Origin of the sequence: Kitasatospora brasiliensis, assembly GCF_032654805.1 — a bacterium.
Taxonomy (GTDB): domain Bacteria; phylum Actinomycetota; class Actinomycetes; order Streptomycetales; family Streptomycetaceae; genus Kitasatospora; species Kitasatospora brasiliensis.
Genome location: NZ_JAUOOW010000004.1, coordinates 228,390 through 339,793, shown reverse-complemented (window position 1 = coordinate 339,793; position 111,404 = coordinate 228,390). Strand labels below are relative to the sequence as shown.

The window sequence follows — 111,404 nt, the reverse complement described above, 5'->3', positions numbered from 1 at the left end:
GGGCCGGCCAGCAGGCCGGTGGTGCCCATGGCGGCGACCAGGGAGAGCGCGTCGGGTCCCTGCCGGGCGGCCGCGACGTAGACGCACGGGGTCACCGCCGCGACGCCGAGGCCGACGCAGGCGAAGCCGAGCAGGGTCGGGACGACGCCGCCGACCGCGAGGGCGAGGGCGAGCCCGAGGCCGGCCAGCAGGCTGCCGGTGCGCACGATCCGGCCGTCGCCGAAGCGGGTGCGCCAGCCGTCCGCGAAGATCCGGGCGCAGACCATCATCACCGACACCACGGCGATGCCCATCGGGGCGAGCCCGGCGCCGGCGTGCGCGTAGTCCTTGAGGTAGAGCGCCGACCAGTCGTTCATGGCGCCCTCGGTGACGGTGCCGAAGACCATCGCCAGGCCCATCCAGAGGGTCACGGCGGACGGCAGCACGAAGCCCCGGCGCCGCTTCTTCTCCTCCGGTTCGGCCGCGGCTTCGGCCGGGCCGTCCGCCAGCAGTCCCGGCCGGGCGGCCACCACCAGCACCGCGAGCAGGGCCGCGGCCAGGCCGAAGTGCACCGCCAGGGTGCCGGTGGCGGAGGTGACGCCCGAGGCCAGCAGGGCGGCGAGCAGCGAGCCGGCGCTGAAGGTGGCGTGCAGCCTGGACATCGTGGTCCGCTCGTAGCGGGCCTCCAGCGCCGCGCCCTGGGCGTTCATCGCGACGTTCAGGCAGCCGACCGCGGCGCCGTCGAGGAACAGCACCAGCAGTGTCACCGGGTAGTTCGGCACCACCGACAGGGCGAGCAGGACCCCGCCGAGCACCAGCGCGGACAGTACCGAGAGCAGGCGGGAGCCGAGCCGCCGCATCAGCACCGTGACCAGGGGGAAGGACACCGCCGCGCCGATTCCGCAGGTCATCAGCAGCAGGCCGATCTGGGCCTCGCCCAGGTCGAGCCGCGCCTTGAGGGCGGGCACCCGGGAGACCCAGGTCGCGTACTGGAATCCGAGGACGAGGAACAGTGCGCCGATGGCCACTTGGGACCGGCGGAAGTCGTCGCGAACGGGGGACATCGGTATCAGCCCACTTCGGCTCTGGGGTGCGGCCCGGGGAGCGGGCCGGTGGAGTGCGGCAGCGGCCGGACCGGGGCGGGTTCCAGCGGCATCGCCATGTAGACCGCCCGGGTGCCGTAGCTCTCGGGCAGGTCGATCTCGGGCCGGGCGCGGTAGCCCAGCGGGGTCCACAGCACGTGCGAACCGCGGACGGCGACCAGCGAGGCGGTCCGGTAGCCGCCCGCCCGGGCGGTGTGCTCCAGGTGCCGCAGCATCCGCTGGGACAGGCCCCGGCCGCGCAGTTCCTCGGCGATCACCAGGTCGTGGGCGTGCATGTTGGTCGAGTGCACGCCCCCGTCCTCGCTGCGGCTGAGGTCCGGGCAGCGGAACAGCGGGTACGGCAGGGCGAGCAGGTAGCCGCCGAGGCCGCCCGCGTGCTCCAGCACGAAGCAGGTGTCCGGCGAGGCGCGGTGCCGGGAGCGCAGCGCCTCCCGCCCCTCGGACAGGCCGCTGGCGGCGTAGGCGCGCTCCTCCAGCGCGACCACGCCGTCCCAGTCCTCCTCCCGGAGCAGCCGGATGCGGTACTCGCTCATGCGTGTCCTTCCTCGGGGCGTCCGCCGACGCAGGTGTACGGCAGTGGCGCGAAGCCGTTGAAGCCCTGGGTGGCGTAGGCGGTGGCGTAGGCGCCGCAGGAGTGGATCCAGACCGGGTCGCCGGAGGCGATCGCGTGCGGGACGCGGACCAGGCCGTCCTCCCGGGCGTACGCGTCGTCGCTGTCGCAGGTCGGGCCGGCCACCACGGCGTTGACGAACTGCCCGCCGGGGTGGGTCGGGAACTCCAGCCGGTACTGCAACTGGTCCATCTCGTACAGGCCGTTGAACTTGCCGCAGCTCAGGTAGAGCCAGTTCTCCCGGGTGCCGTCGAGGCGGCCGCGGGAGGTGAGCCGGGCGACGTGGGCGCGGATCGCGCCGTGGTCGGCGACCAGGTGGCGCCCGGGTTCCAGCAGGAACTCCAGCGGCCCCGCGTTGACGGCGCGCAGCCGCTCCATGCCCTCGCGGATCACCGTGAACATCTTGTCCAGCGGCGGGTCCAGCGGCCGCCCGTACCGGTCCAGGACGCCGAGGGCGGGCAGTCCGCCGCCGAGGTTGATCCGGGTCGGGGTGATGCCGCGCCAGTTGAGCGCCTCCAGCACGGCGGACAGCGACTCCACCGCGCCGTGCCAGGCCTCGGCGGTCATCTGCTGGGAACCGACGTGCACCGACAGGCCGGACGGGACGAGCCCGGCGGTGCGGGCTTCCCCGAGCACCCGCAGCGCGTCTTCGGGCGAGCAGCCGAACTTGTGGCCCAGGCCCCACAGCGCGCCCTCGCCGGTGGTCTCGATCCGGCAGAACACCCGCGCCCCCGGGGCGTGTCGGGCGATCGCGGCGACGTCCTCCAGGCTGTCGGTGGCGAAGTCCCGTACGCCCAGCCGGTGGGCCTCGGCGATGTTGGAGTCGGACTTGATGGTGTTGCCGTAGTGGATCAGCCCGGGGTCGACGCCGGTGCGCAGCGCCTGGGCGATCTCCTGCGGGCTGGCCGCGTCGAAGCCGGAGCCGAGGGCGGCGAGGTGGCCGAGCACCTCGTCCACCGGGCAGGCCTTCATCGCGAACCGCACGGCCACGCCCGGAAGTTCGGCGCACAGGGCGGCGTACTGTCGGCCGATGCCGTCCAGGTCGTAGATGATCCGGTCGTCGGTGGCGGCGGCGAGCGCGGCGCGCAGGGAGGTGCGGTCGGGCGCGCCGGAGCGCGGAGCCTCGCTCCGCGGCGGCGCGTCGGTGTGGACCGCGGAGACGGCCGGGATGCGGTGGGTGGTGCGTACGGCCCGGCCGGTGGCCCGGGTCACGGTGGTACTGGTCTGGCGTATCACGTTGGTCTTCCCGTCCGACTAGCGCGGCAGCCGGTCGGCGGGGGTGGCCTTGCTCGCCCGCACCAGCGGGCCCCACGCGTCGATCAGCACTGCGAAGTCCTCGATGTCCGCCTGCGCCTCGTCGAGCAGGCGCGCCCGCAGGGGCGCCAGGTGGTCGGCGAATTCGGCGTACTTGCCGCCGAGCCGCCGGTAGCAGCGGTCGAGTTCGGCGAGCCTGCGATGGTTCTCCGCGCGGTCCGTCGCGGCGCTGCGACGGGCGGAGTCGGCGATCGCCCCGGGGCGGACGTGGTGCTGCTCGTCCAACAGGGCGCCGCCGGCGGCCTCCATCTCGGCGTACACCGGGTAGAGGTAGAGCATGGAGAGCAGGAACTTGGCGTAGCGCAGCTGGTAGGCGGTGAAGCCGGGGCCGGTACGCCGTTCCGGGGTGTGGTAGTTGACGATGTGGCGGTTGTGGGTGACACCGGGCAGGGTCGCGTCCCGCACCAGGTGGTGCAGGAAGTAGTCGCTGCCGATGGTGTCGGTGGCGGGCGGCAGCGGCACCCGCTCGTACACCTCGCGGTCGAGGCCGATGTTGCACATGTCGATGTGCCAGATGTCGGGCAGGTCGAGCACGGCGCGGTCGGTGGTGAACGGCTCGCTGCCGCCGCCGGTGAAGGACTCGGCGACGAGTTCGCGCTTGTCCTCCTCGCTCGCGCCGGTGGGTGCCCAGAGCGCTACCACCTCGTGGTAGACCTCGGGGTCGATCTCGCGGATCTCGCCGACGTCGACGGAGAGTTCGCCGACGAAGGAGGCTCCGACGAGGGCGACGGGCTTGTCCGCGTGGACCGGGTCGAGGCGGTTCTCGGTGACGGCGGCGGCCGCGTCGGCGGCCTTCAGCCCGAGCGTGGCCAGCTCGTGCTCGATCGGGAACACCGGTTCGCCGTCGAGCAGTTGGTAGCTGCTGTCGGAGTCGCGGCGGTGCACCGAGTCGCAGTCGAGCGCGGCGGCCAGCAGGAACGCCCGGTTGGTGCAGGCGCCGTAGGAGACGGCGCCCGGCAGCATGAGGTCCAGCAGCCGATCCGGGTCGGCCGCGCCGGAGCGCTCGATCGCCTCGCGCAGGAAGGCCCGCTGGGCGTCCTCGTCCAGGTGGTGGACGACCACGCCTTCGACGGCCGGCAGGGCGGCGAGCGCCTCGGCGTGCCGGGCGCGGGTCGTGCGGTCGGCGGAGTCCAGGACCAGCAGGTGCACCCGGACGCCGAACCGCCGTACGGCGTAGGCGGCTTCGGCGCCGATCGCGGTGATGGTGTCCGCGCACTCGCGGTTGGTGGGCAGGGTCAGGCAGACGGCGCGCATTCCCGCTCCCCCGTGACGTCCCGCCGGTCAGGGTGCTCCTCGAACGGCTTGCCGCTCCAGGACCGCAGGCCGAGCAGCTTCTCCCCCAGCTCGGTGAGTTCAGCGGTCGGGTAGCGCAGCGCCTCGGGCCGGTCGGCGTCGCCGACCAGGGTGCGGTTCCAGTCCGGGGTGGCGAGGGTGCGCCAGGACTCCACCCGGGAGCGGCGCAGCTTCTCGGACTCCTCCAGCGCGGGCATCATCGACAGGTACTGCACCGCGCGCACGCCGTTCTCGGAGGTGTTGCGCGCCACGCCGTGGGCCAGCAGGCCGTTCCAGATCAGCAGGTCGCCGGCCTTCAGCTCGGGCCGCACGACGGGGTACTCGTCGCGGTCGATGTCCGGGCGGATCGGGTCGCGGTCGGCCGGCTGGGCGGCCTGCCAGGTGTTGAAGCGGCGGAACAGCTCCGGGTCGCACTGGAAGCCGCCGTGGTCGGGGGCGGTGTCGTTGAGCGCGATGATGCCCTGGACGCGCTGCGGCAGCATCCCCTGGGTGGTGTCGACGTCCCAGTGCAGCTCGATGTCGAAGCCGCGGTCGGTGGGCTCGATCAGCGCGCGGTCGCGGTTGCGGACGTTCGGCGGGTTGAGGTTGAGCCGGTCGAGGGTGACCCAGAGCTCCTCGCAGTCCCACACGTCCACGAAGGCGTCGTAGACGCGCTGCGACTGGCGGCTGTCCCAGAGGAGTTGGTGGTGGTAGGCCTCGACGAAGCCGTAGACGTGCAGGTGCTGGTCGAGTTCGTCGCGGTACTCGCGCTCCTGGTACCAGTCCTCGGGGCGGTCCGGCGACAGGCCCTGGAACTCCCAGGCGAAGTCGAGCAGTCGGCGCGCGGCCTCGGCCGGGACGGCCTGCTTGACCACGACGTAGCCGTAGGTCTGCCAGAACGCGTAGTCCTCCTCGGAGAGCACGCGCAGCGGGTGGTTCTTGCGGATCTCGCGCAGCGCGGTCCGGGCGAGGTAGCTCTCGGTGTCGGCGCTAAAGTAGGGGCGTTGCGACGCGGCCCGGTACAGGTATTCCCCGGCGGGTTCGTCGGGGTGTTCGGCAGGGCTCGGCATGGGCGGTCACTCCATGGTTCGTAGTCGATGCGGTGCTTCCTCGCACGCTCGTGCGGGCACGGCGGGTCGACGGCCGGTCAGCGGCCGTGACAGGGATTCGAGCGCGGACCGGAGGGCCTGTCCGCATACGCTCGTTCTCGCTCCGGCCCGCACGCACGGAGCAGCGCACGTCAGCGGGCCAACTCGCCCGCTCGGCAAGGCCGCTCACCCCGCATCAGTCTTTGCCGAACCGCGCTCCCCATACGTTGGACTAGACCAACTAATGGTGTCAACCCTTTCCCGGGGGTTACCGATTGGGAAATTGCGCAGCTCACGGGCGCTTATCGAGGGTTTGCTTTATGTTCCGGAGACTGACATAAGCGCGGGTATGTTTCGGTAATTGACATAATCCCGGAAACGGTGAACCCGTCGTCGCGGGCCGAGCGTTGGGTCCGGGCCGTCAGCCCCGGGTCCGCCGCCGGTCCTGGGCCCGGACCGCCAGTCCCGGGCCCGGACCATCGGTCCCGGATCCGCCGTCAGTCCTGGATCCGCCGCCAGGGCCGCTCGGCCTCCAGCGCGAAGGCCAGCTCCAGCAGCAGCCGCTCCTGCCCGTACGCGGCCGACAGGTGCACTCCGACCGGCAGGCCGTCTGGCGCCGAGCCCGCCGGCAGCGCGATGCCCGGGCCGCCGGTCACGTTGTTGACCGGGGTGAAGGCGACGTAGCGGGTCAGCCGGTCCATCAGCTCGTCGAAGTCCACGTTCGGACTCAGGTGGCCGATCGGCGGGGCGGTGTGGGCGAGCACCGGGGAGAGGATCACGTCGTGGCCGCGGAAGATCCGCGCGTACACGCCCTCGGCCCGGCGCAGCCGCCGCAGCACGGCCGGGGTCCGCGCGAACTCGGACCGGAACCGGCGGCGCAGCCCGGTGGTCAGGCCGTCCAGCCTCCCGGCCCGGAAGCTCGGGTCCAGCATCAGCCGGCCGGTGGCGGCGATGATCCAGGCGATGTACCCCCAGTAGGCGAGGAAGTCGCGGGAGAACTCCTCGCCGAAGGGCAGCACGGTGGGCTCGACCAGGTGGCCCATCGCCTCCAGCCGGGCGGCGGTCTCCTCGACCACCCGCCGGGTCGGCTCGTCGGTCCTGGCGGTCGGCGAGTCCAGCACCAGGCCGATCCGCAGCCGGCGCTCGCCCGGCCCCTCGACCAGGCCGAGCGGCGGCAGCCCGGGGTTGCCGTGGTGCCGCTCGGCGGCGGCGAAGAAGGCGGCGGTGTCGCGCACCGAGCGGGTCAGCACGCCGTCGGTGACCAGGTCGATCGGCAGTTTGCCGCCCTGGGCGTTGACCACCAGCCGGCCCCGGGTGGGCTTGAGCCCGACCAGGCCGCAGCAGGCCGCGGGGATGCGGATCGAGCCGCCGCCGTCGTTGGCGTGCGCGATCGGCACCACCCCGGAGGCCACCAGGGCCGCCGCGCCGCCCGAGGAGGCGCCGGCCGAGTGCGAGGGCTTCCACGGGTTGCGCACCGGCTGGGCGGTGGCGAACTCGGTGGAGGCGTTGAGGCCGAACTCGGGCAGCCTGGTCTTGCCGAGCACCGCCAGGCCGGTGGCGAGGAACTGGTCGGCGAAGGGCGCGTTGCGGCGGGCCGGACGGGCGCGGTACGACTCGCTGCCCATCGCGGTCGGCAGGCCGCGCAGGTCCACGTTGTCCTTGAGGTAGCTCGGCACGCCCCACAGTGGACCGCCGATGCCCTCCCGGCTGATCTGCGGCTTGTCGTACGAAGCATGGGCGACGGGCCGCAGCGTGCCGTCCACCCGCGCGGCCCGCTCGACGGCCGCGGCGACCAGCTCCCGGGGGTTGACCTCGCCGGACCGGACGAGCGCGGCCAGCGCCACCGCGTCGTGGGCGCCCAGGGCGTCGTCGGAGAACGCGTGGACCCGCTCGTCGTTCATCCGAACTCCCCACTCCCTGCCGGGCGTTCCGCCGCCCGGCGATCAAACCGGCCGGGTCGGTCCTGCCCGGTTCTACTGACGGGTAATCTCGCGCATCCTCGCACGCGGAGCCGACTCGGCGGTACCCATCGGTCCCAGAACCGATCTGATGGTCATCACAACGGCGAGGGCGCACAGCCGCTCCTCCCGCGCCCCCGCCTTCACACCGTCCGCCGGTCCGTGATCGTTTCGCCGCACGCCGCCGGGAAAGATCACGTCTCGTTCGGGAGGACCGCCCCGGTCCTCCCACCCGAACCAAGGTGACGCCCGTGCCCGCCCCCTTCTTCCCGACCACCAGGTTCACCGCCGCCACCGCCCCCGGCGCCCTCCCACTGCTCGGCCACGCCGCCGCGCTCCTGCGCCGCCCGCACGCCTTCGTCGCCGGCCTGCCCGCCCACGGCGACCTCGTCCGACTGCGGCTCGGCCCGCTGCGCGCGTACGTGGTCTGCCACCCCGAACTGGTCCGCCGGATGCTCACCGAGGACCGCGTCTTCGACAAGGGCGGTCCCCTGGTCGACAAGGCCCGCGAGGTCTTCGGCAACGGCCTCGCCACCTGCCCGGCCGCCGCCCACCGCCGCCGGCGCCGGATGCTGCAACCCGCCTTCCACCGCGACCGGCTGCCCGGCTACGCCGCGCTGATGACCGAGGAGATCGCCGCCGCCACCGCTTCCTGGCGCGACGGCGACGTGATCGACGTCCCCGCCGCGATGTACCGGCTGACCACCGCCGTCACCGCCCGCTGTCTGTTCGCCGCGCACGAACGGGCCGGCTCGCTGCCGGTGCACGAGAGCATGGACGTCGTCACCCGGGGCGTCGCCCGGCGGGTGCTGCTGCCGCCCGGCGCCGACCGCCTGCCCACCCCCGGCAACCGCCGCTTCCGGCGCGCCCAGCGGTGCCTGCGGGAGATCACCCGGCGGCTGATCGCCGACTACCGCGCCACCGGCACCGACCACCGGGACCTGCTCTCCACCCTGCTCGCCGCCCGGGACGAGGACGGGCGGAGCCTGTCCGACGCCGAGGTCCACGAGCAGGTGGTCACCTTCCTGCTGGCCGGGATGGAGACCACCGCGGCCACCCTCTCCTGGGCCTGGACCCTGCTCGCCGCCAACCCGGCCGTCCGCGCGCGGCTGCACACCGAACTGGACACCGTCCTGGACGGCCGCCCGGCCCGCCACGAGGACCTGCCCGCGCTGCCGCTGACGGCCAGGATCGTGAGCGAGACCCTGCGGCTCTACCCGCCGCCGTGGATCCTCAGCCGCACCGCCACCGCCGACACCGAACTCGGCGGCCACCGCGTCCCGGCGGGCACCACCCTGCTGTACAGCCCGTACCTGCTGCACCGCCGGGCCGACCTGTTCCCCCGCCCCCACCGCTTCGACCCCGACCGCTGGCTCACCGCCGCCCGGCCCGCCCCCGGCGTCTACACGCCGTTCGGCCTCGGCGCCCGCCGCTGCATCGGCGACGCCTTCGGCACCACCGAGGCCGTCCTGGCCCTCGCCACCATCGCCGCCCGCTGGACCGTCGCCCCCACCCCCGGCCGGGCCGTCCGCCCCACCCGCAGCTCCTCCCTGGCGCCCCGGCCGTTCACCGCGACGCTGACCCACCGGGTCCGCTGACCGGGTACCAACCGGGCTTCGGTACTGTCCCCCGCGTGGCCGGCCGTACGGGCGCCGGCCGGACCACGCCCTTCGACCGGGACGCCACCAGACCATGAACGCTCGAACCCCCTCGGGGCTCCTGACCGGGGCGCTGCGCGCCGTCCGGACCTATCCCCGCCGTTCGCCGCTGACCTTCGGCTACGTCGTCCTGCTCCTGATCGGGCACGTCTGGGTCGAGAACCTGCTCACCGCCGACCGGGCGGACGCCTTCCGCGACCAGATCAGCACCAATCTCGACAACCTGCACGACCACCCGGTCACCGCCCTGTTCGGCAGCGCGCTGCTCTTCGACGGCACCCTCACCGAGATCCTCACCACCGGCTTCGGCGGCACCCTGATCACCCTGGGCCTCGGTGTCTGCTGCTGCCTCGCCTGGACGGAACGCCGCTTCGGCAGCCGGCGCGCCGCCGCCGTCTTCCTCGGCGGGCACGTCCTCGCCACCCTGCTCACCGCCCTGGTGATCCTGCTCGCCCTGCGGCACGGCTGGTACCCGCAGAGCGTGCGCCAGGCCTCGGACTACGGCATCAGCTACGGCGCCCAGAGCGTCCTCGCCCTGGCCACCCTCGCCCTGCCCCGCTGGGCCCGGCTGCCCTGGGCCGCCTTCGTCGTCGGCTGGCCGCTCTCCGGCGGCGGCGAATGGCCCGGCCCGCTCCCGGACTTCACCACCGTCGGCCACCTGCTCGCCGCCGCCCTCGGCTTCGCCCTGGCCGCCGCCGTGGCCGTCACCCTCGCGCGCCGCCGACGGGCCGAGCGGCAGGCCGAGAGCCCGCGGGCTCAGGGCCGCTCAGGGCCCGTCAGCGGGGCGGGCGGCGGTCGGCCGCGAGGACGGTGAGCAGCCGCTCGATCTCCGCCAGGCGGCGCCGCAGGTCCTCGATGTCGCCGCGGGAGGCGTTCTGCTCCTCCGCCTTGAGCTCGACCAGCAGCTGCCCGTCCGGCTCCAGCTCGGCCCGGGACACCTCGCCGAGGTCGTCGCCGCTCTGGAGCCGGATGGCGTGCTCCAGCTCGGACGGACGCATCGCCAGGTCGCGCAGCGCGCCGGGCACCAGCGCGCCGTCCTTCACCACCGTGGTGGCGGTGCCCTCCAGGAGGCCGGCGGCCCTCGGGTCGCGGGCGAGCCAGCGGGTGATCCCGGAGTTCACCGCGACCAGGGTGACCGCCCCGATCGCGCCGCCCAGCAGGCTGTTGTCGTTGCCGATGACGGCGTTCTGCACCACGTTGGAGAGCAGGAAGATGACCACCATGTCGAAGGTGTTCAGCCCGGCCAGCCCGCGCTTCCCGGCGAGCCGGAACAGCACCAGGATCAGGACGTAGACGGCGACCGTACGGAGGATCTTCTCCACGATCGGAATCTGCACGGCCATCAGGTCATGCCACACTGCCCCGCTCCTCCCACGCCGAATGCGCCGAATGCGCTGAATGCCTCGAATACGTCGAATGCAAGGAACGGGGCAGACGCTACGCCACGGTCACCGCTTCGGCCTACCGCGCCGGGCCGCCGGCTTCGGCTTCTGCCCGCCGGCCTTCGCGCCCCCGCTCCGCGCTCCCCCGGCCTTCGCGCCCTTCACGCCGCCGGCCTTCTGCCCGCCCGGCTTCTGCTGCTGCGGCTTGCGCGGCCCGGCCGCCGCCTTCTTCTTCGGCTGCTCCTCGGGCGCCGCCTGCCCGGCCCCACGCCCGCGCGAGCTGTTGACGGTGCGGCCCCGGACGATCCCGATGAACTCCTCCACCAGGTCCGTGGTCCGCTCCTGCACCCAGGCCAGCGCCACCTGGGACTGCGGCGCCTCCGTCACCGGCCGGTAGGTGAGGTCCCGGCGGTGGTGCAGCCGGGCCAGCGACTGCGGCACCAGGAGCACGCCGACGTTCGCCGCGACCAGCTCGATCGCGTCCGCCGTGGTGTCCGGGCGGGCGATCGCGGGGCGCCCGGGCAGGGTGTCGGCGGTGAAGCCGAGGGTGTCGTCGAGCGGGTGGAAGACCACCTCCTCGGCGAGGTCGGCCGGCGAGACCTCCTCGGCGGCGGCCAGCCAGTGGTCCTTGGGGAAGACCACGACGGTCGTCTCGGTGTAGAGCGGGATCGCGCTCAGCACGTCCTTGTCGACCGGCAGCCGCACCAGCCCGGCGTCCGCGCCGCCCTCGCGCAGGGTGCGCTCGCCGTCGCCGACCGGGACCGCGAGGAGGTCCAGCGGGACGTCCGGGAGCCGATCGCTCCAGACCCGGACCCATTTGCCGGGGGTCACGCCCGGGACGTACGCGAGCCGGAAGGACGGGTTCACCTGCATGTCTGTCACAGGGCAAGGCTACCGACCGTGACCGGAAGCGCCCGCCCACTCCCTTACCCTTGTCACCATGACATCGCTCAAGCAGAAGACCAGCCAGACCATGAAGCCGGCCACGGCGGCCAAGAAGCTGGGGATCTACCTCGCCGCGGCGCCGACCGACTTCCAGGAGGGCGTGGTCTCCCGCGAGGAGCTCAACGCGCTTCAGGCCGAGGCGCCGCAGTGGCTCCAGGACCTGCGCAAGAACGGCCCGCACCCGCGGCCGGTGGTCGCCGCCAAGCTCGGCATCTCGATCTCCGGTCTGGCCCGCGGCGGGGTGACCGAGGCGCTCACCACCGAGCAGATCGAGGCCGTCAAGGCCGAGAACCCGCTCTGGCTCCAGCACGAGCGCGCCAACCAGGTGGACGTGCGCAAGGAGACCCTCCGGATCAAGGAGAAGCAGGAGAAGGAGGCCGCTGCCAAGGCCGCCCAGGAGGCGAAGGCCGCCCAGGCCCGCTGACCTTCCGGTGGGAGGGAGGTCCGCCTCCCTCCCACCATCGCGTATTGACCGGGCCACCGGTCGCTCCGAATAATCGGCGGGATCGGGCACGGCCGCACGCCGGGCCCCGGTTACCGCATCGGGGGGAGCGACCAGTGACCGAGCAGCCGCAGCGTGCCGAAGGCGCGGAGCCCGCGGAGCACACCGAACTCGCGGAACTCGCGGAGGAGTTCTTCGCCGCCGAGAACGCCGCCAACCCGTTCGACGCGACCCTCGGCGGAGTCGAGGGCTACGCCCACCTGGTTCCCGACCCGTCCCGCGCCGCCGCCGACCGCCACCTCGCGCAGCTGCGGGGCTTCGCCGCCCGGCTGGCCGCGATCCCCTCGGAGACGCTGGCCGGTGAGGAGCGGATCACCCACCGGGTGCTCGCCCGGCTGATCGACAACCGCATCGGCCGGCTCACCCACGGGCTGGCCGATTTCAGCGTCTCGGCGACCATCACCGCTCCGCAGAACGAGGCGTTCACCACGCTCGGCATGACCTCGATCGACCAGGAGGGCGCCGACGCCTACCTGGAGCGGCTGGCCGCCCTGCCCGGCTACTTCGACGCCACCCTGCTCCGCCTCCTGGACACGGCCGCCGAGGGCCGCCACCCGCTGCGCAGCGGGGTCGACGCCGCCGTCGCCCAGCTGGACGTCCTGCTGGCCACCGACCCGGCCGAGGACACGCTGCTGCGGCCGCTGGCCGACCGCCCGGAGTTCGAACGCGCCCGGGCGATCGTGCGCGACGCCGTCCGCCCGGCGGTGGCCCGCTTCCGGGCCGGGCTGGCCCAGCGGCTGGCGCCGGGCGCCCGGCCGGACGACAAGCCCGGCGTCTGCCACGTGCCCGACGGCGCCGAGGGCTACGCGGACGCGCTCGCCCGCTTCACCCGGCCCGGCCTCACCCCCCGGGAGGTGCACCGGATCGGCCTGGAGGCCCTCGCGGCGCTGCGCGAGGAGTTCGCCGAGCTGGGCGGCAAGGTGCTGGGCATCACCGACCCGGCGGCCGTCCTGACCGCGCTGCGCGAGGACCGTTCGCTGCGCTTCACCAGCGCGGCCGAGATCGTCGCCCTGGTGGACGGAGCGATGGAGCGGGCCCGCCGCGCCGCCCCGGACTGGTTCCGCCCGTACCCGATCGCCGACTGCGTGACCAGGGAGATCGACCCGATCGAGGCGCGGACCGCGTCGCTGGCCTACTACCAGCCGCCGGGCCCGGGCGGGCTGCCCGGCACCCACTGGATCAACACGCTGCGCCCGGAGACCCGGTTCAGCTACGAGTACGAGGCGATCGCCTTCCATGAGAGCGTGCCCGGCCACCACCTCCAGATCGCCGTCGCCCAGACCCTCCACGACCTGCCGCGGTTCCGGCGCAACCCGAGCGGCCAGCTGACCGCCCACGTCGAGGGCTGGGGCCTGTACACCGAGCGGCTCGCGGACGAGATGGGGCTGTACGGCTCGGAGCTGTCCCGGTTCGGCATGCTCTCGATGGACGCGCTGCGCGCCGTCCGGCTGGTGGTGGACACCGGGATGCACCACTACGGCTGGTCCCGGCAGCGGGCGATGGCCTACATGCGGGCCAACACCGCCACCCCCGAGGCCAACATCCGCAACGAGATCGACCGTTACATCGCCTGGCCGGGCCAGGCCACCGCCTATCTGGTCGGCCGCCGGGAGATCGTGCGGCACCGTGAGCGGGCCCGGGCGGCGCTCGGCGCCCGGTTCGACGTCCGGGAGTTCCACCACCAGGTGATCGGGCACGGCAGCCTGCCGCTGGAAGTGCTGGACGACCTGATGACGGACTGGATCGCGGAGCAGCGGTAGACCGCAGGCCCTCCGGGCTGCTCTTCCCCGCCGTTGCGGAAACGGTTCCGCGCGCCCGGTCAAGGCTTCCCGCGCCCGGACATGCCCTCACCCCCGCGGCCCCGTCCACACGGTAGTGTCCGCTGGCGCGGCCCCGGCACCCCCGGCGGCCGCCGCTCACGCACACCCCGATGGAGGAAACCGTGCCGGCTCCCGCCCGCAGCGCCCTGGCCATAGCCGCGGCCGTCCTGCTCGCCGCCGCAGCCGCAGGCTGCTCGTCCGGCGGCGGCCACGCCGCCAAGGGGGCCGGGCACAGCTCCGCCCCGGCCGCCGCGGGCGACGCCGCCGCCCCGCCCGCCGCGATCGTCACCGGCCCCGGCCCGAAGAGCAGTTACGACGTGCAGCCGCAGCCCGCGCCGGGCAGCTGCCACTACCGCTACACCGCCGACAAGCAGCCGCTGCCCGACCCGAACTGCACCCCGGGCGCGATCAGCCCGGCGGTCAACCAGGACAACCTCAAGGACACCATCTGCAAGCCGGGCGGCTACACCTCGACGATCCGGCCCCCGGTGAACATCACCGGCAAGGAGAAGACCGAGAACGCCAAGTCCTACGGCTACACCGGCCCGATGGGCGACGCCGAGTACGACCACCTGATCAGCCTCCAGCTCGGCGGCGACCCCAACGACCCGCGCAACCTGTGGGTCCAGCCGCCGTCCCCCGGCCACGTCCCGGGCAAGGGGCCGAACAACCCCAAGGACTCGGTGGAGACCCACCTGCACACCGCCATCTGCAAGGGCCAGGTCACCCTCGCCGCCGCCCAGCAGGCGATCGCCACCGACTGGACGACCGCCGAGGCCAAGCTCGCCATCCGCCAGGGCGCCGCCCCGACCACCGAGGCCGACGCCGACGGGGACTGACGCCCACGCCTCGGTTCACCGCCCCTACGCCACAAGGCCGTTGAGCCCGTTCCCCGGTACCGTAGCCACCCACATCGGCGAACGGCTCGGGGGAACGGACGCAATGACCGAATCGGACATCAAGGGCCTGGGCAGAGAGACGACGGATCTGACGGTCGGGGCGGTGTCCGCCGTGCTGACGGCGGTGATCGACGGCTTCCTGCTGTCCCGGATCTGGCGGTGGGCCGGGCAGCAGACCTCCCACGAACACCACGCCGCGGTGGTGCAGACGACGTGGCTCGTCGGCGCCGTCGCGTTCACGATGCTGCTCGGCGCCGCCGTCGCGGGCAGCCGGTCGACGCCCCAACGCCGCTGGCGCTACGCGATGTTCAGCCCGATACTCTGCCAACTACTGCTCGTCGTGGGCCTGATCGTCTACCTGATGGTCAACCCGCCGCGTTTCTCCATCCCTTGGTAGGCCCTTGGCAGACCGCCGCCGGTTTCCGACCGCCCGCACCGCTTCGCTTCCGAACGGCTTCCCGGTACGGTGGCCGGGCAGGTGTGCGAACGACATCGGGGGAACGGGCGCGGTGGCGGAGTCGGGTGGCAAGGGTCCGGGCAGGGAGTCCGCCGACCTGAAGAGAGGCACGCTGTTCGCCGCACTGACGGCCGCGATCGACTGCTTCCTGCTCTACCGGATCTGGGCGACGGTCGGGGACCGTCCGACCATCGAGTACGACTGGGCGATGCGGCAGAGCTGGGGGCTCCTCGCCGGCGTCGCGGTCGCCGCCCTGATCGGCGCGGCGTCGGCCGGCTCCGGCTCGACCCCGCACCGCCGCTGGCGCCGCGCGATGCTCGGCTCGCTCCTCGGCCATCTGCTGCTGGCGGCGTTCCTGCTCTTCGCGCTCGTGATGGTCCTGACCGGCCACGCCGGCGGCATCGACACCTGACCGGCCCCACCGGCCCGTCCACGCCGGCCGCCGGCCGCCGGCGGGCCAGGTCCAGCATTCGGGCGTCCGCAGCACGCGCCCGCCGAAGCCGGGCAGCGCGACGTGCAGCGGCCGGTCCAGCGCTCCGGGATCGCCGCCAGGCCGCCGACCCCAGACACGGCCAGACCGCGCCGTTGGCCTCGGTTGCGCGCTCCGGGTGCCAGTCGGGGGCGTACCGCTCCCGGTGCTCGGCGTCGACGTGGGCCAGGACGGCGGGGGCGTCCGGGAAGCGGGCGGAGAGAGCGCGCCGACCGGGCCGGACGCCTAGGGAGCACCGAGGGCATCCCCCACGGCGGCTCCGGGGACGGCGCCGGCGGCGCGCTCGTCCCGGCCGGTCATGCCACCGGCGGGGTGACCGGCAGGTGGCGCTTGTGCTCGGTGCGGCGGTAGTGGCCGAGGACGGTGCGGAAGACGTCCTCGCTGACCGGCCGCTCCTCCAGGAAGTCGTCCAGCTCGTCGTAGCTGACGCCGAGGGCGTCCTCGTCGGGGCGGCCGGGGTCGAGGTCCTCCAGGTCGGCGGTCGGGACCTTCTTGACCAGCTCGGCCGGCGCGCCCAGCGCCTCGGCGATCGCCCGCACCTGGCGCTTGGTCAGGCCGGACAGCGGCATCACGTCGGCCGCGCCGTCGCCGAACTTGGTGAAGAAGCCGACGGCGGCCTCGGCCGCGTGGTCGGTGCCGACGACCAGCCCGCCCTTGGCGCCCGCCGCCGCGTACTGCACCACCATCCGCTGGCGGGCCTTGACGTTGCCGCCGACGAAGTCCTCCTGGCCGTGGTCGCGGTAGGTCAGGCCGGCGGCCTTCAAGGCGGCGATCGCGCCGTCGGTGGCGGGCTTGATGTCGACGGTCAGCAGCTCGTCGGCGCGGATGAAGCCGAGCGCGAGCTGGGCGTCCGCCTCGTCGGCCTGGACGCCGTACGGCAGCCGCATCGCGGTGAAGGTCACCTGGTGCCCCTCGGCCCGCAGCCGCTCGACGGCGAGCTGGCACAGCCGCCCGGCGGTGGTGGAGTCGACGCCGCCGCTGATGCCCAGCACCAGGCTGCGCGCGCCGGTGGCCCGTACCCGCTCGGCCAGGAACTCCACCCGGCGCTCGGCCTCCTTCGCGGGGTCCGGCACGGGCGCCACTCCGAGGGCACGGGCGATCTCCCGCTGGACGTCGGCAGGCAGGGGCTCGGTCATTCCGACTCCTCGGGACGGTGAACACGCGACGGTCACGAGGATACGACTCCCGCCGATGCGGCCGTCACGGGTGGTGGTCCTCCCCCGGTGCCACCGGCCCGTCCGGCCCGTCCGGCTCATTCGGCTTGTGCAGCGAGACCGGCCGCTCCGGCCCCGGGTGCGCCAGGATGTCGAGCACCACCGCGCCGTCCACGGTCTCCTGGGCGACCAGCAGCGCCGCCAGCCCGTCCAGGTGGTGCCGGTGCTCGGTCAGCAGGTCGACGGCCCGCCGTTCGGCCCGGCGCAGCAGCCGGGCCACCGCCTCGTCCACGGCGCGCTGGGTCTGCTCGGAGTACGGGCGGCGCAGCAGGTCCTCGGGGCTGTCGCCGAGGTAGTGCGGGGTGCCGCTGGAGTACCCGACCGGGCCCAGTTCCGGGGAGAGGCCGAACTCGCGGACCATCCGGGTGGCGATCGAGGTGGCGTTGGCGAGGTCGTTGGCGGCGCCCGTGGAGCCCTGGCCGAAGACCACCAGCTCGGCCGCCCGGCCGCCGAGCTGGACGGTGAGCAGGTCGGTCAGGTAGCCCTCGGTGTACAGGCGCCGTTCGGCCTCGGGCAGCTGCTCGGTGGCGCCGAGGGCGACGCCGGCCGGGAGGATGGTCACCTTGGCGACCGGGTCGGCGTGCTCGCACAGCGCGGCCACCAGGGCGTGTCCGGACTCGTGCACGGCGACGGACTGCCGTTCCTCGGGCAGCAGCGCGTTGGAGGACTCCCGGCGGCCGAGCAGCACCCGGTCGCGGGCGGCGTCGAGGTCGGCGGCGGTGAGGGTGGCCCGCTCGGCGCGGACGGCGTTGATGGCGGCCTCGTTGACCAGGTTGGCGAGGTCGGCGCCGGAGAAGCCGGGGGTGCCGCGGGCGAGCCGCCCGAGGTCGACGTCCGGGCCGAGGGTCTTGCCCCGGGCGTGCACGGCCAGGATGGCGGCCCGCTCGGCCTGGTTGGGCAGCGGGACGGTGACCTGCCGGTCGAAGCGGCCGGGGCGCAGCAGGGCCGGGTCGAGGGCGTCGGGCCGGTTGGTGGCGGCGATGACGACGATGCCGGTGCTCTGGTCGAAGCCGTCCATCTCGGCGAGCAGCTGGTTGAGGGTCTGCTCGCGCTCGTCGTTGCCGCCGAGCCGGGTGCCGCCGGCCCGGCGGCCGCCGACGGCGTCGATCTCGTCGATGAAGATGATCGACGGCGCGCGTTTGCGGGCGTCCTCGAACAGGTCGCGGACCCGGGAGGCGCCGACGCCGACGAACATCTCCACGAAGCCGGAACCGGTCACCGAGAGGAAGGGCACCGAGGCCTCCCCGGCCACCGCTCGGGCGAGCAGGGTCTTGCCGGTGCCGGGCGGCCCGACCATGATCACCCCGCGGGGCCCCTTGGCCCCGGCGGCGGCGTACCGCTCCGGGCTACGCAGGAAGTCGACCACCTCGCTGACCTCCTGTTTCACCCCCTCGTACCCGGCCACGTCGGCGAAGCCGGTGGCCGGCCGCTCGGCCTCGATGATCTTGGCGCGGGACCGTCCGATGGCGCTCAGGCCGCCGCCCAGCGACCGGGCCGCGATCCGGCCGGACCAGAGGAAGAGCCCGCCGAAGACCAGCAGCGGCAGGAACACCAGCAGGGTGGACCAGATCGAGCTGCCGCCGCTGGTCCGGCTGCCCGTGACGGTCACGTGGTGGTCGGTGAGCGCGGTGCTGAGCCGGGAGGTGTCCAGGGCGGTGGGGATCTGGCTGGTGAAGTGGGTGCCGTCCTTGAGGGTGCCGCTCACCCCGCCGGTGTCGCTGACGTCCACGGTCTGCACCTGGCCGGCGTCGACCCGGCCCAGGAAGTCGGTGTAGCCGTAGCGGGTGCCGGGGGTTCCCTTGTTGGAGAAGAGCACCAGGAGGAGCAGGGTGACCAGCACGGCGACGGGCAGCAGCCAGCGGCGCCAGGAGGGCGGCGGGGGCTTGGCCGGGCCGCCGGGCGGCCGTTGCCCGGGGCCTTGGCCGGGGCCGGGGTTCTGTCGCGGGCTCTGGCCCCATCCGGGGCCGGGGCCCGGTCCGGAGCCCGGCGGGGTCGCGGGGTGACGGGCAGCGCGCAATCGGATTCGTACGATCATCCACGCTCACCGCCTTCCGGGAGGCCGAGCAGCCTCCGCCCCTCCATGGTCGGACGCTCCGAGCCCGGATGGGAGGCCGAGCGGGGCAGTTCCGGGCCAACCGGGGCAAAACGGTCCCACGAGGCTGGGTCGTCCGGATCGACCCGTCGGGCACCGACACCGGGAACATCGTCGACAAGGCCGCCGAGCAGGCGGAGCCCGGCGCCCCGACCGTGACCGTGATCGGCCACCCCCGGTCGGGCAGGATCAAGATCAAGCAGCGGCGCCGGGGCTGAGGGGCCGGGCGTCAGGAGAAGTCGAGGTCGCCCGTCCTGGTCCGCTTGAGCTCGAAGAACTTCGGGTAGCCGGCCAGCAGCCGGACGCCGTCGAAGACCCGTACGGCGTCCTCCCCGCGCGGGATCGCGGTCAGCACCGGGCCGAAGAAGGCGACGCCGTCCACGTGGATGGTCGGCGTGCCGACCTCCTCGCCGACCGGGTCCATGCCCTCGTGGTGGCTCTTGCGCAGCGCCTCGTCGTACGCGGTGTCGTTCGCCGCCTCGGCCAGTTCCTGCGGCAGGCCGGCCGCCGCCAGCGCCTCCCGGACGAGGGCGTCGTCGACGGCCCGGTCCTGGTCGTGCAGCCGGGTGCCGAGTTCGGTGTAGAGCGCGCGCAGCACCTGCGGGCCGTGCTTCTCGGCGGCGGCGACGCAGACCCGGACGGGGCCCCAGCCGGTGTCCATCAGTCGCTGGTAGCGCTCGGGCAGGTCGGTGCGGCCCTCGTTGAGTACGGACAGGCTCATCACCCGGAAGGTGAGGTCGAGGTCGCGCTGCCGCTCGACCTCCAGGATCCACCGGGAGGTGATCCAGGCGAACGGGCAGATCGGGTCGAAGTAGAAGTCGACCTTCGTGGTCTCGTGGTCAGTCGTGCGGTTCGTCACACGGGAGAGGCTAGTGGCCGAGTGGCCCACTCTCCAGGGCCAATCGGCGGCTGCCCGGGTGGGCCACTTCACGCCGTCCGGCCGCTCAGCCGCAGGTCGTCCCGTCCGCCGGCACCGTGCCGTCCAGCAGGTAGGCGTCCACGGTCTGCCGCAGGCAGGGGTTGCCGGTGTTGTAGCCGCCGTGGCCCTCGCCCCGCAAGGTGACGGTGATGCCGACGCCCGCGCCGAGTTGCTGCGCCATGGTGTGGGCGCCCTCCAGCGGGGTGGCCGGGTCGCCGGTGGTGCCGACCACCAGGATCGGGGCGGCACCGGGCGCGGCGACCTCCGGGTGGGCGGTCTTGCCGGGGACGGGCCAGCCGGTGCAGCCGGTCAGGCCCCAGGCGGTGTAGGAGCCGAACACCGGGGAGACGGCGCGGAACTGCGGCAGCTGCTGTTCCACGTCCTGGTCGGAGTAGCGCTGGCGGGCGTCCACGCAGTTGATCGCCCGGTTCGCGGCGTTCAGGTTGGTGTAGTGCCCCTGGGCGTCGCGCCCGTTCAGCGCGTCGGCGAGTTCGAGCAGCGTGTCGCCGGCCCCCTGTTCCATCGCCTCGGTGAGTCCGGCGGCCAGCGCGGGCCAGGTCTCCTGGCTGTACAGGGCGGCCGCGATGCCGGTGACCGCGAGGTTCTCGGTGAGCTGCCGCCCCCGGCGGGTGGGCAGCGGCGACTGCGCCAGCCGCTGCACCAGCGCGGCGACCTTGGCGGTGCCCTCGTCGCCGCCCGCGCCGGTCGGACAGGCGGCCCCGGCCTGGGCGGCGCAGGCCTTCATGAAGTCGCCGAGGGCGAGTTGGAAGCCCTGGGCCTGGCCGAGCGCGGCCTGCTGCGGGTCCTTGGTCGGGTCGACCACCGAGTCCAGCACCATCCGGCCGACCTGCTGCGGGAACAGGTGCGCGTAGACGCCGCCGAGCTGGGTGCCGTAGCTGATGCCGAAGTAGGAGAGCTCCCGGTCGCCCAGCACCTGCCGCATCAGGTCCATGTCCCGTGCGGCGCTCTCGGTGTCCACGTACGGCAGCACAGTGCCCGAGTTGTGCTCGCAGGCGGTGACGAAGCGGGCGTTGCTGTCGTCCAGGGCCTTCACGGCGTCGGGGGTGTCGGGGGTGCCGTCGGCGGCGGTGGCGGCGTCCATCGCCTGGTCGTCCAGGCACTTCACCCCGGCGCTGGCGCCGACCCCGCGGGGATCGAAACTCACCAGGTCGTAGCGGGAGTTGAGGTTGGCGTAGGTCGGGGCGAGGGCGGGCAGGGTGGCCACGCCGGAGGCGCCGGGGCCGCCGAAGTTGAACAGCAGTGAGCCGATCCGGTGCTGCTCGTCCGTGGCCCGGCTGCGGATCAGGGCGAGGCCGATGGTCGGGCCGTGCGGTTTGCCGTGGTCCAGCGGGGCTTTGAGGGTGGCGCACTGCCAGTCGGCGGCGGGCGCGGTGCCGTTGCCCTGGGCGCTGGTGGGGGCGGCGCAGGCGTGCCAGTCCAGTTGCTGGGCGCCCAGGCCGGTGGCGGCCCCGGAGTCGGCGGCCGGGGTGGTCGGCGCGGCCTCGGCGGCGGAGGAGCCGCCGTTCCGGCAGGCGGTGGCGGTGGCGAGCAGGAGGACGGTCAGGCCGAACGCTCCGGCGCCGCGGACGACGGTGTGCATCGGGTGGGTCCACCTCTCGGGTCGGCCGGGCGGGGCGGGTACCGCAGACCCTAGGCGCCGGGGCCGGCCGATGCCCTGCCGAGGCCTCCGGACGGGGGCGTGCGGCGGACCGGCTGCCACCGGCCGACCGGGTGAAGGCCGCCGTCCCCTCATCCACCCGGCTCAGCGCAGCGCCATACCCGGGGTGCCCCGCACCGCGTACGCCGGCAGGCGCAGCCCGCCGAGGGCGGCCCGGGGCAGGCTCAGGCCGAAGCGCCGTTCGACGGCGCCGAGGGTACGGCGGCCGACCGCCACGGCGGCCTCCCGCGCCGGCCCGCAGGAGGTCACGCCGTCGGCCTCCAGGACCTTGGCGGCGACCAGGTCCGGCACCAGCAGATCCGGCTCCTGACCCCAGCGCCAGCGCTCCTCGCCGAGGCCGAAACCGCACAGCACCGCCCCGTCCCGGGCATAGTCCAGCAGGGCCGGCCGCTGCCGCGGCATCGAGCGGAAATGGACCACCTCGACGCCGTCGCGCGCTATCTCGGTGAGCAGTTCGCCGCCGGTGGAGTCGCCGTACTCGATCGCGAACGACCAGCCGGCGCAGGTGCCGACCCTGATCACGCCGTCGCCGTCGTCGCTGGGGCGGTAGACCTCGATGTCCAGACCGCGGATCTCGGTGTCGCTGATCGGCTCGGTCGCGGTGGCCGGGTCGGCGCCCATCCGGCGGGCGAGTTCCTCGGGCGTGATGCCCCGGGCGAAGAGTACCCCGCCGACCTCACCGTCCGTATCGGGGAGGCCCGTTGACGGCCGGCCGGCTCCTGGCCCGCCGATCTCCGCGAGCCACTGGATGCCGTCGCCGTCCCGCCCCGCCGCCTCGCGCGTGCCCTCGGTCATGCCGCCCTCCCCTCGCGGCCGGACCTGTGGTGACCGGGCTCGCCGGTGGGCACCCTAACCGACCCGGCCGACAGTCGGAGGCCGGTCGCCGGATCAGTGCCGGAACCGGCCGCACCCGGGCCGGATGGGAACCGCTTCGGAGCCGAACTCGCCCGGACCCCAGCAGCGTTCGGTCGGCCACCGGCACCGATCGGCTCACGGCCTCGGCCGGCCCACCAGGTCGAACAGCAGCTTGGCGGCCACCGTCGCCCCGTCGGTGCGGATGCCGCCGGCCACCGCCGCCGCCCGCACCCCGGTCTCGGGGTCCAGGGCCGTGGCGAGCGCGGCGGAGAGCGAGTCGACGGTCGGCGTGCGCTCCAGGTGGGCCGCGCCGATGCCCAACTCGGCCACCCGGCCCGCCCAGTACGGCTGGTCGGCGATCCGGGGGACGACCACCTGGGGTACGCCCGCCACGGCGGCGGTCGTCGTGGTGCCGGCGCCGCCGTGGTGGACGACGGCCGCCACCCGGCGGAACAGTGCCTGCTGGTTCACCTCGCCGACGACGTGGCAGTCCGCACCGTCGTCGATCGGAGCGAGCCCGGCCCAGCCGCGGGCGAGCAGGACGCGGCGGCCCTGCGCGCGGCCCGCTTCCACGGCCACCCGGGCGATGCCCTCGGGGGCGTACGCGGCCATGCTGCCGAAGCCGACGTACACGGGTGGTTCACCGGCGTCCAGGAACGCCTCCAGGTCGGCCGGGAGGGGGCGGTCGTCGGGCAGGATCCACGCGCCGGTCGGCAGCACGTCGAGTTCCGTCATGCCCTCCGACGGGCACAGCGCCGGGTCCGCGGCCAGCCACGGCCGGTCGGTGAAGACGTGGTCCCGGACGTTCTCCACCGGCGGCAGGCCGATCGCCGACCGGTGGCTGTTGAGCGCCTCCCCGTACAGGGCGTTCACCCGCTGGGCGTCCTGCTCCCACAGCTTCCGGTAGTCCGTCTCATCCTCCGGGGAGGGCGTCCCCGGCCGCCGGCCGGGCCGGAAGTGGCGCGAGGGCAGTCCGAAGATGTGGAAGCAGGCCAACACGTACGGGAGGCCGAGCTTCTCCGCGACATCCCGCGCCCCGGCAGGCATCAGGCCGGTCGCCAGCACCACGTCACAGCCCTCGGCCGCCTCGGTGAGCGTCTCGAACCGGGCGGCGACCAACTCGCGGGCCAGCCGGAACGCGTCCTCCGCCGTCGGCGGCTTGGGCCCGGAGACCACCGAGCGCACCGACGGGCCGAGCGGCACCAACGGCACCCCGACCCGTGCCAGCAGCGCCGCGAACTCCTCGTCCGGCGGCGCGCATACCCGCACCTCGGCACCCAGCCCCCGCAGCGCCGCCGCCAGCCCAGCCAGCGGTTCGACATCCCCGCGCGATCCCCACGTCGTCATCAACACGCGCATTTCACGACTCCCGTTTCCGCAGGTCATGGCCTTACGGCCGTGATTCTGCGGCACCACGGGGGCCTTGCCGCAAGCCCCGGGGCACGCTATACCTTGAAAAGGGCAAGGGGATTCACTCTCCTTGCCTTTTCCGTTGGCCGCCCCGTCCCAACCGCTCCCCCGAACCGGCCGCCGCGGCCGCCGTCCGGCTCCGGACGCGGCCGGCGCGGCCAGCCCGAACGCGGGTGCCACGTCCACATGGGCCCGCACCGCGCGGGTGCCGCGCGTCACGGCGTGGCTCAGCAGCCGGTGGGCCCGCTCGGCGACCGGGGTCCGCTGGTGCCGGTGGAGGTCGACGTCGCCCTGGACGTACTCGGGCAGCGAGCCGGCCGGGCGGCGGCTGTACCAGGGCTCGCCCCAGGCGGTCTTGTCGGGGTGGATGTGGGCGTCCACCAGGGTGGGCAGCGCGATCCGGCCGCCGCCCTCGACCACCTCCGGCACCGCCCCCTCGGGCACCCGCTCCGCCAGCAGGCCGTCCACGGCGACCAGGTCCACGGCCCGATCGGCACCGAACGGGCGCACGTCACGGAAGAGGGTGACGGACGGTGTGGCCATGGGCTGCTCGCTCTCGCTCTGGATCCCGGGGTGATCCCCGTCCGCGGACCGGATGTGCCCGACAGGCAAATCGTCCTACCTTTCGATCACCAGTTTGTTTATCATCTCCGGGTCCCCGTCCCCTGCCCGGAGTCGCTCATACATGTCCACGCCCCCGCCCGCCGCCACGCCCAGACCGCACCCGCTGCACGCCCTGCGGGCCACAGTCTTCGCCATCGGCGCCCTGCTCCTTCTGGTAGGCGTGGGCGTACTGCTCGACCAACCGCTGCTGATCCCGCCGCTCGCCGCCAGCGCCGCGCTGGTGCACGGCGCACCCGGGCTGCCGATCTCGCAGCCGCGCAACCTGATCGCCGGACACCTGATGTCGGCCCTGATCGGCTACGCCACCCTGGCCGTCATCGGCAGCAGCACCTGGGGCGCGGCCGTCGCCGCCGGGCTCTCACTGGGCGCCATGATGCTCACCCACCTCCCCCACTCCCCTGCCGCGGCCACCGCGGTGATCGTGGTCCTCCAGGCGCCGCACCCGGTGCCCTTCCTCCCGCTGCTCGTGCTGGCCACCGGCCTGCTGGTCATGATCGGCCTGCTGCCCGGCCGGATAGGCGGACACCCGGTCCGCTACCCGGTGTCCTGGTAGGCCGGTCACGCCCTGACGACCGGCGCTCTCCACTCTCCCGCCGATCGCCGACGGCCGGGTCATCCGATCGGATGACCCGGCCGTCGTCCGTTCCGCCGGAGTGACCCGGGCGTACGGGGGGGCTCAGTGCTCGGAGCCGGACCGGTCCCCTTGCTCGGCCAGCGACTTGATGCCTTCGAGAGTCGCCGCCATGCCGGTGCGCAGCTCGTTCAGCCGGAAGTCGACGATCTTCTCCTCCAGCTCCGGCTCGGCATCGATGAACAGGCTGGGGCCGCTGCGTCCCGGGCCGATCGCCACGGACTGGCGCAGCCGGGTGCCGCCGCCCTCGGGGAGCAGCTCGAAGCGCCACCGGGCCAGCGCGCCCGCGAGGTCGGACACCGGCTCGCCGTAGCGGCCGTCCGCGTCCATCACGCCCCAGGCGAAGGCGCGGGGGCCGGCCGGGTCGGCGCTCCCGGCCGGCTCAGCGCTCTCGGTCGGCTCGGTGGGCTCGGTCAGCTCGGTGATCTCGCAGACCGTCCGCCAGTCGGGCATGTTCTCGCGGCGGTTGTGCCCCTCGAAACGGGCGCCCACCGCGGGGCCACGCGCGCCGTCCAGCCAGGCGACGCGGTGGAGTTCCGGGCTGAGCCGGGCGGGCAGGCCGATGTCCGTCACCAGCTCCCACACCCGCTCCATGGGCGCCGCGACGAACACCTCGCACCGCGCCCCCGGACCGTCGGCGTACCGCATGCCCGTTCCCCTTCCGTCGCACGTCACAGCTCTTCGCATCGATGCGGGTCGACACCCGCCCGCACCCCGCTCCAGCGTCCGGAACGCCGCGAAGGTTGCGGGCGGGTTGCCGCCCTGGGCCCGGAATCGATGATCGATCCCTCACAACACCCAAGTCAATCCGCCGATTTGCTGGGAAATCTCCAAGCAAAACCTTGGGTCTCCGCTACCGTGGGTCTCCGTGACCATCGACGATCTCCGCGTCTTCGCCGCGGTCTGCCGGGCCGGCTCGCTCAGCGCCGTCGCCCGCGACCTGAACTGCACCCAGTCCGCGGTCAGTCAGCACGTGAAGCGGCTCGAACGGGAGGTCGGGCTCGCCCTGATCGAGCGGCATCCGCGCGGGGTCGTGCCCACCAAGGCGGGGAACCTGCTGCGCACGGCGGTCGCGGCCGGCCTCGGCAGCATCGACCACGCGCTGCACCGGATCACCGAACTCTCCCGCGGCGAGGGCGGATCCGTACGGATCACCACCGGCGCCACCAGCATCCGGCACTTCATGTCCGCGGCCGTGGTGGACTTCCGGCGCCGCTTCCCGCTGGTCAGCCTGGAGTTCCAGACCGAGGTCTCCAGCCGCAGCTGCCTGGAGTCGCTCAACGCCGGCCGGGTCGACCTCGCCTGGATCACCCTCGGCGTCCCGGCCCGGGGCATCGACCAGCGGCCGGTGGTGGACCTGCCCTGGGTACTCGCGGTGGCGGCGGGCGACCCGCTCGCGGGCCGCACCCGGATCGAGCCCGCCGACCTCCAGCAGGCCCGGCTGATCGGGCTGCCGCAGAACTCCGTCTCCCGCTCCCAACTCGAAGCCTGGCTGGGGAAGTCGGGCATCCGGCCGGTCTTCGACACCGGCGTCGCGGACTGGGACACCGCGATCCTGCTCGCCGAACTCGGCCTCGGCCACGCCGTCGTCCCGGCCCTGCCGCAGTGGCGCGGCCCCGGCCACCCCGGCCTGCGGCTGCTCCCACTGCCCGACCTGCCCGCCCTCACCGCGGGCTGGGCCGTCCGGGACTGGGAGAACCTCTGCCCGCTCTCCCGCGCCTTCGCCGACACCGTCGCCGCCCACTGCGGCCGCGACACGCCACCGGCGGCCTGACCCCGATCCGTCCGCCCCCCCCCCGTTGCCCCGGCCCTCACCGGCCGTGGAACGCGTGGCTGTGCCCGATCTCTGCCGGCGCAGCACCGCCTCCCGAGTCTCGCTCAACTCCGCGGCAGCGCGGGTCGTTCCGGACGCACACAGCCATCCGTCGAACGGGCCATGACGACCACGCTCTCCCGCTCCCACCCCGCCGCCTGGCGGCGGGCGAAGGCGGCACGGAAGGCGGTCACCCCCGCGAGCAGATCGGACACCCCGCCATGATCACTCCCCCGGCCGCCCCGGGCAATGCCATGTCCCGTGCCGCCTCAGGAGGATGGGCGGTCGGACGAGCGCTCCAGGAAGCGCCGGATCCCGTCCCGGACACCCTCGGTCGGCACGGTCGCCGCGAAGGCCGCCGCCTCCACCGCGAGCCCCTCGTCGATCGGCAGGTTGATGCCCCGGGTCACCGCCCGCAGGCAGGCGGCCACGGCGCTCGGCGCGTGCCGGATGATCCGTTCGGCCAAGTCCCGCGCGGCGTCCAGGAGTTCACCGGCCGGAACCACGGAGTTGACCAGGCCGATCTCGGCGGCGCGGGCGGCCGGGATCGGGTCACCGGTGAGGATCATCTCCAGGCCGCGCTTGCGGCCGACATGGCGCGGCAGCCGCTGCGAGCCGCCGAAGGGCGGCGGGAAGCCGAGCGAGATCTCCGGCTTGGCGAAGCGCGCGTGCTCGGCCGCGACGGCCAGCGGGGCGGCCTCGGTGATCTCGCAACCACCGCCGTACGCAAGGCCGTTGACGGACACGATGACCGGCTTGGGGAACTCCTCGATCCGCCGGGTGAGGGTGTGCCCGCGCCGGACGAACTCGCGCAGCGCCCGCTCCGGCCCGCCCGCGATGCTGGCCGCGAGGGAGGGGATGTCGGCGCCCGCGCTGAACGCCCGCTCGCCTGCCCCGGTGAGGATCACGGCGCGGACGGTGTCGTCGGCGTCGATCCGGTCGAATTCGGCGAGCAGCGCGTCGATCGTCGGATGGTCGAGGGCGTTGAGCTTCTTCTCCCGGTCGATGGTGAGGGTGACGACGTGCTGGTCCCGCTCGCTGCGGATGGTCATGGGCGTGTGCTCCGTTCCTGGCCTCGCTGCCGGACGTCACGAGGCTAGGAACAGCCGCCCAGGACAATCCAGTTATTGTCCTGGATACACTCCGGAGCACGCCCGTGCGCCCGGGTGCGCGCCACCACCCCAGGAACGGCAGGTGACCCCGTGCGACCGCCCTCCTACAAGGCCATCGTCGACGAGTACGCGACCGCGATCCGCTCCGGCGCCCTCCCGGCCGGCACCCGGCTGCCGACCCATCGCACCCTCGCCCGGGAACGGCGGATCGCCCTCGCCACCGCGACCCGGGTCTACGCCGAACTGGCCGCCGCCGGACTGGTGGTGGGCGAGCAGGGCCGCGGCACCTTCGTCCGGCTGCGGGCCGGCTACGACGGCATCGAGCCCTCCCGCGCGCTTCCGGTGCCCCGGGTGGCCGACCTCTCCTTCAACCAGCCCCTCTCCCCCGGGCAGGACGGCCGGCTGCGGCAGGCCCTGCGCGCGCTCGCCTCCTCCGGCGACGCCGAGGCCCTGCTGCGCCAGCACCCGCCGGGCGGCCACCGGCACGACCGGGCCGCGGTCGCCACCCACCTGCTGGACCGCGGCATCGACACCGCACCCGAGAACGTCCTGCTGACCAGCGGGGCGCAGCAGGCCCTGGACTGCGTCCTGCGCGCGCTGACCCGCCCCGGGGACGTCCTCGCCGCGGACGCGCTCGGCTACCCGGACATCAAACTGCTCGCCGCCGCCCACGGGCTGGACCTGGCGCCCGTCCCGGTCGCCGCCGCCGGCCCGGACCTCGACGCGCTCGACCGGCTCTGCCGAAGCCGTCCGGTCCGGGCGGTGTACACCCAACCGACCGTCCACAACCCGCTCGGCTGGGTGCTCGACCGGGCGCGGCGCCGGCGCCTCGTCGACCTCGCGGCCCGGCACGGCTTCACCCTGATCGAGGACGGCACCTATGCCTTCCTGGAGGCCGCACCGCCCCCACCGCTGCACGCGCTGGCCCCGGAGCGCACCTGCTACGTGGCCGGCCTCTCCAAGAGCGTGGCCCCGGGCCTGCGGTTCGGCTTCGCCGTCCTGCCCGACCGCCTGCTCCGCGCCGCCACCACCGGCCTGCGCACCGCCGCGTGGGGCGCCCCGGGCCTGATCACCGCCCTCGCCACCGGCTGGCTCACCGACGGCACGGTCGCCCGCCTGGAACGGGAACGCCGCACGGACGCGGCCGCCCGCCAGTCCATCGCCCGCACCGCCCTCGCCGGCCTGACCACCACCGCCCACCCCACCTCGTACATCGTCTGGCTCACCCTCGAACCCCACCAACGCCCCGACCACGCGGCCGCCGCCCTGGCCGCCGAGGGCATCCTGATCTCCACCGCCGACGCCTTCGCCACCACCCCCCACCACCCCAACGCCCTCCGCCTCGCCCTCGCCACGCCCCCACTCCCCGCCCTCCCCGCCACCCTCACCCGCCTCCGCACCGCCCTCGAAGCCATCGCCCCCTGACCACCTCCGGCCAGGGCTGCCCCGGAAGTCGGCCCCGCCGACTTCTCACGCATCACCAGCACCAGCACCAGCCCGGCCAGGGCGGCCGCGTCAAAAGTCGGCCCGGCCGACTTCCCGCTCCTCCCCCGCCGCGCGGGCGAAGCGGGTGCTCCACTCCATGAGGAGTGCCCGCAGGGCGGGCGGGGCGAGGACCTGGAACTCGGCGCCGAGGGAGCCGAGGGCCATGGCGGGCCAATCGAGGGAGTCGGCGGTCATCCGGAGGCGGCAGCGGTGCTCGGTCACGGGCTCCACGTCGCCCCAGCGGCCGACGCGGGCCCGGACGTGGTCGGCTGGGGCCTCCACCAGGGCCTCCACCGCGTGGGGACGGGGCATGCCCTTGAGGCCCGCACGGACGAACTCCGCCGCGTCGGGGGCCGGGAGGCTGCGCGGGGCGAAGCGGGTGCCGCTGCCGACGGGTGCGGTGAGGCGGTCGAGGCGGAAGCTGCGCCAGTCGGCCCGGCCGAGGTCGTACGCGACCAGGTACCAGCGGCGGTCCAGGCAGACCAGCCGGTGCGGTTCGACGTGCCGTTCCGTGCCGCTCCCGTCGGCGGCGGTGTACGAGAACCGCACCCGTTCGCCGTCCCGGCAGGCGAGCGCCACCACCGTCAAGGCGTCCGGGTCGACACCCCCGCCCGTCGGCGTGCCCCAGTCCACCGGGACGGTCATCGCGCGCAGCGCCTCCACCCGGCGGCGCAGCCGGGCCGGCATCACCTGGACCACCTTGGCCAGCACCCGCACCGAGGCCTCGGCGACCCCTTCCACCGGGCTTTCGGCCGCCGCTTGCAGGCCCACCGTGAGGGCCACCGCCTCCTCGTCGTCGATCACCAGCGGCGGCAGCGCCGCGCCCGCCGCCAGCTGGTAGCCGCCGTCGACGCCGCGCTGCGCTTCGACGGGGTAGCCGAGTTCGCGCAGCCGGTCGATGTCGCGGCGCAGGGTGCGCACGGAGACGCCGAGCCGGTCGGCCAGTTCGTCGCCGGGCCAGTACCGGTGGGTCTGGAGCAGGGAGAGCAGTCGCAGCGTTCGGGTGCTGGTGTTGGCCATGCGTCGATTCTCCCCGGGATTCAGGACAGGAAGTGGCCGCAATGCTGCGTAGCGTTGTTCTTGTCCGAAGGAGCGGGAACCGAACGAAGGGCCGCAGCCATGACCAGCGCGACCGTCACCACCAGCACCACCCCCGCCGGGCTCACCGGCGAGCGCGCCGACCTCCTGGCCGCCCTGGAGAAGCAGCGGCACTTCCTGCGCTTCACCGCCCGCGGCCTCACCGACGCGCAGGCCGGTCTGCGGACCTGCGCGAGCGAACTGTGCGTGGGCGGCCTGATCAAGCACGTGACCAGCGTCGAGCGGCTCTGGGCGGAGTTCCTCGTGCGGGGCGCGTCCGCGATGCCCGACTTCACCCGCTGGACGGAGGAGGACTTCGCCCGCCGCGCCGAGGAGTTCCGGATGCTGCCCGGGGAGACGCTGGCCGGCGTCCTCGCCGCGTACGCCGAGGTGACCCGGCGCACCGACGAGCTGGTGGCCGCGATCCCCGACCTGGACGTCACCCAGCTGCTGCCGAAGGCCCCCTGGTCCGATCCGGAGGCCACGTGGTCGGCCCGCCAGGTGCTGCTGCACATCATCAGCGAGACCGCCCAGCACGCGGGCCACGCCGACATCGTCCGCGAGTGCCTGGACGGCGCGAAGAGCATGGGCTGAGCCGGACGGGCCCCGGGGTCCCTTCGGCCGGCACCGACGGGACCCCGAGGCGACCGCGCGACCGGCCGAGCGTCAGGCCCGGCCCACGAAGGTGAACCCGGCGTCGTCCACCGCACCGCGCACCGCCTCCTCGTCCAGCGGCTGTGCCGAGGCCACGGTGACCCGGCCGCTCGGCGCGTCCGCGCTGACGTCGGTGACGCCGGGCAGGGCGGCGAGCCCGGCGCTGACCGTCCGCTCGCAGTGACCGCAGCTCATGCCGGCGACGGTGAAGGCGGTGGTGAAGGCGGCGGTGAATCCGGCGGAAGTGGACATGGCGGTGCCTCCGATGGCGTTGCGGGTGGGTGCGAAAAGGGTTCGACCCGCACCACCCCACCCGAATCCGGCGCCGGGCCCCAGGGACACGCCGCGCGGGTGACACCATCGAGCGGTTCCGGGAACCGGCCGGGCCACCCGTCCGACAGGAGCCGCGCCGTGACGTCGGACACGCCCTGAACCGGCGCCCCGCCCCGACGCGTCCCTCCGGGTAGAACCCTTCGCCCGACCTGGAGCCCTTCCGCCATGCCCCACCCCCTGGAACCCCACGCGCACCCGGCCCCGACCGGAGCCGGCCGTTGAGGGCACTCGCGCGGCTGCGCCGCCGGAAGCCCCTGCTGGGCGCGCTCGCCGTCGCGCTGGTCGCCGCCCTGACCGCCGGGCTGCTCTGGTGGCAGCCGTGGAGCGACCAGAGCGACCGGCTGGCGTTCACCACCGCGTCCGGCGGCTCCGCCCGCTTCGGCACCGGTGAGCACCTGTACCGCTACAAGGTGCGGGTGGAGAACGGCATCGCGGAGAGCCCGGAGCGGTTCGCCGCCGAGGTGGACGCGATCCTCGGCGACGTCCGGCACGGCTGGGCCGCCGACGGCACGGTCTCGTTCCAGCGGATGGCCGCCGACCCGGTGGACTTCACCGTCTACCTGGCCACCCCGAAGTCCACCGACCGGATCTGCGGCCAGTACGGGCTGGACACCGGCGGCCGGGTGAACTGCGGCGTCACCCACCAGGTGGTCATCAACCTCACGCGCTGGACCGAGCTGTCCGAGTTCTACCTGGGCCGGCCCGAGCTGTACCACGCGCTGGCCGTCAACCACGAGGTCGGCCACATCCTCGGCAACGGCCACGTCGACTGCCCGGGCCCGGGCGCCCCGGCGCCGGTCATGATGCAGCAGATCAAGGGGCTGCACGGCTGCGTCCCCAACGGCCACCCGTACTCGGACGCCGGCACCCTGCTCACCGGCCCGCCCGTCCAGGCCCCCACCAGCGCCCCGTAGCCGATCTCCGCGCCGCGAGGCCCCCCGCCTGTCGGAGCACCCACCCGAAACACGGATAATCCTGGTCGGACCGGACGCAGCCGCACCGCGCGCCCGGTCATGGTCGTGTCCGCAGTCGGTGCCGGTGGAGGAAGAGCGTTGAACGGTGTGACCGGCGGGGAGATCCTGGACTGGCCGGTGCTGCTGGAGGCCGCCGAGGCGGCCGCCCGGGCGACCGCGGGCCGGGGTCGGGTCGCCGACTACATCCCGGCCCTCGCCACCGCCGACCCGGAGGCCTTCGGCATGGCCGTCGCCACCGTGGACGGGGAGCTGTACGGCGTCGGGGACTGGGAGCAGCCGTTCTCCGTCCAGAGCGTCTCGAAGCTGTTCTCGCTCGCCCTCGCGGTGGCCTACGGCGGCGACGCGCTCTGGCAGGGCGTGGGCCGCGAGCCGTCCGGCAACCCGTTCAACTCCCTGGTGCAGCTGGAGACCGAGCACGGCATCCCGCGCAACCCGTTCATCAACGCGGGCGCCCTGGTGGTCACCGACCGCCTCCACACCATGACCGGCGACGCCTCCGGCGCGGTACGGGAGTTCCTGCGCCGCGAGTCCGGCAACCCGACCCTCGACACCGACCGGGTGGTCGCCTCCTCCGAGGCCGAACACGGCCACCGCAACGCCGCGTTGGCCCACTTCATCGCGAGCCACGGCAACCTGGAGAACCCGGTCGAGACCGTCCTGGAGCACTACTACGCGCACTGCGCCATCGCCACCAGCTGCCGTGACCTGGTGCTGGCCGGCTCCTTCCTCGCCCGCTACGGCGTGCGGGCCGACGGCACCCGGCTGATGTCCCGCAGCGAGGCCAAGCGGATCAACGCCGTCCTGCTCACCTGCGGCACCTACGACGCCGCCGGCGAGTTCGCCTTCCGGGTCGGCCTGCCCGGCAAGAGCGGCGTCGGCGGCGGCATCCTCGCGATACTCCCCGGCCGCGCGGCCGTCTGCGCCTGGGGCCCGCGCCTGGACCAGGCCGGCAACTCCGTCGCCGCCGTCGCCGCCCTGGACACCCTGACCACGCTCTCCGGCTGTTCCGTCTTCTGACCGACTCGCAGCGGGCCGACCAGGTTGCCCGCCAGGCGACTTGGCCTTCACAGCGGCGTGAACCACGAGGATCCGGGCCACGCGGCGCCGATCGAACGGCTCCGACGAGCCCGAGCCCAAGGGGCCGTCCAGCCGGAACCGGGCCCCGGCCGTCCGCACAGCGACCGGGACCCGGTGGTTCCAGCGGTGACGGCTACTCCACCGTCACGCTCTTCGCCAGGTTGCGCGGCTTGTCCACGTCCCGTCCGAGGGCGACGGCGGCGTGGTAGGCCAGCAGCTGGAGCGGGATGTTGAGCAGCAGCGGGTCCAGCTCCGGCTCGCTCTTCGGCACCAGGATGAAGTGGTCCGCGAGCTTCTCCTCCGGTCGGCGGTGGCCGACCGCGATGACCCGCCCCGAGCGGGCCTTGATCTCGCCCAGCGTGGTCAGGTTCTTGTCCAGCAGCTCGTCGTCCGGAACCAGTGCCAGGGTGGGCAGTTCGGGGCTGATCAGCGCCAGCGGGCCGTGCTTGAGCTCGCTCGCCGGGTAGGCCTCGGCGTGCACGTAGGAGATCTCCTTGAGCTTCTGCGCGCCTTCGCGGGCCACCGGGAATCCGCGCACCCGGCCGATGAACATCATGCCGGCCGACTCGGCGTACTCGGCGGCGAGTTCGGCGATCGACTCGCTCTGCTCCAGCACCTCGCGGATCTGGTCCGGCAGCGCCTGGAGCGCCGAGACGATCCGGCGCCCGTCGGCGGGCGACAGGTCGTGGATGCGCCCGAAGTGCAGGGCGAGCAGCGCGAAGGCGACCACGGTGGAGGTGAACGCCTTGGTGGAGGCGACCGAGACCTCGGGACCGGCGTGCAGATAGATGCCGCCGTCGCACTCCCGGGCGATCGCGCTGCCCACGGTGTTGACGACGCCGAGCACCCGGCCGCCCTTGCGCTTGATCTCCTGGACGGCGGCCAGCGTGTCGTAGGTCTCGCCGGACTGGCTGACCGCGACGTACAGGGTGTCCGCCTCGATCACCGGGTTGCGGTAGCGGAACTCCGAGGCCGGCTCGCTGTGCGCGGGGATCCGGGCCAGCTCCTCGATCAGCTGCGCGCCCATCTCGCCCGCGTAGTAGGCCGATCCGCAGCCGAGGATCTTCACCCGGCGGATCTCGCGCAGCTCCCGGGCGTCCAGGTTGAGGCCGCCCAGGTGCGCGGTGGCGAAGCGCTCGTCGAGCCGGCCGCTCAGCGTGCGCTCGACCGAGCCGGGCTGCTCGTGGATCTCCTTGAGCAGGAAGTGCTCGTAGCCGCCGGTGTCGTAGGAGTCGACCTCCCAGTCCACGGTGGACGGCTGGCGGTGGGTGGTGCGGGCGTCCTCGGTGAAGGTGCGGAAGCCGTCGGCCCGGACGGTGGCCAGCTCGCCGTCCTCCAGGTGGACGACCTGGCGGGTGTAGCGGACCAGCGCGGAGACGTCCGAGGCGGCGAACATCTCCTTCTCGCCGATGCCCAGCACGATCGGGCTGCCGTTGCGGGCGACCACGATCCGGTCCGGCTGCTCGGCGTCGAGCACCGCGATGCCGTAGGTGCCGACCACCCGGCCGAGCGCGGCGCGCACCGCGTCCTCCAGCTCGACGCCCTCGGCGACGTGCGCGGCGATCAGGTGGGCGAGGACCTCGGTGTCGGTCTCGGAGCGGAACACGGCGCCGTCGGCGGTGAGCTTGGCGCGCAGCTCGTCGGCGTTCTCGATGATGCCGTTGTGGACGACGGCGATCCGCTCGGCGTTGTCCAGGTGCGGGTGCGCGTTGGCGTCGCTGGGCACGCCGTGGGTGGCCCAGCGGGTGTGGCCGATGCCGGTGGTGCCCTTGAACCGGGCCGGCACGGCGGCGGCCAGGTCGGCGACCCGGCCCTTCACCTTGCGGAGCTTGATGCCGCCGCTGCGTCCGGTGACGGCGACGCCGGCCGAGTCGTAGCCGCGGTACTCCAGCCGCGCCAACCCCTCCAGCAGGAAGGGGGTCGCGTCCTTGGGGCCGATGTAGGCCACGATTCCGCACATGCGTGGACTCCTCTGTCGAACGTTGACGAACATGGACGACCGTTTCCGAACACTGCCGAGCAGGGCCGGGCACCATCGGACGGCGCCGAGCGACACCAAGCGGTGTCGATTGGCACCAGAAGCGGTCGGAATCGATCGAGGGCGGTCGAGATCCGCCGAAGGCCGGGGATCGGCGCTCAGCCGTAGACCATCCGCCGCAACTGGCGGGCCGAGAGCTCCGGCGCCGCGACCCGGCGCTGCGGCAGCTCCTCGGCCAGCCGGGCGAAGATCCGCTCGTTGGTCAGACCGCGCGCCTGGAGCTCGGTGTGGCGACGGCGCACGTACTCCTCGGTGCTCTCGGAGAAGTACGCCAGCACCTCGGCCACGACCCGCGCCGCCTCCCGGGGCCCGAGCGGGCTGGTCCGGGTGAGGTGGGCGAGGAGGTCTTCGTGGGGATGGGATGAGCTCGGCACGAACCAGGAGCCTAGGTCGGGCCGCCCGCCGAAGCCAAAGTTTCTGCCCGAAATCGGGCAGACATTACGACTATCAGTCTAGATTCACCCCGCCTTCACATTCGACCGCCGATCACCCACCCGTTCACCCTCGTTCTCGAAAGCCCCTTGAAGCGGCGCCAACTCCGCACGTAGCGTGACCTCCTGAACACGAAGCGGAAGACCGGAGGCTTGCGGATGTGCGGGATCACCGGATGGGTCGCGTTCGAGCGCGACCTCACCGCCGAACGGACCGTCCTGGAGGCGATGACGGCCACCCAGGTCCGCCGCGGCCCGGACGCCGGCGGCGTGCACCTGGAGCCGCACGCCGCGCTCGGCCACCGCCGGCTCGCGGTGATCGACATCGCCGGCGGCACCCAGCCGATGACGGTCGAGCACGACGGCCGGACCTTGGCCGTGCTCACCTACAGCGGCGAGGTCTACAACCACCGCGAGCTGCGCGCGGAACTGGAGGCGGCCGGGCACCGCTTCCGCACCCGCAGCGACACCGAGGTGGTGCTGCACGCCTACCTGGAGTGGGGCGAGCACCTGGCCGAGCGGCTCAACGGCATGTTCGCCTTCGCGATCTGGGACACCCGGCGCGAGGAGCTGCTGCTGATCCGCGACCGGATGGGCGTCAAACCGCTGTACTACCACCGCACCCCGGACGGCGTGGTCTTCGGCTCCGAGGTCAAGGCCCTGCTCGCCCACCCCGCCGTGCGCCCGGTGGTGGACCTGGACGGGCTGCGCGAACTGCTCGGCTACACCCGCACCCCCGGCCTCACGCCCTACCGGGACATCCACGAGGTCCGGCCCGGGCACGTCGTGCGGGTCCGCCGCGAAGGCCTGACGCAGCGCCGCTACTGGGCGCTGGAGGCGCGCGAGCACCGCGACAGCCTGGAGGCCACCGTCGCCACCGTCCGGGCCCTGCTGGAGGACATCGTGCACCGCCAGCTGGAGGCGGACGTGCCGCTGTGCTCGCTGCTCTCCGGTGGCCTGGACTCCAGCGCCGTCACCGCGCTCGCCGCCCGGACGCTGGCCGCCGCCGGAGCCGGGGCGGTGCGCTCCTTCTCCGTCGGCTTCGCCGGCCAGAGCGAGAACTTCCACGCCAGCGACGTCCGGCAGACCCAGGACGGCCCGTACGCCCAGCTGCTCGCCGAGCACGTCGGTGCCGACCACAGCGTGGTCGAACTGGCCGCCGAGGACCTGTCCGACCCGTCCCGGCGCTCCGTCGTGCTGCGCGCCCGCGACCTGCCGAACGGCGTCGGCGACATGGACACCTCGCTGCTGCTGCTCTTCCGGGGCGTGCGCCGGCACTCCACCGTCGCCCTGTCCGGCGAGTCCGCGGACGAGCTGTTCGGCGGCTACCGCTGGTTCCACGACCCGGCCACCATCGCCGTCGACGACTTCCCCTGGGCGCTCGGCCTCACCGGCATCGCCGGCGGCGGAGCCACCCCGCGCGAGCACCTCCTCGACGCCGGGCTGCTCCGCAAGCTCGACCTGGACGGCTACCGCAGGGCCCGCTACCGCGAGGCGATCGCCGAGGTCCCGCACCTGCCCGCGGCCGATCCGCTCGAACGGCGGATGCGCGAGATCTCGTACCTCAACCTGACCCGTTTCGTCTGCATCCTGCTCGACCGCAAGGACCGGATGAGCATGGCCAACGGCCTGGAAGTGCGGGTGCCGTTCTGCGACCACCGGCTGGTCCAGTACGTCTTCAACACCCCGTGGGCGATGAAGTCCTTCGACGGACGGGAGAAGAGCCTGCTGCGCGCCGCCGTCCGGGACGTGCTGCCGGACGCGGTCGCCGACCGGGCGAAGAGCCCGTACCCGGTCACCACCGACCCGCACTACCCGGCGAAGCTGCGCGCCGAGCTCGCCCGGCTCGCCGTCGAGCGCACCTCCCCGGCGCTGGAGCTGCTCGACCGGCGGCGCCTGGCCGACGCGCTCGCCCCGGACACCGACCCGCAGTCCGTCCGGCTGGCCGTCGACCTCGCGCTGGACTTCGACGCCTGGCTGACGGAGTACCGGGTGACGCTGGAGCTGTGAGGGGCCCGGACCGCCGGTGCCGTCACCCGAACGGTGCAAGGTCCGGCGCCCGAACGCGCCTACTCCGTCCGGGTGATTGCGCGGAACCATCCCGCCGATCCGGGAGGTCTCCCGGGTGCGATAGCGTCGCCGACATCTCTCGAATGGCGGACGAATTCGCGGAATTCCGCTCACGTACCGTCAGGATGAGAGACACAACGTTCACCTCGATCCGCCGGGGGATCCGCTCATGCAGCCGCGAGTCTTCGCGATTCTCACCGCCCTGCTCCTGGGCGTCCTGGGCCTGGGGTCAGTGGCCGTCACCGACTGGTCGCCCGCGGCGGCCACCGCCGACCAGGGCCCCGGGGCCCCCGCCGCCCGGCAGGCCGCGGCCGGCGTCGGCACCGCCGGCGCCACCCCGAGCGGCGACCCGGCGGTGTGGACCCGCTCCACGCTGCGCAACAAGCTGATGGCCGAGATGGACGCCACCGACCCCGGCGTCGCCCTGGCCGACCTCGACAGGATCACCAAGGAGAAGCCGTACACCGTGCGCTTCTGCCACCCGATCGCGCACGAGCTCGGCCACTCCGCGGTCAAGCGGTTCAACGCCGACTTCCAGAAGGTCATCTCCTTCCCGCACGAGACCTGCGCGGCCGGCTACCTGCACGGCGCGGTCGAGGAGATGCTCAACGCCTCCCCTCAGCCCGAGACGGACCTGCTCAAGCTCTGCGCCCCCAAGAACACCGGCCCCTGCATCCACGGCGTCGGCCACGGCACGATGTTCGTGGTCAAGCAGGACGTCGCCAAGGCGCGCGACCTGTGCAACAAGTTCCCCACCGACCAGAACAGGATCCGCTGCTCCGAGGGCCTGTTCATGCAGCTCTTCGGCCCGGACGAGGAGGACGAGCAGGCCAAGGCGAACCTGCCCGCCGACAAGCTCGCCCAGGACCCGCTCTACCCCTGCAAGGACCAGCCGTCCCTGTTCCAGTCCGCCTGCTTCTTCTACGCCCCGACCTTCTACCTGTCCTCGCACGACTACCCCAACCACCCCGAGGTCTACGCCGAGGCCCTCAAGTGGTGCCTCAACGGCAAGGCCGGCGGCGGGGCGGTGGACTGCAGCCGCGGTGTCGGCTCGCGCACCATGAAGTACAACCTGGACCGCGAGGACTGGGCCGCCCAGCAGTGCGCCACCGCCGCCGACGGCTGGCAGCGCAAGGCCTGCGCCGAGGGCCTGGTCAGCTACTACACGGTCAACTACACCGACGGCGGCGCGGCCGGACGACTCTGCGGCAAGATCACCAGCCCGGAGATGCAGGGCTACTGCCGCTCGGCGAGCGGTCTGTCCAGCTCACTGGACTGACGCCGCAGTCTCGGCATGAGGGCCCGCGCCGCACGGCGCGGGCCCTTTTGCATACGATCACCTCTCCGTAAGATCACCGGACCACGGTGCGCCGAGGACGCCGCGCCCACCTCCCCCGGCCTCCCTGGAGCACGCCATGACCACCGAGGACTTCCCCGGCGCCGATTTCCGCAGTGCCGCCCACGCCACCGCCGACCTGGTCGCCGACTACCTCGCCGACCTGCCCGGGCGCCCCGTCTGGCAGCCCATGGACGACACCGCCCGCCGGGCCCTGCTCGACGCCCCGCTGCCCGCCGAGGGCCGCCCGCTGGACGAGCTGATCGACGCCATCGGGCGCGACGTCCTCCCGTACCCGATGGGCAACGGCAACCCGCGCTTCTTCGGCTGGGTGAACTCCGCCCCCGCCCCCGCCGGGGTGCTCGCCACTCTCGCCGCCTCCGCGATGAACCCCAGCTCGGCCGGCGGCGACCACGCCGACATCCACCTGGAGCGCGCCGTGGTCCGCTGGATAGCCGAGCTGGTCGGCTTCCCGCACCCGGCCGGCGGCGGCCTGCTCACCTCCGGCACCTCGATGGCGACCATCGTCTGCCTCGCCGCCGCCCGCAACCGCGCCGCCCGCCGGGCGGGCCGGGACGTCCGCGAGGACGGCCTGGCCGGCCTGCCGCCACTGGTCGGCTACGTCACCGGCGAGACTCACTCCTGCGTCCGCAAGGCCGCCGAACTCCTCGGCCTCGGCAGCCGGCACCTGCGCACCGTCGCCACCGGCCCCGACGGCCGGCTGGACATCGCCGACCTGCGGGCGGCCGTCGAGCGCGACCGCGCGGCCGGGCTGCTGCCCTTCCTGGTGGTCGCCTCGGCCGGCACCGTCGGCGCCGGCGCGGTGGACGAGTTCGGCCCGATCGCCGACCTGTGCGAGGAGCAGTGCCTCTGGCTGCACGTGGACGGCGCGTACGGCGCCTTCGGCCGGCTGGACCCGGCCATCGCCCACCGCTACGCCGGTCTGGAGCGCGCCGACTCGCTCGCCCTCGACCCGCACAAGTGGCTCGGCGTCCCGGTCGACTGCGGCTGCGCGCTGGTCCGCGACACCGAGGAGCTGCGCGGCACCTTCAGCCTCGTCCCGTCCTACCTGCGCGACGAGTCGGCCGGCGCGCTCGGCTGGTTCTCCGAGTACGGCACCGAGCAGACCCGCCCCTTCCGCGCCCTCAAGGCCTGGGCCACCATCGCCCACAAGGGCCGCGCCGGCCTCAGCCAGGACATCGCCCACTGCACCGCACTGGCCCGCCGCCTCGGCGAACTCGTCGAAGCGGACGGGGAGTTGGAGTTGCTCGCCGAGGTGCAGACCTCGATCGTGGCGTTCCGCCACCGCGCCCCGGGCCGGGACGAGGCCACCCGCGACGCGCTCAACCGCGACCTCCCCGTCGCCGTCCAGCGGCGCGGCCGGGTCTTCGTCACCGGCGCCCGCCTCGGCACCGCCGAGATGCTCCGCGCCTGCCTGCTCAACGCCGCCACCACCGAGGACGACCTGCGCCTGCTGCTCGCCGAGGTCAAGGCGGCGGCCGCCGAACTGCTCGGCTAGCGGGGCCGGCTGCTCAGTCCCCGGCCGCCGTCCGGCCCACCGCCCGGATGGCGGCGGCCAGTTCGCGCACCCCGTGCTCCTTCAGCACCCCGTAGTGGTCCCCGGCCAGCTCGACCACGGTGGGCGCCTCGGCCGAGTAGCCGCTGCGGCCCTCGATGAAGGAGTAGTCGTCGCCGGTGGCCTTGAAGACGGTGACCGGGGCGTCCAGCCGCCGTTCGGCGAGTTCGCGGAAGGTGTAGTCGAACTCGTAGGTTCCGCCGACGATCCGGGCGATCCGCCGGATCAGCTCCTCGTCCAGCTCCGGCAGCGTCCGGTGCACCGAGGCGACGAAGCTCGCCTCGTCCGCCGTCTCGGCCAGGCAGCGCTCCAGCTCGGGGCCGCTGATCGTGCCGGCGAACACCGAGAAGAGGATGGTCACGTACGCGGGGTTGGCGTACGAGGACTCACGGCCGTACCGCCGCCCGTCGGCCTGGCGGACCTTCGGGTTGCCGGGACAGATCAGCAGCAGCTCGGCCACCCGCTGCCCGGCCTGCTCCAGTTGCCAGGCGGCTTCGAAGGCGACCCGGGCGCCGAAGGAGTAGCCCCACAGGGTGTACGGGCCCTCGGGCTGCACCCGCCGCAGTTCGGCGAGGTCGGCGGCGGCCGTCTCCCGGATGGTGGGGTACGGCGTCTCGCCCGGGTTGATGCCGTGGGCCTGGACGCCGTAGAAGGCGCGGCCGTCGGCGGCCTCCCGGCCGAGCAGGCGCAGGTTCATCGGGTAGCCGCCCAGGCCGGGCCAGCAGAACACCGGCCGCTCCGGAGCCCCCGGCCGCAGCGGGACCAGCCGGGAGGCCGGCCGCTCGCCGGCGCCGGAGATCCGGGCCGCCAGGTCGCCCAGCCGGGGGCATTCGAACACCACCTGGAGCGGCAGCGAGGTCCCGAACTCCCGGTTGATCCGGTTCACCAGGGCGACGGCGATCAGCGAGTTCCCGCCGACGGCGAAGAACTCGTCCGTCACCGACACGTCCTGGTACTTCAGCGCCTGCCCCCAGGCCTCGGCCAGCCACCGCTCGTGCTCGGTGGCCGGGGCGACGTACTCACCGCGCACCTCGGCCGTGCGGACGGCCTCGGAGGCGGCCAGCGCCTTGAGGTCCACCTTGCCGTTCGCGGTGAGCGGCAGGGCGTCCATCACCAGCACCCGGTTGGGCAGCATGTAGTCGGGCAGCAGGTTGGCCAGTTCGTCCTTGATGATCTCGGCCGGGCCCTTCATGTGGACGGTGTCCTCGCGCATGCCCTCGCTGCGGATCTGCTCCTCGCTGACCTTGCCGCCGAGGAAGAAGTACGACGGGCCGGGGGTGATGCCATGGCCGGCCAGGATCTCGTCGATGCGGCGCGAAGCGGGCAGCGGGTGGCCGGACTTGGAGCTGTAGCCGGAGGACATGAAGCCCAGGGCCAGGCCGTTGCGCTGAAGTCGGTGCAGCACCGTGCCGAGCTCGACGTACTCCAGCCACCGCTCCTCGGCGCGGCTGACGGCGGTGATGCCGAACGCGGCCCGGGCGTAGACGGCCTGGTTGATCGCGATCACGTGCCGCGGCTCCACCACCTCGTCCGCGAGGTGCGTCAACTCGCCCTCGGCGTACCGGTAGAGGCCGCCCGGCAGGCCCTCCACCCGGCCTTCGTGGGCCTGGACGTACAGTTCGGTGTGCTCCGGCCGCGCCGCGCCGCCGGCCCGGACGACGGCGAAGGCGCCCAGGTAGTGGTCCTCCTCGGCGACGTCCAGCCGGTCCCGGACGGCCGGGTCCAGGCCGAGCGGGCGCACGTCCAGCCCGTACTCGGGCAGCACCTCCTCCAGGACGCCCAGCATGTGGCCGGTCTCGAACTCCAGCACCTCGCGGATGTTGTTCTTGTAGACCGGCTCGATGGCGCCGTGCTTCCCGGAGAAGTGCAGCGTCAGGTAGGCCTCGGCGCGGGGCTCGGCGGGCCCGATCCGGACCAGGGCGTGCTCGACCGGGTGGTAGTAGTACAGCCCGGCCGCGAGCCCGTCCAGGCCGCCGGTCTCCAGGTACAGCTGGGTCGCGTACAGGGCGCCGGGCGAGGCGTAGGAGTACTTGGGCAGCAGCCGCTCCTCGCTGTGGAACTGGCCGAACCACCGTAGGACACGGCCGAGTTCGGGGAAGCTCAGCAGCTCCAGGCCGCGACCGAAGGCGGCGGCCCGGCGCGGCGCGAGCAGCGCGGTGAGGTCCGCCCCGGTGACGGCGCCGCCGTCGTAGAAGCGGTACGTCTTGCGGGCGAAGGTCTCCCGGCGCTGGGCCTCGGTCTCCTTCCGGCCGGGCAGGGCGACCCGCTCGCGACCGGCCAGCCGGGCCGGCTCGCGCAGGCCCGGGTCGGACAGCTGGGCCTTGACCTGGAGCTTGCTGGCCTTGGACTGGTGGTGTCCGCCGTGGTTGCCCTGGTCCATCAGGGCCGCTTCGCGCGGGTTGAGTTCGACGCAGGCGACCAGGTTGGGGTGCCCGGTGCGGTCGTCGGCGGTGACGACGGCGGCCGAGCGGCGCACCCAGGTGTGTTCCTCGATCGCGCGGGCGATCTCGTCCAGCTCGACCCGGTAGCCGCGCAGCTTGACCTGGTTGTCCACTCGGCCGGCGAACTGGAGGGTGCCGTCCGGGTTCCACCGCACCAGGTCGCCGGTGCGGTACAGCCGCTCGTCGGTGGCGAACGGGGAGCGGACGAACCGCTCCGCGGTCAGCTCCGGCCGGTTCAGGTAGCCGCGGGCCAGCTGGACGCCGCCGATGTACAGCTCGCCGACGCCGTCGGCGGCGACCGGCACCAGTTCCTCGTCCAGGACGTAGCACTGGGTGTCGGCCACCGGTCGGCCGATCGGCACCGAACCCGCGCCGTCCGCCGGATCGTCCGGCTCCTCCGGGTCGACCAGGTGCCAGGTGGCGTTGATGGTGCACTCGGTCGGGCCGTACAGATTGACCAGCGCGGCCTGCGGCAGGGCCCGTCCCAGGTCGCGGGCGAGCCGCCGGGAGAGCGCCTCGCCGCCGGAGAACACCCTGGTCAGCCCGGTGCAGTCGGCGAATCCCTCGGTGTCCAGCAGCGCCCGCAGCAGGGTCGGCACGCACTGGAGCGCGGTCACCCCGTGCCGCCGCACGGCTCCGACCAGCGCCTCCGGGTCGCGGTAGAGGCCGGGCGTGCCGGCCGCCACCCGGGCGCCGACGGCCGGGGCGAGGATCTCCCACTGCGCGGCGTCGAAGCTCATCGGGGTCTTCTGGAGCACGGTGACCTCGGGGCCGAGGTGCCCGGCGTCGCGCATCCAGCGCAGCTGGGAGACCACCGAGCGGTGCTCGATCATCACGCCCTTGGGGCGGCCGGTGCTGCCCGAGGTGTAGATCACGTAGGCCAGCGACCGCGGCTCGACGTCCTCTTCGCCGGCCGCGTCCGGCAGCGGCCGGGCGTCCTCGAAGGTGACGACCTCGGTCCCGGCCGGGACCAGCGCGGCCAGCCGCTCGCGCAGGTGCGCCTGGGTGAGCACGATCCGGGTGCCGCTGTCCTCGATCATGTAGCGGAGCCGGTCCTCGGGGTACTCGGGCGACAGCGGCAGGTAGCCGGCCCCGGCGTACAGGACGCCCCAGGCCCCGGCGACCAGCTCGACGGACGGTTCGACGTACAGGCCGACGCTGCCGTCCGGGCCGGCGCCCAGGCCGCGCAGCCGCGCGGCCAGCCGGCGGGCGGTCCCGGTCAGCTGCCGGAAGGTGAGGCCGCCGCCCTCGCCGAGGACGGCCGGGGAGTCGGGCCGGGTGCGCGCCTGCCGGTCGAGCAGACCGGTGAGCGCGATGCCGACCGGGGCGCGGCGGGCGTGCGGGACGGCGGGGGTGACGGTGTCGGCGGTGGAGGCGGTGTCGGCGGTGGAGGCGGAGGGGGTGTTGCGCATGGTGAAGGCTTTCGGTGCGTGGACGTAAGGGCCCGGCCTCCTGTTCGCCAGGAGCACCGGGAACGTCATCCACCGTCGGCCGCCCGCCGTCCCGTCCGCCTGAGGCACCGGTCGTGAACCGCGCCGATGGCGTCCCGGTCGCCGAACCCGGCGTCCCGGGCCGGGAACCCCCTTGTCCCACCCCGGTCCCACCCCGCCCGGCCGCACCCCCCGGGCATTCGCCCGTTCACGATCACGTAACCGAACGGAAGCGCACCGTCGGTAGCGTCGGCGCCATGAAGGCATCGCGCACACGCCCCGCACGGCTCCGCCACCGGCCCGTCCACTGGTCCGCCCGCGGGTGCGCGGTGCCCGGGGGCCAGGCCGCCCGGCCCCACCGGCCCGCCGACCCGGTGGCCGACCGCGCCGACGACCTGGGGTCCGACGGGTCGTCCCGGCTGTCGCTGCCGGACGGGCGGGAGCTGCTGCTGCGCCCGGCCGGGCCGGGCGACCGGGCGGCGGCCCTGGCGATGCACCGCCGCTGCTCCCCCGCCACGCTGCGGCTGCGCTACCACGGCCCGGTGCGCGACGCCGACCGCTACCTGGACCACCTGCTGGACCCCCGCCACGGCCACAGCCTCGCGGTGAGCGCCCCGGACGGGCGGATCGTCGCGCTCGGGCACCTGATGTGGGACGACGGCGAGGCCGAACTGGCCGTCCTGGTCGAGGACGCCTGGCAGCGCCACGGGCTGGGCCCGGCGCTGCTGCGGCGGCTGTCGGCGGCGGCCTTGGCGGCCGGCGTCCGCACGGTGTACGCGGTGACCCACGGCGGCAACACCGGGCTGATCGCCGCGATGCGCCGACTGGACGCGCCGCTGGACTTCCACGCCGAGGACGGCACCGTAGTGATCACCGCCACGCTGGCCGCCGGTGACCCGGCCCGCTGCGGCCACCGTCCGGGCCGCTGATCATTTCTTCACCAGACCCTTACGACGGCCGCTCGGGGAACCCGGTGACCCCGGTGGTCGTCCTGAACTAGCGAGCGGCCCCTCCGTACACCGCCCTCCTCGACCGGCTGCCGACGACGCCCACGAACGCGTCGCAGCAGGCGGCGTGGGGTCCGGATCATCCGGACGGGCGATGGAGTCGGTAGGCTGATCCCCGTCCCCGCCGCCCGACGGCCCGTTATCCGGCCCCGGGTGGTGCCGCAGCAAGGAGGAACCACTGAGCATGGCAGGCACCGAATCGGAGCCCACAGGCGCACGCGACGCCTCGCTGCCGGCCCGCGCCAAGATCGCGGTCACGGCCGGCAAGGTCGCCGCCGCCGTGTCGCGCAAGGCCGGACGCGGGAGCGGCTCGGTGATCGGCGGCAAGGTCGCCCTCAGGCTCGACCCCGACCTGCTCGCCACCCTCGCCGACCACCTCGACGTCGTCCTGGTCAGCGCGACCAACGGCAAGACCACCACCACCCGCCTGATCGCCGAGGCGCTGCGCGCCGCCGGCCCGGTGGTCTCCAACGCCCTGGGCGCCAACATGCCGGCCGGCATCACCTCCGCCCTGGCCGGCGGCACGGACGCCCGCTTCGGCGTGATCGAGGTCGACGAGAAGTACCTGGCGACGGTCGCCCGCGACACCCGCCCCAAGGCGATCGCCCTGCTCAACCTCTCCCGCGACCAGCTCGACCGCGCCGCCGAGACCCGGATGATGGCCGAGAAGTGGCGCGAGGGCCTCCAGAACACCGAGGCCGTGGTCATCGCCAACGCGGACGACCCGCTGGTGACCTGGGCCGCCTCCTCCTGCAAGAAGGTGGTCTGGGTGGCCGCCGGACAGGCCTGGAAGGAGGACGCCTGGTCCTGCCCCGCCTGCGGCGGTGTGATGCAGCGACCCGGCGACGACTGGTTCTGCCAGGACTGCGGCTTCCGCCGGCCCAACCCGCACTGGGCGCTCCAGGGCACCCACGTGATCGACCCGCAGCGCGGCGCCTGGCCGATCCAGCTCCAGCTGCCCGGCCGGGCCAACCTGGCCAACGCCACCAGCTCGGCCGCCGTCGCCGCCGTGTTCGGCGTCTCCCCCCAGGTCGCCCTGGACCGGATGCGCTCGGTCACCGCCGTGGCCGGCCGCTACGACGTGGTCCAGTACCAGGGCCGGGACATCCGCCTGCTGCTGGCCAAGAACCCGGCCGGCTGGCTGGAGACCTTCTCCCTGATCGACGGCCCGCCCGCCCCGGTGATCCTCTCCGTCAACGCCCTCGACGCCGACGGCACCGACACCTCCTGGCTGTGGGACGTCGACTACGAGCGCCTCGCCGGGCACCCGGTCTTCGTGATGGGCCAGCGCAAGCTGGACCTGGCCGTCCGCCTGGAGGTCGCCGGGCTCCAGTTCCACGTGGTGGACACCCTGGAGCAGGCCGTCCGGATGGCCCCGCCCGGCCGGATCGAGGCCATCGCCAACTACACCGCCTTCCAGCAGCTGCGGAAGGTCGTGGCCGGCTGATGCCGCGCCCGCACACCAGTCTTTACGTGACGGAAGGCCTTCGAGGATGAGTGAGAGCAGCCTGCGCGTGGTCTGGGTCTACCCGGACCTGCTCAGCACCTACGGCGACCGGGGCAACGCCCTGGTCGTGGAGCGCCGGGCCCGCCAGCGCCACCTCAACGTGACCCGGATCGACGTCCGCTCCGACCAGGCGATCCCCACCAGCGGGGACATCTACCTGATCGGCGGCGGCGAGGACCGCCCGCAGCGCCTGGCCGCCGAGCGGCTGCGCGCCGACACCGGGCTGGTCCGCGCTTCCGAGAACGGCGCGATCATCTTCGGAGTCTGCGCCGGTTTCCAGATCATGGGCCACGAGTTCATCAACGACCTCGGTGAACGCGAGCCCGGCCTGGGCCTGCTCGACGTCTGGACCACCCGCGGCGAGGGCGCCCGCTGCGTCGGCGACGTGCTCGCCGACGTCGACCCGCGCCTCGGCCTGCCGCAGCTCACCGGCTTCGAGAACCACCAGGGCGTCACCCACCTCGGCCAGGGCGTGCAGCCCTTCGCCAACGTCAGCGTCGGCCGGGGCAACGGCACCGGTGACGGCACCGAGGGCGCCTGGCGGGACACCGTGTTCGGCACCTACCTGCACGGCCCGGTGCTGGCGCGCAACCCCGCGGTGGCCGACATGCTGCTGAAGCTCGCGCTGGACGTCAGCGCGCTGCCGCCGGCCGACACCACCTGGTACGACGCGCTGCGCGCCGAGCGCATCGCGGCCGCGACGCGTCCCCAGTAGTACGCCGGTCCGTCCCGGCCGGGTGCCCGCCATGCGGTCACCCGGCCCGCGGCGGCCCCGGACGTACCACAATGGGGCTGCCTACTGCACACCCTCCTCGGCAGCAGGCTTGCACTTCCACGCGGGGGCGCCGAAGGCGCCGCTCCCGCGTCGGCTCCTGCCCGGCCGGACCAGGGGCCGTATGCTCGACTTCACGGCCGTTTTCGGGCGTTCCGTCCGGATCGGCCGGTCCTTCACCCCACGGCCGACTCCCCGCCACCGCGGCGTGGGAGCGCCGTGTCACGGTGACGGCTCGTCGTCCCAGCCTGTAGTCCGGCCGTTCCTCGGTTCTGCTCGGGAGTTGCAAAGCTAATGCGTATCGGAGTGCTGACCAGCGGCGGTGACTGCCCCGGCCTGAACGCGGTGATCCGTTCCGTGGTCCACCGGGGGGTGGTCGACCACGGCGACGAGATCATCGGGTTCGAGGACGGGTGGCGCGGATTCCTGGAGGGCCACCACCGCCCCCTGACCCTGGACTCGGTGAGCGGCATCCTGGCCCAGGGTGGCACCATCCTCGGTTCCTCCCGGGTCCAGCCCAGCCACCTGCGGGACGGTGTCGAGCGGGCCAAGAAGTACTGCTCCGACCTCGGCCTGGACGCCGTCATCCCGATCGGCGGCGAGGGCACCCTGAAGGCCGCCAAGCTGATGAGCGACGCGGGCCTGCCGATCGTCGGCGTGCCGAAGACCATCGACAACGACATCGCCGCCACCGACGTGACCTTCGGCTTCGACACCGCCGTCTCGGTCGCCACCGAGGCGCTGGACCGGCTGAAGACCACCGCCGAATCCCACCAGCGGGTCATGGTCGTCGAGGTCATGGGCCGGCACACCGGCTGGATCGCCCTGAACGCGGGCATGGCGGCCGGCGCGCACGCCATCGTCGTGCCGGAGCGCCCGTTCCACATCGACAAGCTCACCGACGTCGTCCGGGAGCGCTTCGACCGGCAGAAGAAGTTCGCCATCGTGGTCTGCGCCGAAGGCGCCAAGCCCGAGCCCGGCACCATGCACTGGGAAGAGGGCAGCAAGGACATCTACGGCCACGAGCGGTTCACCGGCATCGCCACCCAGCTCTCCCGCGAGCTGGAGCACCGCCTCGGCAAGGAGGCCCGCCCGGTCATCCTCGGCCACACCCAGCGCGGCGGCACCCCGACCGCCTACGACCGGGTGCTCGCCACTCGCTTCGGCTGGCACGCCGTCGAGGCCGTCCACAAGGGCGCCTTCGGCCACATCACCGCCCTCCAGGGCACCAACATCAACCTGGTGCCGCTGGCGGAGGCCGTCGCCGAGCTGAAGACCGTCCCCCAGGAGCGCTACCTGGAGGCCGAGACGGTCATCTGACCGCCCGCCCGAAGGCCCCCGGACCGAGGTCCGGGGGCCTTTCCGCGCCCGGGAAGCGCCCCGGCGCGGCCCCCGCTAGTTTGGCCGCAGGAGCCGACTGGAGGGACCGGGCATGGAGATCCTCGCGTACGGAGTGCAGGCCGACGAGCGGCCGCTGCTGGAGAAGGCCTTCACCGGCCGGCACGAACTGCGCTGCCTGGACCTGACCCTCAACCGCGACACCGCCCCGCTGGCCGCCGGCTACCCGGCCGTCAGCAGCAGCGTCAACGCCGTCCTGGACGCCGAAACGCTCACGGCCCTGGCGGCCGGCGGCACCAAGCTGATCGCCCAGCGCTCCACCGGCTTCAACAACATCGACCTGGACGCCGCCGCCGACCTCGGCCTCACCATCGCCCGCGTCTCCCAGTACAGCCCGTACGCCGTGGCCGAGCACGCCTGGACGCTGGCGCTGGCCGTCAACCGCCGGCTCACCCGGGCCGCCACCCGCTCCCGGGAGTTCGACTTCCGGCTCGACGGCCTGCTCGGCCGGGACATCCACGGCATGACCGTCGGCGTGATCGGTACCGGCAAGATCGGCGAATGCTTCGCCCGGATCGCGGCCGGCTTCGGCACCGAACTCCTCGGCTGGGACATCGCCCCCAACCCGGCCTGCCAGGAGCTCGGCATGACGTACACCGAACTGCCCGAACTCCTCACCCACGCCGACCTGGTGAGCCTGCACGTGCCCCTGCTGCCGTCCACCCACCACCTCATCGACGGGGCCGCCCTCGCCCGGATGAAGGACGACGCCATCCTCATCAACTCCAGCCGCGGCGGCCTCATCGACAGCGCCGCCCTGGTCCAGACCCTGCGCACCGGCCGCCTCTCCGGCGTCGGCCTCGACGTCTACGAGGAGGAGACCGGCGTCTTCTTCACCGACCGCTCCATCCACGGCATCACCGACGACACCCTCGCCCGCCTCGTCACCTTCCCGCAGGTTTTGGTCACCAGCCACCAGGCCTACTTCACCCACACGGCCGTCGGCCAGATCATCGACGCCACCGCCCGCAACATCGACGACTTCGCCGCCGGCCGCCGCAACGAAAACACCCTCGTCCCCAAGAACTGACGCACGAGCCGCATCCCGGCACACCGGTTCCGACAGGTTCCCGGCGGTCAACCGCGCAGGGCCGAGGCGAACAGCTTGGGCAGCGCCGACCAGCGCGGAGCCGCCGCGAAGTCGGAGAGCAGACGGCCGGTGGTCGCGGCCGTGCGATTGTCGACGAACCACGGCGGCTTGGGCGAGAGGGCCGGTTCGCCGCGCAGGACCGAGCGCGGGGCCGGGCGGAACGGGCCGCGGACCACGGTCCGTTCCGGGCCGTCCAGCAGCACGGCGTTGTGCACGACCCCGATCCCGCTCTGGACGTCGTCCAGGGTGTGCCCGGGGAAGGCGCCCCAGGTGGCGGTGGGGGTGAGGTAGCCGAGGCCGGTCCAGGCGTTGACGGTGACGGTGCCGTAGCGCAGCGCGGCGATGGCCTTGTCGAGGTCCGGACCCAGGGCGGCGATGGTGCGCGGATGGGCGATGAGGTTGACGCCGAGGGTGCCGGTGAAGTCCTCGTTCGCCGCGCGTACCGCCGTGTCGAGGAACTCCCGTGCCGCTCCCGGCAGTTCCAGGACGCCGAGGACGGGGGCGAAGTACTCGGTGGTGAGGGCGGGACCGGCCCGGTGGAGGTCGAGGCCCGACAGCAGCACCCGGCCGTGGCCCAACCGCTCCGCGCCCGGGTAGGCGTCCAGTGCCTGGGCCACCCGCTGGTCGCTGCCCGGATAGTAGGCCGGTCGGGCAGGGGCTTGTGCCAGCGCGTTGCGCAGGTGGCTCAGGAAGCGCTCCCGCTGCGGCCAGTCCTTGCTGATGACCAGGATCTGACCGGCGACGCAGTTGTAGCCGCCGTTGTGGAGCCGCTGGGTGGCCACGTGCTCGGCCTGGTAGCGCAGGTCGCTCTCCGACCAGCGGCCCGGGAGCACGATGACCGGTGAGACGCCGCCGAGTTCGCTGGTCACGGGCTTGTCCAGGAGAGGGGTGCCGGCCTTCTTGCGGGCGGCCCCCTCCTCCCCGCCGCCGAAGACGACGACGTCATGGGTCACCGCGCTGCCGGTCATGTGCACGTGCGCGACCCGCGGGTGGTGAACCAGCCTGCCGCCGACTTCGGCGCCGCCGGTGAGGATCCGCACCACGCCGATCCCGATCAGCGGGGCGAGGACTTCGCGGAACACGTCGAGCAGGGGGTCGGTGATCGGGTTCAGTTTGAGTGCGACGACCCGGTTGTGCGCGTAGAGCTCGTACAGGACGTCCAGCACGGGGATCGAGGTGATGTTGCCGGCGCCGAGCACGACGCCGATGCCCGCGGTCCTGGCCGGGTGGCGCAGCGCCAGTCCCGCGCGCTCGCGCACGGTCTCCACGCCGACGCCCGGGGGCATCCACACCTCGGCGCTGAAGCCGCTGAGCAGGATCCGGTCGAAGACGCCGTGCGGCAGGACGCGTACGGCGACCCGGCCGCCGGGTGCCCGGCCCAGGGAGAAGTCGTCGACGGGGCTGCGGCCCCGCTCCAGGGCACGGATGCTCGCGGCCAGCGCGGAGGTCCCGGTGAGCACCGCGTACGGCCCCGAGGTCCACTCCTCGCCCAGCAGTGGGCTGTCGGACGGCAGTTGCTTGTACCCGGCGGCCGCGGCCACCCATGCCTCGGCGCCGGCGGCGGTGGCGGCATGGACCCGCTCCAGCAGCTCTCGGCGCTCGGCGAGCCCGAGGGCGGCCCAGGTCGACTCGCCTTCGGCGAGGTCGGCGAGGGCCCGGTCGATCCGGGCGGCGTCGGTGTCGGCCGACGCGGAGGTGGTCATCGGGTGGCCTCCTTGATCAGGTCGGCGGCCTTCTCCGCCACCATGACGGTGGGCGCGTTGGTGTTGCCCCGGGTCACCGAGGGGAAGACCGAGGCGTCCACGACCCGCAGGCGCTCGACGCCGAGGACCCGTAGTTCGGAGTCGACGACCGAGCCGATCGCACAGCTGGACGTCGGGTGGAACAGGGTCATCCCATGGCGCTTCACCCAGTCCAGGATGTCCGCTTCGGAGTCGGAGGCCGGGACGCTGAACGGTTCGGTGATCAGCCCGGCCAGGGGTGACTGCGCCGCGATGTCGAGAGCGGCGCGGACCCCCGCGACGATCGCCGACCGGTCCTGTTCGGCCGTCAGGTAGTTGTGGCGGATGCGCGGCGCCGCGTCGGGACGGGCCGAGCGCAGCGTCACCTCACCCCGGCTGGACGGGGCCAGCACGCAGGGGCCGAGTGCGAACCCGTGCTCGGAGACGGTGCCGAGCCCCTCCTGGTGGAAGAGCACCGGGGCCATGTGGAACTGCACGTCCGGCGCCGTGAGCCCGTCGCGGCTGTGCAGGAAGCCGCCCGCCTCGCCGATGTTGGAGGTGAGCGGCCCGCGTCCCTCGTTCTGCAGCAGGGCGGCGTTCTCGGGGCTCGCGGCGGTGAACAGGGACTCCGCGTCGGTGCGGTAGTTGAGCAGGGCCATGAAGTGGTCCTGCAACCCCTCACCGACCGGGAGGTCACCGAGGACCTCGATGCCGAAGGCCCCCAGCGTCCCCGCCGGTCCGATCCCGGAGAGCATCAGCAGCTTCGGCGACTCGTAGGCGCCGGCGGAGACGATCACCTCCCGTTCCCCGCGGACCAGCTCGGCGGCCCCGCCGCGGTACACCTCGACCCCCACGGCCCTGCCCTGCTCGACCACCACCCGCTGCGCCCGGGTATCGGCGAGCACGGTGAGGTTGGGCCGGCCGAGGGCCGGGTGGAGGTAGGCGACCGCGAGGCTGTGGCGCAGGCCGTTGCGCTGCGTCAACTGATACTGTCCGACGCCGATTTGGCTCTCGCCGTTGAAGTCCTCGTTGCGCTTGTGGCCGGCTCGGACGGCGGCCTCGACGAAGGCCGTGGCCAACGGGTGCCCGGACCTGCTGTCGCTCACGGCCAGTGGACCGCCGACACCGTGGAAGGCGTCCGCGCCGCGCTCGTTGTCCTCGGACCTGATGAAGTAGGGCAGCACCTCGTCATAGGACCAGCCGGTGGCCCCGGCGGCGGCCCAGCCGTCGTAGTCGGCCCTGTTGCCGCGGATGTAGATCATCGCGTTCAGCGAGCTGCTGCCGCCGAAGACCTTGCCGCGGGGCAGGTAGGCGCGGCGGCCGTAGAGCCCCGGCTCGGGTTCGGTGTCGAGGTCCCAGTCGAGCTCACCCTTGAAGAGCTGGCTGAACGCGGCCGGGACGTGGATCTCCTGCGCGGTGTCCGCGCCGCCCGCCTCGATCAGGGCCACCGTGACGTCGGGATCCTCGGTCAGCCGGCTCGCCAGCACGCAGCCCGCCGACCCGGCCCCGACGATGACGTAGTCGTAGGTCCCACTGCTCTCCATCAGATCTCCCTTGGTCCGAGGACTGCCCACACCAACGTGATGTTCGTTGCAGGTGGGCCCGGTTGGCCATAGGCGGTCGTCGGAGAACGTGCCACACTGCTTGTGCCGCCGCACAACGAGCCAAGGGGTTTGGTGCCGTGAGTACTCCGCTGACCTCCGATCGACACGTCGCCGAGCTGGTCAGAAGTCTGCTGGGCGCGGTGGATCCACTGGCCGACGCGCTCACCGCCGAGATCTTCAGCGGTGAGTACTCCTATGCCGAGAGCACCCTGCTCAGCCGCGACCAACTGCGCGACGTGGTGCTGGAGAACCTGCGGACCCTGCTGGCGGCCTTGCAGGGAGAGCCGATGACCCTGGACGCCCCGCGGGCGGCGGGGCGCCTGAAGGCGGAGCAGGGCATCCCGCTGGACGCGCTGCTGCACGCCTACCGACTCGCCGGCCGCTTCGTCTGGGACCGCCTGCTCGCGGCGGCCGGCGGGGCGGGAGCCGCGGCCCAGCTGGTGCCGATGGCCTCCGACATCTGGATGATGATCGACGAGTACTCCGGCGCCGCGGCCGAGGCCTACCGCACGGCCCTGGAGGAGCGGTCCTGGCACGACGCCGAGCAGCGGGGGGCGCTGCTCGCCACCCTGTTGGACGGGAGCGGCGGCAGCAGCGTCCGGCCCTGGGAGATCCTGCGCACGCTGCGCCTGGAAGGCCATGACGCCCTGCTGGTGGTGAGCGTCGAGACCGGCGAGGCCGCCGGACCGCCGCTCCCGGCCTCGGGCGGGCCGTGGGCGGAGGGCGTCGCCGCCGTCTGGACCCGGCGGGCCGGCTCCCGGGTGGGCCTGCTCGCGCTCGGTCGCGGACAAACGCTCGCCGCGGTCACCGACCGACTCGCCCGAGCCGCCACCTCCCGACTCGGCATCAGTCGCCCGTTCACGTCGCCCGCACACGCGCCGACGGCCTTGCGGCAGGCGCAACTCGCGGTGCAGTGCCTGCCGCCGGGCACGGCCGGGGCCCATCTGTACGGCAGTTCACCGATCGCCCTGCTGGCCGCGGCCTCGCCCGAGATCGCCGTCGAGGTGACGGGCTCCGTGCTGGCTCCGCTGCTGGCCCTGCCCCCGGCGGACCGGTCGGTACTGCTGGACACTCTCGACGCCTGGTTCGACGCGGGCGGATCGACCACCTCGGCGGCGGAGCGGCTGCACTGCCACCGCAACACCGTGCTCTACCGGATCAAGCGAATCGCCGAACTGACCGGCCGCAACACCACGGACGCCAGGTCGGCCGCCGAACTGTACATCGCCCTCCAGGCCGTGAGGCTGCACACCGTCTCCACCGGCTGACACGGCGGTTCCGATCGACTGATCACCCGGTGGTTGCGACCGGGTGATGGTGTGATGACGCCATCTTGAGTTCAACATACGGCCGACTGTATTCTTTTCTTATGACTTCGCTCTCACCGCTCACCGAAGAGTCCGATCCGTTCTGTCTACAACCGGCCGAGGCGGCGCTACTGCTGGCCGGCGCCCCCTGGCGCCGGTTCGCCGTGATCGGTGACAGCCTGTCGGCGGGGACCGGAGACCCCAGCCCCGGCTACCTGAACCTGGGATGGTCCGACCGGGTCGCGGAGATCCTCGGCCGAGTGCGCCCGGACCTGGAGTACCTCAGCACCGCCGAGATCAAGGCCACCACCGCGCAGACCCTGGAGAAGCAGGTGGACCGGATGATCGACTTCGCCCCGGACCTGCTCCACCTGCCCTGCGGCGCGAACGACCTCGTGCGGCGACAGCCCGACTTCGACGAGATCGAGCGGAACCTGCGCCGCCTGTACGACCTCGCGGCGCCGACCGGCGCCCAGCTGACCACGTTCACCCTCGGGCGGGCCTATGTCGTCCCCGTCTTCCCGGACTGGTCCGACCGGGTCGCCCGGGTCAATGACATCACCCGCGCCCTGGCCGACGAGTACGGGGCCGTCCTGGTCGACATGTGGGACCACCCGATCAACGACCGCGAGGACCTGCTGAGCGAGGACCGCATCCACTTCACCACCTCGGGTCAGGCGGTGATGGCGGCCGAGATCGTCAAAGGACTTTCGCGCGCGATCAACTGACCGTTCGTCAGTCGATCGCGCGGTTCGGCCGGCGGGCCGGGGCCCGAAGTGGACCCCGGCCCGCCGGCCGCGCGCTCACCGCAGCGGAACCGCCCGACCGGCGGACCCGACGAAGGAAGGCTCCCGTCGGCCGCTCTCGCCGAGGCTCCGGTGCTCCCGTCGCTGCGAAACCGGCGCGGGCCTCGGCCGGGTTCCGGGGCCGGAGGATTCGATGGCCGCGGCATGGAGCTCCGCGCCGGGCCCGATGCCCAGTTCCTCGCCGAGCACCCGCTCGGCGTCCTTGTACACCTCGATCGCTTCCGCATGCCTGCCCATCCGTCGCAGCGCCGTGATGTAGCGGGCCCGGACCACCTCGTTCAGTGGATCCTCGGCGATGAACCTCCGCGCGTTCAACACCACCTTCCGGTTGTGATCGAGCGACAGCCAGGCATCGATCAGCGTCTGACGCGCGATGGCCCGCCAGTGGTGGAGCTCGTCGGCCGCCGCGGCGCCGAGCGGCCCGTCAAGGGCGTCCGGCAGGGCGCTTCCGCGCCACAGCGGCAGCGCGTCTTCCAGGATCGTCGCGACCACCGAAGGAGTGGCCGGCGCCAGGTTCACCGCACGTTCGACCAGAGCGACGAACTGGCGGGCGTCCACCGCGTCCTGGTCCACGTTGAGCCGGTACCCCGAGTTCACCGTCTCCAGCAGATCGGGCCTCCCGCCGTGGCGCTCCAGCCAGCGGCGGATCCGCGCGACATGGGCGTGGAGGGCGTTGGTCGCGTTGTCCGTGGTCTGGGAGAGATTCAGCTCCTCGATCAGCTCGTCGCGCTGGACCTCACCGTCGGCGCGAATCGCCAGAATCGAGAGGATGCTTCTGAGTCTCGCCCCGCTCAGTGCTGCTTCGGTGCTTCCGAATTCGACCCGTAGGGGGCCGAGGATGCCTATGCGGATGGTGGTCATCGATGTCCCCCTGCATATAAACCGTAACCATGCACCATGTGGCATTTCCTGAATGGAGCCGATGGACCTCTTCGGATTTCTATCTGGAATCTCTCGATCCCGCCGATCCTAAGGCGGGGCCGTGATGGCGGCAGCCCGCACGTTCGAGTAGGTGGCTGCCACCCCTCCACCCCATCGAGTAGTTGCCCGAGCCGTCCGACCGGTCCGCACCCTGAACGAAAGCGCAACATGGAGGTACGATCGACCGTATGGACAGTGCAGCGAAGCCGGCCACTCCGCGCGGCGAGAGTTCCGGATCCATGGCACTCCCCCGCGAGCGGAAGCAGGCGCCGACCACGGACAAGCGCCTCCTGCGGGGGGCCCGAACGCGGCAGATCGTTCTCCGGCAGGCCGTCGACATCGCCTCGCTGGAGGGTCTCGACGGGGTCAGCTTCGGCCTTCTGGCGACCGACACCGGACTCAGCAAGGCCGGGATCCAGACCCTCTTCAAGACCAAAGAGGCCCTACAGCTGGCGACCGTGGAGTACGCACGGGAGATGTTCATCGACGCGGTGATCCGCCCGGCCCGATCGGCGCCCCGCGGCGCGGCGGGCCTGCGCGCACTGCTCGACCGCTGGGTGGTCTACGCCCAGGGGCCGCTGTTCGCCGGTGGATGCTTCCGGTCCGCGAACCTCGCGGAGTTCGACAGCAAGCCCGGACCGGTGCGCGACGCGCTCTTCCGCGACCAGCAGGAGTGGGTCGAGGTGATCGCGGCCGAGCTGCGGCACGCGGTGAGCAGCGGTGAGATCCGCGAGTTGGACGTGGATCTCACGGCCTTCCAGATCGACGCCCTGCTCTGCGCCGCGAACACGGCCCTGCGGTTCGGCGACGACAGCGCGGTGGCCAAGGTCCGCCGCATCGTGGAGGGCTTCCTCACCCCTGCCGGGTGAGCGCGGGCGGCGAACGGGCAAACGGCGATGCGGTGGACCGAGGTCCACCGCATCGCCGTTTGGCGCCCTTGCGGAGCGGTCAGCCGGCCGCCGGCTTCTTGGGTAGCGCGAAGACCAGCACAGCCGCCAGCACCGCGATGATGAAGGTCGCGATGGAGGCCATCGCGAAGGCGTGCCCCGCGGCATGGACCTTCCCGCCGTCCGCCGGGTCGAACGCGTTGAAGAACACCGCCCCGACCACCGAGACACCCAGCGCGCCGCCGATCTGCTGGGCGGTGGACAGCGCACCGGAGGCCATGCCCACCGTCTCCGGCGTGATCCTGCTGAGCACGGTGTTCAGCAGCGGCGTGATGAGCAGGCCCCCGCCGACGCTCTGGAGCATCAGGGTGGGGATCACCAGCAGCGGGGTGAGCCGCGCACCGGACAGCAGCACGATCGCGGTCGCCAGGTAGCCGACGGCCAGCACGATGGCGCCGACCTCCAGGACGCGGCGACCGTACTTCGGCACGAGCTTGCTCGCGGTCATGCTGAAGACGAAGAACATCACCGCGGCCGGCGTGTAGACCAGGCCCGAACCGAGGGCCGACAGATCGAGCCCGCCCTGCATCGAGACGGACAGCGCGAGGTAGTACGAGGTCAGCAGCGCGTACACGGCCAGCACCAGGACGATGCCGAGGGAGAACGACCGCTGGCTGAAGAGCGAGAGCTTCATCAGCGGATCGCCGCCGCGCTTCTCCAAGCCCCGTTCGATCACCACGAACGCCCCGAAGGCGACCAGGCTGCCGGCCAGGCAGGCCCAGGTCCACCACGGCCAGCCCGCCTCACGCCCCTGGATGAGGGGGTAGGTGAGCAGCAGCAGCGCGGCACTGAGCGACAGCACACCGGGGATGTCCAGCCTGCGGGCACCCTCCGACCGCGACTCCGGTACGAACTTGGCGGCGAGCACGATCGAGACCAGCCCGATCGGCACGTTGATCCAGAACACGGCCCGCCAGTCGGAGCCGAACAGGTTGGCGCCGATGAGCAGACCGCCGATCAGCTGGCCGCTGATCGTGGCCATGCCGATCACGACCCCCAGCACGCCGAACACCCGGTGCTTGACCGCTGCGGGGACGACGACCGTGATGACGGCGAAGACCTGGGGAACCATCAGGGCCGCGCCCAGCCCCTGGACTATCCGCGCCACGATCAGCGTGCCCGGGTTCTGGGCCATCGCACAGGCGACGGAGGCGAGGGTGAACACCGCTGTTCCGAGGATGAAGATCCGCTTGCGTCCGAACAGGTCGGCGAGGCGGCCACCAGTGATCATGAGCACCGCGTAGCTCAACTGGTAGCCCGCCAGGACCCACTGCACCTCGCCCTCGGTGGCCTTGAGGTCGGCCTGAATCGCGGGGCCCGCCACGACGACGATGAACGAGTCGAGGATCGCCATGAACATACCGATCATGACGATCGATACGGCAAGCCACGGCACTGCGGGCCCGGAGTCCGATGCCGTCGCCGGCGCGACAGCTGTTTGTCGGGCAGTCGTCACAATGACTTCCTTTTCTCATCTCTTCCGGCCACGGTCATCGACCACGGCCAGGTAAGCATACGCCCGACCGTATGCTTAGGGCTACCGCTCCGTGGAGTTGGTCAGCATGAAGGCCTTCGGGTCCGGTCGCCGGGTGGCCCGCCAGTAGGAGGAGCCGGTGCCGGGCCAGGAGTGCCGGTTGCGCCCGGTGTCGTCCAGGAACCAGCTGTCGCACCCGCCCGAGTTCCAGACCGATCGGGCCAGCTTCTTGTGCAGCCAGGTGTTGAACCTGCGCTGAACGTCCGCCCGCACCTCCAGCTGGTCGGCCCGCTGCGCCTTCATCAGGCGCAGGCACTCGACGATGTAGTGGAGCTGCGCCTCGATGACGAACAGGATGGACTGGGCCCCGCCGCCCGAGTTGGGACCCATGATCATGAACATGTTCGGGAAGCCCGCGACGGTCACGCCCAGGTGCGCGACCATGCCGTCCTTCCAGGCCTCCTGGATGGTGAGCCCGCCCCGGCCGACGATGTGTTCATCGGCACAGCGGTTGCCCGTGGAGAACCCGGTGCCGAGGATCACCACGTCCGCCTCGTGCAGCTCCCCGTCCTTCGTCCTGATCCCGGTCTCGGTGAGTTCGGCGATGCCCGAGGTCACCAGGTCCACATCGGGACGCTGGATCGCCGGGTAGTAGTCGTTGGAAAGCAGGATCCGCTTGCAGCCGATCTGGTAATCGGGGGTCAGCTTGGCCCGCAGCTCGGGGTCGGCCACCTGCTTCTCCAGCATCCGCCGGGAGGCCAGTTCGAGGACCTTGAGGTACTTGGGGTTCAGGAACGCCAGGACCGGGACCTCGTGCGTCCAGTACGCGAGGGCCCGGTACAGCCGTTGCACGAACGGCAGGGCCCGGAACAGTCCGCGCTCGAAGTTCGCGAGCGGGCGGTCGGCCTTCGGGAGCATCCAGTGCGCGCTGCGCTGGAAGACGTCGACGTGGGCCGCCTCACCCGCGATCTCCGGGATGAACTGCACCGCGCTCGCCCCGGTCCCGATGACCGCGACCCGCTTGCCCTTCAGGTCGACGGAATGGTCCCACCGCGCCGAGTGGAAAACGGTGCCCTTGAAACTCTCCAGGCCGGGCAGGTCCGGGATGTTGGGCAGGTGCAGGGCTCCGTGCGCCATGACGACGAAGCGCGGCCGGTACTCCTCCCCGGACCCGGTCCGCACGTGCCAGCGGCCGGCCGCCTCGTCGAACTCGTACGAGGTCACCTCGGAGTTGAAGCGGATGTGCGTTTCGAGGTCGTGCTCCTTGACGACCCCCTTGATGTAGTCGAGGATCTCCGGCTGCATGGCGTACATCCGGCTCCAGCTCCGATTGGGAGCGAAGGAGTAGGAGTACATCACGCTCGCGACGTCGCAGGCGCAGCCGGGATAGGTGTTCTCACGCCAGGCACCCCCCACTCCGTCCGCCTTCTCAAGTACGACGAAGTCGGACTGGCCCGCCTCAAGCAATTTGATCGCCATGCCGAGGCCGGCGAATCCGGCACCCACGATCAGCACCTCCGGCTTTTCGACCGCCCTTGCCTTCGCCGCTGCGGATCCCATCAGCCGCCTCCCTTTCGCTCGATACCTCGACAACACCGAGGGGAATTTCCGAGCGCCTATTCTCCGAAGGCCCTCTGAAACCCTGCTGTCCACCCGGGACTGCTCGCTTCAGAGGCGCGTCAGAGGCTTCTGAAAGGATCAAGGATGTTGATCATTCGGGACGGCTGCGACGGGAGATCTGATCACTCTTGAGCTCTACAGACCTGAATGGGCCGGCCATCGCCCCGACCTCCGCCGAGCAGTCCGACGCCACGACCGAACCGGGCCGGCACGCGCAGATCATCGTCATCGGCGGCGGGCTCGCCGGCGTCGCGGCCGCCGTCCGCTTCCGCCGCGAGGGGTGGCACGACTTCCTGGTACTCGAACGCGCGGACGCCGTCGGCGGCACCTGGCGCGACAACACCTACCCGGGCGCGGCATGTGACGTTCCATCACATCTCTATTCCTACTCCTTCGCGCCGAACCCGAACTGGACACGTTCGTTCTCCGGGCAGCGGGAGATCCAGGACTACATCACCAAGGTGGCACGTCGCTACCGGGTCCACGACAAACATGTCTTCGGATGCGAGGTCCTGAGCGCGAGCTGGCACGAGGACGCCGCGCGCTGGCGGCTGGAGACCACGAAGGGGACGTTCACCGCCGATGTCCTGGTCGGCGCGTTCGGCGCGCTCTGCGAGCCGTCACTGCCGGACATCCCCGGCATCGAGACCTTCGAGGGGCAGGTCTTCCACTCCGCCCGCTGGGACCACCAGGCACAGTTGGCGGGCCGGAAGGTCGCGGTGATCGGCACTGGCGCGTCCGCCGTCCAGATCGTCCCGGCCATCGCGGAGCAGGTCGACGAACTGCGGGTCTTCCAGCGCACGGCGCCATGGGTCCTGCCCCGGCTGGACCGCCGCTACTCCGCGCTCGACCGGCTGGCCTGCCGCTTCGTCCCCTACTACCAGCGGCTGCTGCGCTCCGGCATCTACTGGGCGCACGAGGCGCAGGCCGTCGGACTGGCGAAGGCCCCCCTCGCGATGAAGCCGCTGGGGATCATCGCCCGGGCGAAGCTCAGGCGCGAGGTCCCCGACGCCGACCTGCGTCGGCGCCTCACCCCCGGATACCGGATCGGGTGCAAGCGGATCCTGCTCTCCAACACCTACTACCCCGCCTTCCGCCACGAGCACGTCCAGCTCGTCACGGAGGGCATCTCCGAGGTCCGGGCGGACTGCCTGGTCACCGCGGACGGCGCCGTGCACCAGGCCGACACCATCGTGCTGGCCACCGGATTCCAGGTCACCGACTCCCCCACGTACCGCAGGATCTTCGGGAAGGACGGCCGAAGCCTCGGCGAGGTCTTCGACAAGGCCGGCCGGCAGTGCTACAAGGGCACCGCCATCGCCAACTTCCCCAACATGTTCCTGATGGTGGGCCCGAACACCGGACTCGGCCACAACTCGATGATCTTCATGATCGAGTCCCAGGTGAACTACCTGGCCGACGCCATCGCCACCATGAGACGCCGCCGGATCCGTTCGGTGGAGGTGCGCCAGGAATCACAGGAGGACTTCTCGCGCATGCTCCAGCGCAAGCTGTCCCGAAGCGTCTGGAACACCGGCGGTTGCTCCAGCTGGTACCTGGACAAGCACGGCGCGAACACCACCATGTGGCCCGGCTTCTCCCACGAGTTCCGCCGGATCACCCGGAAGTTCGACATCGACGCCTATCACGTCTCGACCCGAGGACCAGTATGAGCAGGAAGTCAGTGGACACCGACCTCGAAGGCAAAGTCGCCGTCATCACCGGCGCCGGATCGGGGATAGGCCGCGCCCTCGCCGTGCTGCTCGCCGGTCACGGCGCCCGGCTCGCGATCTCCGACATCGATGCGGACGGCCTCGACGAGACGGCCGTGCTGTGCGAGGCCAGAGGTGCCGTGGTCAAGGCGGACCAGCTCGACGTGACCGAGCGGGCCGCGGTGGCCGCCTACGCGAGCGAGGTCCGCGCCCGGTTCGGCACGGTGAACCAGGTGTACTGCAACGCCGGCGTCGCGTTCTACGGCGAGGTGGAGCACGAGTCCTTCAAGGACATCGAACGCGTACTGGACGTCAACTTCTGGGGGGTGGTCAATGTCACCAAGGCGTTCCTGCCCCATGTGATCGCCTCCGGCGACGGCCATGTCGTCAACGTCTCAAGCCTCTTCGGCCTGATCACCTTCCCTGGTCAGAGCGCCTACAACGCGTCCAAGTTCGCGGTCCGGGGGTTCACCGAAGCCCTGCGCCAGGAGATGCTGCTCGCCGGACACCCGGTGCGCGTGACCTGTGTCCACCCGGGGGGCATCAAGACCGCCGTCGCCCGCAACGCCACGGCGGCGGACGGCCTGGACGCGGCCTCCATCGCCCGCGCCTTCGACCGACGGCTGGCGCTGCACAGCCCGGAGATGGCGGCCCGCACCATCGTGGACGGCGTCCGCAGGAACCGCGCGCGGGTCATCGTGGGCGGGGAGGCCAAGGCGCTGGACCTGCTGGCCCGGATCACCCCGACCGGCTCCCAGCGGTTCGGCGCGAGGTTCTCCCGGATCCTCAGGATCGCCCCGCGCCCCGGGAGGAAGCGATGACGGTCGCGCCGTCCATCTCCGTTCCGCTGCCGATGGCCCGCGCCCTGCTCCACCCCTTCTACCGGCTGACGTTCCATCAGCGGATGCCGTGGTCCGTACAGCGGACGCTGCTGAACGGCGTCGCGCGGTTCCAGCCGTTGCCGGCAGGCGTCCGGGTCGAGACCCTGCGGCTCGGCGACCGCCCCGCCGAACGGGTCTCCGCTGGACCCTTCGCGGGCCCCGGGGCGGTCCTCTACCTGCACGGCGGCGGGTACACCGTGGGGTCGCCGGCCACGCACCGGTCACTGGCCGCGCACCTGGCCGCCGGGATCCGCCGTCCGGTCTACCTCCTGGACTACCGTCTCGCCCCCGAACATCCCTGTCCGGCCGCCCTGGAGGACGCGCTGGCGGCCTTCGACGCGCTGACGCGGACCCCCGCCCACGAGGCCGGCTCGATCGCCCTCGCCGGCGATTCGGCCGGCGGCGCCATCGCCCTGGCCGCCGCGCAGCACCTGGTCGCGCACCGGCGGCGGCCGGCGGCGCTCGCCCTCCTGTCGCCGTGGACGGATCCCGGCGAGAGGGCCGAGCGCCACCGCGACCTGGTGGTCAACCGCGACTGGGGGCTGGCCTGCGCGGCCGCCTACCGGGGTGACATCGACCCCCTGGACCACCGCTTCGCACCCCTGCTGGGGCCGATGGAGGGTCTGCCGCCGACCTATCTCTTCACCAGCACCCGGGAGTTGGTCTACGCGCAGTGCCTCCGTCTGGCGGGGTCGCTGCGGCGGGCCGGCGTCGAGCTCCGGTACGTCGAGAGTCCCGTCCTGTGGCACGCCGCCCAGGCCCAGGCGGGACTCGTCCGCCAGGCCGCCGAATCGCTCGGTGACGTGGGGGAATTCCTGGTGGCGAACTGGTCGTAGTCCGTCACCGGGATTCGGGGACCATCACCGGATCGACAGAAATGAGAGATGCGGTTCCGAATGGCGGCCGGTGGTCGCCATTCGGAACCGCACCTATATGTCGGAATCGAGACAAATCCGACCGGCATCAGCAGCGGGAGAAATCGCCAGAAGCCAGCAAAATCTTAACCCAATGAACCGCGAACCGACCTGTATGATGGCCGATGTCAGGGCACAGCTTGTTCGCGGTCAGGGGGACAGATGGGCGGGTTGGAATACCGGGCAGACGAGGAGCACGCGGAGTTCGGGAATCCCATCGCCCCCGCTCCGTCGTCCGTGAGTGACGTCCTCTATCTTATCGCCAATCAGCACGCGGATGTGCTCAGTCGGGAAACCCTGCAGAAGATCGACTATGCGAACCTCTGCTACATCAAAGGGAACCTGAAGGCCGCCCTGCTCCTGCTCGACGAAGTCCTGGAAGAATTGGACACCCGGCAGCACGCCCACGGGGACGTCGATGCGTTCCGTCGCTTTCTCGGATACATGGTCGATCAGTCGAAGGGCTGGCAGACCGCCGATGTCGACGAGAACAACGCATACGAGTCGGCTTCGGTCAGGGTCGTCTCGCTGGGCGCCCAATCGGACCGGCACTGGCACCTGGGAAACCTGTTCCTGGGGCTCTCCCTGAACCAGTCGGCCATCCAGCACCTGCAGGGCGCCACCTCGTTATGCAGGGTTTACGTATACGTCCTCCTCGCCAAGAAGCTCACCGACATGCACGTCCCGTACCAGGCGTCCAAAACGATCGACGAAATCCAGGACGTGGTCGACGGAGCCGGATTCCACGCCTTCGGGGCGATGCCGGAAGCCCTCCGCTCGGTGCTGTACCTGCAGTCCAGACAATTCGTCCGGGCCAAGCAGTCCGCCGCGCGGGCCATCAAAATCGCCGAGCAGCGCGAGTCGGCGGTGAGCCGGGGGCTCGCCCTCTCGGTGTCGGCCATGGCCCATCTGCGCCTCGGTGAGCGGGACGAGGCGGCGGCCGCCCTGGAGTCGTTCCGCTCGCAGCCCGCCCCCTACGCCATGACCGACTCGATCGCCCGGGCCGCCGTCGTCGACCTCAGCCTGGCCGCCGCGCGGGAGGAACCCCACGTCGTCGCGGAGCGGATCCGGGCGAACTGGCACCTCCTCGGCACCGATTCGGCCTGCTTCATCGAGGATCCCACCAGGCCGGCGTGGCTGGTCACCGTCGCCCGCCAGGCCGGGGACCTCACCCACGCCCGGCAGGCCCTCCAGGCGATCGAGCGGCTGGCGAGGAGCAACCGCGGGATCCCGGCGCTGGAGACCGCCGCGGCGGGCGCGCGGGCCGCGTACACCCAGGAGGACCAGCCGGCGCCGGCCGGGCGAGTCGATGCAGACCGGCTTCCTCGGGGCGGTGCCGCCTCGCCTCGGCCCCCGGCGGAGCCGGCCACGCTCTGCCTGCCGAAGAAGCTGTCCTCGCTCAGTCAACGGGAAGAGGAGATCGCCCGCCTCGTGGGCCGCGGCATGACGAACAGGCAGGTGGCCAAGGAGCTCGGCGTCTCACCGCACACCGTCAACTTCCACTTGCGCAGCATCTTCCGGAAGCTCTCGATCTCGACCCGGGTCACGCTCGGCCAGATCGCGGCCCAGGCCGACCAGCCGCCGAGCTCCCGGATCAAGCCGGATCAGCAGTGACCGCACGGGCCAGTGCCGAGGCGGTCCGGGCCGGATCGAGAGTGTCGATGGCCTCAAGCTCGGCCAGCACCTCCGTCGAACCTCCGTTGTCGAGGAACTTCTGACGCACGAGCGAGCGGTGGTCCTGGCGCGTACCGACTCCCGCCGATCCGGTGAACGCCTCGCAGTCCTCGGTGAGCGTGGTGCCGTCCGCCAGTTCGAGCTCGACCCGGGCACCGATCGCCATCGTCGCGTTCTCGAAGGTCTCCTCCGGGGCGCCCAGTCCGGCCAGCAGACGCGGTGCGTCCTCGCCGCCCCAGGCGATGAACTCCGGCCAGTCGAGCGCGCGGTCCCCGGCCTGGCGCAGCGCCTCGCCCAGCGGGGAGGTGGCCTGGGCCATCCGCTCCGAGAGCCGCATGTCGTGCTCGACCGTCACCTTGTCCGCCAGGGACCACCGCTCCTGGTCGGACAGGCTCGGGGCGGTGTAGTCCGCCACCCCGAGTGCTCCGGTCAACAGCAGGGTCGCGACGCCGTACCCGACCGACAAGGTGGCGGCTGAGACGCCGGTGCGGGGGCCGTCCAGGGCCGGGGCCACCTTGCGCTCCAACTGCCAGGTCAGCAGGGATCCGTGGACGGTGATGCGGCGCACGTCGTGGGCCCGCACACCGCCGAGCCGCCGGTGGAGCCGCTGCGCGCAGTCGAAGGCCGCGTGCAGGTAGGCGCTGCCGGGCCAGCGCTTGTAGGTCAGGGTGTCGGTGTGCCAACGGTGCCCGAGGCCGGCGGTGACCGCATCGGGCAACGGAACCGCCGACAGCTGTGCCAGCAGCCCCTCCCGGTGTTCGAGGATCGTGTCGGAGCCGGTCAGCCCGTGCGCCGCGGCATCGCACGCGTCGAGCGCCAGGCGAACGGGCGCGGCCGCGGTGAAGGCCTTGACGTCACTGGTCACGACCCCGTGGTGGAGCGGTACGGCCATGATCCCGAACGCGAGGCCCAGGCCGGCCGTCCACTCCCGCAGGGAGGCGTTGCGGGCGTGCAGCCGCGCCGCCGCCGCGCTCGCCAGGTGGCAGTGGGTGTTCGTCTGGCCGCGGAAGAAGGGGCTGAGGATCGTCGCGGCGGAGATCCGCGCGGCGCACTCGTTGGCGACGACGATCGTGGTCAGCAGCGCCTTCCCGTCCAGCGCCCGGCCCGCGGCCTCCGAGACCGCGACGTTCACGGCGCCGGCGGACACATGCCCCGAGTAGGCCACCTCGTCGAAGTCCAGTGCCGTCGCCAGCGCCGCGAGCACGTACGCGGCCTGCTTGGGGTCGCTCTGGACGGGTGGGCCGAAGGCCTCGACGATCGCCCGCCCGATCGGGTGGCGCAGGGAGGCGCGCACGGCCGCGAGGTTGGAGATGAGCTGGCTGCGGGCCGCGTAGCGGGTGAGTTCGGGGACGTCCTCATGGGCCACCGTGCGGGCCCAGGAGGCCAGCCTGTGGGACAGGCTCGCGTCCGGTTCGACGGGCCGTTCGGCCAGGGCACCGGTCGAAGGATCCATGGGTGTTGCGGAGATCATGGTCGAAGTCCATTGTGAGGCAACGGCGTCGAGCGGATTCACGCCGTTGATCCGATGAGGTCGGGCTGCTCCTCCAACGCCTGGTAGGAGCTCTCGTGCCAGAGCAGCGGACGGCCGTGGCCGATCCGCACGGCGGTCAGTCGCCCGTACACGACGACGTGGTCGCCGACCTCCTCCATGGAGCGCAGGTCGCACCAGGCGACGGCCAGCGTTCCGCTGATCACGGGGGTGCCGTGGGACAGCCGGACCCCGGACCCGAGGTCCTCGAAGCGTGCGCCGTCGTTGGGGGGTCGGCTGAACCGGTCCGCGAGATCGCGCTGTTCATCGGCCAGCAGGTGGATCGCGAACCGCCGGGACTGCTGGATCGCGGTCAGTGTCCGGGAGCGCAGGGAGAAGCAGCACAGCAGGATGGGCGGATCCATCGACACGCTGGTCACGGTGCTCACGGTGGTTCCCGCCCACCCGGACGCACCGCACGTGGTGACGACGGCGACGCCTGCGCTCAGCTTGCGGCAGTACTCACGGAACGAATCCTCGCTCATCTCGCTCATCGTCGAGTCGATCGGCGCGAGTGCCAACTCGATGGGCGGAAGCGGGCTGATCTCGGTCATCGGATCACCTTTCGCCGAACCACGGCGGAGCGCCGGCCGGGGTCAGCACGGTCAACGCCGCGGGAATGACATGGATTTGGTAGGACTGTGTGGTCTCCGGCATGACCTCTCCGTCGTGCTCGAAGAGCATCGGCTGCCCGTCGAGCCGCTCGATGCCGATCCGCCGGCCCCGCCCGGTCCGGATTCCGGGGACGTCGTAGACGTGTCCGTTCAGCGCGGCCTGGGCGAAGGCGTTCATGTCCACCGCCGCGGTGACCAGGGTGATGTCGAGCAGCCCGTCGTCGACGACCGACTCCGGCACCAGGTTCAACAGCCCTCCGCGGTAACGGAATCCGCCCACGATCGTCTCGACGATGCCGCCTTCGTAGACGGTCTCACCGTCGACCGTCACCCGGCCCTGGTACGGCACGTACGCCTCCATGGCCGCCAGCGCGGCCGCCATGAGCAGCTCCCGTCCCTTCTCCGGGCGGTTCCTGATGGCCACCAGGCTGGCGGCGAACAGGCCGCTGCCGGATCCCAACAGGACGAGGTGGTCGTTCTGCTCGATCCTGGCGAGGTCGATCGTCCGCGTGATCGCCTCCCCCCGCAGGGCGCGCCCGGCGACCTCCTCCCACGGAGCGTCGTTCCACAGCCCGCGGTAGCTGGAGTTCCCCGTTCCGGCCGGTGCGACCAGCAGCGGCGGGACCGCGGCCGCACCCGACTCGCGGGCCCGGTACAGTCCGGTGACCACCTCACAGATCGTGCCGTCGCCTCCCACTCCGACGACGATGTCCGGCGGCGCGGCCTCGCAGGCCAGCTTGTAGGCGATGTCCGTCGCATCGCCCGGGGCCGCGGTCGTGAGGACCTCCACCGTCGCGGTTCCGACCTGCTCCAGAGCGGCCACCGCCCGGTCGCCGTCGCCACCCGCCGCCGGATTGACTATCGCGACAACGCGCGAATGCTGTTCCATGATCACACCTCTCGCATCGATTCGACCGCAGGACCTCAGGAGCGGATCCTGCGCACCACCCGCACGCGCGCGCCCCGTTTGGGGACCATCGTGATGTGGTGCATCTCGCTGCCCTCGCCGGCGGGGCGGTCGGCCTCCAGGACCACGGTGCGCAGCACCGCGGCCACCACGGTCTCCACTTCGACCTGGGCGAACATGGCGCCCAGGCAGCGCCGCGCGCCGCCGCCGAACGGGATCCACGCGTTCTGCGGCGGGTTGCCCTCCAGCCACCGCTCCGGGCGGAACTCCTCGGCGTCCGGGCCCCAGAGCCGAGGGTCGGACTGCACGGCGACCACCGACGGCAGGACGGAGACTCCGGCCGGCAGTCGGTAGCCCCCGAGCTCGACCGGCTCGGTGAGGCGTCGCGCGACGTTCTGGATCACCGGACGGACCCGCAGCGCCTCCTTGAACACGGCGGTCCGGTACGGATCCTTGGGGTCGTCGAGGCCGGCCCGGACCCGGGCCAGGGCCTTGGGGTGGCGCAGCAGGCGCTCGAAGAGCCAGGCGAGCGCCACCGCCGTCGTCTCGTGCCCCGCGACCAGGAGGGTCATCACCTCGTCGCGCACCACCTCGTCGCTGGGCTCGTCCGCCAGCAGCATGGACATCACGTCGGTGCGGTCGGCGAGTCGGGGGTCCCTGCGGCGCCTGGCGATCTCCGCGTAGATCAGCTCGTCGGCGTGCTCCAGGTTGCGCACCACGTTCCGCCAGGGCCACATCTTGCCGAGCTCGGGGCGGATCCACACCAGGATGTCGGACAGGCCGATGTCGGAGACCTGCCGCAGGGCGTGGCTGAGCTCGGCCGCGCGGCGTGAGTCGTCCACGCCGAGCACGACCCGCACGATGATGTCCAGTGTGAGCGAGTACGCCCGGTCCAGGAGCTTGATGGGCTTTCCGACCGGCCAGCTGCGCGCCTCGTCCTCGGCGATCTCGCGCATGGTCGAGGTCAGCGCCGCGATCTTCTCGTGGTGGAACGGCGGCATCATCCGCTTGCGCGCGGGCCGGTGCTCGGGGGCGTCGAGGGTCAGCACCGAGTGCCGGCCCACGATCGGGACCAGGATCGAGTTGCCCTCGCCGGCGCGGAACACCTCCGGCGCGCCCCGGAACACCTCCTTGATGTCCTCCGGGTTCCGCAGCACGACGAACGGCCCTCCGGGCGCCACCCGCAGGGTGACGACGTCGCCGTACCGGTCGTGCATCTCGGGCATGTAGTGCTGGCGCCCGCGCCGGAAGCGGATCGTCTGCCGCAGCACCGACTCGGAGGGCCCGGGCGGCAGATTGTCCAACGATCCCTCGACCGGCGCGCTGCTCATCGACGCCGCGGACACCAACCGCTGGTTCGCGCTCGCGTTGTCGTGTCCGACGCTGCTCATGTGGTTCCGTCTCCGTCCGTCATGCGTGAGCGCTCCGTCCGACGGGTCGGCCGGTCGGGCCGAGGTCTGAGGAGCGGGGCCGCCCTGCCGCGGTCGTCAGGTGCGCCAGATAGCGGTCGAGCGCGTGGTCCACCAGGCGTCCGCGCGGTACCCAGGGCGCCTTCGGGCGGACCCAGGGCAGGGCGAACGACAGGTGGTCCTTGTCGCCGTTGACGATCCAGCGGGCCACGAAGGCGCCGTGGTACGCCGAGATCGCCAGACCGTGACCGTTGCAGCCGCCCGCGTGGTACAGCTGCGGATCGTCCGGGTGGTGCCCGACGGCCGGCAGTCCGTCGAGCGTCATGCCGACCGGCCCCGCCCAGGTCGACTCGATCTCCACCCCGGCCAGCGCCGGGGACAGCTGCCGGGCCGCTGCCCGGAGCCTCCCGGGGGCGGGCGCCATCGAACCGAACGCACCGCGTCGGACCGCGCCGCCCCCGACGATCAGCCGCCCGTCGGGGGTGAGCCGAAAGTAGGGGGCGAGCTCGCCGTGCTCGATCAGTGGTTCGGTGCGCAGCCCCTCCAGCGCCTTCGCCGCCGCCTTCGGCAGCTTCTCGGTCACGCCGGCCTGTACCCGCACCCCGACCACGCCGGCCGGTGCGCGCAGGGCGGCGCCGTACGCGTTGACCGCCACCACCACATGGTCCGCGACGATCTCACCGTCGTCGGTGGACACCGTGGTCAGCAGCCCCCGCCGGATGCCGCGCACCGGGCTGCGCTCGAAGATGGTCAGCCCGCGCTGCTCGCCGATCCGGGCGAGCTGCGCGGTGAGCGCGGCCGGGTCCAGTGTCGCGGCCGGCGCGTACCGCAGGCCGCTGAGGTAGCCCGCCGCGACGGAGGGCAGCGCGTCCCGCTCGACCAGCGAGACCGGGAGTCCGAGCACCCGGGCGGCGTCGGCCTCCCGCTGCTGGGCCAGTGCGGCCTCCTCGTCCGGGGCGACGATGAGTTGACCGCCGGGGGTCAGGTCGCAGGAGATCTGATGGCGCTCCACCAGATCGAGGACGTGCCGCACCGCGGTGGCCGACCAGAGGTAGGCACCGCGTGCCACGTCGTCGCCGAAGCGGCGGCGGGCCACGGTCAGCGCCGGTCCCAGCCGCGGGCCGAGCAGCCCGGTGCCGCGCCCGCTCGCGCCGGCCGCCACCTGGTCCGCCTCGACCACGGCGACCCGGCGCTCCGGGTCGAGTTCGAGCAGTTCCAGGGCGGCGGACAGTCCGGTCAGGCCGGCACCGATGACGGCGACGTCGAATCGCCGGACGCCGTGCAGGCGCGGGCGCGATGCGGTGTGGCCGTCCGACCAGGGCGTCCCGTGACCGCTCATCACGGGCTCCGCAGGGCGGCGATCGGGCCGCGGCGCCGGTTGCCGGTGATCGCTCGGGCGATCGCCCGAGCATCGGTCGACATGTCGGGGATCTGCCCCGGCGGGAGCCGATAGCCCTGGAAGTACAGGCCGGGCGCGTGCGGAGCGGTCTTGCCGCCGTGCACCAACGGGCGTCCGCCGGGCTGGGAGAGGACCTTGAGGTGCCCCACCAGTCGCTCCATGTCGGGCCGCTGCCCGGTTGCGGCGACCACGACGTCCGGCTTGATGCTCATGCCCTCCTCCAGCAGCACGGCCTTCTTGTCGAAGCCGGTGACACCCGGGACGACCTCGATCAGCCCTTCCTTGACGGCCTGGATCAGGCCGCGGTCGATGGAGCCGTAGGAGTGCCCGGTGCGGGCGCTGCCCGCCATGGTGCCCTCGGTCGGCGGCGCCAGGCCGTAGGGCGTCAGGTCGCCCCACTGCCTCCGGTGCATCACCAGACTGACCCGGTTGACCAGCCAGTGCGGCAGCGGACCGTGCTTGATGGCCTGGCACAGCAGGGAGGTGGTCGCGGTGAGCTTGAACAGCACCGGCATGTGGCGGATCGAGATGCGCACCCGGGAGGCGCCCGCGAGCGCGCACGCGACCGCGATGTCGATCCCGGTCGGCCCGACGCCGACCACCAGGACGTCCTTCCCGACGAAGGGGTCGGGCACCTGGTAGTCGCGGGCGTGCAGGAACTCGCCCTCGAATCCGTCCAGGCCGGGCCAGTCGGGAACGAACGGCTTGCGGTGAAGGCCGGTGGCGACCACGACGTTCTTCGCCGGCAGGTCGCCGATCGAGGTCCGCACCACCCAGCGGCCGTCCTCCCGGTCGACCCGGTGGACCTCGGTCTCGTGGCGGATGTCGGCGTCGAGCACCTCGATGTACTTCTTCATGTAGGCGAGGAAGTCGTTGCGCATCGGCCAGGGGCCGTACTCCGCCGACAGTCGCATGCCTGGCAGCGAACTCAGTCGCCGCCAGGAGTTCATCCGCAGCGACGGGTAGTACGAGTGCCAGGTGGAGCAGGCGATCTTCTCCCGGTCGAGGACCAGGGGGTTCAGCCCGGCTTCCTTCAGCGTCCAGGCCACCGCGAGACCACCCGGCCCCGCACCGATGATGATCGGTCGTTCACTGCTTTGGGACATGGCGCTCCTCATCGGTTCACTCTCAGACCCGTTCGGGCAACGGGTGGTTCACGCCGCGCTGCTCGACGACGCGCCGGTCGAAGTCCGCGAACGCGGGAAGCACCACCGGCTCGAAGGGCACCCGGAAGGACTTCAGGAAGTTGCCGAAGATGGCGCGGTCGCCGCACAGGTGGACCGGCACCACCAGCAGGGCCCACTCGAACCCCGAGATCGCGACCCACGCGCCCACCACCACGGCCTGCGTGACGAAGCTGTGCATCGTGTTGTAGAGCACGTAGTAGGCCTTCGGGATCCGGCCGTCCTTGGCGCGCCGGTACGCGATGGCCCCGGGGATGTAGCCGATCAGGTCGATGTAGGCGAAGAGCAGGACCGCGGGCAGCCAGCGGACCTCGGTGATGTGCCAGAGGAGCAGCACCGCGCTGAGCACCAGCGCGACCCCGTACTCCGCCCGCAGCAGCCGGTACGTCACCTTGCTCTCGTAGCGGTTCAGATGATCCACCGTCGTCTCCCGCTGCTCAGACGGCCAGTGCGGCGGCGGTCTCGCGCTTGCGCTCGATCCTGGCGAGCACGGCCGCGGCGGTTGCCGGGTCGCCCACCACGGTCGCCCCGCCCAGCAGTTGGTGCACGATGGTGGCGATCGCCTCCTTGAGCACCTTGGTCGCGATCGGTTCGAGCACACCGGCCAGGCTCGGGATCCCGAAGTCGAAGGTCGCCTCGAAGGTCACCGCGCAGCCGTCCTCGACGGCGTCCACCTGCCAGCTCCCCCGGAAGATCTCGAAGTCGCCGGCGGTCTGCTCGAAGACGATCCTGCGCTGGGCGGGCTGGAAGTAGTCGACCTCCGACCAGCGCAGCGGACCGTTGCGGAAGAAGATGTCCCACTCGCTCAGGAGCTCGTTCCCCTCGGTCCGGGTGACCACGACCGAGCGGACCTCGTCCACGAACTCCGGGTACTTCTCGAACTCGGCGATGCACCGGAACGCGAAGTCGGCGTCGACGGAGGACTGCAGTTTCAATTCCATGCTACGCATTGGCAAGCACCTCGTACTTGGGGTTCTGCTCGGCGACCGTTCTGGCCGTCCGCTCGAACCGGTCGAGAAGGAACTCCACGTCGGATTCGGTCATGATCGCGGGCGGGGTCAGCCGGACGACGTGGTCGGAGTTGAGCGAGAGGTTCGCGACGACGCTGTTCCCGACCAGGGCGATGAACAGGTCCGCGGCCATCGCGGGATCGGCGAACTCGATGCCGATGAGCAGGCCCGCTCCGCGCACCTCGTAGTGGTGGTGCGACAGGTGGGCGGCCATGATCCGCTTCAGCTCGGCCGTCAGCCGGGCGCCGAGTACGGCGGCCCGCTCGACCAGGCCGTCCTCCTGGATCGCCCGCACGGCCCCGCAGACCGCCGCCATGGTGATCGGCGCCGCCGAGAAGGTCGAGGTGTGCAGCACCGGGTCGCGGTCGAGGACCGCGAAGACCTCCTCGGTGGTGATGGTCGCGGCGACCGGCAGGACGGCACCGCCCAGCGCCTTGCCGGAGCACAGGATGTCGGGGCGGACGTCCTCGGCGTCCACGCCCCACCAGGTGCCGAGCCGGCCGAGACCGGTCTGCACCTCGTCGGCGACCATCAGCGCGCCGTACTTCGTGCACGCCTCCCGCACGGCCGCGAGGTAGCCGGCGGGCGGGATCACCACGCCTCCCTCGCCCTGCACCGGCTCGACGATCACGCAGACCTCGCCGGGGTACTGCCGCAGCACCTCGGTGAGCGCGGCGATGTCGCCGAACGGCACGTGGGAGACGTCCGGCAGCAACGGCCGGAACGGCTCCTGGAAGACGCTCTTCGCCGTCACCGACAGCGAGCCGAGGGTCTTCCCGTGGTAGCCGCCGATCATCGACACCAGGCGGCGCCGCCCGTTCAGGCGGGCGATCTTGATCGCCGCCTCGATCGCCTCCGTCCCGGCCCCGGAGAAGTGCACCCGCTCCAGGCCGGGCGGCGTCACGGAGGTCAGCAGCTCGCCGGCCCGCGCGGCCACCGGATCGAGGAAGATCCTCGTTCCGATCGGGTGGGTTCCCAGCTGCCGTTCCACCTCGCGCACCACGGTGGGGTGCCGGGCGCCGGTGATGAAGACCCCGTAGCCGCCGACGTTCAGGATCCGTTCACCCTCGCTGGTGGTGATCCACGCGCCGGAGGACTCCACCTCCACCTGACCGCCCAGCACCTCGGCCAGGCGGGCCCGCCCCGAACTCATCGTCTGCCGGTACAGCAGCGACACCCGGGCGGGGTCCTTCAGCAATTCCTCGTACATGACCAGACCTCACTTGATCCGCAGCACGCCGCCGGCGAGGTTCGCCGCCAGCGCCTGGTTGGTGCTGGAGCGAGACGGCGGATGGAAGCTGACGCAGTGGCAGGCCGCGGCGAGGTAGGCGACCTCCGGCGAGGAGATGAAGGCCATCCCTCCCAGGGCCTCGACCGCCATTTGCGCGGCGTCGACGATCGCCTCCTGGGCGCCGTACCGGGCGATCATGGCCTTGGTGAGAGCCTCGTTGTCGCCCTCCTTGGCCATCAGCTGCCGGCCGATCCCTTCCAGCAGCAGCGTCGCGGTCTCCAGCCGCACGCCCAGGTCCGCCAGCCGCTCCGCGCCGAGCTTCCCGGAGGCGAAGGCCCGCTCCACCAGGGCGCTGGCCATGCCGAGGTAGCTGGAGGTGATCAGCATCTCGAACCACATGAACCCGACGGTCTGCAACTCGTCCAGCTCGCCCTGTTCACCGATGTCGGTGGGCACCAGCAGGCGGTCGTCGACGAACACGTCGGTCAGCCGGACCTCGTCGCTCTCGGCCCCCGCCAGCACGTTGCTGCCCCAGAACGGGTGGACGGTCACGCCCGGCGTCTCCGCCGGAATGAGCATCAGCACGGTCTCCGAGCCGCCGCCCTCCTTCGGGACCGAGATGCTCGCCGACAGCAGGTCCATCGAGCGCGACATGCTGCACGGCCGCTTCGACCCGTTGACGATCAGGCCGCCCTCCGTCCGCACACCGCCGACGGTGGGCGACAGGATGCCCTGGCCGGGATTGCCCTCGGCGAATCCGGAGGACACCAGCAGGTTCTGGGTGGCGATCCCCTCCAGCAGCGCCCACTCGACACCGCTGGACCGCAGGCTCTCGGCGAGCGTGAAGATGGTCGCCACCGAGAAGTGGTGCATGGTCGACGCCACGGCCAGCGACGGCGAGGCCGCCGCGATGGCGCGGGTGATCTGGATCGCCTCCAGCGGGCTCGCGCCGGCCCCGGCATAGGTCTTGGGGATGACCAGGGCCGACCCGCCGGCGGCCCGGAACAGTTCGAGGCCGGTGTTGCCGGGCTGCTCCAGTTCGAGCATCGGGACGTTCGCCAGCTTGCCCAGCAGGCCCGGGAGGTAACGCTCACAGACGGCCCGTGCCGCATCAAGAGTTCGCATCGCGCTGCTCCTTGTCGACGAGTGGCGCATCGGTCTGCGCGACGATGGAGACGCCCTGGATGTGCGTGGTCCGCAGCAGGGGGTAGTTGGCCTCGCCGAAGGCGCCGCCGGTCAGACCGGTACCGCCGTGCGAGGGCAGCGGGCTGGTGAAGGCGATGTGGGAGTCGTTGACCTTGAGCAGACCCCCGGTGACCGTCTCCACGACGTACCGGTCGATCAGCGACTCGTCCCGCGCCCACAGGGAGTTGCGCAGTCCGTACTGGTTCGTGTTGACGAAGTCGATGAAGCTGTCGAACAGGATTTCGTCGTCCGCCGGTTCGGCGACGATGATGGGCAGCAGCGGGAAGAACGTCTCGTGCTTCACCACGTCCAGCTTCCGGGCGTCCCGCAGGCCGTCGATCCGCAGGACCGTCGGCTCCAGGAAGAAGCCGGAGGTGTCCCGCGTCCCGTCGATCTGGATGCCGTGGCCACCGGTGACGAGGGTGGCACCGCCCTCGACGGCCTCGGACAGGAACTGGTTGAACCTGTCGTGCCGCAGCACGGGCGAGAGCAGGACTCCCTCGTCGTCCGGGTATCCGGGCCGCAGCGCCTCCGCCTTCTGCTTGACCAGGGCGATCAGTTCGTCGGCCACGGCCGGGTGGACCACCGCCTGGTTCGGGACCATGCACAGCTGCCCGGAACCGTAGAAGCTCTCCGCCAGGGCCGAGGCCGCCCCGTCGAGGTCGGCGTCCTTCCAGACCAGGACGACGTCGTTGCCGGCCAGTTCGAGGATCGGCTTCTTGCCGGCCTCGACGCACCTGCGCTCGATCTTCAGGCCGGGCTGGACGTCACCGAAGTACATGATGTCGTTGACGTGGGGGCTGTTGATCCACGCGTCGATCATCGGGGCGGGGTGGCCGCACACGATGTTGAGGACACCGGGCGGCGCGCCGAGCTCGTCCAGGATCGGGGCGATCAGGTTGCGCAGCACGTGGGTGACGCCAAAGGGCGCGGTGCGCGGCGCCCGGACGACGACCGCGTTGCCGCCGGGAATGCTCATGGTGCCGAGCAGCGCGCTGACCAGGGGCGCGTTCGCGGGCGGGGTGATGCACACCACGCCGTCGGCCTGGCGCCGGACGATGTTCCGGCGGCCGTCGACCGTGAACTCCTGCCACAGCTGGCCGCGCAGGAAGTCGGCCGACTCCTTGCGGGACAGTTCGAGCATCCCGGAGATCTCCCACCGCGCGAGCTCCAGCGGGTGGCCTTCGAGGGTCAGCATGCGGACGATCTCGTCCTCGTGCTCCTGGATGGTCGAGGCCAGCAGCTCCAACCAGCCGTCGAAGCGGGTCGAGAGCGGGACCGCGCGCCAGATCTTCGTGGCCGCCGCGGCGGCGGCCAGCGCGTCCTCGATCGTCTCCGGCTCCGCCACTGCCACCCGGCCGACGACCACGCCCTCGGGCACCTCGTCGAGCGGGATCGAGCCGGCTTCCAGCTTCCGCTTGAGCGTGAGGCTCGCGAAGGAGTCGTCCAGAACCGTGCGCGCGGAGAGGGCATACACCCACTGACCGCTCTCGACGTCCTTTCCTCGGACGTAACTACCCAATGAGGGTATTCGGTTGGCTTCGACGTTCACTGTCAAGATGTCCCCGCAATCTAGATGCAGATGACCGTGCGGCACCCTTCGGTCCGCTCCGCTGCCTGTGATCCGCGGACCAGTATTGGCGACCGTTCTGAAACGGCTCTGAATCCGTTCCCCCCGCGGTGTCGACCGCGCGTCAGGAGCGGCCCGCTACCTTCGATCCCACCGAGCAGCCGAAGGTGAGGACAGAACATGACGGCTCCTGACTCGCTCTATGCGCAAGGCCAGGACTGGAAACTGTCCGCCCTTGAGTGCCACGCGGACAACCCGAGCGCATTCCTTGCGCTCAACAGCGGCAACGAGTACTTTACGAGCGCCGGCATCGATGGTTACATCTGCTACCGTCCGCAGGGACGGCGGTGGATCCAGTTCGGGGGCCCGTTCACCGACTCCGGCAGCAGGCGGGAGCTGGAATCCCGGTTCCTCGCACACGCACATTCCAAGAAACGCAAGGTCATCGGCGTACAGCTCCAGCGCGAGGACGCCGAGCTGCTCGCCGGACTCGGCCTCGTGGTCAATCAGGTGGGCGCTTCCTACGCCGTGGAGCTGGAGGATTTCAGCCTTCGCGGCAAGCGTTTCGTCAAGCTGCGGAACAAGATCTCCCGGGCCGTTCGGGAGGGGCTTGAAATCACGGAGGTGGATGCCACACAATTCACCGAGGAAATCGGGAACATCGATTCGCTGTGGCTCCGCCAGAAGGGCAAGCACACCAAGGAGCTGACGTTCCTCATCGGCGAGATCGGCGGCCCGTGGCAGGCGCAGCGCAAGCTGTTCGTCGGCAGGATCGACGGCAACCCCATCGGATACATCTCCTTCGCTCCCGTGTACGGGACGCGCCCCGGGTGGCTGCATGACCTGAGCCGGCGGTTGCCGGACTGCCCGCCGGGGGTCATGGAGGCAATCAATTCCCATGCCATCGAGCACTTCCGTTCACTGAAAGCGCCTTGGCTGCACTTCGGCTTCACGCCGTTCACCAGCCTGGACGACAGCCACCGGCTGCCGACCGCGAGCCGTGCCGCCGAGCGGATCATTCGTCTCGTCGCCGAGAAGGGGGACTCCCTCTACCCGGCGAAGAGCCAGCTGGAATACAAGATGAAGTGGTATCCGACGGCGGTGCTCCCCGAGTACTTCGCCTTCGACGGCGGAATCTCGCCGCGTTCCTTGTGGAGCGTGGTGCGAGCGACCAACATTGTGTGATCCCCCTGTTCCGGGAAGGGTACTCGAAGCGGCCTAACGAGGATCGGGTTCGCCCGATCGGGTTCACGCCCACGCAGGTTCGAATCCTGCCCCTTCCGCTCATTGGATACACCCGGCCTCGCCTGCCCCGGCAGGACCCGAGGCGTCGAACCGAGCTCGGAATCGAATCGAACACAGAAGGGAGTCAGACATGACCGAAGTCAGTTCCGTCGCCCATTGCGACGTCCCGCTCGAAGTCGCCTTCGAGTACCTCGACGACTATCGGAACGTGACCGACTACTGGTACGGAATGCAGAGTTACCAGCCGGTGGGCGAACTCGACCACGGCCTCGATTCGGTCTTCGAGGCGACCTCGAAGCTCGGGCCGAGCACCGTGAAGTCGACGGTCAAGACCGTGCGGTGGGAGCGGAACGCGCTGGTGGAGTACAAGTCGGTCTCCGGGCTGGACACCGCCACGAGCTTCGTGTTCTCCGCCGTCGACGAGTCCCGCAGCACGGTGGAATTCCGGATCGAGTTCCACCTGCCCGGCGGCATCGCGGGCCGGGCCATGGAGAAGACCCTGGCGCCCTTCGTCCACACCGCCGTCGAGAGCACGGCGCGGAGCATCTCCGTGCGGGTCGCCGAGTACTACGCGGCCCGGCAGGCCGCCTCCGGCGCCACGGAGTAGCACCGGCGGTTCCCGAACTCGCCGTCGTCCTCGCGACGGCGGGCTAGCCGAGCAGCTCGCGGTACCAGGCGGCGGCCTGCGGGAGGCGGGCCAGCGGGCCGGGGCCGGGCGGGCAGGCGGCGAGCCGCCAGATCCGTTCGCTGCGGTACCAGTGGTCGCGGGCGATCAGGGCGAACTGTCGCTCGGAGACCCGGCCGGGGGCCGCCGCCAGCAGTCGACGGCACTCCTCCCAGGGGACGGCCGGGCCGTCGGGTGCGGGCAGCAGGCCGAGCGCGGCCAGGGCCGCGAGCAGGTCGCCGCCGCGGACCGGTTCGGGGTGCGAGGCGTGATGGACGCCCGGCGGGACGGTGTGCTCGTCCAGGGCCAGCGCGGTGATCAGCCGGGCCAGGTCGGTGCGGTCCACCATCGAGAGCCGGGCGCTGCCGCCCTCCCAGCGGACCGGCACCCGGCGGACCAGCTCGGCCAGCGCCGGGACCACCCAGCGGTCGCCCGTCCCGGTGACCAGCCCGGGGCGCAGCACGTACCCGCCGGCCGCCAGCGCGTGGCGCTCGCCGAGCAGCCGGGTGCGGCTGGCCTCGGACACCGGGGCGGGCGTCACCTCGCCGACCTCGATGCCGTCGTGCGGGCCCGCGCCGTAGACCGCGGCCGTGGAGAGGTGGACGATCCGCCGCACCCCGGCCCGGGTGGCGGCCGCCATCAGCGCGGCGGCGCCCCGGTCGTTCACCGCCTCGCACTCCTCGGTGCCGCCGTCGACCCGGGAGGCGAGGTGCAGCAGCGCGTCGGCACCCGTGCAGAGCTCCGTGAGCGCCTCCGGGTCGGCGAGGCCGCCCGACACCCAGGCGATGCCGGGTTCGGCGCTCCGCGGCGGCTTGCGGGCCAGCGCCCGTACCCGGACGCCGCGTGCCGCGAGGGCCGCCCGCACGCCGGAGCCGATGAAGCCGGTCGCCCCGGTCAGCGCGACCGTGGGCTGCCCCGCGGGACTGTCTTCCGTCGCCATCTCCAAGCCTCCCTGCCGACCGGTCGGTCAGTCTAGCCAGGCGGCCCGACGCGGGGACACCCGTTCGGAGGGGGCGGGGGACGGCCCGAGGTAAGGCCCGCCTAGGCTGTAGGCCAAGCAAAAAGGGGCGAACCGGACCCGCACCGGTGACCACGAGGACGGAAAGCAGGACCCGCCGATGGGCGACGGAATGTCAGGAATGCACCACCACGGTGGGATGCATCACGGCGGGATGACCGAGCTGGGCCCGTTCACCTTCTCCAACGTGTGGACCTGGTCCCCGGACTGGGTGTTCCTGCTCGGCGGACTGGCCCTCTTCGGGCTGTACGCGGCGGGCGTGGTCCGGCTGTACCGGCGCGGCGACCGCTGGCCGATCGGCCGGATGGTCGGCTGGGGAACCGGTGTCGCCAGCCTGCTGCTGGTCACCTGCAGCGGGCTGAACGACTACGGCATGGTGCTGTTCAGCGCGCACATGATCCAGCACATGGTGCTCTCCATGCTGACCCCGATCCTGCTGCTGCTCGGCGCCCCGATCACGCTGGCGCTGCGGGCGCTGCGCCCGGCCGGCAAGGGCCGTCCGCGCGGGCCGCGCGAGCTGCTGGTGGCGCTGCTGCACAGCCGGTACGTCCGGGTCGTCTCGCACGCGGCGTTCACCATCCCGATGTTCATCGCGAGCCTGTACGGGGTCTACTTCACCCCGCTGTTCGACTTCCTGATGCAGTACCGCCTCGGGCACATCTTCATGATGGTGCACTTCCTGCTCACCGGTCTGGCCTTCTTCTGGCCGATCATGGGCGTGGACCCGGGCCCGCACCGCCCGGGCCATGTGATGCGGATCATCGAGCTGTTCATGGGGATGCCGTTCCACGCCTTCTTCGGCGTCGCGGTGATGATGGCCGCCCACCCGCTGGTCACCACCTTCACCGCAGAGGGCTCGCCGCCCGGGACGAACCTGCTGGAGGACCAGAAGCTGGCCGGCGGCATCACCTGGGCGTTCGGCGAGATCCCGACCGCGATCGTGCTGATCGCGCTGGTCTACCAGTGGATGGGCTCGGAGCAGCGGCAGGCCCGCCGCCGGGACCGTTCCGAGGACCGCACCGGTGACGCCGAGCTGGAGGCGTACAACGCCTACCTGGCCTCGCTGCACAAGCGCGACCAGCGGGCGGGCAGCGGGGTGGCCCCGGCCGCCGGCGCCGCTCCGGCGGCCGACGCCGTCGGCTGACCCGGAACCACCGTTCCCGAGAACCCCCGTTCCGCCCGCGGAACGGGGGTTCTCGCCGTTGCGGGCCCACACCGGAACGACCGTTCCATCGGATGCGTTCGAACAGGCATGCACGTCCTGCCGGTCATCGTCGCCCTGCTCTGCGGGTGCGCCCCGCTCTGGCTGCTCGGCTTCCTCGGCCTGGCGCTGTACCAGCGCCACCGCCCCGCTCCGGTCGGCGCCGACTACCTGGTGGTCCTGGGCGCCGCGCTGGACGGCTGCGAGCCCGCGGCCCCGCTGGCGGCCCGGCTGGACGCCGCGCTGGCCCGCCTCGCCGTCGAGGAGGCCGCCGGGTCCGCCCCGCTGGTCCTGGTGACGGGCGGCAAGGGCCCGCACGAGCGGTGCACCGAGGCCGCCGCGATGGCCCGCTACCTGATCGCCCAGGGCGTCCCGCCCGAGCGGATCCGGCGTGAGGAGCGGGCCGCGAACACCGCCGAGAACCTGCGCTTCAGCGCCGCCCTGATGGCCGCCGAGCGCCCCGGCTACCGCTGCACGGTGGTCACCAACGGCTTCCACACCGTGCGCTCCGCCCTCGCCGCCCGCCGGGCCGGCGCCCCCGCCGCCGTGCTCGGCGCGGACGGCCCGCTGGCGCACGGCCCGTACCTCCTGCTGCGCGAGGCCGTCGGCACCGCCCTCGCCCTCGCCGGCCGCGCCTGAACCGGGGCACCGGGCGGGCACGCCGAAGAGCCCCGGGTCCGCATGGGACCCAGGGCTTTCGTCAGCTCAACTCAGCCGGTTTCAGCCGAGGTTGGCGAGCGCCTCGTTGAAGGTCTTGGACGGGCGCATCACGGCCGCGGCCTTGGCCGGGTCGGGCTGGTAGTAGCCGCCGAGGTCGACCGGCGAGCCCTGGACGGCGATCAGCTCGTCCACGATGGCCGACTCCTGCTCGGTCAGCGTCGCGGCCAGGCCGGCGAAGGCCTGGGCCAGCTCGGCGTCGGCGGTCTGCTTGGCCAGCTCCTGGGCCCAGTACATGGCCAGGTAGAAGTGGCTGCCGCGGTTGTCGATGCCACCGAGGCGGCGGCTCGGCGACTTGTCCTCGTTGAGGAAGGTGCCGGTGGCGCGGTCCAGGGTGTCGGCCAGCACCTTGGCGCGGGCGTTGTCGGTGCTGTCGGCCAGGTGCTCGAAGCTGGCGGCCAGCGCGAAGAACTCGCCCAGGCTGTCCCAGCGCAGGTAGTTCTCCTTGACCAGCTGCTGGACGTGCTTCGGGGCGGAGCCGCCGGCGCCGGTCTCGAACAGGCCGCCGCCCGCCATCAGCGGGACGACCGACAGCATCTTGGCGCTGGTGCCCAGCTCCAGGATCGGGAACAGGTCGGTCAGGTAGTCACGCAGCACGTTGCCGGTCACCGAGATGGTGTCCTCGCCGCGGCGGATGCGCTCCAGCGAGAACTTGGTGGCCTCGACCGGGGACTTGATCTCGATCTGGAGACCCTCGGTGTCGTGCTCCGGCAGGTACTGCTTGACCTTCTCGATCAGCACCGCGTCGTGGGCGCGGGTCTCGTCCAGCCAGAACACGGCCGGGACGCCGGTGGCGCGGGCGCGGGTGACGGCCAGCTTGACCCAGTCCTGGATCGGCAGGTCCTTGGTCTGGCAGGCGCGGAAGATGTCGCCCGGCTGGACGGCCTGCTCCAGCACCACGTTGCCCTCGGTGTCGACCAGGCGGACGGTGCCCGCGGTGGCGATCTCGAAGGTCTTGTCGTGCGAGCCGTACTCCTCGGCCTTCTGGGCCATCAGACCGACGTTCGGCACCGAGCCGATGGTCGCCGGGTTCAGGGCGCCGTGGGCGCGGCAGTCGTCGATGACGGCCTGGTACACGCCGGCGTAGCTGCTGTCGGGCAGCACGGCGAGGGTGTCGGCCTCCTTGCCGTCCGGGCCCCACATGTGGCCGGAGGTGCGGATCATGGCCGGCATCGAGGCGTCGACGATGACGTCGCTCGGCACGTGCAGGTTGGTGATGCCCTTGTCGGAGTCGACCATGGCCAGGGCCGGGCCCTCGGCCAGCTCGGCCTCGAAGGAGGCCTTGATCTCGGCGCCCAGGTGCGGCACGTTGTCGAGGCCGGCCAGGATGCCGCCGAGGCCGTTGTTCGGGTTCAGACCGGCGGCGACCAGCACCTCGCCGTACTTGGCGAAGGTCTTCGGGAAGAAGACGCGGACCACGTGGCCGAAGATGATCGGGTCGGAGACCTTCATCATGGTGGCCTTGAGGTGCACCGAGAACAGCACGCCCTCGGCCTTGGCACGGGCGACCTGGGCGGCCAGGAACTCGTTCAGGGCGGCGGCGCGCATCACCGAGGCGTCGACGACCTCGCCGGCCAGCACCGGCACCTTCTCGCGCAGCACGGTGGTGGTGCCGTCCTCGCCGAGCAGCTCGATGCGCAGGGCACCGTCGGCGGCGACCACGGTGGACTTCTCGGTGGACCGGAAGTCGTTCTCACCCATGGTGGCGACGTTGGTCTTGGAGTCGGCCGTCCAGGCACCCATGCGGTGCGGGTGGGTCTTGGCGTAGTTCTTGACCGACAGCGGGGCGCGGCGGTCCGAGTTGCCCTCGCGCAGGACCGGGTTGACGGCGCTGCCCTTGATCTTGTCGTAGCGGGCGCGGACGTCCTTGTCCTCGTCGGTCTGCGGCTCGTCCGGGTAGTCCGGCAGGGCGTAGCCCTGGGCCTGGAGCTCGGCGATGGCGCTCTTGAGCTGCGGCACCGAGGCCGAGATGTTCGGCAGCTTGATGATGTTGGCGCTCGGGGTCTTGGCCAGCTCACCCAGCTCGGCCAGGGCGTCGCCGATCCGCTGCGCCTCGGTCAGACGCTCCGGGAAGCTCGCGATGATCCGGCCGGCCAGGGAGATGTCGCGGGTCTCCACCCGCACACCCGCCGTCGAGGCGTAGGCCTGGACCACCGGCAGGAACGAGTAGGTCGCCAGGGCCGGAGCCTCGTCGGTGTGCGTATAGATGATGGTCGAGTCAGTCATCGGTACTCCGCTTCACGTCTCCAACGTCTTGACGTCAAGATATCTCGTCACGGGCCCCCGACTCCACCTCGGGTCAAACTCCACGGTGGTCCGAGGCGCGGCGGGAGGCAAACCGAGCGGCTCCGGGGCAGTGGTGTAGTCCACCCGGGTGAGCCGAACGTCAGGAGTGCGTCAACGCACGACCCCATTCGGTCAACGCCGCGTCAGGACCGGCCCCACCGGGGCCGAGCCGCCCTAGCTTCGAGGAAGTAGTTCCGGCAGGCACCACCACCCCACTCGGGAGCACCCGCATGGCCCGCGTCGTCTGGCACGTTCCGGTCACCACCTCCGGCACCGGAAGCACCACCGCACTCCGCCTGTTCCGGCTGCGCGACGGCCGCCGCTGCGCGGTCGGCTTCTCCAGCCCCGAGGCCCTCGCCGCCCTCCTCGGGCCCGGCCAGGCCCACACCGAGATCGCCGAGCCCGCCCTGCGCGACCTCACCGCCCCGCTCGGGGTCGACACCCTGGTGCTGGATCCGCGGCTGGTCGCCCCGCCCGTCGGCTCCCCCGCCGTGCCGCCCGCCCCGGCCCCGGCCGCACAGCTCCAGCACCGGTGACCGCCCCGCTCCGGCTCGTCCCGGACGCTCCGGCGCCCGAGCGGCAGCCCCGGCAGGCCCGCGCCCTGCACGCGATCGCCCGGATCAGCCACGGCCCCGTGCCGCTCGACTTCGACCGTCTCGCGGCGGAGTTCCCGGCCGTCCAGAGCGGTCTGGCCCTGGTCGGCGAGGCGGACCTCGAACTGCGTCTGGCCTGCACCGGCCCCGAGGAGCTGCGGACGATCGCCGCCGCCCTGCACTGCGCGGGCGCCGCCAGGGTGCAGATCGACCTCGTCCTGCGCGCCCTCACCCCGGCCCCGGTCACCCTGCGGCCGGTGCCGTGAACCGGGCGGGGCTCAGTCCTCCTCGCCCGGACGCGGGTCCGGGTTGACCGCCTGCCCGTCGATCTCCGCGCCCCACACGTCCGCACCGGCCGCGTCGGCGCAGTAGCCGGTGCCCTCGACGTGGCCGCCCGCGTCGCGGCACTGGTCGGCGGTGACGTCCCGGCGCCCGCTCGCCGCCGCCGGTCCGGCGGCGGTGGCGAGCAGCAGGGCGACGGCGGTCACGACGGCCACCCGGGCCGGGAGTGAGCGGTTCATGCGGACCACCCCAGCACGCCTCCGGTCCCCCGGCGACCGGACGGCCCCCGCCCGGGTGGCGGCCCGCCCGCGCCACCCCGCGATACCGACCCGTCCGATCTGGCGTGGTGTCGCCGGATCGCTATACGGAGGCCACTATTCCCATCGTCGATTGAACCGTCTATGATGCCGCCCCACGCGACGCGGCCTGAATTCCCGACAGATCGATCGGATACGTAATACGTCGAGGGCCAGAAGGCCCCCTACCTGCAAGGATGTCCAGAAAAGAATGTAAACATTCAGTAATGAAATCTGTGCAGGGGGCACCGAAAAGTCCTAGTGTGTGGCAACTCTCATAGCTCCGCCTACCCCGGAGCCCCCACCCACAGAGAGATCGTTCATGGCTTCCCTCAACCAGATCTCGCCACCCGACCAGGGCACCGGCTCCGAGTCAGGCACCACTCACCGGTCGTTGCGTCGCCACGTGGGCCTCATCGGCCTCATGTGGGCCTCGGTCGGTTCGATCATCGGCTCCGGCTGGCTGTTCGGCGCGAAGGAGGGCGTGATGGCGGCCGGTCCGGCCGCCGTCGTCTCCTGGGGCATCGGCACGGTCGCGATCGTGCTGCTCGCCCTGGTGCACGCCGAACTCGGCAGCATGTTCCCGGTCTCGGGCGGCACCGCGCGGTACCCGCACTACGCCTTCGGCGGCCTGGCCGGCATGTCCTTCGGCTGGTTCTCCTGGCTCCAGGCGGCCACCGTCGCGCCGATCGAGGTCGAGGCGATGATCGGCTACGCCCGGCACTGGTCCTGGGCAGGGGGTCTGCTCAACGACAACAACACCCTCACCGCCAGCGGCTTCGCCGTCTCCACGGTGCTCATGGCGGTGTTCGTCGCGGTGAACTTCCTCGGGGTGCGCGTCCTGGCCCGCACCAACAACATCGCCACCTGGTTGAAGATCTTCGTCCCGCTGCTGACCATCTTCGTGCTGGCCGTGACCAACTTCCACGGCTCCAACTTCACCTCGCACGGCTTCGCCCCGTTCGGCGCCCAGGGCGTGCTCGCGGCGATCAGCACCAGCGGCATCATCTTCGCCCTGCTCGGCTTCGAGCAGGCCATCCAGCTGGCCGGCGAGAGCCGCAACCCCAAGCGCGACATCCCCCGGGCGGTGCTCGGTTCGGTCGCCATCGGCAGCCTGATCTACACCCTGCTCCAGGTCGTCTTCATCGGCGCGCTGCCCGTCAGCGCCTTCGCCAACGGCTGGGACAAGCTCGACTTCCCCGGCATCGACGGCCCCTTCGCCGGCCTGGCCACCGTGATCGGCCTCGGCTGGCTGGCCTGGGTGCTGTACATGGACGCCGTGATCTCCCCCGCCGGCAGCGGCCTGATCTACACCACCTCGACCTCGCGCATCTCCTACGGCCTGAGCCGCAACGGCTACGCCCCGCAGCGCTTCGAGGAGCTGGACAAGAACGGCGTGCCGTGGTTCGGCCTGGTCATCGCCTTCGTCACCGGCGTGATCTGCTTCCTGCCCTTCCCGAGCTGGCAGGAGCTGGTCGGCTTCATCACCTCCGCCAGCGTGCTGATGTACGCCGGCGCCCCGCTGGCCTTCGGCGCGATGCGCCGCCGGCTGCCCGCGCACGAGCGCCCGTACCGGCTGCCGCTGGGCGAGCTGATCTCCCCGGCCGCGTTCGTGGTCTCCAGCCTGATCATCTACTGGTCCGGCTGGCACACCCTCTCCCGCCTGGGCATCGCGATCGTGCTCGGCTACCTCCTGCTCGGCAGCTACGCCGCGTACGCGATCAAGAAGGGGCTGCCGAACGCGCCCCGACTGAGCTGGAAGTCCGCCCAGTGGCTGCCGCCCTACCTGGTGGGCCTCGGCCTGATCTCCTGGCAGGGCAGCTTCGGGGACGGCACCGGCCGGATCCCGATGTGGACCGACATGGCCCTGGTGGCGGTGTTCTCGCTGGTCATCTACTACTGGGCGATCCGGGTGGCGCTGCCGACCGAGGCCATCGAGCAGGAGATCGCCGACGTCGAGGTGGTCGACGAGGGCGGTCACTGAGCACCCGAGAACGACAGGAAGGGCCCGCCGGCGACATGACCGGCGGGCCCTTCCGCATGGGTCAGAGGCCCAGCACCGTCCGCAGCGCCGTACCGATCTCGACCTCCGCGTCCGGCGACGGGCCGACCGAGCGCCAGGCGACGAAGCCGTCCGGGCGCACCAGCACCGCGCCCCGCGGGCCGATGCCGTGCAGGGCGGCGAAGTCCACCCCGGGCTCCGGGGCCAGGTCGTCCTCCGCGCCGTCGCCGACCCGGTAGCCGTCCAGCGGGACGGCCAGCCGGTCGGCGGCCCGCCGGGCGCCCGCCTGCCAGTCGCCGCCCTCCGGGCCGGTGAGCAGCACCATCGACTGCTCGTACAGGTCCAGCGTGGAGAGCTTCACTCCCGCCCGGTGCAGCCACTGGTGCGGCGCCCGGCTGCCCGGCTCGCCCGCCGACTCGAACTGCTCGGGGACCACCGGGCCGCCGCCGTCCGCGCCGACCACCGCGCCCACCGGGTAGCGGTAGCCGAGCGCCACCGCCAGCATCCCGGCCTGCCGGCCGGTGCCCGGCACCACCGCGTAGCCCGGGTGGCTGTGCTCGGCGGAGCGCGCCGAGGCCCGCTCGCCGGTCACCTTCGCGACCGGCCGGCGCTCCTGCCCGTACGTCTCCAGCAGCCTCGGCCCGCCCCAGCCGCACAGCACCGCGGCGATCTTCCAGGCCAGGTTGTGGGCGTCCTGGATGCCGGTGTTGGAGCCGAACGCACCAGTCGGGGACATCTCGTGCGCCGAGTCCCCGGCAAGGAAGACCCGCCCGGCGCCGTACCGGTCGGCCACCCGCTCGGCGGCGTGCCAGGGGGCCTTGCCGGTCACCTCGACGTCCAGCTCCGGCAGGCCGACGGCGGTGCGGATGTGCCGCTCGCAGCGCTCGTCGGTGAAGGACTCCAGCGGCTCGCCGCGCTCGGGGTGCCAGGGCGCGTGGAAGACCCACTCCTCCTGGTTGTCCACCGGCAGCAGCGCGCCGTCCGCCTCCGGGTTGGTCAGGTAGCAGGCGATGAAGTGCCGGTCGCCGACCACCTCGGCCAGCCGCTTGGCCCGGAAGGTGATGCTGACGTTGTGGAACAGCTCGCCCTTGCCGCTCTGGCCGATGCCCAGCTGCTCGCGGACCGGGCTGCGCGGGCCGTCCGCGGCGATCAGGAACTCCGAGCGCACCACCCGCCGCTCGCCGGTCTCCCGGCTGCGCAGCACCGAGGTGACGCCGTCCGCGTCCTGCTCGAAGGAGACCAGCTCGGTGCCGAAGCGCAGGTCCCCGCCCAGCTCGCGGGCCGCGTGGCGCAGCACCGGCTCCAGGTCGTTCTGGCTGCACAGGCACCAGCTGCCGGGGCTGAACCGGGCCAGCCGGCCGCCCGGGTCGATCTCCCGGAACAGCCACTCCTGCTCGGCGCCGGTCAGTGAGGGCGCCTGGAGGATGCCGTGGTTGGGGGCCAGGATCGAGGCGGCCTCACGGATCGCCGCGTCGATCCCGGCCACCCGGAAGAGCTCCATGGTGCGGACGTTGTTGCCGCGCCCGCGCGGGTGATGCGAGGTGTCGGCGTGCTTCTCGACCAGCACGTGCCCGATCCCGAGCCGGCCGAGGAAGAGCGCGGCCGACAGCCCGACCAGCGAGCCGCCCACGATCAGGACCGGCACCCGGTCGTCAACCTTCGGATTCATCAGTTGCTCCACCCTGTCAGGGGATTCCGCGGCCCGGCGACTGGGCTCGGCGCCGCCCTCGGCGGGCCCGCTCAGCCGGGGGCCCCGCTCTTCCATCCCCCGCCCGGGGCCGCCCCTGCCGCTCCTTCGCCCGGATGGCCCGCAAATCTCGCGCCGCGCCCGGAGCGCCGCCGACGATCGACCTCAGGCCTGGCGCCGCCTGCCCGGCCTCACCGCCGTCGCACCGCCCTCCCAGGCCGGGGAGCACCCGCCGGGCACGGCCGACACGGCCTCCAGCGTCCCAGAGCAGAAAGTGGATCATGACAACTCTGTCCGAACCCCAGCCGAAGCAGCAGGACGACGCCGACACCCGGCTGCGGGTCGTGCTGATGCTGGAGATCCAGGACGGCGCCCAGCAGCGCTTCCTCGACGTGTACGAGCGGCTGCGCCACCAGGTGGCCTCCGTCCCCGGCCACGTCAGCGACCAGCTGTGCCAGTCGATCAACGACCCGCGCCAGTGGCTGATCACCAGCGAATGGAAGGACCAGGAGACCTTCCTGACCTGGGTGGACAGCCCGGCCCACCGGGAGATGGTCAAGCCGATGCACGGCTGCGTCAGTGACAACTTCCGCTCGCTGCGCTACGCCGTGCTGCGCGAGACCTCGGCCTCCGGCTCGACCGGCACCCGGGCTCCGATGGAGGTGCCGCCCGGGCTGCCGCGCACCGCGCCCGCCGGCCACGTCGGCCCGCCCAAGGCCGAGCCGGGCCCGGACGGAGTGATCCGCCACGCGCTGACCTTCACGGTCAAGCCCGGCAGCGAGCCCGAGGTGGCCAGGATCCTGTCCGGCTACGCCTCCCCCCGGGCCGAGGTGGACCAGCACACCCGGCTGCGCCGCACCTCGCTGTTCATGCTCGGCAACCGGGTGGTCCGCGCCGTCGAGGTGATCGGCAACCTCGGCGACGCGCTGCGCCACGTGGCGATGCAGCCCGAGGTGCGGGCCGTCGAGGAGGCGCTCAACCCTCACCTGGAGGAGGCTCGGCAGCTGGGCGACCCGCAGGCCGCCCGGGCGTTCTTCGCCAAGGCCGCGCTGCCCGCCCGGCACCAGGCGATCGCCAGCTCCCCCGCCTCGGCCCGGCTGCACCGGCACGCCGTGCTCTACCCGGTCCGTCCGGGCCGCGGGCAGGCCGTGGCCGAGCTACTGGCCGAGCACGACAACCTGGCCACCGCCGACCCGACCGGGCCCCTCGCGGCGGCCACCGTCTTCCACCGCGAGGACGTGGTGGTGCGCCTGGTCGACCTGCGGGTGCCGGCCGAGGCCGACCCGGCGGCCGCCCTCGGGGTGGCCGACGACGGGCAGGCGGCCGTGCTCGCCGGGCTGCTCGACCTCGGCCCGCAGGGCGAACTGCGCACCGTCGCCGGGCTCTCCGCTTTCCTCGCCGCCCGGGCCATGAACCCGGTCACCGACCGCCGCTCCGCCGACCCGATCAACAACTGACGTTCCGCCACTTCACGGGAGACCTCCATGACCACGCAGTACCCACGGATCGTCAACGTCCACGAGGCACCGGAGAACCGCCGCCACGGCGCCGAGCTGCGCACCATGCTCACGCCGACCAGCTGCGGCGCGACCAGCGGCTTCATGGGCCTGGCGATCGTCAAGCCCGGGGAACGGATCGGCGAGCACTACCACCCGTACTCCGAGGAGTTCGTGTTCGTCGTCTGCGGGGACCTGGAGGTGGACCTGGACGGCAAGGCCCACCCGCTCAAGCCCGATCAGGGCCTGATGATCCCGATCAACATGCGCCACCGCTTCCGCAACGTCGGCGACACCGAGGCCCGGATGGTCTTCCACCTGGGCCCGCTCGCCCCGCGCCCCGATCTCGGGCACGTGAGCACCGAGGAGGACGCGGCCTCAGGCCCGCCGGAACGCGCCAAGGTGGGCTCGTGACCCGGCGGGTCGCCGTCACCGGGATCGGTGTGGTCGCGCCCGGCGGGGTCGGTGTCCCGGCGTTCTGGGAGCTGCTGACGGCCGGCCGTACCGCGACCCGGGGCATCACGCTCTTCGACGCCACCGGGTTCCGCTCCCGGATCGCCGCCGAGGTCGATTTCGACCCGGCGGCCCACGGGCTGGGCCCGGCGGACGTCCAACGGGCCGACCGCTACGTGCAGTTCGCGATGGTCGCGGCCGACGAGGCGATCGCCGACGCCGGTCTGGACCTGGCCGCCGAGGACCCGTGGCGGATCGCGGTCTCGCTGGGCACCGCCGTCGGCGGCACCACCCGGCTGGAGCACGACTACGCCCTGGTGAGCGCGGCCGGAGCGCGCTGGGACGTGGACCACCGGCAGGCCGAGCCGCAGCTGCACCGGGCCTTCGCCCCCAGCACGCTGGCCTCCGCGGTGGCCGAGCGGACCGGCGCGCACGGCCCGGTGCAGACCGTCTCCACCGGCTGCACCTCCGGCCTGGACGCGATCGGCTACGGCTTCCAGGCGGTCGAGGAGGGGCGCGCCGACATCTGCGTCGCCGGCGCCTCCGACTCCCCGATCTCGCCGATCACCGTCGCCTGCTTCGACGCCATCAAGGCCACCAGCGAGCGCAACGACGACCCTCAGCACGCCTCCCGCCCCTTCGACGCCGACCGGGACGGCTTCGTGCTCGGCGAGGGCGGCGCCGTCCTGGTGCTGGAGGAGCTGGAGCACGCCCGCCGCCGCGGCGCCCGGATCTACGGCGAGATCGGCGGCTTCGCCACCTTCGGCAACGCCTACCACATGACCGGCCTCACCAAGGAGGGGCTGGAGATGTCCCGGGCGATCGATCACGCGCTCGCCCACGCCCGGGTGGACCGCACCGACGTGGACTACGTCAACGCCCACGGCTCGGGCACCAAGCAGAACGACCGGCACGAGACGGCCGCGGTCAAGCGCTCGCTGGGCGCGCACGCCTTCGGGACCCCGATGAGCTCGATCAAGTCGATGGTCGGGCACTCACTCGGCGCGATCGGCGCCATCGAGGTGGTCGCCTGCACCCTGGCGCTCGCCCATGGCGTCGTGCCGCCGACCGCCAACTACGAGACTCCGGACCCGGAGTGCGACCTCGACTACGTGCCGCGCACCGCGCGCGAGCTGCCGCTGAGCCACATCCTCTCGGTCGGCAGCGGATTCGGCGGATTCCAGTCCGCCGTCGTGCTCAACAGAACGGGGTGAGTTCCATGACGTCACGTCAGCAGGGCCGCCGGGCGGTGGTCACCGGCCTCGGCGTGGTGGCGCCGAACGGGGTCGGGGCCGACGCCTTCTGGAAGGCCACCAGGCAGGGCGTGAGCGTCCTCGACCGGATATCCCGCGACGGCTGCACCGAGCTGCCGCTGCGGATCGCGGGCCAGGTCAACGCGTTCGATCCGCAGTCCACGATCGACAACCGCTACCTGGTGCAGACCGACCGTTTCACGCACTACGCGATGGCCGCCGCCGACCTGGCGGTGGCGGACGCCGGGCTCCGGCCCGATCCCGAACAGCCCTTCGCGGTCGGCGTGGTGACCGCGGCCGGCTCCGGCGGCGGCGAGTTCGGCCAGCGCGAGCTCCAGCAACTCTGGGGTCAAGGACCGAAGTTCGTCGGACCGTACCAGTCCATCGCCTGGTTCTACGCGGCCAGCACCGGCCAGATCTCGATCCGCGGCGGCTACAAGGGCCCGTGCGCGGTGGTCGCCAGCGACGAGGCCGGCGGGCTGGACGCCCTCGCGCACGCCGCCCGCACCATCGAGCGGGGCACCGACGCGGTGGTGGTCGGCGCCGCCGAGGCCCCGCTGGCGCCGTACTCGATGGTCTGCCAGCTCGGCTACCCCGAGCTCAGCCTGGCCGGGCGGGCCGACCGGGCGTACCTGCCGTTCACCGCGCTGGCCTGCGGCTTCTCCCCCGCCGAGGGCGGCGCGATGCTGCTGCTGGAGGACGAGGACGCGGCCCGCGGGCGCGGCGCCCACGTCCGGGCGCACCTGGCCGGACACGGCTCCACCTTCACCGGGGCTTCCCGCTGGTCGGAGTCCAGGGAAGGGCTGGCGGCCGCGATCCGGATCGCCCTGGACGAGGCCCGGATCGCGGCCGAGGAAGTCGACGTGGTCTTCGCGGACGCCCTCGGGGTGCCGGCCGCCGACCGGGCCGAGGCCCTGGCCCTGGCCGACGCACTCGGCCCGGTCGCCGAGCGGGTGCCGGTCACCGCACCCAAGTCCGGTACCGGGCGGGCCTATTGCGGCGCCCCGATGCTCGACGTGACCGCCGCCGTGCTGGCCATGGAGGACGGCGTGCTGCCGCCCACCCCCAACGTCACCGAGGTCTGCCACGACCTCGCCCTGGTGACCGGCCGCGCCCGCCCGGCCGAACTGAACACCGCGCTGGTGCTCAGCCGCGGGCTGATGGGCTCCAACTCCGCGCTGGTACTCCGGCGCCCAGAGCGGCCCTGAACCACCCGTCACACCTCCGAAAGGACACCCCGTGAGCAACACCCTCAGTTATCCGGAACTCTCCGCGCTGCTGGCGGCCCGGGCCGGCGTCACCGTCGACGCGGGCGAACTGGCGCGCCCCGGCGCCGAGTTCGAGACCTTCGGCGTCGACTCGCTCGGCCTGCTCGGCGTGGTCGGCGAGCTGGAGAACCGGCACGGCCTCAAGGTCACCTCGGGCGCCGAGTCGGCCAAGACCCCGGCCGAGTTCCTGGAGCTGGTCAACTCCTCCCTCGCGAAGGCTGGTGCCTGAGATGCCCGGACACACCGACAACGAGATCGTCATCACCGCTCCGCTCGACCTGGTCTGGGAGATGACCAACGACCTGGAGAACTGGCCGCAGCTGTTCAGCGAGTACGCCTCGGTGGACGTGCTGGAGCGCGAGGGCGAGCGCGTGCAGTTCCGGCTCACCATGCACCCGGACGAGAACGGCCAGGTGTGGAGCTGGGTCTCCGAGCGCACCACCGACCGGGACTCGCTGTCGGTGCGCGCCCGCCGGGTCGAGCCCGGCCCGTTCGAGTTCATGGAGATCCGCTGGGAGTACGCCCAGGTGCCGGCCGGCACGAAGATGCGCTGGATCCAGGACTTCGCGATGAAGCCGACCGCGCCGGTCGACGACGAGGGCATGACCAGCCACATCAACCGGAACTCGCAGGTTCAGATGCAGCTGATCCGGGAGAAGGTCGAGAAGCGGGCGGCGGAGCTGTGAGCGGCACCCACCGGGCGCTGATCGTCGCCCGGATGAAGCCCGCGGCCGCGCCGGACATCGCCGAGGTGTTCGCCGAGTCCGACCAGGGCGAACTGCCGCACCTCATCGGGGTCACCGGCCGCAGCCTCTTCCAGTTCGGCGACGTCTACCTGCACCTGATCGAGGCCGACCGGCCGCCCGGCCCGGCCGTCGCCAAGGTCGTCGGCCACCCCGAGTTCCGCACCGTCAGCGACCGTCTGACCGCCTTCGTGCAGGCCTACGACCCGGCCACCTGGCGGGAGCCGAAGGACGCGATGGCGCGGGAGTTCTACCGCTGGGACCGCTGACCCGGCGGCTGCCCGATGGGCCCGCCCCCGGCCGTGCGCCGGGGGCGGGCCCACGCGTGCCCGCTCCGCCCCGCCGACGGGTTCACCCGGATCCCTCGGCCAGCCGGGTGGACACACCCGGGACACCACCCGAAGGGCTCACCCACCGTACCGGCGCTGCCACACTCCGGTGGCAGCCGGCCGCACGGTGGTTGACGTTGGATCAGGCGCCACCCTCCGCGAGTCCCCTTGCCCGGCACCGTGCCGGCAGTCGCGGTCCTGTGCGCCGGAAGGATCATCCTTATGCGTTCTGCACGCACGCTGCTCGCCGGGGCGGCCGTCGCCGCCGTGCTGACCGTCGGCACCCCCATCGCCTTCGCCGACGGTGCCGACCAGGGCAAGAACCTGACCTGGCAGGAGAAGCAGGACAAGACCGAGAAGGCCTCCGACAACAAGGGCTCCGACGACCGGAAGGGCGGTGCCTCCGACAACGAGCGCAGAGGCACCGACGAGCACAAGGGCAGCGACGAACACAAGGGCTCGGACGAGCACAAGGGCAGCGACGAACACAAGGGCTCGGACGAGCACAAGGGCAGCGACGAACACAAGGGTTCCGACGAACACAAGGGTTCCGACGCCAGGGACGAGGACCACAAGACCCCGCACGGCGGCGTGCACACCGGTGGCGGCGGCCTGGCGCTGTCCGGTGGCGGGCTCGCCTCCGGGGCGGTGCTGCTGCTCGGCGGCCTGGGGGCCGGCGCGTACGCCCTGCGCCGCGGCCGCCGTTCCTCCGGCGCGGTCGCCTGACGCCTGACACCTTGCCTGCCGCCGCCTCCGGACGCCCGCCCCGCACGGGGCGGGCGCACCGGGGGCGGCGGACCGTCGGAACCGGTTGAGCGGAGGACAGGAATGACGGGCGGCCCCGCCTCTGGAATGCCCCGGCTGCTGCGCGCGGGGATGGCTGCGGCAGCGGTCGGGCTGCTGCTGATCTACAACTCGGTGGACACCGGGTCGGACACCGCCGCGGCGGACGGCCAGCCCGCTCCCCCGGCCGCCTCCGGACCGGCCGTCCCCGGGCCGGCGAACGCCGCCGCCGTGGCCCCGGGCGCGCCCGGGGGGCCGCCGGCGCCGGTGCTCGCCCGCGCCAAGCCGACCCGGCTGCGGATCCCGCAGATCGCCGTGGACGCGCCGTTCACCGAACTGACCCTCAACCCGGCCGGCCAGCTCGACGCGCCACCGCCGGACGACCGCAACCTGGTCGGCTGGTACCGGGACGGCGTCTCCCCGGGTGAGCGCGGCAGCGCGGTCCTCGCCGGGCACGTGGACACCACCAAGGGCCCGGCGGTGTTCCTGCTGCTGAGCTTCCTGCTGCCGGGCAACAAGATCGAGGTGAGCCGGGCGGACGGCACCGTCGCGGTGTTCTCGGTGGACACCGTGGAGACCTTCGCCAAGGACGCCTTCCCCGACGCGAAGGTGTACGGCCGCACGCCGGACGCCCAGCTGCGGCTGATCACCTGCGGCGGCACGTACGACAAGAAGCGGCGGGACTACCTGGACAACGTGGTGGTCTTCGCGCACCTGGAGTCCTCGCACCAGGGGTGACCCGGCCGACGCCGACGACCGCCGACCCCCTGCTCCGGGGTCGGCGGCCGTCCGTACGGGGGTCGGGCTCAGCCGTTCACGGTGGCCTCGAAGGCGTGCAGGTACGGGTTGACCGGGCGGACGGCGGTGACCGTCAGTCCGGCCTCCGCCATCAGGGTGACCATGCTCTCCTCGGAGTGCTTGGCCCCGCCCACGTTGAGCATCAGCATCAGGTCCATGGCGGTGGTGAAGCGCATCGAGGGGCTGTTGTCGACCAGGTTCTCCACCACCACCACGCGGGCGCCGGAGCCGGCCGCCTTCACCACGTTGGCCAGGGTGCGCCGGGTGCTGTCGTCGTCCCACTCCAGGATGTTCTTGATGATGTAGAGGTCGGCCCGGACCGGGATCTCGTTGCGGCAGTCGCCGGGCACCAGGCGGGCGCGGGCGGCGAAGGCGCCGCCGTCCTGGAGCCGGGGGTCGGCGCCGGCCACGACCTTGGGCAGGTCGAGCAGGGTGCCGTGCAGCGCCGGGTGCCGCTCCAGCAGGCTGGCCAGCACGTGGCCCTGACCGCCGCCGATGTCCGCCACCGAGTCGATGCCGGTGAGGTCCAGGTACTCGGCGAAGTCCTCGGCGGACTGCCGGCTGGAGGTGGTCATCGCCTTGTCGAAGACCTTCGCGGAGTCGCCCGCGTCGCTGTGCAGGTACTCGAAGAACTCCTTGCCGAACAGCTCGGGGAAGACGCTGCGGCCGGAGCGGACGGCCTCGTCCAGCTTCGGCCAGGCCTCCCAGGTCCACGGCTCGGTGCACCAGAGGGAGATGTAGCGCAGCGAGTTGGGGGCGTCCTCGCGCAGCAGCCGGGACATCTCGGTGTGCGAGAAGCGGCCGTCGGCGCCCTCCGCGAAGATCCCGTAGCAGGACAGGGCGCGCATCAGGCGGCGCAGCTGGCGGGGCTCGCTGTCGAGGGAGGCGGCGAGTTCGACGACGGTGGCCGGGGTGTCGCCGAGCGCGTCGGCGACCCCGAGCCGGGCGGCCGCGCGGACGGCGGCGGCGCAGGCGGCGCCGAAGACGAGCTCGCGCAGCCGCATGGCGGCCTGGGGGGTGGTGTGGGCGGGTGCGGTGGTGGTGGTCATGGCTGGGTTCCTCGGGGATTCCTGGGGAGTTCCACGTACGGCGCGGGGGCGGGCGGCGCCTCGGGGGGCGTCTTGGGGTCTCGGGGGTGTCTTGGCGTCTAGGGGGCGTCTGGGGGGGGTGTCTGGGGGGCGTCTGGGGGCGTCTTGGGGGTGGCTCAGCAGCGGCCGGCCGGCTCGGAGCTCCCGCAGGTGTTTCGGGCGAAGGTGTTGTCGGCGCCGGAGTCGCGGTCGGCGAAGTCGGCCGGGCTGTTGCCGCTCAGCCGGTTGCCGGTGATCACGGCGCCGGAGTTGGCGGTGCCGACGACGCTCTTGAAGAGGACGATGCCGCCGGAGAAGTCCGTGGTGCCCGCGTTGTCGTGCACCTCGTTGCCGGTCACCCGGACGTCCTCGGTGCCGGTGAGCACGATGCCGGCGCCCTGGATGGGCCCCAGGCGGGGGTTGGCCGGGCAGGCCTTGTTGTTCTCGACGACGGTGTTGTCCCGCACGTCGAGGTCCCCGGCCCGGGGCACGCCCTCGTCGCCGACCACGAAGACGCCGGCGCAGTTGCCGCTGATCCGGTTCCGCTGGACGGCCAGCCCGCGCAGCCGCCGGACGGTGACCCCGACCCGGTTGCCGGTCAGCTCGTTGCCCTCGACCACGGTGCCCCCGGTGTCGGGCGAGCCGCCCTCGCGGTAGGCGTAGTTGGCCAGGAAGACGCCGGACTGGCCGTTGTCGGTCGAGTGGTTGCCGCGGATCACGGCCCGGGTGGACATCTCCTGGCTGATGCCCTGCTGGCCGTTGTCGTGGACGTGGGTGCCGCTGACGGTCAGGCCGGTGGTGCCGCTGGCGTCGATGCCGTTCTTGGCGAAGCCGGTGACGGCGAGCCGCTCGATCGTGACGTCGGGCAGCGGCTGCTCCTCGGTGCCGACGACGCAGAGGCCGTGCCCGGCGGTGGCGCAGGCGTTCTCGTCACCCTCCCCGGGGGTGATCACGCTGGTCGCGCCGGAGCCGCGCAGGGTGAGGCCGGGGGTGGTGATCCGGACGCTGCCGCGGAAGGTGCCGGGGAGCAGCTGCACGGTGTCGCCGGGCCGGGCGGCGTCGACGACCTGCTGAATCGATTCGCCGGGGCGGACGAAGTGCAGCGGGCCGGCGCTGTCGGCGCGGGCCGCGGGGGCGGCGGCCAGCGTGACGAGGGCGGTGGTCAGGGCGGTGGCGGCGGCGGTGGCCGCGGCGAGGTGGTGGACCCGTCGCGTGGGCATGAGTGGTGACCTGTCTCTTTCGGCGTTGCGTTCGGCGCTTCGTTCGGCGCTGTTTCCGGGCTTCCGGCGGTTCCTCCGGCACGCTCGGTGTTCGGGCCGGTGTCGCGGTCTCCCGCACGGGCCGGCGGCGGAGCTGACGCGCTGTGCGGGGGCGGTGACGGCCGGTGGGTACGGCCGTGTCGACGGTATGGGCGGCCGGGTGGGCCCGCCACCAGGGCTGGGCTGCGGGACTGACCGGGCGTCGGCCGGAGGTGGGACGGCCCGGCGCGCCGTACGGGGGACGGCCCGGGCGTGGCGCGCGAGGACGGCCGGGCGTGGCGTACGACGGCCGGCCGGGCGTGGTGCGGGGCGGGGTGGCCGACGGCGGCGGCCGGGCGCGTGACATGCTCGGGGCCATGACCACCGCACCGCCCGTACCGCCCGTCGCCGCCCTCCGCAACCCGATCGGCGCCCACGTGCCGGTGGCCGGCCGCGGACTGGTGGGCACCGGCCTGGCGTACGCGGAGCGGGTCGGCGCGGAGACGGTGCAGGTGTTCGTGGCCAACCCGCGCGGCTGGGCCACTCCCCCGGGCAGCCCGGCCCAGGACGAGGAGTTCCGCGCCGCCTGCGCCGACCGGGGCATCCCGGCCTGGGTGCACGCCCCGTACCTGATCAACTTCGGCTCGGACAATCCCGCCACCCGCGAGCGCTCGGCCGAGTCGCTGCGCCACTCGCTGCGCCGCGGCCACGCCATCGGCGCGCTCGGCGTCGTCCTGCACACCGGCTCGGCGGTCGGCACGGCGCCCGGCGGGGGCTCGCGCCGGGCCGAGGCGATGGCGCAGGTGCGGGCGGACGTCCGGCCGCTGCTGGACGAGCTGGACGGGCTGGACGGGCTCGGCGACGACGCGCCCTGGCTGCTGCTGGAGCCCACCGCGGGCCAGGGCAGCTCGCTCTGTTCGCGGCTGGAGCAGCTGGCCGAGTACGTGGAGGCGCTGGACCATCACCCGAAGGTGGGGGTCTGCCTGGACACCTGCCACGCCTTCGCCGCCGGGCACGACCTGGCGCAGCCGGGCGGGGTGACGGCCGCGCTGGACGCCCTGGCCGCCGCGGCCGGTCCGGGCCGGCTGCGGCTGATCCACGCCAACGACTCCGAGGACGTGGTCGGCGCCCGCAAGGACCGGCACGCCAACATCGGCGCCGGCATGATCGGCGCCGAGCCGTTCCGCGAGCTGTTCGAGCACCCGGAGACGGCCGGCGTGCCGCTGGTGGTGGAGACCCCGGACCGCAAGCACGGCGGGGACGGCACCGGGCACGCGATGGACATCGAGGTGCTGAAGGAGCTGCGGGAGCGGGCGGCGGTCCGGGCCTGAGGTTCTCGGGCCGAGCACCGGAGCGGGGCCCGGACAGCCGAGAGCCCGGGGCCGATGGACGGCCTCCGGGCTCGGGGGGCGGCGGGATCAGCAGCCGCAGTCGCTCTCACCGGACTCGCCGTAGTTGAACCAGGTGGCGTGCGGACCGACGAGGCCGACGCCCGCGGTGCCGGACTGGAGGCTCATCTCCTCCGCCTGCATCGGCGTGGTGCTCCCCGCCATGGCCGAGGTCGGGACCGCCACGACGGCACCGGCCACGGCAACGATCACGGCGAGCTTGCGGATCTTCCCACGAAGCGACATCTGATGTCCTTTTGGTTCGTCTCTGGTCCTCGGACCCGTGCCCCCCGACCGGCCGGACCGGCCGCCCGACGGGCTGGGCGGCGCCCCACCGGGGAGGCGCCGGGCCCACGTTTGCACACGAACGCGCACGTTCGGGCACGCGCCGCAACCGGGCTGAGGCATTCGGGTGAGACAACTCCCCCGGCCGGACGAATCCGGGCGTACCTCCGTGAATCCGGTCGAACGACCGGGCGGAGGATTCCGGACGAGTGCCCGCTCAGCCGCCCCCAGACCGGAAGTCTTGCGGTGACAGACCGGGCGAACCGAACAAATCCCGGTGATTTGGCGCTCGGCCCGGCGTCGTCGGAGCATGAATGGTCGCTCCATCTCGTTCCACCGGACGCGAGCAGGACCACGAAAGGCGCACCACCCTCATGCAGACCAGTCCCGCCGCATCCCGGCAGGCGGCCAGACCGAGCGGCCCGGAGACCCCGGGCCGCTCGGTCGGCTCCGCGCCCTCGGGCCCGACCCCGCAGACCGACGGCCGCCGTTTCGGGCTGGCGACCGCCACCGCCCTGGTGATGGGCAACATCATCGGTGGCGGCATCTTCATGATCCCGGCGGCCGTGGCCCCGTTCGGCACGGTCAGCCTGCTCTCCTTCGCGGTGCTCACCGTGGGCGCGATCGCGCTGGCGCTGGTCTTCGGGCAGCTGGCCCGCCGCAACCCGCGCACCGGCGGGCCGTACGTCTACGCCCGCGAGGCCTTCGGGGACTTCGCCGGCTTCCTGGCCGCCTGGTCGTACTGGATCACGACCTGGGTCAGCAACGCCGCGCTCGCCGTGGCCGCCGTCGGGTACCTGGACGTGCTGCTGCCGCTGCACCACTCGATCCCGCTGGAGATCGCCGCCGCGCTGACCATCCAGTGGCTGCCGGCGCTGGCCAACCTGGCCGGCACCCGCTTCGTCGGGGCCGTCCAACTCGTCTCCACCGTGCTGAAGTTCATCCCGCTGGCGCTGGTCGCGGTGGGCGGCCTGTTCTTCTTCGACCCGAAGAACCTCGGGCCCTTCGACGCCTCCGGCCAGGGCTGGGCGGGCGGCATGTCCGCCGCCGCGGCGATCCTGCTGTTCAGCTACCTGGGCGTGGAGTCGGCCGCGATGAGCGCCGGGAAGGTCCGCGACCCGGAGCGCAACGTCGGCCGGGCCAGCGTGCTGGGGACGGCCGGTGCGGCGCTGGTCTACCTGCTCGGCACGGTCGCGGTGTTCGGCACCGTCGCGCACCAGCAGCTCATCCACTCCACCGCGCCGTTCTCGGACGCCGTGAACGTGATGTTCGGCGGCAGCTGGGGCGGCACGGTGATCGCCCTGGCCGCCCTGGTCTCGATGACCGGCGCGCTCAACGGCTGGACCCTGCTCTCCGCCCAGGCCCCGTACGCGGCCGCCCAGGACGGCCTGTTCCCGGCCGCCTTCGGCAGGGAGCGGCGCGGGGTGCCGGTGTTCGGCGTGCTGGTCGGCGTCTCCCTGGCCTCGGCGCTGACCGTGCTCAACTTCGCCAGCGGCGCGAAGGGCGCCTTCGAGATCCTGGTGCTGGTCACCACCTTCACCGCCACCGTCCCGTACCTGCTGTCCACCGCGGCGCAGCTGTACTGGCTGGTGCGCGGGGCCCACGAGAAGGTCGACCGCGGGCGGCTGGTGCGCGACGCCGTCCTCGGCCTGGGCGCCTTCGCCTTCTCGCTGTGGCTGCTCGCCGGGGCCGGCTACGCCGCCGTGTACCAGGGCGTGCTGTTCCTGTTCGCGGGCGTGCTGGTCTACGTCTGGATGGCGGGCCGCCGCCGCGACTGAGCCTCCGGCGGTGGTCGGAACCGCGGCCGGACCGCGGCCGAACAGCCGCCGGAACGCGGACATACCCCCTTCAACCCCCTTGAATTCCCTTGACGTGCGCCGGACTTGTCCGGCGCACGTTCCATGTGCACGAAGATTTCACCTCCCGGATCTACCCGCGTAGGTGACCGGTTCGCCACACTGGCGCACGCAATTCAGCAGTTCATCCGATCTGATGATGGAGCGTCCGCCATGGCCCCCGCCGCACCCGCACGTCGACTCCTGTCCTGCATACCGGCCGTCACCGCCCTCACCGCCGCCACCGTGCTCACGGCCGGCACCCCGGCCCAGGCCGCCCTGCCGACCCCGATCTCCGCGGCCATCGCCCGCAGCTACCTCGCCGCGATGCCCGCCACCCCGGAGTCCCACGGCGACACGTACGACCGCACGCTCTTCCCGACGTGGATCACCATCAGCGGCACCTGCGACACCCGCGAGTGGGTCGTCAAGCGGGACGGCAGCAACGTCGCCACCGACACCTCCTGCAAGGCCACCAGCGGCAACTGGTCCTCGCCGTACGACGGCGCCACCACCACCAACGCCTCCTCCTTCGACGTCGACCACCTGGTGCCGCTCTCCGAGGCCTGGGCCTCCGGCGCGTGGAGCTGGACCACCGCCCAGCGCCAGGCCTTCGCCAACGACGTCACCCGCCCCCAGCTGCTGCTGGTCTCCGCGAGCAGCAACCGCTCCAAGGGCGACCGCGACCCGGCCGAGTGGCTCCCGCAGGCCTCGTACCGCTGCACCTACGCCCGCGCCTGGGTGCAGGTGAAGCAGTACTACGGCCTGGGCGTGGACAGCGCCGAGAAGAGCGCGCTCACCGGCATCCTCAACGGCTGCTGAGAACCGCCGCCGAGAGCCCCGGCCGGGACCACCCGCCGGGACCACCCGTCGGAACCCTCGCCGAACCCGACCGCCACTGCGGCCCGGCGCTCTCCCCGCGCCGGGCCGCAGCCGCGTCCGACAGGCCGGTCAGCTCGCCGAGTCCGGCGGGAACTCCACCGGGTAGGCCTCGGCGAAGTCCGCCGAGCGGGACACCTCACGCCACTTGGTGTCCTCCGCCAGGAGCTGCCGGTCCATGGCGATCGAGCCCTCGGCCGCGTTGACGCCGAGCGGCAGGTGGTGCGGGATGTCCTGCCGCTTGGCCATCCGGACCAGGATCTCCGCGGCCCGGACCGGGTCGCCCGCCGCACCGGCGCCGCCCTGCCGCATCCGCCGGTTCATGGCGCCGACCGTCTCCTCGTAGGACTCCGGAACGTCGTGCACGGTCATCGAGGCGCCGGCCCAGTCGGTGCGGAAGCCGCTGGGCTCGACCACCAGCACCTTCACGCCGAACGGCGCTGTCTCGGTGCGCAGCACCCGGCTGAACCCGTCGATGGCGAACTTCGCCGCCTGGTACGAGGCGATCCCCGGGGAACCGCCGACCCGGCCGCCCATCGAGGAGAACTGGATGACCAGCCCGCCCTTCTGCTCGCGCAGCAGCGGGAGCGCGGCCTTGGTGACGTTGTAGACGCCCCAGAAGTTGGTCTCGAACTGGGTGCGGAAGTCGGCGTCCTCGGTGGTCTCGATCGGCGAGACGTTGGCGTAGCCGGCGTTGTTCACCAGCACGTCGATCCGGCCGAAGGCGGCGTGCGCCTCGGCGAGGGCCGCGCGGGCAGCCGCCGGGTCGGTGACGTCCAGCGGGATGGGCCGGACACGGTCGCCGAACTCCTCGACGAGGTCGGCGAGTTGCTCGGGGCGGCGGGCGGTCGCGGCCACCCGGTCGCCGGCGTCGAGCGCGGCTCGGACGAGGTTGCGACCGAAGCCGCGGGAGCTGCCGGTGATGAACCAGGCCTGTTCGGTGTTCTTCTCCATGCCCGCTAGTAAAACACCGTTGCGTTATTAGCGCAACGGTGTTGCGGTATTACGTCAACGGCGTTGCCCTACCATGGAGGGGTGACTGCATCGGAGTTCCAGCGCGCCCGCTCGCCCGAGGCCAAGCGCCTGCGCGAGGCCGCGATCCTGGAGGCGGCCCGATCGCTCGGCCGCGAGCACGGCATCAGGGACATCACCCTGACCGACATCGCCGCCGCGGTGGGGATGCACAAGTCGGCGCTGCTGCGGTACTTCGAGACCCGCGAGGAGATCTTCCTGCGACTGACCGCCGAGGGCTGGGCGGAGTGGTCGCAGGCGCTCACCGCGCTCCTGCGGGAGACGGCCGAACCGGGCCCGACCGCCGTGGCCCGAGCCTTCGCCGCCACCCTTGCGGCCCGTGGGCCGTTCTGCGACCTGCTCGCCCATGCGCCGCTCAACCTCGAACGCAATGTCTCGCTCGACGCGGTGCGCGAGTTCAAGCTCGCCACCCTCGCCGCCCGCCGGCCGATCAGCGCGGCCGTCCGCGAGCAGCTGCCCACCCTGGACGAGCAGGACGTGGTCGACCTGGTCGCCACCGCCGTCTCACTGGCCGGGGCCATGTGGCAGATCGCCAACCCCGGCGCCGAGGTCGCCGCCCTCTATCGCAGCGACCCCAGGCTCGCCCACGCCGTCATCGAGGTCGAGCCCCGGCTCGCCCGCATCCTGACCGCCACCCTCACCGGGCTGGTCACCGGGTCGCGCGAACCGCGCCGCTGACCGGCCGTACGGGCCTTGGGTGTTTGCACCCGGATGGGTCATCTGACGTGCCGCACAAGGGATTTGACCCTACGGTGCGGTGCCAGGGGGTCATCCGAGCGGAAGGCTGTTTCATGGCTGGCAAATTCGAGCTGTACGTGGACGAGGGCGGCATGCACCGGTTCCGGCTCAAGGCGAGCAACGGGTCGATCGTGGTGACCGGCGACCCGCAGGAGAGCAAGGACGACTGCCTGAAGAGCATCGAGTCGATCCGCAAGCTCGCGCCGTACGCGGAGCTCAAGGAGACCGCCGGAACGATGTGACGGGACACGGTCCGGAGCGCGGGTCGGCGCCGCGAATCGCCGACCCGCGTTCGTCTCCACGACAGATCCCTTTGGCCGGGTGCACGCCGGACGCGGAGAGAACTCCGGCATGCGTGTCGCCATCGTCACCGAATCCTTCCCGCCCGAGGTCAACGGAGTCGCCCACAGCGTGCTGCGGACGGCCGAGCACCTGGTCCGCCGGGGCCACCAGCCCCTCGTCGTCACCCCCGCGCCGGCACGTGGCGCCGAATGCCCGCCGGAGACCTTCGGCGACGCCGCGGCGGGGGAGATTCCCGTGGTGCACATCCCGTCGGTGCCGCTGCCCGGGTACCCGCAGGTGCGGATCGCGCTGCCCAGCCGGCAGCTGGCGATCGCGATCGCCGGACACCGACCGGACCTCGTCCACCTGGCCGGCCCGTTCGTGCTCGGCGCCCGGGGAATGCGGGTCGCGGCGCGGCTCGGAGTGCCCGCCGTGGCCGTCTACCAGACCGACCTGGCCGGATACGCCCACGCCTACCGGGCCGGGCGGGGCTTCGGCGAGGCCGCCGCCTGGCGGCGGATCCGGGCCGTGCACCGGGCGGCCGCCCGCACCCTGGCCCCGTCCTCCCCGGCCGCCCAGGACCTGACCGCGCACGGGGTGCCGCGGGTGCGGCTGTGGCCGCGCGGGGTCGACTCGGTGCGCTTCCACCCCCGGCACCGGGACGCGGCCCTGCACCGGGCGCTCGCCCCCGGCGGGGAGGTGCTGGCCGGGTACGTCGGACGGCTGGCGCCGGAGAAGCGGGTCGACCTGCTGGCGGCGGCCTCGGCGCTGCCCGGGGTGCGGGTGGTGGTCGTCGGGGACGGCCCCTCGGCCCCCGGGCTGAAGGCCGCGATGCCGGGCGCGGTGTTCCTCGGCCGGCGCACCGGTGACGAACTGGCGCGCTGCTTCGCCACGTTGGACGTCTTCGTGCACACCGGCCCGTTGGAGACCTTCTGCCAGACCATCCAGGAGGCGATGGCCAGCGCGGTGCCGGTGATCGGCCCGGCGGCGGGCGGCCCGCTGGACCTGGTCGCCCACCACCGCACCGGGCTGCTGGTGCCGCCCCGGGACGGCGCGGCGGTCGCCCGGGCTGTGGCCGAGCTGGCCGCCGACCCGGCGCGGCGGGCCGGATACGGGCGGGCCGGACGGGCCGAGGTGACCGCCCGCACCTGGGAGGCGGTCGGGGACCTGCTGCTGCGGCACTACGCGGAGGTGCTGGCGGAGCACCGGGGGCAGCCGCTGCCGCCCGCTCCCTCGTCGGCGATCGGGCCGGTGGCGCCCGCACTGCCGGAGGAGCTGCCGGCATGACCGCCCCATCGGATGGCGGGGCGCTGACCATCGTCCGGCTCGCCAACTTCGTCACCCCGGTCTCCGGCGGTCTGCGCACCGCACTGCGCCACCTGGGCGCCGGGTACCGGGCGGCCGGGCACCGGCCGGTGCTGATCACGCCCGGGGAGCGGCGCTCCGAGGAGGAGACCGAGCAGGGCCTGGTGATCACCCTGCCCGGCCCGGTGCTCCCGGCCGGCGGCGGCTACCGGCTGCTCACCGACCGCCGGGCGGTGGCCGCCGAACTGACCAGGCTCTCCCCCGACCGCCTGGAGGTGTCCGACCGCACCACGCTGCGCTGGACCGGCGCCTGGGCCCGGCGGCACGGGGTGCGCTCGGTGATGGTCTCGCACGAGAGCGCCACCGGACTGCTGCGCACCTGGGGCGTCCCCGGCCCGGCGGCGACAGCGCTGGCCGACCGGCTCAACGCGGCCACCGCCCGTACCTATGACTCGGTGCTCTGCACCACCGACTGGGCCGCCGCCGAGTTCCGGCGGATCGGCGCCCCCAACCTGGTCCGGGCCCCGCTCGGGGTCGACCTGGACACGATGCGCCCGCTGCCGGCCGCCGCCCGGGCGGCCGAGCGGGCCCGCCACGCCGCCCCGGAGGAGACGCTCCTGGTGCTCTGCTCCCGACTCTCCACGGAGAAGCGGCCGGAGCGGGCCATCGAGGCACTGGCCGAACTGCGGGCCCGGCGGCGGCCCGCCGTCCTGGTGGTGGCCGGGACCGGCCCGCTGCGGGAGCGGCTGGCGGACCGGGCCGCCCGGCTACGACTGCCGGTCCGTCTCCTCGGGCACCTGGGCGGCCGGGCGGAGCTGGCCCGTCTGCTGGGGTGCGCCGACGTGGTGCTCGCGCCCGGCCCGGTGGAGACCTTCGGGCTGGCCGCGCTGGAGGCCCTGGCCTGCGGGACCCCGGTGGCCGTCAGCCGCTCCTCCGCCCTGCCCGCGCTGGTCGGGCCCGCCGGGGTGGCGGCCGTCGACACGGGCAGCGGATTCGCCTCCGCCGTACGGCAGTTGCTCGAACGGCCGGAGGAATCACGGCGGGCCGCCGCCCGGACACAGGCCGAACGGTACGGCTGGCCGGCGGCGGTGTCGGCGTTCCTGGCGGCGCACCGCGTGCGCAACGACGAGCGGGGAGGCGGAAGTCGGGATGAGCATGCCGGACGCCGGGCCTGACCGGATGGCGGGCGAGCTGCTGCGCTTCGTCGCGCTCGGCGACTCGCTGACCGAAGGCGTCGGGGACCAGGTCGACGAGGGCTGGCGCGGCTGGGCCGCCGTCCTCGCCCACTCGCTGGCACCCGAGGGGCGACGGGTCGAATTCACCAACCTGGCGTACAGCGGGGCACTCACCGGTGAACTGACGCTACGTCAACTCCCTCGGGCGCTGGCGCTCCGGCCACAGCTGGCGGCCGTGGTGGTCGGCGGCAACGACACCCTGCGGGCCGGCTTCGACATCCGGCGCACCACGGTGGAGTTGGACGCCACCATGGGTGAACTGTCCGACCACGGCGCCAGGCTGCTGACCGCCTGCCTGCCCGACCCGGGCAGCCTGCTCCGCCTGCCGACACCGCTCGCCCGCCCACTGGCCCGACGGATGCGGGCGGTCAACACCGTGGTGCACGCCCTCACCGACCGCCACCGGGCCCTCCACCTGCACCTCGCCGAACTGCCGTGGCAGACCGAGCGCCGGCTGCTGAGCGTGGACCGCCTGCACCCCAGCGCCGAGGGCCACCACCTGATCGCCCGCCGCTTCCACGACCTCCTCGCCGAAGCCGGCCACCCCCTCGGCCCACCCCCCGCCACCGCACCCGCCGAACCCCCACCGGGCCTCACCGCCGACCTCTGGTGGATGGCCACCCAGGGCACCCGCTGGCTCGCCGCGCGCAGCACCGACCTCCTCCCCGGCCTCCTCGCCCTCGCCGCCTCCGAAGCCGCCGCCCGCCTCCGCGGCACGAGCGGCCACCACGACGACCAGCTGGCCCGCGCGACAGCAGCGGCCCTCGCCGCACTCCCCCCGAAGCTCACCGCCCCCACGGCCCCCACCACTTCGGCGCCACCGGCTGCGCCACCACCGAGGTCGGCTGATCAGGATGCAACCCCAGCCGCCGAAGAGCATCGGCCCGAAACCGAACAGCGACCGCTCCGTGCTACCGCCGGTCCGCCCGCGGGACGCACATCAGGTCGACCCTGACCTCGTCGCCCGCGAACGGGACCGGTCGCCCCTGGTCCCGCAGTCGATCCGCCGTCAACCGCCCCGGCCACCCGCTCCGGCGAGGGCGGCGGCGGCGGCCGACCGTGGGAGTCGGCGGGGGTGCGGCGGGGGAACCATCGAGGTGACGCGGGTTGTCGTGGCCGGGGAGAGTGTGATGGAGGGAGCCGGGGTGTCGGGTCGGGAGGTTCTGGCGGCGGCGGGGGTGCTGTTCTCGGATGCGGCGGGGCGGGTGCTGGTGGTGCGGCTGCCGTACGACCGCAAGCATCCGGTGGCGATCCCGGGTGGCGGGTGGGAGCCGGAGGACCGGTCGCCGCGGGAGACCGCGTTGCGGGAGATCCGCGAGGAGTTGGGCTTCACGCCGCGGTTGGGGCCGCTGGCCGGTGTGGACTGGGCGCTGCTGCGCGACGGTGACCGGCCGATCGTCGTCTACCTGTACTGGGCCGAGCCGTTGACGGCCGAGCAGGTGGCGGCGTTCCGGCCGGACGCGGCGGAGGTCGGCGGCTGGACCTGGCTGACGGCGGAGCAGGCCGGGCACGCGCTGCCGCCGCGGCTGTCGCGCCGGGTGACGGCCTGTCTGCGGGCGCCGCGCGGGGCCGGGCCGGCGGAGCTGGAGGGCAGTCTGCCGGTCGGGCACACGCTCGGGTGGCTGTCCGCTGACCGGCCGGTGCCCGAGTACCTCGGGCCGGCGGCGGCGCCGGGGCTGACCCCGTCGCTGGAGGAGCCGCCGGAGCTGCCGATGGACCGGGAGACCTACTACGCCACCCGGCCGCGCATCCGGACGAAGGCGCGGGCGCTGTTCACCGACACCGAGGGCCGGGTGCTGCTGGTACGGCTGCGGCCGTGGGACGGGCCGCTCGGGCAGGTGCCGCGCTGGACGCTGCCGGGCGGCGGGGTGGAGGCGGACCGGGAGATGCCCCGGGCGGCGGCCCGCCGGGAGATCCGCGAGGAGTTGGGCTGGGAGGTCGAGCCGGGGCCGCTGCTGGCGCTGGACTGGCAGCCGGGCACCGCGGCCGATCCCGAAGCGGACCCGGCGACCGGTCGGGACACCGCCGTCCTGGTGTACGTGTTCGACGGGGGCGCGGTGACGGAGCGGATGCTCGACTCGCTCGTGCTGCCGGAGGAGGAGCTGGTGGAGTGGCGGTTGTGCGCTCCGGAGGAGGCGCGGGCGCTGCTGACCGGCCCGTCCTGGGGCCGTACGGCCGCCGCGCTGGCCGCCCGGGAGCGGCCCGGCGGCGGGCCGGTCGAGCTGGTGCGCGGGCGGGCCGTCGGTCCGGACCTGCCGCAGGCGTGAGACCGGGCCTGCGGCCGGATCCGGCGGGGCCCGGGCCGTCAGACCTCCAGCTCGCTCTCGATCCTGCCCAGCTGGTGGCGGGCCATGGCGAGGTTGGCGCGCGACTTGTCCAGCGCGAGGTAGAGGAACAGGCCCTTGCCGGTGCGGCCGGTGAGCGGACGGATCAGGTGGTACTGGGTGGTCAGGGTGATCAGGATGTCCTCGATCCCGTCCTGGAGGCCGAGCATGTCCATGGTGCGCATCTTGGCGCGGACCACGTCGGTGTTCCCGGCGGAGGCGACATTGAGGTCGAGTCCGCCGGGGCCGTCGAGGGTGGCCAGTGCCATGCCGCTGTTGTAGTCCACCAGGGCCGCGCCGATGGCGCCCTCGATGGTGGTCATGGCCTGCTTGAGCGCGCCGGCTGCGTCGGTCATCTGGGTAACTCCCGTTCGGTGGTGAGGTGGTGAGGTGGTGAGGTGGTGAGATCGTGGGGCGATGGGGCGGCGGGGCGCTGGGGCGCCAGGGGACCGGGCGGCCCGGTCAGCCCGCGTCGCGCGGGTCCTTGGGCAGCAGCGCCTCGTTGAGCATCCCGGCGATGCGCTGCGCGGTGCGGCGGGCCTC

The 111,404-nt window shown here is 72.7% G+C and carries 101 protein-coding genes, 1 tRNA gene and 2 pseudogenes (2 of these 104 cut by a window edge); 55 read left to right on the top strand and 49 right to left on the bottom strand.

What is annotated here, in order from left to right; genetic code table 11:
• The 6 genes from QWJ13_RS17660 to QWJ13_RS17635 all read right to left on the bottom strand — a co-directional run.
• Positions 1-1,043, bottom strand: partial view of an MFS transporter gene (locus QWJ13_RS17660; RefSeq protein ID WP_316525531.1) — the 5' portion only. Its footprint begins 166 nt before the window's first position; 1,043 of the gene's 1,209 nt are visible here — the first part of the coding sequence; the start codon lies at positions 1,041-1,043; the stop codon falls past the left edge of the window.
• 5 nt (positions 1,044-1,048) lie between these two features.
• The gene (locus QWJ13_RS17655; RefSeq protein ID WP_316525530.1) at positions 1,049-1,615 is read right to left on the bottom strand and encodes a GNAT family N-acetyltransferase; all 567 of its coding nucleotides are present in this window, start codon (positions 1,613-1,615) and stop codon (positions 1,049-1,051) included.
• Positions 1,612-2,781: a type III PLP-dependent enzyme gene (locus QWJ13_RS17650; RefSeq protein ID WP_316526008.1), complete on the bottom strand. Its 1,170-nt coding sequence runs from the start codon at positions 2,779-2,781 to the stop codon at positions 1,612-1,614. The genes QWJ13_RS17655 and QWJ13_RS17650 overlap by 4 nt, the downstream gene beginning before the upstream one ends.
• Before the next feature lie 165 nt (positions 2,782-2,946).
• Positions 2,947-4,260, bottom strand: a complete 1,314-nt coding sequence (locus tag QWJ13_RS17645) for a DUF6271 family protein (RefSeq protein WP_316525529.1) — start codon at positions 4,258-4,260, stop codon at positions 2,947-2,949.
• The gene (locus QWJ13_RS17640; RefSeq protein WP_316525528.1) at positions 4,242-5,348 is read right to left on the bottom strand and encodes a phytanoyl-CoA dioxygenase family protein; all 1,107 of its coding nucleotides are present in this window, start codon (positions 5,346-5,348) and stop codon (positions 4,242-4,244) included. The genes QWJ13_RS17645 and QWJ13_RS17640 overlap by 19 nt, the downstream gene beginning before the upstream one ends.
• A 515-nt stretch (positions 5,349-5,863) precedes the next feature.
• The gene (locus QWJ13_RS17635; RefSeq protein ID WP_316525527.1) at positions 5,864-7,267 is read right to left on the bottom strand and encodes an amidase; all 1,404 of its coding nucleotides are present in this window, start codon (positions 7,265-7,267) and stop codon (positions 5,864-5,866) included.
• 308 nt (positions 7,268-7,575) lie between these two features.
• On the opposite strand from QWJ13_RS17635, the gene QWJ13_RS17630 reads away from it, so the two are divergent.
• Together QWJ13_RS17630 and QWJ13_RS17625 are read left to right on the top strand one after the other, a co-directional pair.
• Positions 7,576-8,922, top strand: coding sequence for a cytochrome P450 (locus QWJ13_RS17630; RefSeq protein WP_316525526.1), 1,347 nt, complete (start codon positions 7,576-7,578; stop codon positions 8,920-8,922).
• A 94-nt stretch (positions 8,923-9,016) separates the two neighbouring features.
• Entirely contained in the window at positions 9,017-9,796 is a 780-nt protein-coding gene (locus QWJ13_RS17625; RefSeq protein ID WP_316525525.1) for a rhomboid-like protein, read from the top strand.
• Here the strand turns inward: QWJ13_RS17625 and QWJ13_RS17620 are convergent.
• Complete coding sequence (locus QWJ13_RS17620; RefSeq protein ID WP_316525524.1) at positions 9,759-10,325, bottom strand: DUF421 domain-containing protein; 567 nt, start codon at positions 10,323-10,325, stop codon at positions 9,759-9,761. The genes QWJ13_RS17625 and QWJ13_RS17620 overlap by 38 nt on opposite strands.
• Positions 10,326-10,430: 105 nt before the next feature.
• A complete protein-coding gene (locus tag QWJ13_RS17615) occupies positions 10,431-11,246 on the bottom strand; it encodes a LysR family substrate-binding domain-containing protein (RefSeq protein ID WP_432277543.1) in 816 nt (271 codons plus the stop codon).
• Positions 11,247-11,304: 58 nt separating this feature from the next.
• Between QWJ13_RS17615 and QWJ13_RS17610 the strand changes: the two genes are divergently transcribed.
• The 5 genes from QWJ13_RS17610 (at position 11,305) to QWJ13_RS17590 (ending at position 15,399) form a co-directional block, all read left to right on the top strand.
• The gene (locus QWJ13_RS17610) at positions 11,305-11,733 is read left to right on the top strand and encodes a DUF5997 family protein (RefSeq protein ID WP_316525523.1); all 429 of its coding nucleotides are present in this window, start codon (positions 11,305-11,307) and stop codon (positions 11,731-11,733) included.
• Between the two features lie 134 nt (positions 11,734-11,867).
• A complete protein-coding gene (locus tag QWJ13_RS17605; RefSeq protein WP_316525522.1) occupies positions 11,868-13,571 on the top strand; it encodes a DUF885 domain-containing protein in 1,704 nt (567 codons plus the stop codon).
• A 170-nt stretch (positions 13,572-13,741) separates the two neighbouring features.
• The gene (locus tag QWJ13_RS17600) at positions 13,742-14,470 is read left to right on the top strand and encodes a hypothetical protein (protein WP_432277542.1); all 729 of its coding nucleotides are present in this window, start codon (positions 13,742-13,744) and stop codon (positions 14,468-14,470) included.
• 103 nt (positions 14,471-14,573) lie between these two features.
• The gene (locus QWJ13_RS17595; protein WP_316525519.1) at positions 14,574-14,927 is read left to right on the top strand and encodes a hypothetical protein; all 354 of its coding nucleotides are present in this window, start codon (positions 14,574-14,576) and stop codon (positions 14,925-14,927) included.
• Positions 14,928-15,039: 112 nt separating this feature from the next.
• Positions 15,040-15,399 (top strand): hypothetical protein, encoded by a 360-nt coding sequence (locus tag QWJ13_RS17590; RefSeq protein ID WP_316525518.1) that lies wholly within the window; start codon positions 15,040-15,042, stop codon positions 15,397-15,399.
• A gap of 91 nt (positions 15,400-15,490) precedes the next feature.
• On the opposite strand, the pseudogene QWJ13_RS17585 reads toward QWJ13_RS17590, so the two are convergent.
• The 3 genes and pseudogenes from QWJ13_RS17585 to ftsH form a co-directional block, all read right to left on the bottom strand.
• Positions 15,491-15,655, bottom strand: a pseudogene (locus QWJ13_RS17585) (ADP-ribosylglycohydrolase family protein); the annotation flags it as partial.
• Positions 15,656-15,773: 118 nt separating this feature from the next.
• On the bottom strand, positions 15,774-16,613 hold the full coding sequence (gene nadE / locus QWJ13_RS17580; RefSeq protein WP_316525517.1) for an NAD(+) synthase: 840 nt from the start codon (positions 16,611-16,613) through the stop codon (positions 15,774-15,776).
• Positions 16,614-16,677: 64 nt separating this feature from the next.
• Positions 16,678-18,726 carry an ATP-dependent zinc metalloprotease FtsH gene (ftsH, locus tag QWJ13_RS17575; protein ID WP_316525516.1) on the bottom strand — a complete coding sequence of 683 codons (2,049 nt, stop codon included), beginning with the start codon at positions 18,724-18,726 and terminating at the stop codon, positions 16,678-16,680.
• Positions 18,727-18,794: 68 nt separating this feature from the next.
• Between ftsH and QWJ13_RS17570 the strand changes: the two genes are divergently transcribed.
• Entirely contained in the window at positions 18,795-19,001 is a 207-nt protein-coding gene (locus QWJ13_RS17570) for a hypothetical protein (RefSeq protein ID WP_316525515.1), read from the top strand.
• Positions 19,002-19,012: 11 nt separating this feature from the next.
• Here the strand turns inward: QWJ13_RS17570 and QWJ13_RS17565 are convergent, their stop codons facing one another.
• From QWJ13_RS17565 to QWJ13_RS17545, 5 genes and pseudogenes are all read right to left on the bottom strand, one after another.
• A complete protein-coding gene (locus QWJ13_RS17565) occupies positions 19,013-19,642 on the bottom strand; it encodes a mycothiol-dependent nitroreductase Rv2466c family protein (protein ID WP_316525514.1) in 630 nt (209 codons plus the stop codon).
• Positions 19,643-19,727: 85 nt separating this feature from the next.
• Positions 19,728-21,302, bottom strand: coding sequence for an alpha/beta hydrolase (locus tag QWJ13_RS17560; protein ID WP_316525513.1), 1,575 nt, complete (start codon positions 21,300-21,302; stop codon positions 19,728-19,730).
• Positions 21,303-21,464: 162 nt separating this feature from the next.
• A complete protein-coding gene (locus QWJ13_RS17555; RefSeq protein ID WP_316525512.1) occupies positions 21,465-22,175 on the bottom strand; it encodes a DUF6461 domain-containing protein in 711 nt (236 codons plus the stop codon).
• Between the two features lie 195 nt (positions 22,176-22,370).
• Complete coding sequence (locus QWJ13_RS17550; RefSeq protein WP_316526006.1) at positions 22,371-23,594, bottom strand: glycosyltransferase; 1,224 nt, start codon at positions 23,592-23,594, stop codon at positions 22,371-22,373.
• A gap of 168 nt (positions 23,595-23,762) precedes the next feature.
• Positions 23,763-24,188, bottom strand: a pseudogene (locus tag QWJ13_RS17545) (amidohydrolase family protein); the annotation flags it as partial.
• 142 nt (positions 24,189-24,330) lie between these two features.
• On the opposite strand from QWJ13_RS17545, the gene QWJ13_RS17540 reads away from it, so the two are divergent.
• Positions 24,331-24,822 carry an HPP family protein gene (locus tag QWJ13_RS17540; RefSeq protein ID WP_316525511.1) on the top strand — a complete coding sequence of 164 codons (492 nt, stop codon included), beginning with the start codon at positions 24,331-24,333 and terminating at the stop codon, positions 24,820-24,822.
• A 123-nt stretch (positions 24,823-24,945) separates the two neighbouring features.
• On the opposite strand, the gene QWJ13_RS17535 is transcribed toward QWJ13_RS17540, so the two are convergent.
• Positions 24,946-25,548, bottom strand: coding sequence for an SRPBCC family protein (locus QWJ13_RS17535; protein ID WP_316525510.1), 603 nt, complete (start codon positions 25,546-25,548; stop codon positions 24,946-24,948).
• Positions 25,549-25,768: 220 nt separating this feature from the next.
• Between QWJ13_RS17535 and QWJ13_RS17530 the strand changes: the two genes are divergently transcribed.
• The gene (locus tag QWJ13_RS17530; RefSeq protein WP_316525508.1) at positions 25,769-26,674 is read left to right on the top strand and encodes a LysR family transcriptional regulator; all 906 of its coding nucleotides are present in this window, start codon (positions 25,769-25,771) and stop codon (positions 26,672-26,674) included.
• A 308-nt stretch (positions 26,675-26,982) separates the two neighbouring features.
• Here QWJ13_RS17530 and QWJ13_RS17525 read toward each other — a convergent pair whose 3' ends face one another.
• On the bottom strand, positions 26,983-27,765 hold the full coding sequence (locus QWJ13_RS17525) for a crotonase/enoyl-CoA hydratase family protein (protein WP_316525507.1): 783 nt from the start codon (positions 27,763-27,765) through the stop codon (positions 26,983-26,985).
• A 150-nt stretch (positions 27,766-27,915) separates the two neighbouring features.
• Between QWJ13_RS17525 and QWJ13_RS17520 the strand changes: the two genes are divergently transcribed.
• The gene (locus QWJ13_RS17520; protein WP_316525506.1) at positions 27,916-29,250 is read left to right on the top strand and encodes an aminotransferase-like domain-containing protein; all 1,335 of its coding nucleotides are present in this window, start codon (positions 27,916-27,918) and stop codon (positions 29,248-29,250) included.
• Between the two features lie 90 nt (positions 29,251-29,340).
• Here the strand turns inward: QWJ13_RS17520 and QWJ13_RS17515 are convergent, their stop codons facing one another.
• Positions 29,341-30,330: a helix-turn-helix transcriptional regulator gene (locus QWJ13_RS17515; RefSeq protein ID WP_316525505.1), complete on the bottom strand. Its 990-nt coding sequence runs from the start codon at positions 30,328-30,330 to the stop codon at positions 29,341-29,343.
• A gap of 99 nt (positions 30,331-30,429) precedes the next feature.
• Here QWJ13_RS17515 and QWJ13_RS17510 point away from each other — a divergent pair, with 99 nt between their 5' ends.
• Positions 30,430-30,981, top strand: coding sequence for a DinB family protein (locus tag QWJ13_RS17510; RefSeq protein ID WP_316525504.1), 552 nt, complete (start codon positions 30,430-30,432; stop codon positions 30,979-30,981).
• Positions 30,982-31,053: 72 nt separating this feature from the next.
• Here the strand turns inward: QWJ13_RS17510 and QWJ13_RS17505 are convergent, their stop codons facing one another.
• Positions 31,054-31,293 carry a heavy-metal-associated domain-containing protein gene (locus QWJ13_RS17505; RefSeq protein ID WP_316525503.1) on the bottom strand — a complete coding sequence of 80 codons (240 nt, stop codon included), beginning with the start codon at positions 31,291-31,293 and terminating at the stop codon, positions 31,054-31,056.
• 299 nt (positions 31,294-31,592) lie between these two features.
• On the opposite strand from QWJ13_RS17505, the gene QWJ13_RS17500 reads away from it, so the two are divergent.
• Together QWJ13_RS17500 and QWJ13_RS17495 are read left to right on the top strand one after the other, a co-directional pair.
• Positions 31,593-32,288: a DUF3152 domain-containing protein gene (locus QWJ13_RS17500; protein WP_316525502.1), complete on the top strand. Its 696-nt coding sequence runs from the start codon at positions 31,593-31,595 to the stop codon at positions 32,286-32,288.
• A 165-nt stretch (positions 32,289-32,453) separates the two neighbouring features.
• Entirely contained in the window at positions 32,454-33,365 is a 912-nt protein-coding gene (locus tag QWJ13_RS17495) for a glutaminase (protein WP_316526005.1), read from the top strand.
• A gap of 193 nt (positions 33,366-33,558) precedes the next feature.
• Here the strand turns inward: QWJ13_RS17495 and glmS are convergent, their stop codons facing one another.
• Together glmS and QWJ13_RS17485 are read right to left on the bottom strand one after the other, a co-directional pair.
• Positions 33,559-35,385, bottom strand: a complete 1,827-nt coding sequence (glmS, locus tag QWJ13_RS17490; protein ID WP_316525500.1) for a glutamine--fructose-6-phosphate transaminase (isomerizing) — start codon at positions 35,383-35,385, stop codon at positions 33,559-33,561.
• A 176-nt stretch (positions 35,386-35,561) separates the two neighbouring features.
• Complete coding sequence (locus QWJ13_RS17485; RefSeq protein ID WP_316525499.1) at positions 35,562-35,837, bottom strand: hypothetical protein; 276 nt, start codon at positions 35,835-35,837, stop codon at positions 35,562-35,564.
• Positions 35,838-36,053: 216 nt separating this feature from the next.
• On the opposite strand from QWJ13_RS17485, the gene asnB reads away from it, so the two are divergent.
• The 3 genes from asnB (at position 36,054) to QWJ13_RS17470 (ending at position 40,819) form a co-directional block, all read left to right on the top strand.
• Positions 36,054-37,904: an asparagine synthase (glutamine-hydrolyzing) gene (gene asnB, locus QWJ13_RS17480; protein WP_316525498.1), complete on the top strand. Its 1,851-nt coding sequence runs from the start codon at positions 36,054-36,056 to the stop codon at positions 37,902-37,904.
• A gap of 229 nt (positions 37,905-38,133) precedes the next feature.
• Entirely contained in the window at positions 38,134-39,243 is a 1,110-nt protein-coding gene (locus QWJ13_RS17475; protein WP_316525497.1) for a hypothetical protein, read from the top strand.
• A 136-nt stretch (positions 39,244-39,379) separates the two neighbouring features.
• Positions 39,380-40,819 (top strand): pyridoxal phosphate-dependent decarboxylase family protein, encoded by a 1,440-nt coding sequence (locus tag QWJ13_RS17470; protein WP_316525496.1) that lies wholly within the window; start codon positions 39,380-39,382, stop codon positions 40,817-40,819.
• Positions 40,820-40,832: 13 nt separating this feature from the next.
• Here QWJ13_RS17470 and QWJ13_RS17465 read toward each other — a convergent pair whose 3' ends face one another.
• Positions 40,833-44,729, bottom strand: a complete 3,897-nt coding sequence (locus QWJ13_RS17465) for a non-ribosomal peptide synthetase family protein (RefSeq protein ID WP_316525495.1) — start codon at positions 44,727-44,729, stop codon at positions 40,833-40,835.
• A 275-nt stretch (positions 44,730-45,004) separates the two neighbouring features.
• On the opposite strand from QWJ13_RS17465, the gene QWJ13_RS17460 reads away from it, so the two are divergent.
• The 5 genes from QWJ13_RS17460 to QWJ13_RS17440 all read left to right on the top strand — a co-directional run bounded on the left by QWJ13_RS17460 (position 45,005) and on the right by QWJ13_RS17440 (position 50,461).
• On the top strand, positions 45,005-45,676 hold the full coding sequence (locus QWJ13_RS17460; protein ID WP_316525494.1) for a GNAT family N-acetyltransferase: 672 nt from the start codon (positions 45,005-45,007) through the stop codon (positions 45,674-45,676).
• Between the two features lie 262 nt (positions 45,677-45,938).
• Entirely contained in the window at positions 45,939-47,201 is a 1,263-nt protein-coding gene (locus QWJ13_RS17455) for a MurT ligase domain-containing protein (RefSeq protein WP_316525492.1), read from the top strand.
• Positions 47,202-47,247: 46 nt separating this feature from the next.
• Complete coding sequence (locus QWJ13_RS17450) at positions 47,248-47,976, top strand: type 1 glutamine amidotransferase (RefSeq protein ID WP_316525491.1); 729 nt, start codon at positions 47,248-47,250, stop codon at positions 47,974-47,976.
• A 351-nt stretch (positions 47,977-48,327) separates the two neighbouring features.
• Positions 48,328-49,353 carry a 6-phosphofructokinase gene (locus QWJ13_RS17445; RefSeq protein ID WP_316525490.1) on the top strand — a complete coding sequence of 342 codons (1,026 nt, stop codon included), beginning with the start codon at positions 48,328-48,330 and terminating at the stop codon, positions 49,351-49,353.
• A gap of 112 nt (positions 49,354-49,465) precedes the next feature.
• Positions 49,466-50,461 (top strand): 2-hydroxyacid dehydrogenase, encoded by a 996-nt coding sequence (locus tag QWJ13_RS17440; protein ID WP_316525489.1) that lies wholly within the window; start codon positions 49,466-49,468, stop codon positions 50,459-50,461.
• 47 nt (positions 50,462-50,508) lie between these two features.
• Here the strand turns inward: QWJ13_RS17440 and QWJ13_RS17435 are convergent, their stop codons facing one another.
• Together QWJ13_RS17435 and QWJ13_RS17430 are read right to left on the bottom strand one after the other, a co-directional pair.
• Positions 50,509-52,224 carry an aldehyde dehydrogenase family protein gene (locus QWJ13_RS17435; RefSeq protein ID WP_316525488.1) on the bottom strand — a complete coding sequence of 572 codons (1,716 nt, stop codon included), beginning with the start codon at positions 52,222-52,224 and terminating at the stop codon, positions 50,509-50,511.
• On the bottom strand, positions 52,221-53,786 hold the full coding sequence (locus QWJ13_RS17430; protein WP_316525487.1) for a GMC family oxidoreductase: 1,566 nt from the start codon (positions 53,784-53,786) through the stop codon (positions 52,221-52,223). Before QWJ13_RS17430 ends, QWJ13_RS17435 begins: the two co-directional genes overlap by 4 nt.
• A 137-nt stretch (positions 53,787-53,923) precedes the next feature.
• On the opposite strand from QWJ13_RS17430, the gene QWJ13_RS17425 reads away from it, so the two are divergent.
• Positions 53,924-55,114, top strand: coding sequence for a PucR family transcriptional regulator (locus tag QWJ13_RS17425; RefSeq protein ID WP_316525486.1), 1,191 nt, complete (start codon positions 53,924-53,926; stop codon positions 55,112-55,114).
• Between the two features lie 101 nt (positions 55,115-55,215).
• The gene (locus QWJ13_RS17420; RefSeq protein ID WP_316525485.1) at positions 55,216-55,881 is read left to right on the top strand and encodes an SGNH/GDSL hydrolase family protein; all 666 of its coding nucleotides are present in this window, start codon (positions 55,216-55,218) and stop codon (positions 55,879-55,881) included.
• Between the two features lie 75 nt (positions 55,882-55,956).
• On the opposite strand, the gene QWJ13_RS17415 is transcribed toward QWJ13_RS17420, so the two are convergent.
• Positions 55,957-56,820 carry an AfsR/SARP family transcriptional regulator gene (locus QWJ13_RS17415; RefSeq protein WP_316525483.1) on the bottom strand — a complete coding sequence of 288 codons (864 nt, stop codon included), beginning with the start codon at positions 56,818-56,820 and terminating at the stop codon, positions 55,957-55,959.
• 299 nt (positions 56,821-57,119) lie between these two features.
• Here QWJ13_RS17415 and QWJ13_RS17410 point away from each other — a divergent pair, with 299 nt between their 5' ends.
• A complete protein-coding gene (locus tag QWJ13_RS17410; RefSeq protein ID WP_316525482.1) occupies positions 57,120-57,749 on the top strand; it encodes a TetR/AcrR family transcriptional regulator in 630 nt (209 codons plus the stop codon).
• Between the two features lie 79 nt (positions 57,750-57,828).
• Here the strand turns inward: QWJ13_RS17410 and QWJ13_RS17405 are convergent, their stop codons facing one another.
• Positions 57,829-59,196, bottom strand: coding sequence for an MFS transporter (locus QWJ13_RS17405; RefSeq protein ID WP_316525481.1), 1,368 nt, complete (start codon positions 59,194-59,196; stop codon positions 57,829-57,831).
• A 168-nt stretch (positions 59,197-59,364) separates the two neighbouring features.
• Complete coding sequence (locus tag QWJ13_RS17400) at positions 59,365-60,861, bottom strand: flavin-containing monooxygenase (RefSeq protein WP_316525479.1); 1,497 nt, start codon at positions 60,859-60,861, stop codon at positions 59,365-59,367.
• 188 nt (positions 60,862-61,049) lie between these two features.
• On the opposite strand from QWJ13_RS17400, the gene QWJ13_RS17395 reads away from it, so the two are divergent.
• The 4 genes from QWJ13_RS17395 (at position 61,050) to QWJ13_RS17380 (ending at position 66,042) form a co-directional block, all read left to right on the top strand.
• Positions 61,050-62,594, top strand: coding sequence for a flavin-containing monooxygenase (locus QWJ13_RS17395; RefSeq protein ID WP_316525478.1), 1,545 nt, complete (start codon positions 61,050-61,052; stop codon positions 62,592-62,594).
• On the top strand, positions 62,591-63,454 hold the full coding sequence (locus QWJ13_RS17390) for an SDR family NAD(P)-dependent oxidoreductase (RefSeq protein WP_316525477.1): 864 nt from the start codon (positions 62,591-62,593) through the stop codon (positions 63,452-63,454). The genes QWJ13_RS17395 and QWJ13_RS17390 overlap by 4 nt, the downstream gene beginning before the upstream one ends.
• Positions 63,451-64,350, top strand: coding sequence for an alpha/beta hydrolase fold domain-containing protein (locus tag QWJ13_RS17385; RefSeq protein WP_316525476.1), 900 nt, complete (start codon positions 63,451-63,453; stop codon positions 64,348-64,350). The genes QWJ13_RS17390 and QWJ13_RS17385 overlap by 4 nt, the downstream gene beginning before the upstream one ends.
• Before the next feature lie 240 nt (positions 64,351-64,590).
• Positions 64,591-66,042: a helix-turn-helix transcriptional regulator gene (locus tag QWJ13_RS17380; protein ID WP_316525475.1), complete on the top strand. Its 1,452-nt coding sequence runs from the start codon at positions 64,591-64,593 to the stop codon at positions 66,040-66,042.
• Here the strand turns inward: QWJ13_RS17380 and QWJ13_RS17375 are convergent.
• The 11 genes from QWJ13_RS17375 to QWJ13_RS17325 are packed head-to-tail and all read right to left on the bottom strand — an operon-like array spanning position 66,023 to position 78,046.
• A complete protein-coding gene (locus QWJ13_RS17375; RefSeq protein WP_316525474.1) occupies positions 66,023-67,555 on the bottom strand; it encodes an MmgE/PrpD family protein in 1,533 nt (510 codons plus the stop codon). The two genes, QWJ13_RS17380 and QWJ13_RS17375, sit on opposite strands and share 20 nt — an antisense overlap.
• Positions 67,556-67,611: 56 nt before the next feature.
• Positions 67,612-68,184: a flavin reductase family protein gene (locus QWJ13_RS17370; protein WP_316525473.1), complete on the bottom strand. Its 573-nt coding sequence runs from the start codon at positions 68,182-68,184 to the stop codon at positions 67,612-67,614.
• Positions 68,185-68,188: 4 nt separating this feature from the next.
• On the bottom strand, positions 68,189-69,133 hold the full coding sequence (locus tag QWJ13_RS17365; protein ID WP_316525471.1) for a diacylglycerol/lipid kinase family protein: 945 nt from the start codon (positions 69,131-69,133) through the stop codon (positions 68,189-68,191).
• 35 nt (positions 69,134-69,168) lie between these two features.
• Positions 69,169-70,542 carry a cytochrome P450 gene (locus QWJ13_RS17360; RefSeq protein ID WP_316525470.1) on the bottom strand — a complete coding sequence of 458 codons (1,374 nt, stop codon included), beginning with the start codon at positions 70,540-70,542 and terminating at the stop codon, positions 69,169-69,171.
• Between the two features lie 19 nt (positions 70,543-70,561).
• The gene (locus QWJ13_RS17355) at positions 70,562-71,899 is read right to left on the bottom strand and encodes an NAD(P)/FAD-dependent oxidoreductase (protein WP_316525469.1); all 1,338 of its coding nucleotides are present in this window, start codon (positions 71,897-71,899) and stop codon (positions 70,562-70,564) included.
• A complete protein-coding gene (locus QWJ13_RS17350; RefSeq protein ID WP_316525468.1) occupies positions 71,899-73,065 on the bottom strand; it encodes a flavin-containing monooxygenase in 1,167 nt (388 codons plus the stop codon). The genes QWJ13_RS17355 and QWJ13_RS17350 overlap by 1 nt, the downstream gene beginning before the upstream one ends.
• A 22-nt stretch (positions 73,066-73,087) precedes the next feature.
• Positions 73,088-73,564 (bottom strand): hypothetical protein, encoded by a 477-nt coding sequence (locus tag QWJ13_RS17345; RefSeq protein WP_316525467.1) that lies wholly within the window; start codon positions 73,562-73,564, stop codon positions 73,088-73,090.
• A gap of 16 nt (positions 73,565-73,580) precedes the next feature.
• Positions 73,581-74,084 (bottom strand): type II toxin-antitoxin system RatA family toxin, encoded by a 504-nt coding sequence (locus QWJ13_RS17340; RefSeq protein ID WP_316525466.1) that lies wholly within the window; start codon positions 74,082-74,084, stop codon positions 73,581-73,583.
• Position 74,085: 1 nt separating this feature from the next.
• Entirely contained in the window at positions 74,086-75,363 is a 1,278-nt protein-coding gene (locus QWJ13_RS17335) for an aspartate aminotransferase family protein (RefSeq protein WP_316525465.1), read from the bottom strand.
• Between the two features lie 9 nt (positions 75,364-75,372).
• Entirely contained in the window at positions 75,373-76,509 is a 1,137-nt protein-coding gene (locus tag QWJ13_RS17330) for an acyl-CoA dehydrogenase family protein (RefSeq protein ID WP_316525464.1), read from the bottom strand.
• A complete protein-coding gene (locus QWJ13_RS17325; RefSeq protein WP_316525462.1) occupies positions 76,496-78,046 on the bottom strand; it encodes an aldehyde dehydrogenase family protein in 1,551 nt (516 codons plus the stop codon). Before QWJ13_RS17325 ends, QWJ13_RS17330 begins: the two co-directional genes overlap by 14 nt.
• A 273-nt stretch (positions 78,047-78,319) precedes the next feature.
• On the opposite strand from QWJ13_RS17325, the gene QWJ13_RS17320 reads away from it, so the two are divergent.
• The 3 genes from QWJ13_RS17320 to QWJ13_RS17310 all read left to right on the top strand — a co-directional run bounded on the left by QWJ13_RS17320 (position 78,320) and on the right by QWJ13_RS17310 (position 79,991).
• Positions 78,320-79,324, top strand: a complete 1,005-nt coding sequence (locus QWJ13_RS17320) for a bifunctional lysylphosphatidylglycerol flippase/synthetase MprF (RefSeq protein WP_316525461.1) — start codon at positions 78,320-78,322, stop codon at positions 79,322-79,324.
• A gap of 13 nt (positions 79,325-79,337) precedes the next feature.
• Positions 79,338-79,422, top strand: a tRNA-OTHER gene (locus QWJ13_RS17315).
• 92 nt (positions 79,423-79,514) lie between these two features.
• Positions 79,515-79,991 carry an SRPBCC family protein gene (locus QWJ13_RS17310; protein ID WP_316525460.1) on the top strand — a complete coding sequence of 159 codons (477 nt, stop codon included), beginning with the start codon at positions 79,515-79,517 and terminating at the stop codon, positions 79,989-79,991.
• A 43-nt stretch (positions 79,992-80,034) separates the two neighbouring features.
• Here QWJ13_RS17310 and QWJ13_RS17305 read toward each other — a convergent pair whose 3' ends face one another.
• Complete coding sequence (locus QWJ13_RS17305; RefSeq protein WP_316525459.1) at positions 80,035-80,988, bottom strand: NAD-dependent epimerase/dehydratase family protein; 954 nt, start codon at positions 80,986-80,988, stop codon at positions 80,035-80,037.
• A gap of 199 nt (positions 80,989-81,187) precedes the next feature.
• Here QWJ13_RS17305 and QWJ13_RS17300 point away from each other — a divergent pair, with 199 nt between their 5' ends.
• Both QWJ13_RS17300 and QWJ13_RS17295 read left to right on the top strand, forming a co-directional pair.
• Complete coding sequence (locus QWJ13_RS17300; RefSeq protein WP_316525458.1) at positions 81,188-82,210, top strand: cytochrome c oxidase assembly protein; 1,023 nt, start codon at positions 81,188-81,190, stop codon at positions 82,208-82,210.
• Positions 82,211-82,318: 108 nt separating this feature from the next.
• The gene (locus QWJ13_RS17295; RefSeq protein WP_316525457.1) at positions 82,319-82,906 is read left to right on the top strand and encodes a YdcF family protein; all 588 of its coding nucleotides are present in this window, start codon (positions 82,319-82,321) and stop codon (positions 82,904-82,906) included.
• A gap of 81 nt (positions 82,907-82,987) precedes the next feature.
• Here the strand turns inward: QWJ13_RS17295 and QWJ13_RS17290 are convergent, their stop codons facing one another.
• Positions 82,988-85,210: an NADP-dependent isocitrate dehydrogenase gene (locus QWJ13_RS17290; RefSeq protein WP_316525456.1), complete on the bottom strand. Its 2,223-nt coding sequence runs from the start codon at positions 85,208-85,210 to the stop codon at positions 82,988-82,990.
• A 290-nt stretch (positions 85,211-85,500) separates the two neighbouring features.
• On the opposite strand from QWJ13_RS17290, the gene QWJ13_RS17285 reads away from it, so the two are divergent.
• The gene (locus QWJ13_RS17285) at positions 85,501-85,806 is read left to right on the top strand and encodes an SAV_915 family protein (RefSeq protein WP_316525455.1); all 306 of its coding nucleotides are present in this window, start codon (positions 85,501-85,503) and stop codon (positions 85,804-85,806) included.
• Entirely contained in the window at positions 85,803-86,129 is a 327-nt protein-coding gene (locus QWJ13_RS17280) for a hypothetical protein (protein ID WP_316525454.1), read from the top strand. The genes QWJ13_RS17285 and QWJ13_RS17280 overlap by 4 nt, the downstream gene beginning before the upstream one ends.
• Positions 86,130-86,141: 12 nt before the next feature.
• On the opposite strand, the gene QWJ13_RS17275 is transcribed toward QWJ13_RS17280, so the two are convergent.
• Positions 86,142-86,384 carry a hypothetical protein gene (locus QWJ13_RS17275; protein WP_316525453.1) on the bottom strand — a complete coding sequence of 81 codons (243 nt, stop codon included), beginning with the start codon at positions 86,382-86,384 and terminating at the stop codon, positions 86,142-86,144.
• Positions 86,385-86,763: 379 nt separating this feature from the next.
• On the opposite strand from QWJ13_RS17275, the gene QWJ13_RS17270 reads away from it, so the two are divergent.
• Entirely contained in the window at positions 86,764-88,425 is a 1,662-nt protein-coding gene (locus tag QWJ13_RS17270; RefSeq protein ID WP_316525452.1) for an APC family permease, read from the top strand.
• A 61-nt stretch (positions 88,426-88,486) separates the two neighbouring features.
• On the opposite strand, the gene QWJ13_RS17265 is transcribed toward QWJ13_RS17270, so the two are convergent.
• Complete coding sequence (locus tag QWJ13_RS17265; protein ID WP_432277541.1) at positions 88,487-90,208, bottom strand: FAD-dependent oxidoreductase; 1,722 nt, start codon at positions 90,206-90,208, stop codon at positions 88,487-88,489.
• A gap of 203 nt (positions 90,209-90,411) precedes the next feature.
• On the opposite strand from QWJ13_RS17265, the gene QWJ13_RS17260 reads away from it, so the two are divergent.
• From QWJ13_RS17260 to QWJ13_RS17220, 9 genes are all read left to right on the top strand, one after another.
• On the top strand, positions 90,412-91,587 hold the full coding sequence (locus QWJ13_RS17260; RefSeq protein ID WP_316525448.1) for a SchA/CurD-like domain-containing protein: 1,176 nt from the start codon (positions 90,412-90,414) through the stop codon (positions 91,585-91,587).
• A gap of 27 nt (positions 91,588-91,614) precedes the next feature.
• Entirely contained in the window at positions 91,615-92,040 is a 426-nt protein-coding gene (locus QWJ13_RS17255; RefSeq protein ID WP_316525446.1) for a cupin domain-containing protein, read from the top strand.
• Positions 92,037-93,293 (top strand): beta-ketoacyl-[acyl-carrier-protein] synthase family protein, encoded by a 1,257-nt coding sequence (locus tag QWJ13_RS17250; RefSeq protein ID WP_316525445.1) that lies wholly within the window; start codon positions 92,037-92,039, stop codon positions 93,291-93,293. The genes QWJ13_RS17255 and QWJ13_RS17250 overlap by 4 nt, the downstream gene beginning before the upstream one ends.
• 5 nt (positions 93,294-93,298) lie before the next feature.
• Entirely contained in the window at positions 93,299-94,540 is a 1,242-nt protein-coding gene (locus tag QWJ13_RS17245) for a beta-ketoacyl synthase N-terminal-like domain-containing protein (protein WP_316525444.1), read from the top strand.
• A gap of 31 nt (positions 94,541-94,571) precedes the next feature.
• Complete coding sequence (locus QWJ13_RS17240; RefSeq protein ID WP_316525442.1) at positions 94,572-94,829, top strand: phosphopantetheine-binding protein; 258 nt, start codon at positions 94,572-94,574, stop codon at positions 94,827-94,829.
• A 1-nt stretch (position 94,830) separates the two neighbouring features.
• Positions 94,831-95,286: an SRPBCC family protein gene (locus QWJ13_RS17235; RefSeq protein ID WP_316525440.1), complete on the top strand. Its 456-nt coding sequence runs from the start codon at positions 94,831-94,833 to the stop codon at positions 95,284-95,286.
• Complete coding sequence (locus QWJ13_RS17230) at positions 95,283-95,612, top strand: TcmI family type II polyketide cyclase (protein WP_316525438.1); 330 nt, start codon at positions 95,283-95,285, stop codon at positions 95,610-95,612. Before QWJ13_RS17235 ends, QWJ13_RS17230 begins: the two co-directional genes overlap by 4 nt.
• Positions 95,613-95,894: 282 nt before the next feature.
• Positions 95,895-96,398: a hypothetical protein gene (locus tag QWJ13_RS17225; protein ID WP_316525437.1), complete on the top strand. Its 504-nt coding sequence runs from the start codon at positions 95,895-95,897 to the stop codon at positions 96,396-96,398.
• A 102-nt stretch (positions 96,399-96,500) separates the two neighbouring features.
• Positions 96,501-97,193: a class F sortase gene (locus QWJ13_RS17220; protein WP_316525436.1), complete on the top strand. Its 693-nt coding sequence runs from the start codon at positions 96,501-96,503 to the stop codon at positions 97,191-97,193.
• Positions 97,194-97,261: 68 nt separating this feature from the next.
• Here QWJ13_RS17220 and QWJ13_RS17215 read toward each other — a convergent pair whose 3' ends face one another.
• Together QWJ13_RS17215 and QWJ13_RS17210 are read right to left on the bottom strand one after the other, a co-directional pair.
• Complete coding sequence (locus tag QWJ13_RS17215) at positions 97,262-98,302, bottom strand: methyltransferase (protein ID WP_316525435.1); 1,041 nt, start codon at positions 98,300-98,302, stop codon at positions 97,262-97,264.
• Between the two features lie 155 nt (positions 98,303-98,457).
• On the bottom strand, positions 98,458-99,540 hold the full coding sequence (locus QWJ13_RS17210; RefSeq protein WP_316525434.1) for a right-handed parallel beta-helix repeat-containing protein: 1,083 nt from the start codon (positions 99,538-99,540) through the stop codon (positions 98,458-98,460).
• 383 nt (positions 99,541-99,923) lie between these two features.
• On the opposite strand from QWJ13_RS17210, the gene QWJ13_RS17205 reads away from it, so the two are divergent.
• Entirely contained in the window at positions 99,924-100,889 is a 966-nt protein-coding gene (locus tag QWJ13_RS17205) for a deoxyribonuclease IV (protein ID WP_432277557.1), read from the top strand.
• Positions 100,890-100,976: 87 nt separating this feature from the next.
• On the opposite strand, the gene QWJ13_RS17200 is transcribed toward QWJ13_RS17205, so the two are convergent.
• Complete coding sequence (locus QWJ13_RS17200) at positions 100,977-101,192, bottom strand: hypothetical protein (protein ID WP_316525433.1); 216 nt, start codon at positions 101,190-101,192, stop codon at positions 100,977-100,979.
• A gap of 413 nt (positions 101,193-101,605) precedes the next feature.
• Here QWJ13_RS17200 and QWJ13_RS17195 point away from each other — a divergent pair, with 413 nt between their 5' ends.
• Positions 101,606-103,009: an amino acid permease gene (locus QWJ13_RS17195; protein ID WP_316525432.1), complete on the top strand. Its 1,404-nt coding sequence runs from the start codon at positions 101,606-101,608 to the stop codon at positions 103,007-103,009.
• Positions 103,010-103,240: 231 nt separating this feature from the next.
• The gene (locus tag QWJ13_RS17190; protein ID WP_316525431.1) at positions 103,241-103,888 is read left to right on the top strand and encodes an HNH endonuclease family protein; all 648 of its coding nucleotides are present in this window, start codon (positions 103,241-103,243) and stop codon (positions 103,886-103,888) included.
• A gap of 129 nt (positions 103,889-104,017) precedes the next feature.
• On the opposite strand, the gene QWJ13_RS17185 is transcribed toward QWJ13_RS17190, so the two are convergent.
• A complete protein-coding gene (locus tag QWJ13_RS17185) occupies positions 104,018-104,899 on the bottom strand; it encodes an SDR family NAD(P)-dependent oxidoreductase (RefSeq protein WP_316525430.1) in 882 nt (293 codons plus the stop codon).
• Between the two features lie 81 nt (positions 104,900-104,980).
• Here QWJ13_RS17185 and QWJ13_RS17180 point away from each other — a divergent pair, with 81 nt between their 5' ends.
• The 6 genes from QWJ13_RS17180 (at position 104,981) to QWJ13_RS17155 (ending at position 110,804) form a co-directional block, all read left to right on the top strand.
• Positions 104,981-105,655, top strand: a complete 675-nt coding sequence (locus tag QWJ13_RS17180) for a TetR/AcrR family transcriptional regulator (protein ID WP_316525429.1) — start codon at positions 104,981-104,983, stop codon at positions 105,653-105,655.
• 113 nt (positions 105,656-105,768) lie between these two features.
• On the top strand, positions 105,769-105,957 hold the full coding sequence (locus QWJ13_RS17175; RefSeq protein ID WP_316525428.1) for a YegP family protein: 189 nt from the start codon (positions 105,769-105,771) through the stop codon (positions 105,955-105,957).
• A 109-nt stretch (positions 105,958-106,066) separates the two neighbouring features.
• Positions 106,067-107,284: a glycosyltransferase family 4 protein gene (locus tag QWJ13_RS17170; protein ID WP_316525426.1), complete on the top strand. Its 1,218-nt coding sequence runs from the start codon at positions 106,067-106,069 to the stop codon at positions 107,282-107,284.
• Entirely contained in the window at positions 107,281-108,477 is a 1,197-nt protein-coding gene (locus tag QWJ13_RS17165; protein ID WP_316525425.1) for a glycosyltransferase, read from the top strand. Before QWJ13_RS17170 ends, QWJ13_RS17165 begins: the two co-directional genes overlap by 4 nt.
• A complete protein-coding gene (locus QWJ13_RS17160; protein WP_316525424.1) occupies positions 108,452-109,492 on the top strand; it encodes an SGNH/GDSL hydrolase family protein in 1,041 nt (346 codons plus the stop codon). Before QWJ13_RS17165 ends, QWJ13_RS17160 begins: the two co-directional genes overlap by 26 nt.
• A gap of 190 nt (positions 109,493-109,682) precedes the next feature.
• Positions 109,683-110,804: an NUDIX hydrolase gene (locus QWJ13_RS17155; RefSeq protein WP_316525423.1), complete on the top strand. Its 1,122-nt coding sequence runs from the start codon at positions 109,683-109,685 to the stop codon at positions 110,802-110,804.
• Positions 110,805-110,842: 38 nt separating this feature from the next.
• Here the strand turns inward: QWJ13_RS17155 and QWJ13_RS17150 are convergent, their stop codons facing one another.
• Complete coding sequence (locus QWJ13_RS17150) at positions 110,843-111,217, bottom strand: hypothetical protein (RefSeq protein ID WP_316525422.1); 375 nt, start codon at positions 111,215-111,217, stop codon at positions 110,843-110,845.
• A 106-nt stretch (positions 111,218-111,323) separates the two neighbouring features.
• Positions 111,324-111,404, bottom strand: the final stretch of a protein-coding gene (locus QWJ13_RS17145) for a roadblock/LC7 domain-containing protein (RefSeq protein WP_316525420.1). 315 nt of this gene lie beyond the right edge of the window; 81 of the gene's 396 nt are visible here — the last part of the coding sequence; its start codon lies beyond the right edge, outside the window — the gene reads right to left on this strand; its stop codon occupies positions 111,324-111,326.

Bases quoted from the DNA above. Each gene is read 5' to 3' on its own strand.
- QWJ13_RS17505 (WP_316525503.1), bottom strand. From the start codon at position 31,293: ATGTCCACTTCCGCCGGATTCACCGCCGCCTTCACCACCGCCTTCACC.
- QWJ13_RS17305 (WP_316525459.1), bottom strand. From the start codon at position 80,988: ATGGCGACGGAAGACAGTCCCGCGGGGCAGCCCACGGTCGCGCTGACC.
- QWJ13_RS17205 (WP_432277557.1), top strand. From the start codon at position 99,924: ATGCTCGGGGCCATGACCACCGCACCGCCCGTACCGCCCGTCGCCGCC.
- QWJ13_RS17295 (WP_316525457.1), top strand. From the start codon at position 82,319: ATGCACGTCCTGCCGGTCATCGTCGCCCTGCTCTGCGGGTGCGCCCCG.
- QWJ13_RS17510 (WP_316525504.1), top strand. From the start codon at position 30,430: ATGACCAGCGCGACCGTCACCACCAGCACCACCCCCGCCGGGCTCACC.
- QWJ13_RS17220 (WP_316525436.1), top strand. From the start codon at position 96,501: ATGACGGGCGGCCCCGCCTCTGGAATGCCCCGGCTGCTGCGCGCGGGG.
- QWJ13_RS17360 (WP_316525470.1), bottom strand. From the start codon at position 70,542: ATGAGCAGCGTCGGACACGACAACGCGAGCGCGAACCAGCGGTTGGTG.
- QWJ13_RS17310 (WP_316525460.1), top strand. From the start codon at position 79,515: ATGACCGAAGTCAGTTCCGTCGCCCATTGCGACGTCCCGCTCGAAGTC.
- QWJ13_RS17555 (WP_316525512.1), bottom strand. From the start codon at position 22,175: ATGACCGAGGGCACGCGCGAGGCGGCGGGGCGGGACGGCGACGGCATC.
- QWJ13_RS17320 (WP_316525461.1), top strand. From the start codon at position 78,320: ATGACGGCTCCTGACTCGCTCTATGCGCAAGGCCAGGACTGGAAACTG.
- QWJ13_RS17465 (WP_316525495.1), bottom strand. From the start codon at position 44,729: ATGCGCAACACCCCCTCCGCCTCCACCGCCGACACCGCCTCCACCGCC.
- QWJ13_RS17550 (WP_316526006.1), bottom strand. From the start codon at position 23,594: ATGCGCGTGTTGATGACGACGTGGGGATCGCGCGGGGATGTCGAACCG.
- QWJ13_RS17515 (WP_316525505.1), bottom strand. From the start codon at position 30,330: ATGGCCAACACCAGCACCCGAACGCTGCGACTGCTCTCCCTGCTCCAG.
- QWJ13_RS17625 (WP_316525525.1), top strand. From the start codon at position 9,017: ATGAACGCTCGAACCCCCTCGGGGCTCCTGACCGGGGCGCTGCGCGCC.
- QWJ13_RS17450 (WP_316525491.1), top strand. From the start codon at position 47,248: ATGAGTGAGAGCAGCCTGCGCGTGGTCTGGGTCTACCCGGACCTGCTC.
- QWJ13_RS17210 (WP_316525434.1), bottom strand. From the start codon at position 99,540: ATGCCCACGCGACGGGTCCACCACCTCGCCGCGGCCACCGCCGCCGCC.
- QWJ13_RS17260 (WP_316525448.1), top strand. From the start codon at position 90,412: ATGACAACTCTGTCCGAACCCCAGCCGAAGCAGCAGGACGACGCCGAC.
- QWJ13_RS17405 (WP_316525481.1), bottom strand. From the start codon at position 59,196: ATGATCGGTATGTTCATGGCGATCCTCGACTCGTTCATCGTCGTCGTG.
- QWJ13_RS17355 (WP_316525469.1), bottom strand. From the start codon at position 71,899: ATGAGCGGTCACGGGACGCCCTGGTCGGACGGCCACACCGCATCGCGC.
- QWJ13_RS17215 (WP_316525435.1), bottom strand. From the start codon at position 98,302: ATGACCACCACCACCGCACCCGCCCACACCACCCCCCAGGCCGCCATG.
- QWJ13_RS17285 (WP_316525455.1), top strand. From the start codon at position 85,501: ATGGCCCGCGTCGTCTGGCACGTTCCGGTCACCACCTCCGGCACCGGA.
- QWJ13_RS17445 (WP_316525490.1), top strand. From the start codon at position 48,328: ATGCGTATCGGAGTGCTGACCAGCGGCGGTGACTGCCCCGGCCTGAAC.
- asnB (WP_316525498.1), top strand. From the start codon at position 36,054: ATGTGCGGGATCACCGGATGGGTCGCGTTCGAGCGCGACCTCACCGCC.
- QWJ13_RS17170 (WP_316525426.1), top strand. From the start codon at position 106,067: ATGCGTGTCGCCATCGTCACCGAATCCTTCCCGCCCGAGGTCAACGGA.
- QWJ13_RS17610 (WP_316525523.1), top strand. From the start codon at position 11,305: ATGACATCGCTCAAGCAGAAGACCAGCCAGACCATGAAGCCGGCCACG.
- QWJ13_RS17570 (WP_316525515.1), top strand. From the start codon at position 18,795: ATGGGAGGCCGAGCGGGGCAGTTCCGGGCCAACCGGGGCAAAACGGTC.
- QWJ13_RS17540 (WP_316525511.1), top strand. From the start codon at position 24,331: ATGTCCACGCCCCCGCCCGCCGCCACGCCCAGACCGCACCCGCTGCAC.
- QWJ13_RS17420 (WP_316525485.1), top strand. From the start codon at position 55,216: ATGACTTCGCTCTCACCGCTCACCGAAGAGTCCGATCCGTTCTGTCTA.
- QWJ13_RS17430 (WP_316525487.1), bottom strand. From the start codon at position 53,786: ATGGAGAGCAGTGGGACCTACGACTACGTCATCGTCGGGGCCGGGTCG.
- QWJ13_RS17635 (WP_316525527.1), bottom strand. From the start codon at position 7,267: ATGAACGACGAGCGGGTCCACGCGTTCTCCGACGACGCCCTGGGCGCC.
- QWJ13_RS17455 (WP_316525492.1), top strand. From the start codon at position 45,939: ATGGCAGGCACCGAATCGGAGCCCACAGGCGCACGCGACGCCTCGCTG.
- QWJ13_RS17200 (WP_316525433.1), bottom strand. From the start codon at position 101,192: ATGTCGCTTCGTGGGAAGATCCGCAAGCTCGCCGTGATCGTTGCCGTG.
- QWJ13_RS17525 (WP_316525507.1), bottom strand. From the start codon at position 27,765: ATGACCATCCGCAGCGAGCGGGACCAGCACGTCGTCACCCTCACCATC.
- nadE (WP_316525517.1), bottom strand. From the start codon at position 16,613: ATGACCGAGCCCCTGCCTGCCGACGTCCAGCGGGAGATCGCCCGTGCC.
- QWJ13_RS17390 (WP_316525477.1), top strand. From the start codon at position 62,591: ATGAGCAGGAAGTCAGTGGACACCGACCTCGAAGGCAAAGTCGCCGTC.
- QWJ13_RS17370 (WP_316525473.1), bottom strand. From the start codon at position 68,184: ATGACCGAGATCAGCCCGCTTCCGCCCATCGAGTTGGCACTCGCGCCG.
- QWJ13_RS17365 (WP_316525471.1), bottom strand. From the start codon at position 69,133: ATGGAACAGCATTCGCGCGTTGTCGCGATAGTCAATCCGGCGGCGGGT.
- QWJ13_RS17350 (WP_316525468.1), bottom strand. From the start codon at position 73,065: ATGTCCCAAAGCAGTGAACGACCGATCATCATCGGTGCGGGGCCGGGT.
- QWJ13_RS17265 (WP_432277541.1), bottom strand. From the start codon at position 90,208: ATGGAAGAGCGGGGCCCCCGGCTGAGCGGGCCCGCCGAGGGCGGCGCC.
- QWJ13_RS17190 (WP_316525431.1), top strand. From the start codon at position 103,241: ATGGCCCCCGCCGCACCCGCACGTCGACTCCTGTCCTGCATACCGGCC.
- QWJ13_RS17385 (WP_316525476.1), top strand. From the start codon at position 63,451: ATGACGGTCGCGCCGTCCATCTCCGTTCCGCTGCCGATGGCCCGCGCC.
- QWJ13_RS17165 (WP_316525425.1), top strand. From the start codon at position 107,281: ATGACCGCCCCATCGGATGGCGGGGCGCTGACCATCGTCCGGCTCGCC.
- QWJ13_RS17535 (WP_316525510.1), bottom strand. From the start codon at position 25,548: ATGCGGTACGCCGACGGTCCGGGGGCGCGGTGCGAGGTGTTCGTCGCG.
- QWJ13_RS17410 (WP_316525482.1), top strand. From the start codon at position 57,120: ATGGCACTCCCCCGCGAGCGGAAGCAGGCGCCGACCACGGACAAGCGC.
- QWJ13_RS17300 (WP_316525458.1), top strand. From the start codon at position 81,188: ATGCACCACCACGGTGGGATGCATCACGGCGGGATGACCGAGCTGGGC.
- QWJ13_RS17150 (WP_316525422.1), bottom strand. From the start codon at position 111,217: ATGACCGACGCAGCCGGCGCGCTCAAGCAGGCCATGACCACCATCGAG.
- QWJ13_RS17620 (WP_316525524.1), bottom strand. From the start codon at position 10,325: ATGGCCGTGCAGATTCCGATCGTGGAGAAGATCCTCCGTACGGTCGCC.
- QWJ13_RS17600 (WP_432277542.1), top strand. From the start codon at position 13,742: ATGGAGGAAACCGTGCCGGCTCCCGCCCGCAGCGCCCTGGCCATAGCC.
- QWJ13_RS17340 (WP_316525466.1), bottom strand. From the start codon at position 74,084: ATGGAATTGAAACTGCAGTCCTCCGTCGACGCCGACTTCGCGTTCCGG.
- QWJ13_RS17175 (WP_316525428.1), top strand. From the start codon at position 105,769: ATGGCTGGCAAATTCGAGCTGTACGTGGACGAGGGCGGCATGCACCGG.
- QWJ13_RS17645 (WP_316525529.1), bottom strand. From the start codon at position 4,260: ATGCGCGCCGTCTGCCTGACCCTGCCCACCAACCGCGAGTGCGCGGAC.
- QWJ13_RS17275 (WP_316525453.1), bottom strand. From the start codon at position 86,384: ATGAACCGCTCACTCCCGGCCCGGGTGGCCGTCGTGACCGCCGTCGCC.
- QWJ13_RS17245 (WP_316525444.1), top strand. From the start codon at position 93,299: ATGACGTCACGTCAGCAGGGCCGCCGGGCGGTGGTCACCGGCCTCGGC.
- QWJ13_RS17255 (WP_316525446.1), top strand. From the start codon at position 91,615: ATGACCACGCAGTACCCACGGATCGTCAACGTCCACGAGGCACCGGAG.
- QWJ13_RS17595 (WP_316525519.1), top strand. From the start codon at position 14,574: ATGACCGAATCGGACATCAAGGGCCTGGGCAGAGAGACGACGGATCTG.
- QWJ13_RS17475 (WP_316525497.1), top strand. From the start codon at position 38,134: ATGCAGCCGCGAGTCTTCGCGATTCTCACCGCCCTGCTCCTGGGCGTC.
- QWJ13_RS17185 (WP_316525430.1), bottom strand. From the start codon at position 104,899: ATGGAGAAGAACACCGAACAGGCCTGGTTCATCACCGGCAGCTCCCGC.
- QWJ13_RS17375 (WP_316525474.1), bottom strand. From the start codon at position 67,555: ATGGATCCTTCGACCGGTGCCCTGGCCGAACGGCCCGTCGAACCGGAC.
- QWJ13_RS17460 (WP_316525494.1), top strand. From the start codon at position 45,005: ATGAAGGCATCGCGCACACGCCCCGCACGGCTCCGCCACCGGCCCGTC.
- QWJ13_RS17400 (WP_316525479.1), bottom strand. From the start codon at position 60,861: ATGGGATCCGCAGCGGCGAAGGCAAGGGCGGTCGAAAAGCCGGAGGTG.
- QWJ13_RS17655 (WP_316525530.1), bottom strand. From the start codon at position 1,615: ATGAGCGAGTACCGCATCCGGCTGCTCCGGGAGGAGGACTGGGACGGC.
- QWJ13_RS17415 (WP_316525483.1), bottom strand. From the start codon at position 56,820: ATGACCACCATCCGCATAGGCATCCTCGGCCCCCTACGGGTCGAATTC.
- QWJ13_RS17335 (WP_316525465.1), bottom strand. From the start codon at position 75,363: ATGTACGAGGAATTGCTGAAGGACCCCGCCCGGGTGTCGCTGCTGTAC.
- QWJ13_RS17435 (WP_316525488.1), bottom strand. From the start codon at position 52,224: ATGACCACCTCCGCGTCGGCCGACACCGACGCCGCCCGGATCGACCGG.
- QWJ13_RS17290 (WP_316525456.1), bottom strand. From the start codon at position 85,210: ATGACTGACTCGACCATCATCTATACGCACACCGACGAGGCTCCGGCC.
- QWJ13_RS17225 (WP_316525437.1), top strand. From the start codon at position 95,895: ATGCGTTCTGCACGCACGCTGCTCGCCGGGGCGGCCGTCGCCGCCGTG.
- QWJ13_RS17270 (WP_316525452.1), top strand. From the start codon at position 86,764: ATGGCTTCCCTCAACCAGATCTCGCCACCCGACCAGGGCACCGGCTCC.
- ftsH (WP_316525516.1), bottom strand. From the start codon at position 18,726: ATGATCGTACGAATCCGATTGCGCGCTGCCCGTCACCCCGCGACCCCG.
- QWJ13_RS17380 (WP_316525475.1), top strand. From the start codon at position 64,591: ATGGGCGGGTTGGAATACCGGGCAGACGAGGAGCACGCGGAGTTCGGG.
- QWJ13_RS17160 (WP_316525424.1), top strand. From the start codon at position 108,452: ATGAGCATGCCGGACGCCGGGCCTGACCGGATGGCGGGCGAGCTGCTG.
- QWJ13_RS17235 (WP_316525440.1), top strand. From the start codon at position 94,831: ATGCCCGGACACACCGACAACGAGATCGTCATCACCGCTCCGCTCGAC.
- QWJ13_RS17440 (WP_316525489.1), top strand. From the start codon at position 49,466: ATGGAGATCCTCGCGTACGGAGTGCAGGCCGACGAGCGGCCGCTGCTG.
- QWJ13_RS17470 (WP_316525496.1), top strand. From the start codon at position 39,380: ATGACCACCGAGGACTTCCCCGGCGCCGATTTCCGCAGTGCCGCCCAC.
- QWJ13_RS17330 (WP_316525464.1), bottom strand. From the start codon at position 76,509: ATGCGAACTCTTGATGCGGCACGGGCCGTCTGTGAGCGTTACCTCCCG.
- QWJ13_RS17195 (WP_316525432.1), top strand. From the start codon at position 101,606: ATGCAGACCAGTCCCGCCGCATCCCGGCAGGCGGCCAGACCGAGCGGC.
- glmS (WP_316525500.1), bottom strand. From the start codon at position 35,385: ATGTGCGGAATCGTGGCCTACATCGGCCCCAAGGACGCGACCCCCTTC.
- QWJ13_RS17560 (WP_316525513.1), bottom strand. From the start codon at position 21,302: ATGCACACCGTCGTCCGCGGCGCCGGAGCGTTCGGCCTGACCGTCCTC.
- QWJ13_RS17640 (WP_316525528.1), bottom strand. From the start codon at position 5,348: ATGCCGAGCCCTGCCGAACACCCCGACGAACCCGCCGGGGAATACCTG.